The following is a 115,343-nucleotide window of genomic DNA, read 5'->3' as shown; positions in this document are numbered from 1 at the left end:
TAATCATCAAATCTACCTTATGTATAATCGCTTGTTCAATTGTTGCAGGTGTTAAATTTGTGCAAAAGCCTACTTTATTAATCGACGTGTTGGATCTGTTTAAAAACCCAAAGTCACCCTCATGATCGTCCAGTAACTGTTTTTCAAATAACTCATGTAATGTCTGTTGAAATTCAGATAAGTTCAAGACCGTTTCACCTCACTGCTTTATTGAAAGAAAAAGCTATCCTCATCAGAGGATAGCTTAAGCCATTTGACTAGACCAGCGCATAGCTTGATTATAGGCTTGACGAAGTTGCTCTTCCGTTAGGTCCAATTTCTCCGCAAAAAGTTGAATACGTACCCAATCCAATTGATCGAAAGCTACTGCCAGGTTTAAGTAATCGGACATTTCGGTATCATTCCCAACCAAAGTATCAACAACTTGATCGGATAAAGGTAGTTGTTGCAAGATTTGACTAAATGGTTTGTGTAAAAGCGAATCCATTAATGAAAACATACCTGTTAGGAAATATTCTGATGAATTCTCTTTTCGATTATACTTTGCTAGCAATTCACAGAATTTCGCACGGAATAAAGAGGAAACAATCAGTGCATTTCGACTGAAATCTAGCTCATCTCGCATGGTTTCACGCATTGCCAAAATATATATCCATTTATGTAATTCTGTTAATCCTAAAACGACAACTGCCTGTTTAATCGATCTCACTTTATTTTTTGAAGGTGAAGCATTAATGAGTTTTAACAACTTAAACGATAATGACACATCACGTTCAATTAAATCTGAAATATGGGACACATTCGCATGTTCTTGACTGATTAAACCGATAATTCGGAAATAGTTTGCCAAATTAGCTGGAATATCTTTTCCTTGGATGATATGAGGTTTAGCGAAAAAATATCCTTGAAAAAGGTGGTAACCTGCTTTTATTGCTTCTTCAAACTCCGCACGAGTTTCCACTTTTTCAGCTAGTAAATGAATATGTGGATGATTGGTTTTAATAAACACTTCAATATCTTTTCGTTCAGATGGAGTAGTTCCCATAAAATCTACTTTAATAAAATCTACGAATGAAAAAATTTCTTTCGCTTGAAGAATTTCTTTCGTTAAAACAAAATCATCAAGAGCAATTCTAAACCCTTTATGTTTCAACTGACGGATACTGCTGATTAATGAAGAAGTTATTTGAACGTTTTCTAAAATCTCAATTACAATATGTTTCGAGTCGAGCGTATCGAAAATTGGTTCATGCAATAGGTTTTCCGTAAAGTTAATAAAACACGGACGACCATTTGATAAGTCATCTAAGCCAATGGTTAAAAAAGAATTGATGAGAACCTCCATAGTCGCATGATCCCCATCAATTTGAGGAAATGAATTTAAATCACTATTTCGATATAAAAGCTCGTAAGCAAAAATTTTTTCCGTTCGGTCAAATATGGGTTGACGCCCAATAAATATCTCCATTTATGCGCCTCATTTACTAAAATTGATAGGGACAGTATACCAAAAAATCCTAAATAATCCTATTTAATTTTTCTGTTTTTTGACTTAAATACCCATATAGAGATAATGAAAATTGACGCAGAAGTTATTAACAAAGGTTCATGAGCTGTCCAAATACTAAATAGTGTCGAAGTCATCGCTAAAATTGCAATGATTCCTGCAAAAATCCGAGTTTGAAGCAACATACGTTCATCTCGTCGTAAAGCATCACGGCCCATCTGGTACTCCCGCATTCGAGTCGGTTCTTCCAAAAATGTTATTACTTTCTGAGGGAACTGACGTAGAGGTCCAATGGCATTTAAAGCAAGTCGCAAGACATCTTCTTTTGAAAATACACCGCCATTTTCTTTCTGCATAGACGCCCATTCCATTACACGAGGTTTCGCTATCGCCAGTAAATCTACTTTCGGATCCAAAACATGCAAAACACCCACAAACGTAGAGACTGCACGACCAAAGAACGCAAATTCAGCTGGCAATTGTACAGGTTGAGTCCGAACAATTAAACGTAAATCGTCTAGGAGACGGTCAACAACAAAGCTATCCATTTGAGTTAATTCTTCCGACTCATATGCAGCAACCACACGAGAAATAGAATCCGCTAGCAAGCGACGATCGGCATTTGGCAATAAAAACCGAAGCTCTTCTAACCCATCTAACACTTGATCATATTGTTTGAAAATAATCCCCTCGACTACTTTTAAAACTGAGCGAGACTCACTTTGTGAAATAGAGCCTACCATCCCAAAATCAATTAACACAATAGTACCGTCTGGTTTCAATAAAATATTCCCGCCATGAGGATCGGCATGGAACTGGCCACCATCTAGTACTTGCTCTAAAAATAGACGAAAAAGTCTTTCTGAAAGTACTCTGCGGTTAATTTCATTTCGTTCAATAAAAGCCAAATCGGTAACTCGAGCACCTTCAATCCATTCCATCACAAGTACACGTCTTGTAGAAAATTCATCGAAATAAACCGGAAACACGACACCAGGCATATCCTCAAAACGATCGGCAAACTGACGTCCATTTCGAAGTTCTTGTAAGAAATTCAGCTCTGCCCCAATCGTTTCAACCATTTCACTATATAAAAGATTGAAATCAATTTGTTTTCCAAAGGACGTGAATTTCTTCGCTAACCAAATCACAATTTTCATCGCTCGAAAATCAGCTCGTAAAATCCGATCGATATCAGGACGCTGTATTTTAATCGCAACTGTCGTGCCATCGAGCAATGTTCCTTTATACACTTCTCCAATAGAAGCTGAAGCTACTGGTTTATCCGATAGGAAAGACAAATAATCGGTATGTAACACATTCCATTCTTCTTCTAATAAAGATAAGGCTTTTTCCCTTGGTACTGCAGGTACACGATCGGTTAACCCTTCAAGCTCTGCTATAAATGAAGGGGGCATAATATCTGCACGAGTGGACAAAAACTGCCCCATCTTAATCATCAGCCCACCAATTTTCAAGGCAGTCCGTTTATATTCTTTCGCTTGTTTAGTGACTAGTCTCTCCCATTTCACATCAGTAGATGATGTCCAACGTCCTATGTAGCGGCGCTGAAAAAACGTAACTTGTACAAAGAATTTCACAGACATCCATACAATACGAAAAATCCGGTACAACGTAATTCGTTCCATATCAGTCGCCTCCTTTTCAATTCATTATAGAGACTGATGGTAACAAGGTCCAAAAAGTGATATGTTTTGTAGGAGAAAAGTTTTCTGAAATGTGAACAAACTGAGGAGGATACAAAATGGAAGGCATTCGTTATGAACAGAATGGAAATTTAGCAATTATCACGTTAAACCGACCTGATTCAATGAACGCGTTTAATTATGAAATGTTGAGAGAGCTAGGACAAGTAGCTGAGGCAATTCGTATTAACCCAGATATTCGCGTGGTTATTTTTACGGGAGCTGGCGAAAAAGCATTTAGTGTTGGTGCTGATTTAAAAGAACGTAAAACATTAACTGAACAACAAGTGAAACGTAATATATACAAGATCGGTGAGGTTTTTTCATCGATCGAAAGCTTGCCACAACCGACAATCGCTATGATGAATGGCTATGCATTTGGAGGCGGTATGGAGCTCGCACTATCTTGTGACTTCCGAATTGCTGCTCATGATATTACTCTCGGATTAACAGAAACGAGTTTAGCGATTATACCGGGAGCAGGTGGAACGCAACGTTTGCCTAGACTAATCGGTGAATCAAAAGCAATGGAATTAATTTTGACAGCACGACGACTAAATGCTGAAGAAGCTCTATCTTACGGTATTTTAACGAAAGTGGTTGCAAAAGAGAGCTTACTAGAAGAAACAGGGAAATTTGCAGATATGATGCTTGCAAACGGACCAGTTGCTTTACAACAAGCTAAATTTGCCATAAAACATGGGATGAACGCAGACTTACAAACAGGATTACATATTGAACGAAAAGCATACGAAATGACGATTCCAACTGAAGACCGTGTAGAAGCATTACTGGCATTCAGTGAAAAACGCAAACCTCAGTTTAAAGGTAAATAAGGAATCACAGCTGCTGTTCCCTTTTTTGCAGGGAACAGCTTTTATTTTGGGTTCTAACCACTTCCACTAATTAAAAATTACAACTGAGATGTCGATTATTCTAACCAAGAATGCTATTTTTCTAACTGAGAACGTCATAATTCTAACCAAGAGTGCCAAACCTCTAACTGAGACCAAGAAAACGCAAAAAGTCACTCCACACAAACGCATGGAGTGACATTAATCATCAATGTATTAAGCTAAACCTTGTTGTAAATCTTCTAGTAAATCCTCGACATCTTCAATGCCGACTGATATACGAACCAATCCGTCCAATATGCCGAGTTCTTGACGACGATCAGCTGGAATCGATGCGTGAGTCATCTGTGCAGGGACAGAAATCAAGCTTTCTACCGCTCCTAAACTTTCAGCTAGTGTGAAGTAACGCAATTTCTTCAATAACTGTGCGGCTTTTTCTGTGCTACCTACGTCAAATGAAATCATTCCACCAAATCCAGTGGTTTGTTTCTTCATAATGTCATGTCCGGCATGTGTTTCAAGTCCAGGATAATAAACCTTGCCTACCGCTTCATGAGCAACTAAGAAATCAGCAATTCGTTTCGCGTTCGAATTCGTTTCTTCCATACGAATGCCAAGCGTTTTCAACCCTCGAATAAGTAGCCATGAATCTTGCGGTCCTAATATGGCCCCTACTGAATTTTGAACAAAATGAAGTTCCTTAGCCAATTCCTCGGTAGCTACTACAACTAATCCAGCGACTACATCACTATGGCCACCAATGTATTTCGTGGCACTATGCAAGACGATATCAGCACCTAAGGAAATCGGTTGCTGCAAATAAGGCGTCATGAACGTGTTATCTACGATTGTTAGAAGTCCTTTAGATTTTGCGAGCTTCGCAATGTCAGCGATATTTGTTACTTTCAATAAAGGATTCGTAGGTGTTTCCAAGAATACCGCCTTCGTATTTTCTTGAATAGCCGCTTCAAATTCAGCCAAATTTGAAGAATCCACAAATGTAGATTCAATGCCGAAGCGGTTTAACACTTTCGTCATCACGCGATATGTACCACCGTACACATCGTCGGTCATCACGATATGATCACCAGAGTTAAACAGCATCATTACTGAACTGATTGCCGCCATTCCAGATCCAAATGCAAAACCTGCATGTCCTCCTTCGAGGTCACTGATTAATACTTCAAGTGCATGACGTGTTGGATTTCCAGTACGAGAATATTCGTATCCTCGGAAATCACCTACTGCATCTTGTTTATACGTACTTACTTGATAAATAGGTGTTGAAACAGCACCGGTCGTTTCATCTCCAACGATGCCAGCGTGTATTAATTTCGTTTTAGGTCTCATCTTTATTCATCCTCCTTTAAAAGATCATACACATTTTGACTTAAATACCGTTCACTAGAGTCTGCAAAAATGGTGACGATATGACTTCCTGGCTTGGCTACTTTCGCTTCTTCTAACGAGGCAAATAAAGTAGCTCCAGATGAACTTCCTACAAGTAAGCCTTCTTTTAAAGACAACTCACGAAGTTTGTCAAAAGCGTCTCGATCCGTCACTGTATGAATGGCATTAAAATAGGATTTGTCCATATACGCAGGTAAAAATTCCATTCCAATTCCTTCGGTATAATGAGAACCAGCTTCTCCACCGTTTAATATAGATCCTTCTGGTTCTACAATCACTGTCTTAATGTTTGCTTTTTGACTTTTTAAATACCTAGCCGTTCCCATAAATGTTCCACCTGAACCCGCTCCAGCAACAAACACATCAATTTCACCATCTAAGTCACGCCATAACTCAGGACCTAATGTGTGCACGTATGTTTCCGGATTAGCTGGATTCGAAAATTGGGAAGGTGAAAAAGCACCTGGAGTTTCCTGAACCAACTCCTTGGCTTTTTCAATCGCTCCTTTCATTCCTAGCTCAGTTGGCGTATTTACAATTTCAGCACCAAGAGCTCGCATCAGCGTTTGCTTTTCCATACTGAATTTTTGAGGTACAACAAATTTGACCGTATATCCTTTTCCAATCGCTGCTAAAGCTACACCAATTCCAGTATTCCCAGCAGTGGGTTCGATTATCGTTCCACCTGGAAGTAATTGACCAGACTCTTCTGCATCCCGAAGTAGTGATAATCCTAAGCGATCCTTGACACTTCCGCCAGGATTCATAAATTCGAGTTTCGCAAAAATACGACAATTGTTTGGAATTTCAATATTCTTTAATTCAACAACAGGTGTATTCCCTATTAATTCATGTACACTTCCATAAACATTCATTAAGCTTCCTCCGCAAAGACCACGTGCCATTCATCTTTTTTCATAAGCATATCACGAGCGATGGCTTTTGCGCCTTCTAAACTGTGGTTAGCTGCCCAGCCACATTGCACTTCATTACAAGCAGGAACTTCCGTTGCATTTAAAACATCTTCTAACGTTTTTTCTAATATCACCAAAATCTCGTCAAAGTCGTCATGATTTATTACCGCTAAATAAAAACCTGTCTGACATCCCATTGGACTCATATCCACAACTTTGTCTGTATGGTTCCGAATATTTTCCGCCATTAAATGTTCAATAGAGTGAAGACCTGCCATTTCCATATGTTCATTGTTAGGTTGTTTAAAACGAATATCATATTTTAAAATTTCGTCACCGTTCGCTCCAAGTTTTCTACCTGCTAAACGAACATAAGGCGCAACCACTTTTGTATGATCTAAATTAAAACTTTCTACATTCATTTGTTTCATTTTTCAACACTCCTTTAGTTTTTAGTTGCTTCTATCAGCCATACATAATCATTCATACGCTCAAAACGAACATCAAATCCAGCATTCTTAAATTTTGTTTCTAAAATAGAAATAGTTGTATAGTATTCTCGTTCCAAATCATCTGCTACGTTGTTAAAACCACGCGTGCGTTCTTTTATAATTTGGTCTTGTTTTGCTTGTTCTGAAATAAAAACTGTATCGGCAAATACCACTTTTCCACCCTTAGATAAAAGACTTGCATATTGATGAACAGCTTTACCTTTATCTTCATCCGTTAAATGATGAAAAACGTAAGAGCTGACAATTGTATCTATATGTTCAGTTGTTTCAAAAGATAGCAAATCCCCATCCGTTAATGAAATGTGAGGAAAGCGTTCTCCTGTAACTTTTCGCATTGCTGCATTTGGTTCAATACCGATTACCTTGTAACCCGCACTGATTAACTTGGCAGTTAAATTACCAGTTCCAGTTCCAAATTCAAGTACTGTGCCAAAAGATCGTTCAGTAACCGCTGTTAAAATTTCCTCATATTTATCAAACACATCCCGATATTCAGGATCTTTCCCTGAAACGGATGCATCATATGAATCTATCCAGTCATCAAAAATCTCTACGAATTCACGTCCCACAGCGAATCCCCCTTTTACATCTATATTATTCCTACCTGTATACTTGGTATTAGGTTAACAACCCTATTTATATCATAGATTTTTAAAATAATCTAATCTTATCTTCTTTTAATTCGACAATAAAAGAACTCCTCCCTTCGCGATAGCGAAATGGAGGAGTTTGTCTTTACTTAATTCAATGCTTCCCAATCTTCTCTTAAAATACCCATTCGAATGGAGTCATAATAGACATCATTATAGAAGCGAACTTTTCGAATACGCGCTTCCATTGTCAGCCCTAGTTTTTCTCCAACCTTAACCATGCGCTCATTCCCAGACCAAGTCGTGAATCCAACGCGCACAAGTGGCATTTCTGTAAATAGCATATCCATCCACTGCTTCAAAGCATCAGTACCATAACCACCGCTCCAGTAAGATGGTTTGAATATGGTAATCCCCATTTCAAGCCACTTTGAAGGTTCATGTTCCCAATAGTACGAAACGATTCCAATTAATTCATTATTTACTTCAATGCCTTTTATTCGATTAGGTTCAAGATAGTAGGCCTTATTTTTCAAAAATTCTTTATATGTTTTAGGAGAATACGGATAATATGGCGCATCCCATTTTTTCCATTCTGGCGCCTCTTCTTTGGCACTCATTTCCCACAGTGCATATAAATCGTCTTCTTTTATTGGTCGTAACTGGACCGTACTTTTTGCTTGAATCAAAAAATCACCTCACATATACTTTTCAAACCAATCCACAATTTGTTGCAATCTTGCATAACGTAAACTTGGTGTACCTGTTCTTGAAAGGTTATGATCTGCGTCTGGGAATCTCACAAAACGCGTCTCTTTTTTCATTTGTTTTAAAGTTATATAAAGCTGTTCTGCTTGCTCAATTGGACATCGGAAATCTTTTTCGCTATGAAGAATTAGTAATGGCGTTTCTACATTACTTGCATATTTTAATGGCGAGTGATTCCAAAGCTTATCCACATCCGTCATGTCCGCTCCGATTTGCCATTCGTTAAAATAATAACCAATGTCTGAGACACCAAAGAAGCTAATCCAGTTCGAAATGGATCGCTGTGTTACAGCCGCTTTGAAACGATTTGTATGGCCGACAATCCAGTTCGTCATAAATCCACCATAACTACCACCCGTTACACCAAGGCGTGATTGATCAATCCATTCATGATCAGCTAATACTGAGTCCAAGCCATCCATAATGTCTTGATAATCATCTCCACCATAATCTCCTCGCACTGAGTCGACAAATTGTTGACTATACCCATGACTCCCTCGTGGATTTAAATACAACACACCATATCCTTGCGCTGCTAATAAATGTAGCTCGTGGAAGAAGGTATTAGCAAACATCGCATGAGGTCCTCCATGAATTTCAACAATTAATGGATATTTCTCTCCTTCAATATATCCTGCAGGCTTCATTAACCAACCATGAACATCGAAATCTTTGGCACCTTTATACGTAAGCGGTTCAGCTGCAACTAACTCTACTTCCTCTTCAAAAGCTTTATTAAAAGAAGTTAAAGCTTTTCTTTCTCCTGTAGCAATCGTGTGCAAATATAGTTCTCCAACTGTAGTGGGTGTAGAAACCGTCACCAATGCAAACTCACCAGATTCCGCAACATCATAGCCGTACACATGTTCATCCTCACCAGTCGCAGGATACATTTCACCTTCTAGAGATGCTGCATATAATCGAACATCGCCCATCGTCGACACTTGGAAATATACATGATGATTGTTTGTCCAAACAACACTTGGTGCATCCGCTCCTTGCTGATGGTCTGCGACTACTAAATCTCCTACGGGTGCGTCAATGCCTTCCGTTAACACTTCTCGAATCCCATTTTCAATGTCATACACATACAGTTCAGTGTGTGTCGCATTTTTAAATGAAGCGTCACTTCCTACAAAAGCGATTTTTGAATCATCAAAAGAAAATGCAGCACCACCATAATAGCCATCTTCTTCAATGATTGCCGTTTCTTCTTTTGATTCAATATCAACTAAATACAAAGACTGGCGGAACTCAAAGTCCTGATTTTCAGAACGGTTGACATTAAAGACAATTTTCTTGCCATCATGAGAAATCGCTTGTAACCCATACATATGGTTGCCATCCGTAAATTGCGTGACTTCTTCCGTCTCTAAATCGATATAGCCAATATGCTTGTAAACATCTTGAGGAAGTAATCCTACACCATCCATTTTGTACTTCATTTTATCGACTACAACCGGTTCGGGCTTTTTCTTTTCTTCTTTTTCTGGTTCATCTGTGAAATCCTTTCCTTCTTTTAATGAAGCTGAGAACCAAATTTTCTTGCCACATGGAGACCATAAGTAGCTACTTACACCTTTTTCAAAAGTTGTTATCTTTCGTGCTTCGCCACCTTTAGTTGACAGAACGTAAAGCTGATTTTTTTCATTTCTGGTTGATAAAAATGCCAGTTTTGATCCGTCTGCTGAAAAAGAAGGGCTTGATACTCTTTCTTTCCCGTGCGTCCACTGCGTTAACTCTTTCGAATCAAGATCTACATGCCATAAATTAGCTTGATATGTATTTTCATTGTCATCAATCATCGTATGTATAAACACAGCTTCTTTTTGATTTGGTGCCAATGTCGGTTGAGTGACTGAAACTAATTTAGTTAAATCATCAATTGTGAGTTTTCGTTTTGTCATGGTTTTTCCCCCTTAAATCTAGTCCTCTATCTATTTCGACAACCGTATTAAATTCCCTTTAATTTTTAGCATGAATTTCCTGTCGTTTTCTTGATACGTCTGAAGTATGTTTGTAAGAGGAACTATTGGAGGGTACAACATGATTTGGATTGTATTAGGAATGAGCCTCATTTTAGTAGGATTCATTGGAATCTACTATTTAATATTCAAATTCGATCGGAAAAAATTAGATGTAAATTATATCGACACACCTTCGTTTGATGGGATTTTCTCAATTCTTCTCTTTTTTATCGTCATCATTTTAATAGCTTTATTTCATGAAAAATTACCGAATTGGTTTATACGTTCAGTTTTATTGATCGTTTGTCTTCTTCCTATACTACTTGGTGTATTTTTGATTATTGATGAGATTTCCGGGATAACCGACGCCATTTCATAAGATTTCGAACCCAAAGTGATTATTTTTTCTGTTTAGGGTAAAGATGAGGAAATAAAGAGCGGGAGGTTTTTACATGAATTCTTTTGAGTTGCCGCATATTCCAAAATCGTATTGGAGAGAAAAACAAAGTCAAGCTGTCTATTCTTCAGTTGAATCGAATGTATCAACTGACATTTTGATTGTTGGAGCAGGTATTGTAGGTGTAACTGCAGCTTATTTATTAGCAAAAGAAGGAGCTAATGTCACGGTTATTGAAGGTAGTAGCATTGCGAGTGGCACGACTGGTTTTACCACAGCTAAAGTAACGGCTCAACATGGACCGATTTATCATCAGCTCATCAAAAATTTTGGAGAGGAAAAGGCAAAACTATATTATCAAGCGAATCAAGAAGCCTTAGACAACATACGGAACTTAGTTCAATTACTGTCGATTGATTGTGATTTAGAACAACGAGATGCTATTTTATACGCTGAATTTGAAGAAGGCAAACAGTTATTGCGTGAAGAAAAACAAGCCTATGACACATTAGAAATTCCTGGTGACTTATCAAGTGCAATACCGAGTCTTCCTTTCTCAGTCGAAGAAACGTTGTCGATGTCTAACCAAGCACAATTCCACCCCGTGAAATATGTCGCTGCATTAGTGGAAGAAGCTAAAAAGTTAGGTGTGACATTTTATGAAAACACGAGAGCAATGAAGGTTAAGAATGGAGATACAGTAACCGTAACATTAAAAAACGGATATGAAATGGAAGCAAAACAACTGTTAGTTACCAGTCACTTTCCTTTTAATGATGAAGACGGACTCTATTTTTCAAGACTCGCGCCAAACAGATCATATGTCGTTTGTGCAAAAGTGACAGAGACTAAGTTAAATGGCATGTATATCAATGTAGAAAAACCGACTCGTTCTATTCGTACTGCTCAAGGACCTCAGGGAGAAACCTATATTTTAGTTGGTGGTGAAGGTCACAAAACGGGACAAAACAAAGTAGAAACAAGTAAATCTTACGAAACATTAGCCAATTTTGCTAAACAACATTTTGCTGTCGAATCCATTGACTATCATTGGTCAGCACAAGATTTAGCTACACTGGATCAAGTCCCTTACATCGGAAAAGCAATGACAGGAATGTCCAACATCTTCGTTGCTACTGGTTTTGATAAATGGGGAATGACAAATGGGACAAACGCAGCCTATTTATTAAAAGACTTATGTTTGAACAAACCAAATCCATATCAAGAATTATTTGATCCAACCCGCTCGAAATTAAAACCGGAAGATGCGAAGAACTTTATAAAAGAAAATTCAAATGTTGCATTAGAGTTAATCAAAGGGAAAGTGACTAGACCTTCTAACATGTTAGAAGAGCTACAAATCGATGAAGGTAAAATCGTGATGATTGATCATCACAAAACCGGTGCCTATAAAGATCATCAAGGAAAAGTTCACTTGGTGAAACCGACCTGTACACATATGGGGTGTGACGTAAATTGGAATGATGCCGAGCGCTCTTGGGATTGTCCATGTCATGGATCACGTTTTTCGTATACTGGAGAAGTACTCGAAGGTCCAGCGGTTGAACCTCTTCACGTTCAACACCTTAAAGAGGAAAATAAGTAAGTTTAGTGAAAGCGTCCTAATGGGCGCTTTTTGTTTTGGGCAAAAAAAAGAGGATAGGCAGGCCCTATCCCAAAAAGTAAATACTAATTTGACGTTAAAACTGAATCACATCAGGACTGATGTACTTCATGACAACTGGCAAATAGCGACAACAGACTGAAAAAATAGTAAAACATCCATATACGGTGATTGTTATAAAAAAAGTGATTGTAACTACTTGTATCGGTTTGGGCAAACCATGATTTCGTTGAAGTAATACAAGTGCTATCACTAGTATGACAATCATCAATACGATTATTTTCATATTCCTTCCCCTTATCATCGGAAATCTAGTTGCACGGTTGTGTATACCGTTCACTCTTATAATAGTACTAGATAAGATGCGACAAAATTCGCTAAAATGTTGGGAATGTTTTCACATTTGACTATGAAAAATCGACGATTTTTAAATAAAATTTCCTAAGCATTCTTTTGTTTAGTTAGCGGCGTTCATATAGTAATATGATGGTAATAGATTTCAACATAAGGAGTGCCACGAATGCAGAATTTAGGACAAGTGATAAAGTTAGAAAGATTAAAACGAAATATGAAGCAAATCACGTTGGCACAAGGCATTTGCACGCCTTCCTACTTAAGCAAAATTGAAAACAATTCCATTATACCTAGCCAAGAAGTCATGGATTTATTACTTGAAAGACTCGATTTAACGATTGCTCAAAATAGTAATGGAGATGATCAAAGCTACCTGGAAGAGGTAAATAAGATCTATTTTGAAGCGGTTATGAATAAAGATCGTGCATTTATTCAAGAAAAGTTGCAGGAATTAAACGAAGAACAGTATCTCTTTCATGAAGTTACAAATTATTACACCCATCAATTAGTTCTTTTACGGATGTCACTAATCTTGCCAGATACACAAGCAAATAGGTTTAATCCCACTGCCCCATTAGCTGACCTTGTGACTGATTTTACAGATTATCAGTCTTTTTTATATTACGTAAACGCTGGGATTTTTTATTCTCATCAAAATAATCATGCGGATTCATTAGAAGCTTTTGAGAAAGCGATTGAGTATTATCACCTTATTAATCTAGAACCATGGGAAGAAGCAGATTTTAACTACCTGCTGTCAGAGTGTTACTTGGCACATCAGAGATGGGTCATTTCTGTCGAATACATTCAACATGCATTGGAATTTTTCAAAAATGGATTTTACAATTCTCGCGTAGTCGAATGCTATTTGATATTATCCATCGCGCTTGATAAATCTCATAAAACCGATGAAGCCTATGATAATTTAATACTGGCACAAAAAATCTGTACACAAATGAATTTACACGATCATATTCCTGTTATTAAGCAAGGGCTTGGAACTTTATTATCGACTAAAGGCGAATTCGAAAAAGCCATTCAGCATTTCAAAGAGAGTCTTGAAATCCGTTCAGAACAGAGTCAAAAACTACAGCCTCTCTTTTCCTTAATAAAAGAGTATTCAAAGTTAGGACGATCAGAAGAAGTTATTAAATGGGCATCCGAGGGCTTGAACATTTTAAATTCAGAGTCTAGTTCTTCACTAGAGAATTACCATCACCATTTCACGGTTTACAAATTACGAAGCGAACAAGCCAGTACGTATGAAAGTAAAACGGTTAAAGCGATCCAATTTTTTAAAGATGTTAAAGATTACAGACATGCTCAAAAATATTCACTCTTTTTGGCCGAGTATTTCACTGAAAACACGAAATACAAAAACGCAGCAAAATACTACGCCTTATCTAACGACTATTTGTTTTTAAAACAAGACATTACATTTTGGGAAGATTTATAGATTCATTGAGGAGTATCAGGATGAACACATTCGGACACGTCATTAAATTTGAACGAATAAGACAAAACATCAAACAAGTGAAGCTAGCTGATGGGATCTGTACCCCGTCTTATTTAAGTAAGATTGAAAGTAATTCGATTGTGCCGAGTGAGGAAATATTGGGGCTGTTGTTTGAGAGATTATCGATAAAACTTTCAAGTTCAAAAAAAGATGATAATGAATTTTTGGACTATGTACGCTCCATTTATTTGGAAGCTATTAAAACCAAAGATAAGATGTTGGTCTCCAAACAGCTTGAAGAAATTCTTAACACGCACTACCTCTTCAAAAATCAAAGTTGTTTCTATACCTATATCTTAATGGTAATAAGATTGAAGATTATGGTACAAAAAGTTAATTCAGATACGCTTTCTTACCTATCCTCCATTTCTAATTTTTCGTCAAAATTTGATTCACATCAGCTACTACTCTTTCATTCTTTTAATGGGTATATGCATTATTACAATAATGACCGAGATAATGCATTACAATCTTTAGAAAAAGCAAAAACATTTCATGGATTAAGTAACTTAGAAGATTGTGAATCTGCGGATTTTCATTTTCTATACGGATTATTTAATTTACATAATAATAAAATCATTGTATCTTTAGATTTTCTTTCTAGAGCTCAATCATATTTCAACAAGGAATTACTTCTCTTACGCTCAGTTGAATCTTATATTACTACCGCAGTTGCATACCAAGTTGCATCAAGTTTAGATAAACATTTTGAATATTTAATGCTAGCAGAGCATCTTGCATTAGAGGGTGATATGAAAGAAAATCTGGCACTTATTTATTTTAATATGGCTACCTATTACAACTTAAACAAGAACATAATTAAAGCTATTGATTATTATCATAAGTGTCTTCATCTTACACATAATTCCTTCGTTTATATGAAGACGGTCTACTGTATTATTTTGCAAAATTCAATGATTAATAATATTGATGAAGTTCTCAAATGGAGCAAGAAAGGCATAGAATTATTCACCTTGGATCCCGATGAGCTTGCAAAGGGTCTGGATTATCACTTTAAAATTCATTTATCTTTACATTCTAATTTCGATAAATTCGAAGATATTGTAACAGAAGCTATTCAATATTTTGATAAAACTAAAGATTACCGACATGCCAATAAATATGCCATGCTAATAGCTAAATATTTTTATGCTGCAGGTAAATATAAAAAAGCCACCAATTATTATCAATTGGCGACTGTCTATTTAGCTAAAAAGGAAAATCGTAGATTTACTGAGGAGATATAAATTCAGTTCTACTTTAGGGGTTACATTATGAACACATTCGGCCACATCATTAAATTCGAACGAATAAGACAAAACATCAAACAAGTCCAACTTTCTGATGGGATCTGTACCCCGTCTTATTTAAGTAAGATTGAAAGTAATTCGATTGTGCCGAGTGAGGAAATTTTGGGGCTGCTGTTTAAGAGATTGTCGCTAAAGTTCAATAATAAAGACATGACGGAAGAAGAATATTTACTTAAGTTTAGAGATTTATATTTTGATGCTTTAAAAACGAAGGATAAAGAAAAAACAACTTTAGTATTAGAAAAATTAACTATAGAAGGATATCCTTTTTCAAATCCGTCATTCTATTATAGTTTTCTACTAATGTATTTTAGGCTAAAGGTACTGACATTTTATATTGAAGAAGATACGTTAAATTTTATATCGACAATCGCAAAATTCTCGGATGACTTTGACTCATACCAGCTATTTCAACTAAATACATGTATCGGTTACTATCATTTTTACAAATTCGAATATGAACCTACATTTGACGCTTTTGAAAAAGCTCAAGATTATTTAAAAAATTGTAATGTAGATAATTGTGAAGTAGCTGATTTTAATTATTTAATTGGACTGATTTGTTTTCATCAAGAAAAATTAGTTGCTTCTAAGGAATACATGAATGAAGCACTTAAGTATTATACGAAAGAATTTTTATACACTCGTGCTACGGAATGCTATATCATAATTGCTCTCATTCATAGAAGATCAATGAATTTAATTGAAGGTAGAGAAACACTTTTACTTGCGGAAAAATTAGCAAAATTATCAAATGTGGAAGATTATTTACTACCCATAATTTATTTTAATTTAGCATCCATTTATGCCTTAAATAAAGACCATTTGAAAGCAACACAAGCATATATAAATAGTATGAATCTTTCCGAGGATCCTGCTGTGAGAATCCGTTACATCTATAGTATTGTTCTTGAGACCTCAAAGATGAATAATAGAGATGAAGTCATCAAATGGAGTGATCTGGGAATCAAAATTTACGATACTCATCCTTCTGATGAGATAGAGCCATATTATTTTCATTTGAAATACTATCAATCGCAATCCACTAACTCAGATAACATAAAAATACCTTTAGAATCACTCATAAAATATTTTGCAAAACACAATGATTATAGACATGCTTACAAATATTCAATTAAACTCGCGTCCCTTCTACATAGGGAAAAAAAATATCAAAAAGCTGCCAAGTATTATTCGAAAGCAAACTCATATCTATCATTAAGAGAGAAAAGAAAGTTTAAAGAAGAAATTTGAATTGTTTCTTAGATGATCGGAGATATTAAAATGGATATTTATGGGCACATTATTAAATTCGAACGACTTAAACAAGATATGAAGCAAGTCACTTTAGCGGAAGGGATATGTCAGCCTTCTTACTTAAGTAGAATTGAAAATAATTCGATTGTGCCAAGTGGAGAAATAATAGAGATGATCGTAAATAAACTTAAATTAAACATCTCCCCATTTGATATGCCTGAATCAGAGTTTATTTCCAATGTACAAAGTGAGTACAAAGAAGCCATTCTATTTAAAGATCGAGAAAAAACATCGCTCTTACTCAAAGAGTTAATTCAAAAACCTGTCAATTTTTCAGATGTGACACTTTTTTATGATTTTCAGTTAATGGTTTTAAGACTAAATTTAATATCACATGGTATCCAATTTCCAACAAAAAATATATTGTTCGCCCTTTCCGAATTAAGAGGTCATTTCAATTATCAGCAACAATTCACTTTTTATATTAATGTAGGATTTATAAAATATATTGAAGATGATTTAGAGTCATCTTTAGAAAATTTTCAAAAAGCTATAAAAATAATGCCAAATATTAAATGTAAAGCTTGGGAAATTGCAGATATGGAGTATGCTTTAGGACTTGTATATCTTGATTTACACCGGTATGTTTCTGCAATCGAGTTCACAAAGCATTCTATTATTTTCTTTGATAAAAATTTTTACAATACACGCTCCATTGAAGCTTATATTGTATTATCTATCGCATACAAAAATTCACAGAACTATGAACAAGCATTATCAGTACTTAAATTAGCTCAAAATAAGGCATTAATAATGAATCATAAGAATCACCTTTCACTTCTGCATTACAATATTGGAGCAATTGCTACACTACAAGGAAATTCAACATCTGCGATTACTAATTATCTTTCATGTATCGCTCTGAGTAGTAAAGACTTGAATACTGCAACAAGTATGGTGGCACTGATTATTGAATTTGCAAAAAAGAGAGATTACACTTCTGTCATTGAATGGTGTCAAAAAGGTATTTCTTTGTGTAAAAACTCTTCCGATCCAACATTGAAATTTAGAGAGCCACATTTCCTATGTTATCAAGCAATTTATGGTGATGGTGACAATTTTGAAAGAACACTGCAAAAATGCATTAATACTTTCGAACATCATAAAGAATTTAGGTATTCTCATAAATATAGCTTAAAACTTGCCGAATATTATTTGGAAAACAAAAAATACAAAAAAGCAGCAATACAATATAAAAAAGCAAATGAATATTTAGCATTAAAAGAAAATCGAAAATTCACTGAAGACTTGTAATTGAAAGCTCGCCCTTAAAGGAGTTTATTTAATGAATAAGTATGGGCATATCATAAAGTTCGAACGCATTAGACAAAACTTAAAACAAGTACAACTTTCTGAAGGGATATGTACGCCTTCTTATTTGAGTAGAATCGAAAATAATTCGATTGCACCTACTGATGAAGTTCTATTGGAATTGTTTACACGTCTAAATATTACTTATTCTAATTCTTCATTAACAGATGAAGAGTTCCTGAAAAAAGTGAGAACAATCTATTGCAAAGCCTTGAAATACAGGGATACAATTTCTCTAACAGAAATACTAGAATCGAATCATCTACTTTCCAACCCAAAACATTTCCATACATATATATTGATTGTAGTACGCTTAAAAATAATTAGTAATGAAGGGATTTCAGATGAAATTCAATCATATTTACTTTCAATCTCTAAATTTATTGATGACTTTGATTCTTACCAGTCATTTTTATATTATTCTTGTCTAGGATATTTTACTTATTTTAAAAATGATTTGACTAAGTCACTAAAATCACTAGAAAAAGCTTCATTATTAATTACCATATGTAAATTAGAAGAATACGAAATCGCTGATTTTTACAATGTATTTGGAATTTTAAATTTGTATCATAATAATTTAATAGTATCTTTAGAATCATTTTCAAAAGCTCAAGTTTTTTTCAACAAAGAATTATTGTTATCTAGAGCTGTTGAAACATATATTTCTTCTGCGATTGCGTACAAAAGGGCGTATAACCTTGAAAAACACTTCGAAAATTTATCACTCGCTGAAAAACTTGCAAAAGAAGAAAATATGACAGAAAATCTGGCACTTATATACTCCAATTTAGCCAACTATTATAGTGTTAACAACAATGTGGAATTAGCCTTAATAAATTTTCACAAGAGTTTAGACTTTTCTACAGATCCCTTCGTCAAACTACGTATCATCTATAGTATAGTTTTACAATATTCCATCACTTTTAATTTCAAGAAGGTCGTGGAATGGTGCGAAAAGGGAATGACTGAATACCATACTAACCAAAGTGATTTGTCTAAAAACCTTTATCATCATTTCCAAATTCACTTATCTATCCACAATGGTTATGAGGACTTTGAAAGCAAAGTTAAGGATGCTGTTCAATACTTTAAAGAAATTAACGATTATAGAAATGCTCATAAATATGCAATACTTATAGCCAATTTCTCTAATAATGCAGGCAAATACAAAAAAGCTACTCAATATTTTGTTTTGGCAAATGAATTTTTAGCTAAAAACCAAAATCGCCGATTTATTGAAGATATATAATAAATAAACAAGACTACATGAATTAAAAAGGATGTCTATATATGAATAATTACGGACATATCATAAAATTTGAACGTATTAGACAAAACAAAACACAAGGTGATTTGGCAGATGGAATTTGTACACCTTCTTATTTAAGCAAAATTGAAAGCAACTCTATTTTACCTAGTGATAAAATTAAACTATCATTATGTACAAAACTGCAAATAAATTTAATCACTGAGGGGAAACAGACATTCAGAAAAGATTTAGAAGATTTATACTTTGAAGGTGTGATAAATAAAAACAGGTCATATATAAAAAAGCAATTAAGTATATTTAGTAAAGGATACTATTTAATAGCTGATGAAGATTATTACACTAACATACTTCAACTAATAAGGTTAACTTTAGTTGCTCAAGATGTAAAAAATGATACTCAATCACTGATAAAAGCACTTACAGAATTAAAAAATAATAACTTTAGTGACTATCAGTCATTTTTATATTATTCAATTTTAGGAAGCTTTTATTCATTAATGCAGGAATATTCACTTTCATTCTATTCGTTTCAATCTGCAATCCAATACAAAAATATAATTACGATTAAAACATGGGAGCAAGCAGACTTTCATTATTTACTTGGACATAGCTATTTAACTCAACAACAATGGTTGAAATCTAGTGAATATATCGAGCATGCATTAAAATATTTTGAGAATGAATTTTATACCACACGTACAATTGAATGCTATTTGTTATTATCTCTCACACAAGAAAATTCCTATTTACTAAAAAATGCATTTGAAAATTTACTTTTAGCAGATAAATTGGCGGTTCAATTTAATATCACAAAATACTTACCGAGCATAAAACAGAATTTAGGCGCTGTTGCAACTAAAAGAGGCGATGCACATGCAGCAATAAAATATTATCTTCAAAGTTATGAATGTAAATCTGAGAATGAAATCGATGATGAAAAACTATATCCTGTTTATTCATTAATTAAGGAATATTCAAGATTAAAGAAATATGAAGAATCTAAACACTGGGCAATTGTAGGTCTTTCAATTATTGAAGAGAGTAGAAACCCAATGAATCATCAAAGATTTAAACATCATTTTAATATATACTTTTATAAAGAAACTAATTTACCCATTTTAGAAAATAAAATCAAAGAGGCTTATGAATTCTTTTTAAAGTCTTCAGATGAGAGACATTGCTCTAAATATGCTTTATTACTTGGAAATATATATCTTAAACAAAAAAAATATAAGAAATCTGTAAGCTTTTTTGAACTTGCTAAACAACATAATTTGAGATTAAACAGACTTGAGCATATTGAAGATTTATAAATAAAAAGCCAGTAATGATTTCCCGAGGTCTTAGGAAATCATTACTGGCTTCTTGTTATGTCAAAGACACTGGCGGTAGTGTCTAGGCACGCAATTTTAACTTGCTACAGTGTAAATTAAGCATCCTTTTTTAAAATCAATTTTATAATCGTTAATTTTCGACTTGGAAACTAAATTCATTTCTTGCATCGTTTTCTCTAGTTTATGTTTAGTCACTTTCTTGACTACAAATCCTTCAATTTCTATCTCAACTGATAGAAGAGTTCCTAAATGCATTTCGTTATTTAAGTCTTCAATAGGTACGACTAGCACATTTGATGCACAAGGATATTGCAATAGTATTGCTAATCCTTCTTCAAAACGATCAAGTGTATATAAAATACTTGGACTCATTCATAACAGCTCCTTTATGAGATGGTTATTGTATTTTCTAATAATTTTGTGTTAAATAGTTACAATCTAATCATAATTCGGTATGATATAAGAATAAAGAGTTACTTGTTGGGAAACTTTTTTCTGAAAAGGTCGTTTTTATAGCAATTTTGGAGGAATGTTTCCCAACTTTAAATAGTAGATATTACTCAAATAACAATGTAGTCTTAAAGGTGGATATATGAATAATATCGGTTTGCTAATCAAAATGTCCCGTATACAACAGAATATGAAACAAGTCACCTTGGCAAAAGGGATATGCTCGACTTCTTACCTGAGTAAAATCGAGAACAACCAGACGGTTCCTAGTGAAGATGTGATAAAGCTTTTAATAGACAGGTTAGGTATTGATTATTGGAGTATTTCATTAGAAGAAGAAAATCAATTTATGAATCAATTATTAAGTTTTTATAAAAAATCAATAATTGAAAGAAACAAGAATCATATTGGTGAAGAGATACCTAAGTTGTTTAATAAAAATTTATTGTTTAAAAATGAAAGAAATTTCTACACATATAACTTAATATTATACCGACTGATTTTAATTTTGAATCCTAATGATGAGAGATGTTTAGCACTCCAGAACACTTTAAAACATATGGAAGATAAATTTGATGGCAGACAAAAATTTTTATATTATTTTAATTCCGGTATTTATTATTATATCCAAAGAAATTTTGTTGAAGCTCTATCATATTTTGAATCAGCTTTAAATTTAATTGCATCATTTCAAATCGATGAATGGGAACTTGCGGATTTTTATAACGCTTTAAGTTTGAGTTATTTATCTGAAGGGAAAATTACTAACACGATAGAGTACGCATCCAAATCATTGGCATTATTCCGAAATAATCTGTTATTTAGAAGAGCTCTAGACTCTTATATGATTGTTGGGATTGCACACAAAAAAAACTCGAATTTTAAATATGCAGAAGAAAGTTTTCTGCTTGCACAAAAGATTGTCAATGATCTAAATTTGCAGGATCAACATGGGATTATTCTTCATAACCTAGGTTCACTTGCTGCAATTCAAGGTGAATCTGTTAAAGCAATTCGATACTTTGAAGACAGTTTATTGAATTTTGCAAATGATAAGGAAAATTATTTGGTATCAGTGCTTTATATAATAATGGAATTTTCTAAAAACAATGATTACGAAAAAGTTATCGAGTGGTGTCTTAAAGGTTTAAAAATTATTAATGAAAATTCTTCAACAGCCACTGAACCTTTTTATCATCATTTTAATTTATACTTAGCTTTACTTGACCATATTAATTATGAAGAGCCTATGATTTCGGCAGTGAATTTCTTTGAAGAGAATAAAGACTATATCTACGCGCATAAGTATAGTGTAGCTTTAGGAAATAAATACACTGAAAAACGTAAGTATAAAAATGCATCTCAATATTTTCAAAAAGCTAATTGCTTTTTATATAAAATTAAAACAATACAATTTTGGGAGGATTTATAATGAAAAAGAAAATTTTTGCTATTTTAGTTTTAGTTACTTTAGTGGTTAACTTTTATACACCTACGAGCTCGCAAGCGGATATACCTCCAAAAATAACTAATAATCAACTTCAAAATTTTAGTATATAAACGTAGTTTAACCCCCACTTCTCATCCGAAAAGTGGGGGTTTTCCTATAAACTCCTATTCACAATCTTCAAAAACTCCTCAACATCCTCAACCGTCGTACTTCCATTAAAAGAAATCCTCACAAACCTCCGTGCTACATCAATTTCAAATCCGAGTGCTTTTATTGCAGAGATTGCTTCTCCGTGACCTATTTTGCAAGCAGTGCCTGTGGAGATAGCAATTTGGTGTCGATTGCATTCGAGCATCATCCACTGTCCTTCGATGTGAGGCAAAATGATTCCTTGTATAAATGGCGATTTCTCTTTCACATTTCCGACAATTTGAATGTCACTATGTATGTTCTTAAATAAAAATCCCTGCAATTCCACAGCTCGATTAAAAGCAGCTTGCTGCTCAGTTGCTGCTAATTTCGCTGCGATTGTACTAGCAACGATTGCAGGTACATCTACTGTGCCCGCTCTGAATCCACTTTGATGTGTCGTTCCTTCCATCACTGATTCCCAGTGAATGGATGGATTCATATACACCACTCCTACGCCTTTAGGTCCCCCAAACTTATGAGGTGAAATGACAGCTGAAGTAACCCCTATGGCATTTATATCTATAGGAAGCTTGCCAAAAGCTTGCACCATATCACAATGCACAGGAACTTGATATGCAGCCACAGCTTCCACGCATTCTTTTACCGGCTGTATGGCACCCATTTCTGAATTGACCAGTTGTAGAACTACTATGGCTGTTTGTTCATTCACTTCTTTTTTTATCCACTCGATATCAACGATCCCGTCTTGATTAACCGGAGCATACCGAATGATATAGCCTTCTTTTTCTAGCTCATGCATGGTTATCAACACGGATGCATGCTCCAAGTATGTAGTAATAATGACGTTGCATGATTTAGGTCTTCCACGCAAAATGGAGCGGATTGCAAGCTGATTTCCTTCTGATGCATTCCCTGTGAAATAAAATCCACTAGACCTCACATTCAATAACTCGCTAAAGGCCACTTTACACGAATGAATATATTCAGCTGCTTTTGTTCCATGATCATGGAGACTTTGTGTATTTCCAAATGCCTGTGAGGCAGCTTCTACATAAGCTTCTACTGCTTCTCTTCTCATAGGTGAAGTGGCAGCATAATCCAAATAAATCATTTTTTTAGCACCTTTCTGAGACGAACTGCAAATTTATACTTGTATTCACTGTATCTTTATGTCATTAATAGTGTCAAGACAGGTGTAAACTTTTCGTAAAGTTGGTGTAATGAATGTATGATGTTTTAATCATTGGTGGTGGAGTAGCAGGACTTACTTTAGCCTATAAACTTCCCCCTACCTATCGCATTGCATGTTTAACGAAGGATGAACCTACTATTAGCAATACCAATCTCGCACAAGGCGGAATTGCCGCTTCCCTTTCCCCACTTGATACTCCTTCCTCTCATGCGACAGATACAATGTTAGCTACGGCTAACCATGCAAACCCTCACCGTGTTCAACTCCTTGTCAATGAAGGCAAAGAATTGGTAGAGGAACTAATTAGAGATGGTTTACCTATTGATAAAGACAATAATGGATATCCAAGTCTCGGTCATGAAGGAGCACATTCTTCAAGACGTATCGTACATGCGGGTGGAGATCAAACCGGTAAAATATTGCACCAATTTTTATTTGAGCAAGCATCTCATAAAATTACCTTACTACCTTATCGACTTGCAGTTGAATTAGTCATTGATGACGAAAGATGCATTGGAGTTGTTGTCTTTCACCCATCAGGTCAGAAGGAAACCATTTTCGCAAAACATATAGTCCTTGCCACAGGTGGAATTGGGCAATTATACAGTCATCATTCCAATTCTTCCGTTGCAACAGGTGATGGACTTTCACTTGCTTATCAAGCCGGAGCAGTTCTTGAGGATTTAGAATTTGTTCAATTTCATCCAACAATTTTAACACTGAATGGTCAATCTTGTGGACTTATTTCAGAAGCCGTTCGAGGTGAAGGTGCTCATTTGGTTAATAAAGATGGCGTCCGTATTATGCATGATGTACATCCTTTGTTGGAGTTAGCACCTAGAGATATCGTCGCTAGAGCAATTGAATGGCATTGGCAAAAGCATGATCCGGTTTATTTAGATGCTCGTTTCATAGAAGGGTTTGAACAGAAGTTCCCTTCTATATATGCAAATTGCATGCGTCATCAAATCAATCCACAAATTGATTTAATTCCTGTTCGACCTGGCGCTCACTTTCATATGGGCGGGGTTAAAACAAACGAATATGGAGAAACAACAATTCCACATCTTTATGCTATAGGCGAAGTTGCTTCTACAGGCGTGCATGGAGCAAATCGGTTAGCGAGCAATTCTTTATTAGAAGGATTAGTCTTCGGTGCTAGATTAGCTGAATGTATTATTAACAAACCTGAAACACATGTATTAACGTTAGAGAGTAAACATAAGGTTCCTAAGTTCGTCCCTTACACTTTTGACAACTCATTACGCCAAAAAATGACGGAACAAGTAGGTATTTTACGATCACATGATGGATTGAGTTCGTTTTTAAATACGTTCGATGACATCACGTTGCCCCCACTTTCCTCATTATGTTGTAAAGATGTTAAGCTTGCGCATCAATTTATAGCGAGTCGTTTAATCGCGATTTCAGCACTTCTACGAACTGAAAGTCGTGGTGGCCATTACCGTGAGGACTTCTCGATTTCGATGGACGAATGGACTGGAACAGTAATTGAACAATCAATTCAAGGCGTTCACTATCGAACGCGAGAAACCGCAATAAAGGAGTTTGTTTAAATGAATGCATTGAAAGTTAAAGAGGCATTAAAATTATTTTTACTTGAAGATATCGGGGATGGAGACCTTTCCTCGGTTTTATTTACAGATACAGATCAAGGAGAAGCCATTATCCGCTTTAAAGAAGCGGGTATTTTAGCCGGTGTACAGTGCTTTAAATGGGGCTATGAGTTATTGGATCCTTCGATTGAAGTTGAAGTATTGAAACAAGATGGAGAACACGTGGAGATTGGTGAAGCGATTGTTCGTATTAAAGGTTCTGTTGCGACTTTATTAGCCGGCGAACGCGTCCTTTTAAATCTAATTCAACGTATGAGTGCAATCGCCACGTTGACTCATTCCTGTGTTACGACTTTAAACTCTTCACATACGAGAATTGTAGATACGAGAAAAACAACGCCAGGTTTACGAATGTTCGAAAAATATGCAGTTCGTATGGGTGGTGGAGTGAATCACCGAAATGGATTGTATGATGCGGTGATGTTAAAGGATAACCATATCGCAGCTGCAGGTTCTATTTCTCGAGCAGTGACGTTAGTCCGCTCCAAAGTCGGACATACCGTGGCGATTGAGGTTGAAGTTGAAACCGAAGAACAACTACTAGAGGCAATCGAAGCCAAACCATCTATTATTATGTTGGATAATCAAACACCTGAGATGATTTCAAAATGGGTACAACTTGTACCAAATACGATTATTACCGAAGCTTCAGGCGGTATTGATTTACAGAGTTTAGCAAGTTATGGATCAACTGGTGTGGATGTTATATCAATTGGTGCCTTAACACATAGCGTAAGTAATTTAGATATCAGCATGAATTTGGCGGTATCGCATAAGGAGGCAGTATTTGTATGATATCCTTACTATCCGAATTAACCATTGGCGATGCCATGCCAGAAAGCTACTTACAAGCAACAACTGAAGAATTACACGTAAGGGCAACAAAGGCAAAAGCTTTACTTGGAGATCGTTTATATATATTAGGTCATCATTATCAAAAAGACGAAGTGATAGAGTTCGCAGATGCTACAGGTGATTCCCTTCAACTTTCGCAAATTGCAGCTAAGCAAACTGCTGAGCATATTATTTTCTGTGGTGTTCATTTTATGGCTGAGACGGCAGATATTTTAACTTTAAACGAACAATCCGTTATTTTACCTGATATGCGAGCTGGCTGTTCGATGGCGGATATGGCGAATATCGACCAAACGGAACGTGCTTGGATTGAATTGCAAAAAGTGTTTGGCGATACCATTATTCCCCTTACGTATGTGAACTCTACCGCTGCCATTAAAGCATTTGTTGGACGCAATGGAGGCGCAACAGTTACTTCCTCGAATGCGGAAGAAATGGTGGAATGGGCACTTACTCAAAAAGGACGTATGCTGTTTTTACCCGATCAGCATTTGGGCAGAAATACAGCAGTCAAACTAGGTATTAAACTAGAAGAAATGGCAATTTGGGACCCAATCAAACAAAAATTAGAGCTGCAATGCGCGCTTAAAGATGTCCGTGTCATTTTGTGGAAAGGGCACTGTTCCGTTCATATGAACTTCTTGCCAAAGCATATTGACAACTTACGAGAAAAAGAACCAGAGCGTAATATCCTGGTTCATCCTGAATGCACATATGAAGTTGTTCAAGCATCAGATTATGCAGGTTCAACGAAATATATTATCGATATGATCGAAGCTTCTGAGCCGGGCTCTAAATGGGCAATCGGTACAGAGATGAACTTGGTGAATCGTTTGATTTCTACTTATCCTGACCGTGACATTGTCTCATTAAATCCATTTATGTGCCCTTGTTTAACAATGAACCGAATCGATTTACCTCACTTAACATGGGCGTTAGAAGAGCTTGTAGAAGGTCGTATAATAAACCAAATCACTGTTGATGATAAAACAGCTTTCGAAGCTAAAATGGCTTTGGAAAAAATGCTTTAGACCTTATCCCATTCCATTGATTTGGAATGGGTTTTTTTAAACTTGTGTTTTAAAAAACAGAGATCCATAAGAGTGTCTCAGTCTCATATTTAAATGTAAATGAAGAAACTCAGCAATCTTGTATATTAAGATTGCTCGGTTTTTTCAAAATAGATTTAGTTAATTGTTGAAGATTATTGATCGTTATTTACGTGTCTCAATTTAGCATTTTATTTTTTTCTAAACAACGCTGTGAATAAAGCAGATACACCGAAAACTTCATCCGTTTCTCTAGCTTCTTTCATTCTTCTAATTTCAATTTCCTCTAAGCTATCAAAAATGAGGCGCAGTTTTTCTTCTGTAAACCCTAAACCACCATTGAGACTTCTTTGTCTGTACACTTCCCAATCCGTAATATCCGACCCTCCAAACTCTCCCCCTTCTACAAAACAAGTAATGGCAAAGTGACCGCCTGGTCTTAACGCTTTCAATACAAGTTCAATGTAGTTGCTTCTCCGATGAGGAGCTATATGGTGAAAGCAGCCAGAATCGTAGACAATGTCATATGTTCCTTCTTTTATCTGAATATCGAAGATGTTATTGTGAATGAAATTCACTTCGACTGCTCGTTCTTTTGCTCTCTCTTTTGCCCACTCAATCGATTCTTCTGATAAATCCACAGCATCTACTCGGCAACCCTTTTCAGCAAGGTAGATGGCATTCCTGCCTGGCCCACTTCCCAACTCCAATACATTTCCAGGCTTTATGATACCTTCATTAAAATAGCTCACTAAGGCTTCGTCGGGTTTGTTTACAAAGAATGGAATTCCTTTTTCGCGGTTGGAATAAAACTCGTTCCAGAAACCGACAGGCTCTCTTAACAGTGAATCCAACATAAGTAATAAATCATCATTGTTACGAATTGTCTCTTTCAATTACACCACTTCTTTCCTTGTACTATTACATTTTAATCATACTAATAATAGTAGTTCCCATAGTTTCAAGTAGGTTACATTTGCATGAATTTGCTTAACTTTTTGGAAGCTTATAACCAGCTTTTATCGTGTTAAATGACTTTTGTAGCTGTTACAACTCCTCTATTTCCCTTTATTAACCATACACCTATTCGCCTCTTTCAAATGCTTCCAAGTGGTCTTGCGTTCGTTTTAAGAAAGGTAGTGAATATTTTTTTATTTTTTTTCGTTACAATTATTACAAATTTATTACAACGAATTCCTTAATACATTTTAATTTTTAATAAACAAAGAGAACGGATTATACATCCTTTATACTGTTGTATTTAGAAGTATTGAATACCTCATTAAAAAATTTCAGAAGGTCTAATTGCATCAAAACATTTATTGTAATGTGACCACATAGAGTCGCCAATAAAATAGCTGAAGATGAAGATTTATAGTAATAATGTTGATGTAACAATAAACAAAGGACTACCAATGTAATTGGTAGTCCTTTGTCATTGTGTATTATGTTTTCGCAACTCAGAAGTGAACCCATTACGGCTATTTCTTTCGCTTTAAGAGAACAATGCTAAATTGATGTTATAAGTCGGATAAATTCTTATATGACCAAAATGCACATTATCCAAATCATATTATCCCTATTTCTGTTGATTGGAATGGAAGCGGCGACTCTAGGGGGAATTAGCAAGAGCTTTAGACCCTGGACTGAGCAACCGCGAAGGAAGCGGCTAAAGCCTTGCCCCCCAGAAAGCGTCCGCTGAAATGGAAATCAACATCTTTCCAAATGAACTCCATTTACCAAATATACAATTACATTCACTTAAATTATATTTGTCTAAATCCCAATACGGTGTCTAGCAGTTTCTTCTTTATTTAGCCAAAGCTTGGTCTTTTAATGAACGACGAAGAATCTTTCCTGTCGTATTCTTTGGCAACTCTTCTAAAAACTCGAATTGTCTAGGAATCTTGTATTTCGCTAAGTGCTCTGCACAATACGCATGAAGATCTTCGCTTGATAAGTTCGCATCTTTAACCACTACATACGCATGAACCGTTTCTCCAAAGTCTGCATCAGGCATACCAATAACAGCAGCCTCTATCACGTCTGGATGCGCGAATAACACTTCTTCCACTTCTCGTGGATACACATTATAGCCACCTACAATAACTAAATCTTTTTTACGATCGACGATGTAGAAGTAACCTTCTTCATCCATTTTCGCTAAATCGCCTGTGTATAACCATCCACCACGAATTGTCGCTTCAGTTTCTTCAGGCATGTTGTAATACCCTTTCATGACATTAGGTCCGCGGACAATCAGTTCTCCCACTTCACCAACTGGCACATCATCACCTAATTCATTAACCACACGATTTTCTACATTTGAAATAGACGTTCCAATCGAACCAGCTTTACGATCTCGATCCAGTGGATTAAAACAAGTAACAGGTGAAGCTTCGGATAACCCATACCCTTCTGAAATGCGGACATTGAATTTATTTTCAAAGTTGTGTAGCAATGCAACCGGTAATGATGAACCACCTGAGATGGCTATGCGAATTGTCGAGAAGTCAGATACATCCGAGTCGGGCGTTTGGTACAAGAAATTGTACATCGTCGGTACGCCAGCAAATACCGTTGCTTGTTGATTTTTTGCCATTTCAAATACATCTTTAGGTGTAAAACGTGGAACTAATAGGATGGTAGCTCCTTTTAGCAACGGAGCATTGACCACTACAGTCAACGCAAATACATGGAACACAGGTAATGTTGCTAGGACACGATCTTCAGCAGTGAATCCTAAGTAATCACCAGTGTCGCGAGCATTTGAGTATAAATTCTCATGTGTAAGCATGGCACCTTTTGGACGACCCGTAGTACCAGAAGTATAAAGAATGACAGCGGTATCATTTTGTGCCACTTCAACAGGAAGTGTATCTGGAGAAGACGACATCACAAGTTGTGTAAATGATTTTACTTTGTTGCGCAGTTCTTCCGGTAAACCAGCGAGTTTTTCAGTCGTTTCTGGCATCGTTTCACAAATCACATAATTGCTTACTGATGGGAATGCACCGGATGCTTTTTCTATTAACGGCAATAACATATCCAAGGCAATAATTACTTTTGGTTGGCTGTTATGTATGATGTATGAAATTTCATCAGGCGTGTAAATTGGATTGATTGGAATGGCTGTTGCACCTAAACGCATTGATGCATATAAAGAAATTAAAAAATGAGGTGTATTTCCTAATAAGAAAGCAACATGATCCCCTTTTTCTACTCCTAATTCTCGTAAAGCTGAAGCAAATCTAGCAATTGACTGATCGAACTCAGCATAAGAAGTGTCTTTACCCATAAAGTGATAGGCTGTTTTAGTTGGTTGTTCTAATGATGTCTCTCTAACACGTTGAACTAAATTCATCGGTATCTCTCCTTAGTTGTTGAATGAATACTCATTCATTATTCAATAATTTCATTATATAAGAAATCTTCAGACAATACAACAAGCATCCCGATTACTCAGGATGCTTTTACATGTGCTATATAACGCCATCTGATTAAGAAATAATAAACGACTTGAATGAATGTAAATGCAACTAAGACTAGTGTCATCTCAAAAAGAATGGACACATCAGCTAAGTCACTCCAAATAACTTGCAAGGATAGAAATGAGAATGCACTATGAAGCATGGCAATCCCCCATGGCAAGAAAAATTGTGGAATAAGCTGTCGATTGACGATATTAATCATTTCTTGATCCGTCAATCCCATACGTTTTAGTACAGCAAATTGCTTTTTGTCTCTTTCGAGTCCTGTATACAATTTAAAATAGATAAAGCTTCCAGCTGCTAGTAGCAATACGGCAGCTACCATCAACCCTGTGAATAATAACAACGAAAACGTCGCTCGTATAATTGAATAGTTTAACCCTGGGTTCTCAAAGAAAAAAGGTAAGTCATTTAATTGGTTTTGATAAATGGATTCGGTCATTTGAGAATCTAGATTAAGTCCAATCGATTTTGTTCGTTCCCATTCAGGAATGTGAAATGCATAAAAATTAAACATTGAATCATTCATCGATTGACCTTGTAGTGGTTCATCGATTAACGCGTAATCCTGGTCACTAACTACGACAACATTTGCCCCTAAAATCATAGAAGGAAACAGCATCCTAGGGTAAACACCTCTTACTGAGATAGGCACATTGCTTTCCTCTAATACGGTTTGGATACTACTGTTCTCTAAGATTGTTAAAGCATTTTCAGAATATGGAATAAACATGGCTTCTCCAGATTCTAAATTAATTAACGGATGACCTTGAGCAACAGCTAAGCTATTGACGTCGGCTTCTCTCAGAATCTCCACTTCAAATTGCGTATAGGAAGAAGTTTGTTTCTTTATTAAAAAAGGAACCATCGAATAAGATAATCCTTCATTTTCTAATTCATTCGTTAACATTCGAATATGCTGACGCTCTAAAGGATTGTCTAATTCACTCGAGTAAATGAGCCCTAATGGATTTAAATCTCTGTATTGGCCTGTATAAGACGACAGTGAAGTTAACGTTCCCACTGATAGGAAGGCAACTGTTGATACAATCGTAACAATGAAATACATGCGAGCATTTTCACGTAATTTTACTGCCCCCTCTGAAACAGCAATTAAGCGGTATCGGTTCCAATAAAGTGATTTCCTTTTTTGAACTTGATGGTGAAAAAACAACACGGTATGTGTAAAAAAGAAATAGGTTCCTAAAGCCGCGATTGGAGGTAAAAAGATTGAAAGTGTAAAAACGACACGAGTCGAAGTAAATGTTGCGGCAGCATAAGCAACCACCAGTAAGACGATGCCCAAAATCGCTTTAAATGTGGAGTAGCTTTGGCGATCATCCGAAGTTAAATACCCTCGCATTAACTCAATAATGCGTTGCTCGCGAATAAATACAACACTCGTCATAGCAATGATCACAAATAGACTTAAAAAAGCCCCGATTGTTAGAGTAAATGGTTTAATGGATAAATATAATGGTAAACTTTGAAGCTGAAGCATTTCTCGTACTATCATGAAAAAGAACTTTGAAAAGGCATAGCCAAACAAAATCCCAGTCGCAACCGAAAATGCACCAATAAGCATCGTTTCTAAAAAAACGAGACGATTCAACTGCTTCTTTTCCATTCCTAAAAGAAGCAACAATCCAAACTCTTTTGACCGAGCTTGTAAAAACGCACTCATGGAATAAAACAAGAAAAACAATGTGAAAATATATAAAATAATTTCAGCCACAATCATTCCTGTAGCAGCAAAATCTCCAAAAAAGCCTTCATCCATTTGTGGATGAAATAGGAGCATAGAATACATAAAAAACACCATCACTGAGAACATACTCGCCATGAAAAAGGCAGCGTAAATTCGGCGATTCCTTATGACATTACGATAGGCGAATTGTCGAAAGGTCATGGACATTGCCTCCAAGAAGCGATAATACATTTAAGATGCGTTGGAAAAAAGTCTGTCTCCGTTCATCGCTATAAATCTCATTGAAAAATTCACCATCTTTAATAAATACCACTCGATCGCAGTAACTTGCTGCAATCGGATCATGTGTGACAACTAAAATGGTTGTATTTTGTTCGCGATTGACTTTCATTAATAATTCCATCACGTCACGCGAAGCTTTTGAATCTAAATTCCCTGTTGGTTCATCTGCTAAAATGAATGCAGGTTGATGAATAAGAGCACGGCCTATAGCCGTACGTTGAGCTTGCCCCCCCGAAATTTCATTCGGTCGTTTGTTTAAGATGTTTTGTAAGTCTAATTTTGATGAAATATCGGTTATCCTTTTTTGCATTTCAGCAACTGAATGTCCATCTAGGGTTAATGGCAACACCATATTTTCTTCAACCGTGAGCATTTGCATTAAATTAAAGTCTTGAAAAACAAATCCGAGCTGTCTCCGTCGAAATAGAGCCAGCTCGTTTTTCGTCATTTCTTCAGGACGCATTCCATCAATCGTTACATAACCGGAAGTTGCCGTATCAATGGTGGAGATAATATTTAACAACGTCGTCTTCCCACTTCCGGATGGACCCATCACAGCAACGAATTCACCTTTGTTAACTTCAAAACTTAATTGGTTTAATGCGCGGTGCGTCACTTTACCCTCATAAACTTTCGTCACATCTTCCATTTTCAATATCGGCATCTACTAGTTCACCTCTTTTGACAGCGTCTTGATTTTTAAATAAAACAGAAACCTTTGTCCCTATTTTAGGTTCGGATTCAATCGTGAGTTCATGGCCAAGCTTTTCACAAATTTCTTTCGCTAAGTACAAACCCATACCCGTGCTTTCACCCGTTTTACGACCATTCTCGCCCGTGAAAAAGGCTTTCGTGACTCTAGGTAAGTCCGCACTAGGAATGCCAATCCCTTCATCTCTAACGGCTAATAAGACATATCCATTTTGACAACTTGCTTCAATAAAGACTTTTTTTCCTTCTTCAAACGTATATTTCACTGCGTTCGTGACAAATTGACCTAACACAAAACGTAACCATTTAACATCTGTTGTAATCACATATTTTTCATCAATTGTAATAACCGGATACACATGATGGGTAATAAATAATCGTTTATGTTCAGAAACTACTTCAGAAACGAGTTGCTTCAACTGTACTTGTTCCACTTGCATATCCTGCTCAAATGTATCGATCCGCGCATTTATTAACACAGAATCTAACCCACGTTTTAGACGATCAATTTCTTCTTGTAAGCTCTTCTTATTCACTTCTCCTTCTTCTTGTAGCAATAACTCAGCAACAGATAGAGGGGTTTTCATTTGATGAACCCATTGATTCATAAATTGTAAATGTCTGTTTTGATTCGCATAGAGAGCTTGAACTTCATTTTGATAAAGTCGATAGAGGCTTTGACTAAAAATTTCAACTTGTTCTTGTTCAGGAGATTTCGCATTATGTTGCAATGCCGCTTCCATTTCAATCGGTTGCGACAATATCTTTTGGTAAAAAGAATATCTCTTCACATATCGACCTACTAAGAAAGACAAAATTAGCATGGTGCTAATGACAACTGAATAAATCGCTGTATCAATATTTCGAAATCCATCTAACCAATACAGCGACATGATAAATAGCACTAAAATAAATTGAAATAGCACATAAGCCATATGCTCCTTCATAAACAGTCGAATATTCATGATGATTCCTCTTTGCTTAATACAAATCGATATCCTGCGCCACGAACCGTTTCAATTGTAGAAGTGACACCGTAATCCTGTAATTTTTTTCTTACACGCGTCATGTTAACGTTTAACGTATTCTCATCAACAAAAGCTTGATCATCCCAAAGTTCCTCGAGAAGCTGTTCACGCGTGACGACTTTTGGCGATTGCTCCATTAATAATTCGAGAATCGTACACTCCCTTTTTTGCAAAGGGATTTCTTGGCTTTTCGTATGTAATTCCATTCGCTCTAAATATAAACAAAGCTTACCTAGTTTGATAGTTCGTTCTTCTTGTTTTGCTGCATACTCTCCGTAAGTGCGTCGTAAATGACTTCTTATTTTGGCTAGGACGATTTCGTAATGGAAAGGTTTCGTAATGAAATCGTCTCCTCCATTTTCGAGTGCAAACACTTGGTCCATATCTCCAGACCTTGCAGATATAAAAATGATTGGACAAGTGGTTTTTAATCGGAACTGACGGCACCAATAATAGCCATCATAAGAAGGTAAGTTAATATCCAATAGGATGAGATGCGGATCAAAGGCTTCAAACTCTTCTAAGATATTATCGAAGTCATCAACCGTTTTTACCTCATACTGATATTTGCGCAACGTATCGGCAAGTAGCGAGGCAATTTTACGATCATCTTCTACTATATAAATCCGATGTGACGTCATATGTGCCTCCCCCTTTACTCTTTTTCTTTATTCTACCAAGAAATGTGAAAACCGCCAATGTGGCTCAATGTGGATCGGTTGAATGGATTCTATATACATGTTAGGAAAAAATATACCTTTCGCACTTTATTTAAAAAATGTGGTTGGTTATTTTTTTCGCTTTCCGCGGACGAAACGCAAGCCTCCTCGACTCAGCTGTCTTTGACAGCTGGCCTGTGTGAGTCTAGCCTGTTTCGTTTTTCCGCAGGAGTCTTCAGAAATAACCAACCACCTTCCTACTTAATTTGTTTGCAGATTCATGTTTACAGCAACAGTTAGATAAACGTACAAATAATCAGCAATAGCTGAACCCTTTAAATACAAAGTCTACTTTTGGTCTTCGTTGAAAGTGTCTGCAGCAATGGAAATCAACATTTTTAATTGTCTACAGTAAAAAGAGCCTGACCTAAGTCAGACTCCCCAGTAATACTTAATAAATTAATTGTAAAAACTGTTCTTTCGTTATGCCACCTAAATAGGTTGTGATATCGATATCACCTAGACTTTCAGTGATTGCTGTTTTTTCATAAGCTGTGCCCACTAATAATGCTTCTATGTCAGCAACATCACCAACACCGAAGAAGTCGCCATAAATATGTGCATCTTCAATGACGCCATTTTTCACTTGAAGACGTACATCGATACCCCCAACTGGGAATCGTTCGGAATGAGACATATTAAATGCCGGAGACTTCCCATAATTCCATTCCCAATTTGCGTAACGCTCTTTTGAGAGCGCGTGAATATTCGCCCAGTCTTCTTCTGTTAGTTCGATGGTTTTCACTTCTTCTTCTCCTCCGAAAATCGAGTGAAGTAGTTTTAATCGGAAATCGTCAATACTGATAGGTTCTTCGATAAATTCCATAATGTTCGCTACACGACTACGAATGGATTTGATTCCTTTTGACTCAATTTTGTCCTTACGTACTTTTAATGCAGAAACAACCGCTTCAATTTCTGTATCAAACATTAACGTACCGTGACTGAACATACGTCCTTTGGTTGAGAATTGAGCATTACCAGATATTTTTCTTCCACCAGCTAAAATATCATTTCGTCCCGATAATTCTGCATCCACGCCCATTTCTTTTAGGGCGTCTACAATCGGTTGAGTAAACTTTTTAAAGTTTCGGAAGCTATCTCCGTCATCTTTCGTCAAGAAGCTAAAATTCAAATTACCTAAGTCGTGGTAAACCGCCCCACCACCTGATAGTCTTCTCACGACATGAATTCCGTTCGACTCTACATAGTCAGTATTAATTTCTTCGATTGTGTTTTGATTTTTACCAATGATGATTGCAGGTTCATTGATATAGAACAGAAAATATGAATCTTTATCGACATCCATTGTTTTTAGCGCATATTCCTCAATTGCTAAGTTAATCCGAGGATCTGTGATGCCTTTATTATCAATAAAATACAAATTGCATCTCTCCTTTTAAAGGTTCTACATACACTATATATGAATAAAGAGGTTTTGTATTGACATTTGATGAACTGTTATAATACACTATAAGTAATTAGGACAGTATTAGTACAGAATAGAAAAGGAGGTTAATCTGATGATTGAAAATGTAATCGAGTTTTTTAAAAACCTACCTGCTAAACAATGTGCACAATGTGGCGAAAAAATTGAAGAACAGCATGAATGTTATGGCAACACATGCGATACGTGTAACCAACTTTAAACATAAAACAGCCGTCCAGGGCTCCCCTCCTGAACGGCTGTTTTTTAAGCTTCTTGATTTTTCGAGAAACGATGCTTAAACAATACATTGAAATAATAAATGGTTAATACGACAGCACTGGTAAAGAATATCAACATAATTCCATTATTCCATTGTATAAAACCTACATCTGTTGAAGAAATGGCAGCTTTGAATGCTTGAACAGAATAAGTCATGGGCAACCATTGGTTAAAGATTTGCAATGGCTGAGGAATCAGTTCGAGAGGGAATGTACCAGCACTCGTGGTTAATTGTAAAATTAGCAGCAAGATTGCTACAAAACGTCCACTGTCACCTAAAATGGATACGAGCATTTGAACGATTGCTAAATAAGTAAAACTAGTTATGACCGCAGTCACAATAAACCAATCTAAATTGACTGGTTCCAGTCCTAAACCAAAAATTAAAATAGCCACAGCAAGTAATGCTTGAATCACTCCTATTACACCTAAAACGACCATTTTACTCGTTGCCCACGCCCATCCACTTGTTGGGGGGATAGCTGATTGGACAAGTGGAAAAACGATTGAAATCATAAGTGCACCTACAAACAGTCCAAGTGAAAGGAAATAGGGTGCAAAACCTGTTCCATAGTTAGGTACGTGATTGACTGCTGATTTTGTTACATCTACAGGAGAGGATGCCATGTCAATTGTGTCTTGATTTGCATCTATTTTTCCTGCTTCAGTAGAAGCTTCTTCTAGTTTTTCACTTAAAGTGCTCGATCCTTCCCTCAGCGCTTCAGTGCCTTCAATCAACCCACTGGAACCTGCGGCAAGTTCATCCGTTTTTAAAGCAATTTCTGAAGCACCTGAATTTAACTTACTAGATCCTTGTGCGAGTCGTTGTAAACCTCCTGAAAGTTTTTGGCTTCCCGCCGATGCGCTTGTCAGCCCCTTTTGTAATTCTTCTAACTTAGTTGTTAATGTACCAGTTCCTGATGCTACCTTAAAAGCTCCATCATTTAGTGTCTCGGAAGATTGCGTTAATATTCCAAGCCCTTCTTCTAATTCTACATGTGCAGACATTAATTTCTGAGCACCAGAAGCTGTTTGATTCATTCCTACTGATAGTTGTTCAGTACCACCTTTAAGTTCACCTAATCCATTGGAAACTTGTGTACTTCCTTGTTGCAATTGATTAAGAGCTCCTTTTAGAGCATCTTGTTGTTCTTTTGATAACGTTTCTAAAATTGGTGTCATTTGATTGGTTAAACTTTCGAGCCCAGTAGTAATTTGAGTTGATCCTTCTGCCAATTTTCCTACGGATTGATTAGCAGTAGAAACACCATTAGATAGTTGACGAATTGCATCTACCAGTTGCTTCTCTTTTTCATTTGCCATAGTGAAGCCATTAGATATTTGCGTAACACCTTTTGTATAGGAATCAACACCAGTCTGTAGTTGACTTGCCCCAACAGATAATTTGTCTGCACCTTGGTAAAGTTGGCTTGCACCGGAAGAAAGTTTCCCTAGACCGTTGTCTAATTCAATCGCTCCATTTGATGCTTCAATGGTTCCTGAGGCTAACAAATTGGATCCATCAGCCAATTCAACAGAACCACCCGCTAATTTCTCTAAATACCCTTTTAAATGTGTCGCTCCATCAGTCAGTTTACTTGCTCCATCCGATAATTCCCCTGCTCCATCTGCAGCTTCTCCAAAGCCATCACCCATTTTCATTAACGAAGTAAATAACTTATCTGAGTAACTTGCAACTACCTCTTTATTTACCTCTGCACGAATTCGTTCCATTGCGGTATCACCAATTTGCGCTGACAAGAAATTAAAACCCTCATTTGGTTTGTACTCAATCAATAACTTTTCTGGGTGCTCGTCGAGAAGTGTGGTTGCGTGTTGTGAAAAGTTTGAAGGAATCTCAATCACCATGTAATAGTCTTGATTCTCAAGTGCTTCTTTGCCTTGATTTTTAGAGACTTCAACAAAATGAAATTGTTCACTTTCTACCAGATTCTTTGTAACATCTTTTCCTATAGATAATTGTTCACCTTCTAGTAACGCACCAAGGTCTTCGTTTACAATAGCAACTGGCAAATCACTTAGTTGTTCATACGGATCCCAAAAAGCCCATAAAAACATACCTGCATACAGAACTGGAATTAACAGTACTGCCAAAATTGGGATGAGTAATTTTCGATTCTTAAAAATAGCTATAAATTCTTGTTTAATCAAAGTAATCCTCCTAGTACTTATTGACCGTTTTGTTCAATTAGTCATTTTTGTCTAAAAAAAGAGTCTCACACATTGAGACTTTTAAAAATAGTATCTTGAAATACTTCAATAATCTTCTCTTCGGGTAGAGGTTTTTCATGTGTTACTTGCCACTCAACTGCAAAAGCCATATAGGCTTTAAAAAGAAGATATGCAATTAATTGAACGTCAACAGGTCGAATTTCTTTCTTTTCAATTGCACGTTCAATATGTTCTGCAATGTAATGAACGATTTCTCTCTCGACTTTAACAAGAACTGCTTGGACAACCGGTGTTTGCATTTCTTTTTCTTCTGCTATTAACTTTGACAATAGTGCATGACTTTCTCTAAATTCAAGCATCTTCATCAAAACGAAATGCGCGTTTTCTTGAAATGATTTGTTTTCATTAATCACCGCATCTTTTTCTGCTTTCATTTGATTAATCATAGTAAACACGATTGCATGAAATAAATCTTCTTTATTATCGAAAAAAGTGTAGATGGTCCCTTTCCCAACATTCGCTATCTTTGCTACTTGATCCATTGTAGTAGCTTTAAAACCAAAGAGAGAAAAGGATTTCGTCGCAGCATTTAATATTTCTTGTCTTCTGTCCAACATTCAACACTCCTAATAAGAATGACCAGAAAACCATATCGGTCAATTAGTCAATATTCTACATTACTTTTTCACTTTTTGCAATGTAGAATTTTCTTTAATTGATTCTATTGCAGTACCAGGTTTTCTAAGTGTTTATGATGGTCTGTAAAAAATAGACAACTCCTAAGAGTCGTCTATTGACATCATTTATTTAAAAACAATTCCTCAATAATTTCATTTCCAGCCGCTTTTCCTTGATCCACACAGTCTGGTAATCCTAGACCTTCATATGAACTTCCAGCAAGTTTTATCATTGGGAAATGCTCTTTTAATTCTTTTTTAGCTTTAGCCACACGTTCCTTATGGCCGACCATATATTGAGGAGAAGCTTTCTTCCACCTTGTCACAACTGTAAATAATGGATCTTCTTTGATTTTCATCGTTTGCTTGAGGTCAGAAAGGACAATTTTTTCAAGTTCGCTATCTGATAACTCAATTGTAGACTCATCCCCTGGACGACCAACAAATCCTCGGAGTAGTACATGCCCTTCAGGTGTTGTGGTTGGCCACTTACGGTGAGTCCACGTACAAGCTGTTATCGAATAATCACTATTGCGCGAAACTAAGAAGCCAGTACCTTCTTTTTCTTGACTTACTGCATCTTCTTTAAATGCCATAGCTACTGTCGCTACTGAGGTTGCAGGCATGTCTTGAAAATCAGTCATCATTCCATGTTCTTCAAATACGGGGAGAGCTGCGAGATGTGGCGTGGCAAAAATGACGCGATCAACTAACATTTCCGCATCATTATTAAGGAAAAGATTTACTTGTTCTCCCACTTTCTCAAAACGGTCTACTCGAACTCCCTTTAACACAGTATCAGGTTTGAGTTGTGCTTCAACAGCCTCAACAATGGTTTCTAATCCATTTTTAAACGTACGGAATATACCTTCTTTGGATTTCTTGACCGGCTGTTTAGGGGCTATTTTCTTCGAACCAATTATTAAACTTCGATGTTCCTGTTCTAGTTTATAAAACTGTGGGAACGTGGCTTGGAGACTCATTTTATCAATGTCTCCAGAATAGACACCTGCTAATAATGGCTCAATTAAATTTTCAACTACTTCACCACCAAAACGTCTACGTAAAAATTGTCCGACGGATTGGTCACCTTTAACTGAAGCTTTTGGTAAAACAAAATCACCAGCGGCACGCAATTTTCCACTCCATGAAAACAATCCAGAAGTAATGAATGGTGAGATTTGTGTTGGAATCCCCATAACAGATCCCCCAGGAATAGGATGAAGTCCGTCATTGACTAAAATATAGGCTTGTCCTGTAGCATTCGAGACAAGTTGATCATTAATCCCAAGATCTTTAGCAAATTGACCAAAACTTTTTTTACGTTCTAAAAATGAGTCTGGTCCTCGTTCAATAACAAACCCATCGCGACGAACAGTCTGGATTTTCCCGCCAAGTCGGTGAGAAGCTTCGATTAAGATCACTTCAAGTGGATATCCTTTTTCTGTTGCTTCTTTCTGTAAATAGAATGCGGCAGCTAAGCCCGTTATCCCGCCTCCTATTACAGCTACTTTACGTTTTTCTCCAGACACGGTCATCATCACTTTCGGGTTCAGTTTAGTTATTTCTTATGCAAATGTTTTAAAACAACATCTGTCATTGCATCAATAAATAATGGTTGAGTATTCGGCATTTCAGGGCGGTAGTATTTAGCGCCAATTTCATCTGTTACTACTTTACACTCATAATCATTATCAAAAAGCACTTCTAAGTGATCTGTTACAAATCCAACTGGTGTATAAACAAAAGATGTATATCCTTTTTGTTCATGTAACTCACGAGTTAAATCTTGTACGTCGGGACCAATCCAAGGTTCAGGTGTTTGACCGGCACTTTGCCAGCCCACTTCATAGTTTTCAATGCCAGCAGCTTGTGCGATTAAATCTGCTGTCTCTTTTAACTGTTGTGGGTATGGGTCACCATTCGCAATAATTTTTTCAGGTAATGAGTGAGCTGAAACGATTAAACATGCTTTTGCACGCTCTTCTGGTGACATAGCTTCGAACGTTCCAGATACTTTCTCTGTCCAATATTGAATGAATTTCGGCTCATCATACCAGCTTTCAACTGAAGTGATATGTAGTCCGCCAAGTTTTTCAGCAGTCTCTTTTGCTCGTCCATTATAAGACTTAATCGAGAATGTTGAGAAATGTGGAGCTAATACAATCGAAACAGCTTCTGTAATGCCATCTTTATGCATTTGTTCAACTGCATCTTCTACGAACGGTTCAATATGTTTAAGGCCAATATATAATTTAAACTCTATGTCATCTTGCACTTCATTTAAACGATTACATAATGCTTCTGCTTGGTCATCTGTAATTTTAGCTAGTGGTGAAATTCCACCAATGGCACGATAGCGATCTCTTAAATCCGTTAAAGCTTCTGGACTTGGCGGACGACCATGACGAATATGCGTATAATAACGTTCTAAATCCTCTTCTTTGTATGGCGTTCCATATGCCATGACAAGCAATCCCATTGTTTTTTTAGACAACTTCATCACCTCATTTATTATTTTCACTTTTCATTTTGACAGGTTCAATCTAGACTTACGAACATCAATACCTTATGAATGTGCTTTCATTTGAGAACGGCTGTAATCATGAATAAAAGCTGTTAATCGTTTTAATACATCAGGATTTACTTCTGGGAAGACCCCATGTCCTAAATTGAAAATATGACTTTGGTGATTCACACCTTGATCAATAATTTGTTTAGCACGTTCTTCAATTACAGACCAATCAGCTAATAATAAGGATGGATCTAAATTTCCTTGAAGTGTTTTCGTTAATCCCATTCCGCGAGCTTCTTCAATCGATAAACGCCAGTCTAAACCGACAACATCAACAGGAAGGTCGTGCCACTCTTTTGCTAAGTGACTTGCACCAACACCAAATGTAATGACTGGAACACCTAACTCTTGAATTGAGCTAAAGATGCGAGTCATGATTGGTTTAATGAAAATACGGTAATCTTCTACATTTAATGCGCCAACCCATGAGTCAAAAATTTGAATCGTTTTTGCCCCTGCGTTCACTTGCGCAGTTACGTATACAATGATCATATCTGCCAGCTTGTCCATTAACGCAAACCAAGCTTGAGGTTCTGATACCATAAATGATTTTGTTTTATTGTAGTTTCTTGAAGGTCCACCTTCAATCATGTAACTAGCTAGAGTAAATGGTGCTCCTGAGAATCCAATCAACGGAACATCCAATTGTTCTTCTGTCAAAATTTTAATCGTTTCAAGTACAAATGGAATGTGATCTTGTGGTGACAGCTCTCCCAGTTTCTCTACATCTTGAACTGTTCGAATCGGATTAGAAATAACAGGACCAACGCCAGCTTTAATTTTTACATCTACACCAATCCCAGGAAGAGGCGTCACGATGTCTTTGTACAAAATTGCTGCATCTACATCATAGTTTTCAACAGGCAATCGTGTTACATATGCACATAATTCAGGCTGATGTGTTATTTCTTCTAATGAATATTTTTCTTTAATTTTTCGGTATTCGGGTTGTGAACGTCCTGCTTGACGCATATACCATACCGGAGTGTAATCTACTTTCTCACCTTTTGCTGCTCTTAGGAATGTATCATTAATCTTTCTCATAAAATTTGTATCCTTCCTTTCACTTACACATATTGGTTAAGTAACTCGTTATATTCGTTCTTAATATAGACTTTCTCTTCTATATTGTATAGTTATCGAGGACAATTGTCATAGAATTGTCTTGAATAGAAGACATCATTTAGTCAAAGAGTTGTTTTAAGTATTTTTATTAAGGGAAGATTATACTGTAGATAGAGATATGGAGGGATTACAATGAATATTTATTTAACATCTGGAACACCTGAATTTATGCTTTCATTAAAAGAAAAACATGCCAACGAAAAGATGGTTGTTCTTCATGGCGAAGGAAATGCCGTATTGTTACATGAAACGTCTGGAGCAACCGTTTTTCAAACACCACGTAAATATGAAGTCATTGATTCGTCAGGTGATTTAAGTGATCAAGGCTACTTCGTATTCAATAACATTCCAGTAACTGATGAAGGTCGTCCTATTTTCGAACATCGCTTCAAAAATCGTGCACGTGCAATCGAAGATGAACCAGGATTTATTGCCATCCGTGTTTTGCGACCTATTGGTACGGATACATATGTCATCTTGACTGAATGGACAGGACCTGGATCATTCGAAGCATGGCAAACATCTCAAGCTTATAATAAAGCACATGAAAAACGTGGTACAGATGAAGGAATTGATAAGAGACCTAATATTTTTTCAAGCGCTTCCTATGTAACGACCTATCGAACTGCTCCAAAAAAAGAAGACGAATAGAAGAAAAGAGTCGACCCTTTGTGGGTGGACTCTTTTTCATATATAAACAAGTTGGCGAAAAATTCATCGCACAAACTTGTTGTTTTATCAGTCACTTTGGAAGTTTATCGCACAAACCAGAAGGGTTATCGGTCAAACCGAGCACAATCACTGCATTCCTTTTATCAAAAACTACATATTCGCCATTAAACGTTTTGCAATTTGTTGATATTCATCTGGTCCAATCCCTGGCGCAAACTCCTCTGGAAGATCATCTAAGTCTGGAATTTTCCCACCTTTTGGAATACCTTCTTGTACGACAAGAGGCTCGCCACTACTTGGATTATCCCCTTTCCAAATTTGGCGAATGTCTTTATATTGACCTTCATCGTTCCAAGTAAATAAAATATTGCCTAATCCCTGGTCTTCATATTTCCTTGCGTGATCGAACGCTCGGTTATCTAAATTTGGAATAGGTAGCATTTTCGTAATGTCTACTCCTGTAGCCATCTCAATTGCTTTTGCGTAAGCAAGCACATGAGTACCACCGCGCACTAGCAGATACCCAATCATTTCCCTTGCTGTTTCGTGATTGGTCATTTCATAAACTCGCATTTTATGTGTTCTTGCACCACATTCTAAGAAGAAATTATGAAGCAAATCTAATACTAAGTTCCCACTGGAGAAAACATGATCCCCACGCCATGGATTCCCCATCGAATCCCCTGCTAATGAAGTTTGTGCTGTTGCAATGAGTGAATAAGTATTTCGTAAATCCTTCCCATTTTGTAGAGGTGTTACATCTGGATCCCCATTAAACGAAACACCTTTTTGTAATAAATTAATGGTGTTGGAAACCAGTTCTACATGACCGAATTCTTCAGCCGTAATAGAAGCAACCAGGTCATAAAAAGGTTTGAACTTGTTTTTTTGACGGAAATTAAAGGATTGATACATATAATTATTTAATGTAGACATTTCCCCAAACTTACCACCAAGCAATTCTTGGACTGCTGCTGCAGCATTCGCATCGCCATACTCAGGTGCCGGAAGTTCAATTTGCAACCTATTTACTCGTTTAAAAATGAATGTTCCTCCTTATCAATTCATTTAAAATAATGTTCAATTGTTCAAATGAACACATATGACCTCTAACTTTAAGAGCCTAGCGACACCCAAATAATTTGTTGGGTTCGGACAAAGAATGGGGTTTCATTTTTTTCAACGACAATATGATCGGGTAATACTTTTGTTAATACACCTTTAACCACGCTGTTGTTTGATACCTGCACAATAATTTTCTCTCCCACAACTGACGTAAGTGTTTGATACACATACGGATCATATGCACTCACATACTCAACAGTTTGTTGCGTTTGACCATTCATAAACAGTTCACTCCTTCCGCTCAATATTCCTAGTTTATGAATGAAGAAATATTTGGTGAAAGAATATGATAAAAATAAATGGCACATGGACAATTAACTTTTCAAAAATTAGTCAAAATGGTTTTATGATATCCTCTGCATTTTCCAGTAAGAAGAAGTAGTTAGCCTGAATTCGCTCAAAATTAAAAACAGATAGAGAAAAATACGACATTTTTCTCTACCTGTTTTTAGATTTACTTTATGTTTATGAATGCAATATCCCATGTCGATTCGCGTACACGGCCGCTTGCGTTCGGTCTGTTAACTCCAGTTTCGCTAATATATTACTGACGTGCGTTTTTACTGTCTTTACGCCGATAAATAACTTCTCTCCAATTTCTTGATTACTTAGACCGTCACCTAGACATTTAAGAACATCAATTTCGCGTTCAGTTAAATCATCATGAAGCATTCGATCTTTCGGTCTCAACTTCTTCATCATTAAATCCGTCACTTTAGGAGCAATGGTTGCTTGACCGTTTACTGCATCTCTCACTGCTTCTGCAATTTTTTCTGCAGGAAGCGTTTTTAATAAGTAACTAAAAGCACCCGCTTCGAGTGCAGGGAAAACTTGTTCTTCATCGTAATAACTCGTTAAAATCATGATTTTACAAGTCGGATGGAATGCGAGTATTTCCTTTGTTGCCTCAATGCCACTTCCGTTTTCCATGAGTAAATCCATTAACATAACGTCTGGCATATGCTCTTTGGCTAATGCAATGCCTTCCATTCCACTTTTAGCTTCCCCAACCACTTCTATTCCAGGCTCCGTTAAAAAGTAAGATACGAGCCCTAATCGAACCATTTCATGATCATCCGTTATCCCAAGTCGTATTGGTTCCATTCATCAGATCCCCTTTACTAAGTTGACACGGAATATGAAAAGTCCATTCCGTCCCTTCTCCCACTCGCGCAAACAATCTTGCGGTTCCACCAATTTCTTCACAGCGTTCTCGGATCGTCATTAACCCGTAAGACGTTTGTTTTTTCTTTGCAGGATCGAACCCTTTGCCATCATCACGAATCATAAGCGAAAATTGATTTCCGGAAACTTTCCCAGCAATTTTCACCTGCTTTGCTTCCGCATGTCTCAAACAATTCGCCAGTACTTCTTGAACCATACGATAGACATGCTCTTCACTTCCTTGAGATAAGCAACAATCTTCTGGAAAGCGAAATTCGAAAACAACATCCGTTCTTGATTCAAGTTCAGCAATCAACTCGAAAATAGCTGTATATAAAGATTTATTTTGCAAATCCATCGGACGCAAATGCAGCAATAACGCACGCATTTCATTTAGCGTTTTAACTGATAGAACAGACATTTTCTGAATGAGTGGCACCGCCTGAGCAGGTTCACTACTCGCAGTCCGTTCAGCAGCCGAAGCCAACATCGATAAAGCAAACAATTGCTGACTCACAGCATCATGTAATTCCCTTGCGATTTTTTGACGTTCTTCTGTCATAGCTGCTTGCTCCGCTTGTTTAATCATTGTGACATTCTGATCCACCAAGCGTTGCAACGATTTTAGTTGTCCATTCATTTGATCAGCTAAATCATTAAATCCATCTTCTACAAGACCAATTTCATCTTCTTTTTGAACAGCTAATCTTGATGAGTATTTTCCATTCTGTAATTGTCCAAATCCAGCGAGAATGTCTGTCATTCTCGATGATAAATCTGATCCTGTTTTATTTCCATACCATACACCCGTACATAAGACGACTAGAAAAGTAAGACTTATAAATAAAAGCGACTCATATAACGAAAGTTGAAATGTGGGCATTAGTAAAATGAAAAGCTGAATCATGACAAACAAGATGCTACTAGATAAGGAGGCGATTTGAAGTGCTTGTTTTATTAATAAAAACCGGATTGAAGTCATATTAACGCCCTTCCCTAAACCCTTTTTATCTTCGCATCGAGCACATGATAATCGACAAAAATTTTGACACGTCTTTCTGCTTCTTCATAACCTTGCGTTTCATATTCCACTTCTGAACGCAGTCCATTTTCTTTCTTATCGAGAATATCTGTACTTAACACATTGGATTTGAATGTCACTTTAATCGCAACATCTTCGTCCACCAAAATCTTAACGTCTCCAACATTTCCACTCAAGTGAATGGGTGTCTCGCCCAGAGGAATATTTGCTTTTGAAAAGTCAAAGAAAAACGAACCAATATTCACCACTCGATTCATGGGAACGACTTCCCAACCTTGTTCTTTAAATTGAAGTGATTCAACGGGTCTACGCTTCTTTTTAACATGATTGTCATCATCTTTATCCCAATTCGTATAGATAATTGTTTTCCCTTTATCTTTTTTCTTGGCTGGCTTTTTAAACAATTGATGTAATCCAATCGCAACTAATAGTATTGGCCAAAGTTTTAACCAGTCCCCATAAGTGAACTCAAACAAATCAAGTACACCTAGAATGACTAGACTCCCAAAAGTAAAGGTAAATAGCCCCCATAATAGGGTCATACCCGCACGATCTTTTTTCGTATAACTATCTAACGAGCTGGCACCCATTACAATCAATAAAGCTGGAATAATAAGCTTAGTCCAAGACGTTTCTCCTAAATCAAAAAAACCTAAATTCATTCCAAGTAATACGGCACCTAGTCCGACGAAAAATAACACCGTTAAAAAAGGACGTTTCATGAAAATCCCACCCATCTCTCTAATCCTACTACCACTATGTTATCAGCTTCTCATAATAAAACGTCTTACGCTAGAAGGAATTTAACTCCGTCTTAAGGAGGATAAGAGACTAATTGAAAATTGAAAACATTTAATTGTTACACATGTATCAGAATGATATAATGACCAAAATTAAAACTATTTCGCTAGCCGAAAGGATGAACAATTTTGAAACAACAGCTATTCGAAAAATTAGACAGCACGTATGAAGAGATGCTCATCATTAGACGTCACCTCCATATGCACCCTGAGGTCTCGTTTCAAGAAACAAATACCGCTAAGTATATTCAAGACTTTTACGCAGACTTAGGGGTTGAATTCATACCAAATGTCGGTGGGAATGGCGTAGTCGCACGTATCAAAGGAGCAATGCCTGGAAAAACCGTCGCTTTACGTGCTGACTTTGATGCACTCCCTATTCAAGACGAAAAAGAAGTTCCATATAAATCGACCGTTCCAAATGTGATGCATGCTTGTGGACACGACGGTCACACAGCTACACTGTTAGTTTTGGGTAAAGCATTGTTTGAAATGAAAGAACAATTAGCTGGCGAATATGTGTTAATCCATCAACATGCTGAAGAGTATGCACCAGGTGGAGCTAAACCGATGATCGAAGATGGCTGTCTAGAAGGCGTTGATGTAATATTTGGAACCCATCTTTGGTCACTAACCCCACCTGGCACAATTGAATACCGTGTCGGTCCAGTTATGGCTGCGGCCGATCGATTTGAATTGACCGTTCAAGGCCGAGGTGGTCACGGGGCTAGTCCTCATCAAACAAAGGATGCCATCGTTATTGGGGCTCAATTAGTAACTAATTTGCAACAGATTGTTTCAAGAAGAATTAACCCTGTTGAATCAGCTGTCATATCTGTAGGCTCATTTGTCTCACAAAATGCGTTTAACGTGATTGCTGATTCCGCTAAATTAATTGGAACCGTTCGTACGTTTAATCCTGAAGTCCGTAATCTGATCGAAAAAGAAATGGAAAGAGTCATTCAAGGAACTTGCTTAGCAAATGATTGCACCTATGAATTTTTATACGAACGTGGATATCCACCGGTAGTGAATCATGAATCTGAAACTCAGTTCCTTAAAGAAGTAGCTGAAAAAACGCCAGGCGTTTTAAATGTCAGAGAATCTGAACAACATATGGGTGGAGAAGATTTCGGCTATTATTTAGAACAAGTACCAGGAACATTTTTCTTCACAGGAGCACAACCTGCTGGAGAAGTGTATCCACATCATCACCCTAAATTTGATTTCGAAGAAAGTGCAATGCTTGTAGCTGCCAAAACGCTTGGAGCTGCAGTAATTGATTATCAAACAACTGAATGATTGATAGATGAGTTGCTTTTCCATAGGAGAAGCAACTTTTTCTTTTGAATAAATTCAAATAGATGGCATAGGTTGAAGGAATAAGTAATCACTTGGAGGGAGACTGTGAGAAGGTCAAATAGCGGCATTGTTCTACTCGGTTTACTCGTCATCACGGTCGTTGTGTTATTTCTGGTGTTCTTCACTTTTACAAAAGAGTCCGATCAGGATTTATTTCTCCGAGATGTGAAAGAAGTGGAAACCGTCAACAGTTTGATGGTAGAGACAAATTTTCATGAACAATTGATAAACGCTTTGAAAAGCGAAGGATATCAACCTACAGGTAGTATTGGATACACGATCTTCAGTATGGAAGAAAAGGAAATAACCATTGTATTATTCGGTCTAGATTCGAGTAAAAAGAAAGCACAAACATACATACAAGATCTCTCCAATCAACTTTCAACATCTTTAGGGTTGGGTAAATTCGAGGTGACAATTAGAGAAGACAAGGACTGAGGTTAACATAATAAGAAAGGAAGTTGAAATGGATTTTCCCGTCATGATTGGGCATAAACATATTTTTAGGCATTCACCGAAAATCTCCATCTACTATCCTTATGTATTCGGACTTCCAAATCTCCATGCAGAGTATCAAATCAACCAAAAAATTGTGTCAACCTTAAACGATATGGTTATAGAACTAGGATTTCACGATGAAAATCTAATAGAAATGGTCGGAGAATTTGAAATTAAAACGAATGAACGTCAAATTTTAAGTTTGACCTTAACTGTCTACTCTTTTACAGGTGGCGCACACGGAATGACGCTTGTAAAAGCTTTATCTTTCAATGTAACAACAGGTAAGCACTACGAATTAAAAGATTTGTTTTTACCAGGTAGCGATTATGTAAAACAATTTTCAGCAATTATTAAACCTAAAATAGCTGAATGGGAGATTCCTATTCTTGAAGAATTCACCCAAATTCGTGAGGATCAAGATTTCTATCTTGGCGATCATTCACTTGTTATTTATTTTCAACTGTATGAAATTTCACCTTACGTTGCTGGATTCCCCTACTTCCCTATCCCAATTTTAGACATACAAGACATCATTCAACCTAAAGGCCCCCTTGAGATTTTATTGCCATTCTAACTAAACAAAAAGATCTCATCCCCCGACTTCAATCAGGAGATGAGATCTTTGATTATTTACTCATTCTTAAAGTCATTTCACTTATAACAAGTGCTACTACTGGAGCAACATATAAAAGTACAACGTCTGAACCAGACAACAATATCGCAAACAATACGATGACCGCTTGCACAACTTGGACAATTCGAACAACTTTATTGACGGCAAGTCCACGAGCTTTTTCCCCGATTGGGAAAAGCATATCCATTCGGAACTCATTTGAAGAAGATAAAGCTTGCTTAAGTTGGAGTGCACTTGCGAATGCCATTGCACCAACAAAAATCATGACAACCACTGGAATACCGATAAAGATAGCTCCTATTGCGGCAATACCTGTTAAACGCAACCATAAATAAAACGTATCGTCAGTTCGAATAAAGGTTCGCAGGACTAAAAATTCTTGAGAACTCGTTCGACCATATGGAGTTATACGATAAATCCAATCCAGCCAAGCTCTTCTTTTTATGGAACCCCTGATATGTGGAACATCCGTAAAGTAGTTAGCAAATCGGTAAAAGCGTAACATTCGGTTCTGTTCTAGCTTTACGAAATGTTCATACGGAAAAGGTTGTCCTTTTAATTGTTTCGCCCATACGGAATAGTAAAAAATTATAGGAACCAGTAACAATGCAAAATAAATAGGCACCATGGCAAATACAGCTAGTAAAAACAGGATGGAAATAAGCGCTCGAATCGCACGATCTCCCCATACCCCTTGTCCTACATTTGCCCAACGGAAGGCAAATTCAACTTTAACATTCCAATATTTCAGCAAAAACATGGATACGAAAACCGCACCTAATGTTGCGGGTTCCACATTTCCGACTTGTGATAATAAAGGAACAGATATGATAAACGGCAAAATGACAATAAAAATTTGTGACCAAAAAGTCCAATTTAATGCCTTTTTCATATAACCCATTAGAGATGACTCAAGTGGCAATAAATACACTTGATCAGGCTCACGAATTAATGTGGTAGACGGACTATAAGCCAACAACATCCCTAAAATACCAGCCATTAACCATGTGGCAGGAAAATCTGACGGAGCCGTCTTTAACCATTCACTATATTGATAGCCTCCTGCACCAATGACAAAAACAAAGACGAATGCTAGATGACCTGTAAACACATATTTTAAATACTTTTGAAGTTCATTTACATAATAGACGAACCGAATGCGCCACACGTCTTGCAAGCTATTCATCTTCTTGCTCCTTCGTCATGGCAATATATAAGTCATCTAAAGTCGCATGCGGCATATTAAATGCTGTACGCAGATCATTCATCGTTCCTTGCGCTCTTATTCGGCCATTGTGAAGAAGTAAGATTCTATCGCAATAACGTTCTGCGGTCGACAGTATATGAGTGGACATTAAAACAGAAGCACCGGTCTTTTTCTTTTCGTTCATTTGATCAAGCAACGATTGAATACCAAGTGGATCTAGTCCAACAAATGGTTCATCAATTATATAGAGCGACGGATTCACTAAAAAAGCACACATAATCATTACTTTTTGACGCATCCCTTTCGAAAAATGGGATGGGAACCAATTTAATCGCTTTTCCATTCTGAATTCTTTTAATAAAACCTCAGATCTTGCTGCTAACGTCTCTTGGTCAAGCCCATATGCCATAGCTGTTAACTCTAAATGTTCTTTCAATGTTAATTCATCATAGAGGACAGGTGTTTCTGGAATATACGAAAAAGCAGATCGATACTTGTCCATATTTTCTTCGAAGGTAACATTATTTAAGCGAATATCCCCGTTTTTCGGATTCATCAGCCCGATAATATGTTTAATAGTTGTACTTTTACCTGCGCCATTTAATCCAATTAACCCGACCAGTTCGCCAGGTGCAATTGAAAATGATAATTCATGAATAACGGGTTTACGTGTGTAACCACCTGTTACAGCATTTACTTCTAATACATTCATTCGGGCACCTCATTTCTAAATTAATATTACCAAAAGTAGGGTGAAAAATCTGCCTCTATCCTTTCCTACCTTTATGCAATATATGATAAACTTACGTCAATCATGAGAGGATGTGTTACTAGATGAGCGATTGCTTATTTTGTAAAATTGTAGATGGTTCTATTCCTAGTATTAAAGTGTATGAGGATGATCACGTATTGGCCTTTATGGATATTTTCCCTTTAACAAAAGGACATACTTTACTCATCCCTAAAAAACATCATGAAAATGTATATGATATGAACGCAGAAGATGCAAGTCAATTATTCTCTGTAGCACCTAAAATTGCTTCTGCAATAAAAGCTTCGTTTAATCCAGCAGGACTCAATTTATTAAATAACAATGGCGCGCCAGCCGGACAAAGTGTTTTCCACTTCCATCTTCATTTTATCCCAAGATACGATCAAACAGATGGTTTTAAAGCGACTTGGCAGACAAAAGAAAAACAACTCACGACTGATTTGGTGGCGGAATACGCTGAAAAAATCAAATCACAATTAAGTATTTAGGCTTGCAATCCTTATGGAAAGCACGTAAAATCAGCACTAAGTTTCTCGCTAATGGTCATAGGACACATTAGGAGATACCAAAAATCAGACTAGTTTAGTTGAGGAGAGATGAGAAATGAATACAAAAAGTTTAGTATTAATGTCCCTACTTGTAGGTGTCGGAGCAGCCCTTTACTTGGTGATTCCGGGATTTGGAAACGGGATGAAGCCAGATTTCATGTTAACAATGATGTTTATCGGCATTCTATTATTTCCAAAAGCGTCACACGTGTTTTTGTTAGCACTAACAACCGGAGTTCTGTCAGGACTATTTTCAACATTTCCTGCAGGGTTTATCCCAAATGTAATTGATAAATTTATTACCGCATTTGTCTTTTACGCTATAGTGGTTGTATTAAAACATTATTCAAGTAAGCTACCAGTAGCAACTGTACTGGCGGGAGCTGGAACTTTATTATCCGGCGTCATTTTCTTATCAGTTGCCATATTTGTAATTGGGGTAGAAGTTCCCTTCTTACCACTTGTTCTTACGGTAGTATTACCAGCAGTCGTCATTAACGCAATTGCTCTGTTTGTAATTTTCCCGATTGTGACACAACTTGTAAAACGTTCAAAATTCGAAACAGCGTTATCAAACTAACTTTTCAAAGCCTGCTCAAGTAGCAGGCTTTTTTATTTGGAATAAACTATACAATCATCTTCCTTACTAACAACTCCCTAAGAAACAGTTGTTCTCTTTATGCATACATGTTTTAATTAGGTAAAAAGAAGGAATAGTAAGCGTATATGAAAGGAGTGCTTGCGAGATGAAAGCATCTACATTTTTAGTCGGGCTTGGAGCTGGTTTGCTTGCAGGGTCCGCAGCGGTCTTATTTTCAACTCCCCAATCGGGTACTGAAATGCGTACGAGCGTAAAAAACGTTTCATCTGATTGGAAAGATAAATTATCTGAAGTTAAATTCCAATTAAGTGATTTGAAACAATCGATTTCAAACTTAACGAAGGAATCTAAAACTCAAGTTCCTCATACAATTGATGAATTAAAAAAATCGGTGCAAAAGTGGCAAACTGAAACAGCGCCAATTCAAGAGAATCTTCAAAACGAAATTGCTTCTATTCAAATGGCGATGGAAGAATTAGAAAAATCACTAGCGAAACATCAAAAAGATCCAAACCCAACTACATGAATAATCCCAAAAAGGTTCAGCACATAGATGCTGAACCTTTTTGATTGAAACATACTTTTTAATTAAGACATATCAAACGTGTTGATTTACATTACGGCGGAAGCTTTCCAGGGGAGGCCAACAGGATGTTGGTTTCACAGACGTTGCCACAGGAAGTGGCGTTTTTAGTCTGTGTTCCACTTAACTCAGCTTCCAGGGTCTAAATCTCTTGCACCTGCCGCTTCGCTTTCGGTGCACAAACCATCTGCTGATCCCCTCGGAGTCACCGCCTCCATTTCAATCAACTTGATTCACTGTATATTTAAAATCCTACAATTAACTCATTTAAGAATATAAATATTTAATATTATTACTTCCAATTACATTATTTTGGTCATATTCAAAGTATCACTTAAAGCTTTTTCAAGTAACTGACTATCATTCCAAGCAAGAGGAATATCCGAAATTTAAAATACATACCTACTTGAATCAGTTTTTTAATTTATGAATTTAAAGTATTAATTTCTATAGTAGTGTATATGAGTCGGTACTTTCTTACATTATTTTTATTAATCGTATGCTGTTGAATCAATTTCATAATTGCCTTTTTAATAAAGAAAAGCGAACATTTTATTTTTCTAATTATTATGTGTAGCGAAAGGTGGCGACTCCGGGAGGGACTACCGGGTCCAGGTGAGACCCCGCAGTGAGCTATGCGAACGAGGATGCTCACGGACCGCCCAAGGAACGCGTCCACCTGAAGCGAAACGTGTTAAGCATTTAATAAATTATTATAAGCTCTGTAAACTATCGCTTACCCTTTCTCTATTTCTTTCAATAGATTTGTAATTAATATAATATTTACAAGATTCTAACTATGCATCTCTTTGCTTTATTGCTATAATGAAAAAAAGTAAATTTTTATGAAAAGAAGGTGATGGCATGTCCGACCCAATGTACACAATGAAAGAGGCAATGCTCTACAGCCAACGCATTGCACAGCTATCTAAGGCACTATGGAAAGCAGTCGAAAAAGATTGGCAACAATGGATAAAACCTTATGACTTGAATATTAATGAACACCATATTTTGTGGATTTCATATCACTTGAAAGGTGCATCAATCTCAGATGTTGCCAAATTCGGTGTGATGCATGTGTCCACAGCTTTCAACTTCTCTAAAAAATTAGAAGAACGCGGATTATTATCCTTTTCTAAAAGAGACGATGATAAACGAAATACATATGTAGAGTTAACGGAAAAGGGTGAAGAACTTTTACTCAACATGATCGAAAATTATCACAATACTCCTCACTCAGTTATAGAAGGCTCTTTACCAATCAAAGATTTATACGGACGTTTTCCAGAGTTCATGGAGGTCATGGCGGTTATTCGTAATATTTATGGAGATGACTTCATGGAAATCTTTGAGCACTCCTTCCGAAATATTGATCAAACCTTTGATGAAAAGAATGGAAATTTGAATCCTTCGGTAACATCTAGGACTTGAGTGATATCAACACTTGAAAACGCTCTCTAAAATGTAATATGAGTAAGCTTGCTTTTTTTAACAAAACATCGTAATGTATGTATCTGCAAGTATATTATTTTACTTAGGAGATGCATATTGTGCACTGCTGGAAAACCATTAACGTAAAAAAACAATACGGCTTCGATCGTATTTTCATGCTGTCTTCACTTTTTGTTGTTGCGGTATTCACTTTTTTCTATATGATGTTTAAAATATCAAACGATATAAAGCTTTCTGATGATCGATTTTTTATGTTCCTAGGTAGTTTTGCTTTAATTTATCCTTTGCATAAATTGCTGCACTTTTTGCCTATAATGACTTATAGAGATCGACTACGTTGGTCGGTAAAAAAACAAATGGGTTTTTTACCTGTATTATCACTACGTATTAAAGAACCCATTCCAAAAGCACGATTTTTATTTGCGCTACTATCGCCATTCATTTTCATAAATGGAGTTCTCATATCGGGAGCGTTCGCATTTCCTGAATTCGGACATTACTTTGCCATGTTATTGGCATACCATTGTGGATTATGTTTGATTGATTTACTGTATATTAAAAACTTGCTGAAATCACCGAAAAAAGCGTTGATTGAAGAAACAGACACTGGCTATGAAATATTAGTTCCACCTACGTATGTCTAGTCAAAATACTGTTCTTTTTCTTTGGCTTTTGTTATGATAATGAAGATTGTCGGAGGGGAGGAATAGACGTGATCATTGCTATAGTAGTTCTATTCTCAATCGTATATTTATTCCAAATTAATCGTATGACCTATGCATTATGTATGCAAAGAGAAATTCCAGAAGAAAAGCAAACGAAGATTTTTAGAACCATAAATGTCTTGGTTACTATATTATTAGTTTCATTTTTTGTAGAAATTACAATGACCGCATAAAAGAGTCCATTCACCTGTTTTACAGGTAAATGGACTTTTCTTTTTGGTTTGTTCATTATTTAGTACAGAAATGCTGCACCTACAATAATTAACAAAATAAATAAAACGACGATTAACGCAAAGTTGGATTGATGCTGATATCCTTGACTCAACTCGCACACCCCCCTTCTCTTTGTTATCCTATGCGACAAAATATTCTAATTGTAGGCATTAATAGGGGAACCATTTTTGTTTTCGAAACGTTTGTGGTATAGTAACAACTGCAGCAAGATGATAGTTAGGAGCGATTACACATGAAAAAATCAGTATTAACATTAACGTTAGCAGCATCTGTTTTAGCATTATCTGCATGTAACGACAACGAAGCAGCAGATTCTGAAGTACTTGCCACTTCTAAAGTTGGAGAAGTAACAAAGGAAGAACTTTATCAAGAAATGAAAACATCTGTCGGTAAACAAGCTTTACAAGTATTGCTTATCGAAAAAGTGTTGGATTCAGAATTTGAAGTTTCGGATAAAGAAATAAATGCACAATTTGATTCTGAAAAAGAACAAATGGGCGAAGGTTTTGACCAATACCTTGCACAACAAGGACAAACCGAAGAAAGTTACAAAAAGTACATTAAGTTAAATCTATTGCAAGAAAAAGCATTAACTGAAGGCGTCGAAGTAACAGACGAAGAAGTTAAAAAACAATACGAAAATATGAAAACTGAATTAAATGCTCGTCACGTATTGGTTGCTGATGAGGAAACAGCTAAAGAAGTTAAGTCAAAGCTTGACGGCGGAGCTGATTTTGCTGCAGTAGCTAAAGAATACTCTACTGAGCCAGCAGCACAAGAATCAGCTGGCGAACTTGGTTGGTTTACACCAGATAAAATGGTGAAAGAATTCTCTGATGCTGCATTAGCATTAGAAGTTGACCAAATCAGCGAACCAGTAAAATCAGAATTTGGATTCCATATCATTCAGGTCACTGAAAAACGTGAAGTTGAAATGGAAGCTACTTTAGAAGAAAAGTCAGACGAAATTCGTAAGCAATTATTAATGGCTAAAGCTGACCAAAGCACTTTACTTCCTAAAGTATCTAAATTAATGAAAGACGCGGATATTAAAATCAAAGATGAAGATTTAAAAGATGCGTTGGATCAAATTTTAAATGCAGGCGAAGAAGCACCAGCAGCTGAATAATCTATCGATAAATAATAAAGGAGCCTCCAAGTTTTTGGAGGCTCCTTTTGTCTATTCAAATGTTGGTTTATAGAATGAACGATTATCTAATGGGAATAGTCGTTCTGTAAATTCACCTGGATTTGTTTTATTAAGTGCGCGATTAAGCATATTCATTTTCGCATCAATGTTATCGATATAATGAAGCATCTCAGCTTCAAGTAACATTGGTTTCTTAGGACTTCCCCACTCTTCTTTTCCATGATGAGAAAGAACCATATGTTGAAGAAGCATCACTTCTTCACCATCAATTTCAAGCTCATCCGCCGCTTTAGCAATTTCGTTCACCATAATGGTAATATGGCCTAATAAATTACCTTCAATTGTGTAAGAAGTAGCTACAGGTCCTGAAAGCTCAATTACCTTTCCAACATCGTGTAAGATGATGCCTGCATACAATAAATCCTTATTAATAGTTGGATATAGATCACATAAAGCCTTACCCAGTTTAAGCATCGAGACGACATGATCGATTAAACCGGAAACATAGTCATGATGATTTTTTGTCGCTGCCGGAAATGTAATAATGGCAGGCTGATGTTTTTTCAATAAATGTCTTGTAATACGTTGAATTTGTGGATTTTTCATTTCAAAGAAATACTGCATGAGTTCTTCTAATAAAACTTCTTTTGACTTCTCAGCTGATGGCACCAAATCGCTTAAAGAGATGCCTTCGTCTTCTTTAACTGGGCGTATACTTTTAATACGTAATTGATTCTTCCCTCTGTAATGTTGGATTTCTCCTCCAACTCGAACAATTGCTTCAGCATGGTACAACGTCTCATGTTCATCATTCGTATCCCAAAGTTTTGCTTCAATATCTCCGCTCTTATCTTGCAAAATTAGCGTCATAAACGGATTTCCTGTTGTGGTAAAAGCCTTTACAGATTGTTTGATTAATAAGTAATGATCAACTGTTTCTCCTACTGCTAATTGTGTGATCCCTTTCATATGCTCGGCACACTCCTTTCTTTTTGCAATGCTGCAACATCAATAACGTGCGCATTCGGCCAAATCGATTTCATTTCTTCATGGCATGTGAAATACAGGAATTGATGATTGGATTCTAAATTCGTCATTAACTGCACCATTTGATTTACTCGGTATTGATCAAAATGAACAAATGGATCATCCATGATAACTGGAAGTGGAACTGTCTCGATTAGCGATTCGGCTAATGCGAATCTTAGGGAGATATAAGCTTGTTCTTTCGTCGCTTGACTCAGTTCAGCTATTCTAAATCTTATCCCTTGAGCATTAACAGCTTCAAAAATCCCCTCCTCATTTACTTCGAGAGCCTCGTATCGATTCCCTGTTAAATGTGTAAAGAATTGTTGAGATTTTTCCAAAACAAATGGCAACCTTTTTTCTTTCAGATTATCCATCGTTTGTTTTATTGCTTCCATCACAGCCTTGTTAACTGCCCATTTATGCGCCAGCTCAGCAAGCTCTGTTTTCTTCTGTTCGAATTGTTGCAGAACGTTCCCATAATGTTCATCACTTAAAAGAGAATTGGTTTGTTGTTTTAACATAGCACGTTCGTCTAACAGTTCATGTCGCATTTTTTCGAGAGATGCTAATCTATCATCCACATTCTCAAGATGACTATTTTGTTCCTCTTCACTTAATTGAGGTAACACTACTTCACCAATTGAATGTAATTGCATCTCTATTGCATTTAATTCTTGTTGAAGTGCTTGTTTTGTTTGATATGCTGCATCCGCCTCATAAAATGCGGCTTCATCACTAACTGCAGCTTCTACCCATAATGCATCAATTTCATTTGTTTGAACCTCTAACAATTTTTGTTTTTCACTTAATTGTTGGTTCCATTCGGTAGTTTTTTCTTCAGCAAAGACTTGTTTATTTTGACGATTCTTCCACTCACTCGTTATTTCTCTTAAACGATGGTAAGCATTGTTTTCATGTAGCGTTTCACCTGTCAATTCAATCATCATTGCGATCTGATGATGAATTTCCTCAATGACCTCTTGATGTTCAGAAGATTTTTGAGCGATCGTTTGATGAAGCTCTTGAATTAGTCTGATTCGCTTAAATAATTCTGTAAACAATTGAGTTTGTGTTAATCCATCAAATCCATATGCCATTAAAAATTCGTTAAGATGTTGATTAGCTTCAAGTTTCTTTTGAGTTAAGCGATTAAGATTCTCCGATAATTTTGCTCGCACATGTTCCTTTTCAACATGTTGGTCTAGTAGTTGTTTTTGTTTTCCATTAAAATTCATCACTTTATTGGCCATTTGCTCAGCTTTTGCGAGCTCTTGTTCCATATTCGTAATATCTTCATGGTAATCCGTCTTTTTAGCTTGGGGAGTGGATGAATTCCCTTTCATTAATAAAAATAAAATGAGTCCAGTTAAAACTAAGCCAAAGCCTGCAATTAGCCAATTACCGATTAGTGCAGCTCCGATTATAGAAGTGAGTAAGATAAGTCCACTTACCATAAAGGGAATGTTTGATTTGTTAGAAGACGCTTCTGATGCTTGAGAAACATGTTGAAGTGCTTTTAATTCGGCTAATTGATTGATCAATACAGATTTCTTACTTGCCAATTCAATCTCTTCGTTTGTTGGTGCTTCTTCTTTTAACTCAGCTAAATTACGATTAGATTCTTCTAATTCTGATTGAAGACGACTCAAACCTTGATTTTCGTAACGAATTGATTCATCTACTTGTGATAGATCATTCACTATGTTTTGGAAATGCTCTTCTTTTTGAAGAGAAACATCCATTGTCACAACTTGCGAAAAATGCTCTTTATCTTTGATACCTATTAAACGCATTTGCTGTTCCATGTCTCGCGTTGCTTGGTCACGCTCATTTGCTAACTGCTGTTTACGAAGCTTTAAGTGATGCCATTCCGTTTCTTTTGCGAGCGTGGATTCTAATTGTTTAATATGCTCATTCGGATCTTTCTCAAAAGCTTGTCCTTTGGATTGTTGAATATTTTGCTTTAACTGTGTAATTTGGATCGTAAGTTCTTGTACGCGATCCTTAAGTCCTTCAAACCGACGAATTCCTTCCTTAGGAAAGGAGTTTTGACTAAGGTTACTTAACTTTGCTTTTAACTCTTGTTGTTGTTCGATTAAAGGTTTAACTTGTCGGTACTTGGCAAATTGTTCATTTTGAATTTTCAGCTCTGATTCTTCTTCGTTTATTCGCTTTAATTCTTGTTCTATTTCTGAAATCCGTAAAATTGAAGGTTCATATTGATCAATTTGAGACCGAGAATCTTTTAATGTTTGCTCTAGCGCTCGAATCTCTTCAATTTTGATATTCATTTCAGGATTTTTACCTGACTTTTTAAATAAAGAATTCATTTCCTTCGAAGCTCTTTGTTCAAGCTTATTCATCGCATCGACACCAGTGGTACCAGATGCAAGTAATGTTCTACTTAACTCTTCTTCCGTCATTTTATCGAAGTTTTGCAATTGTAATATGGTAAATGAAAAAATAGATTCAAAAGAAGCTCGATCATATCGGTAAAGTACTTTTTTGAGAGTTTCTTCATCTCCGCGAGTACCATTTTCAAAATACACGGTTACTTCTCCAGCAGACTTCCCTTTTATCCGCTCCACGATGACCTTCCCAAACTCTGGATGAAGAATATGGACTTGTCCTCCGTGTCTACCGCCACCTTTTGGTTCATATCTTAGAAGTCCTTGATTGCGAAGTGGAAAACCAAAAAGAACAGACAAAATAAACTGTTGAATGGTTGTTTTCCCTGCTTCATTCAAACCAAAAAAAACATTAATTCCATCTTCTAAATCGATTTGAATGTCTTCGTGTTGTCCAAATCCATATATAACAAGCTTTTGAATTCGCATGGGATTTTCACTCCTTTACAGTAAGTTCTCTGTGAATAAATGCACGTGCGTTCTGTTCAATATCTTTGTATTCATCTTCTGTTAACTTGTCCATAAATCGACTAGATCTTGAATGTTGATACACATCACTGACGATTTCTTTCCATTCTTGTGTATCCCAATTCTCCATGACGGAGAGGACTTGCTCTGTGAGACCACTAGATTCCATTTCAATCATTTCTGGCATCTCCAGCGTAATGGATTGAACCCAAACATGTGGGTCTTTGAATTCTTGATTTTCACGAATCATTGACAACCACTCATCCATTGGAGTTGCTTCGAACATAGATTGAGTTTGTATATCAATTTCAGTAAGTAGCACTTCAATCACGCCAGCCCCATGCTCACTTCTAAATCGATCAATAACTTCATCCATCGCTTCAAACCATTCATTCGCATGGACAATGTCTTTACACGAACAAATCACTTCATCGTAAATGATGGATGATGTAGGAACAAACGATAATGATGACTGACCTTTTTCTAAACTAACATCATAAAAACCTTTTATACCTTTTTCATTTCGATGGCGACTTTGAAGATTACCTGAGTAGACAATTGGTGGTTCTGCATGTATAACTTGTCTTTTGTGTATGTGCCCTAACGCCCAGTAATCATACTTCTTACTAATGAGTTCGTCTTTTGTAAAAGGCGCATAAACAGCATGTGTTGTATCTCCAGCTAAGCTGCCATGTAACATCCCAATATATAACGCATCATCGTGAGTTGCTTCTTCAAATAAAGAACTCATCGAATCTTTTACATGCCGCTCTTTATAACTGAATCCACTAATATATACATCTTGTTGACCTATTCGGATGTGTTTCTTTTCCAATTTCTTATCAAACACATGAACATTGGCAGGCAGTTGGAATCTCGTCCACTTGCCACCTAAATGATCATGATTGCCATAGCTAATAAAGACCGGAATTTGGTGCTTATTTAAAAGTTCCATCCCCTGTTGAAATTTATGTTGAGCTCGTAAACTACGGTCTTCACCGTCATATATGTCTCCTACTATTAATAAAAAATCAGGTTTTTCTTGTACCGTATAATCAATCAAAGATTGAAATGCATGAAAGGTACTTTCTCTTAAACTTTTTAATTGAGCGGCAGGCATTGAAGATACGCCTTTAAACGGACTATCTAAATGTAAATCTGCTGCATGAAAGAAACGAATAGTGGACAAGAAATTACCTCCTCTAAAAGTCGAATATTTGTTCTTATTTTACCATTTGAAATAGCAAATGGCTACTTGACTCAGTGATTTTCGTTATTAAGTAACGAAGCTCGAAACTAGCAATGTTTGCAACGGGTCTTTAATTTTTGAAAGCTAAGCATATTAAATTAGAAAAACTACCATGAACACTAAGTCCATGGTAGTTATAGGTTTAGCTCTTTCCAAGCTGAATGGCTTTCTTAATATCTTTTAATGATTGTGAAGCACCATACATTAAAACACCGCCACGATAGACACGTGAACCGAACCAACCGAGAATAAAAATACTAACCAACATAATCGCGATCCCTAGTATTGGTTCCCATATTGGTAAGTCCAGCATCCCCACTCGTAAAAACATAACTAATGGAGTGAAAAATGGGATGTAAGAGGCAACTTGAACATAGCCCGCTTCTGGGTTTCCTATTCCTGAGAACGCAATAAAAGAAGCGATAATAATTAAGAATGTCATTGGTAGCAATAATTGTTGCACGTCTTCTGTACGGCTTACCAGCGATCCCAATAATGCAGCGAGTGTGGCATAAAGGAAATAGCCTAACAAGAAAAAGACGACTGCAAAAATCATGGTACTTATTCGAACATTTGAAAATCCAAAGAAAGTAAATACGCCTGATGTTAAATCAGATGAACTTGTTTTTAATGCGGCAAACCCGACTAAACCGAATAAAGCGATTTGCAATAAGCCTAGAGTCCCTACTCCCGCAATTTTTGCAAACATATGCTTTACAGGCGATACACTCGAAATAATGATTTCCATTACTCGAGAAGATTTTTCTGTAGCAACTTCCATGGCAATCATATTGGAGTAGTAGAATACAGCGAAATAGATGACAAATATCAATACATACACTAAACCTCGTGCTTGACTTAACTCCTCTTCAGATTTCGACGAATCCACGACAGCATCTTGTTGGAATTGGATTGGCGTAAATAACTGGCCTACTTCTTCTCCAGTTAATTCGAGAGATTCTGCTTTAATATTTGTTTGAACACTTTGTAATGCTTCTTGAATATTCATAGGTTGTTCAATCGCGTTAGCATTTTCTGATGTGTAAACAGCTTGAATCGTATTTGATTCATCTAACGATAACTGTAAGAAACTCGTAATCTCTTCATCCTTAATATTTTGTTCTAACTCCTTAACGGATTCAGAGGAAGCCACTAAAACAATTTCACTATCTGACAAACTCAATTGGTTTTGTAATGGTTCAAGTAGTCGGTTACTCTCATCTATTACCATTACTTCATTTCTATTTACCTCATCACCAAAAATCCCTGCCTCCTCTATTTTAGAAATAATAGAAGAAATATTAGACATTAAAAAGATTCCTGCAATGACTATTAATGTGGTGATGACAAATGACTTCGTTTTAGCTTTTGTCCAAAAAGATTGTTTAAAAATTATCCAAAAATCACGCATGATCTTTACCCACCTTTTCAATAAAGATATCTTGTAAAGAAGGTTCTTCTATAGCGAAGTACCTAATATCACCTTTAGTTAAAGCCATTTTTAATAACTCATGAGCTATTTTTTCCTCCCCAATTTGGAATAACCCACCTTCTTTCGAAGGTTTATATGAAGTTACTCCTGGAAGGGCATTTAAGAAACTCAAGTCAAAATCTGCTTTTAGGCGTACATTCTGTCGACCAAATCCACGTTTAATATCACGAAGTGATCCACTAACGATTGCTTTTCCATGATCCATAATACAAAGCTGTTCACAAAGTTCTTCCACGTGGTCCATACGATGACTGGAAAAGACAATCGTTGCTCCCTCTTGTTGGACATCGATGATTGCTTTTTTTAGCATTTCTACATTGACTGGATCTAGTCCACTAAATGGTTCATCTAAAATTATGAGTGAAGGCTTATGTATAAGGGATGCAATGACTTGTATTTTTTGTTGATTCCCTTTGGATAACTCTTCTACTTTTTTAGTTGCATAATGTGGCACGTCAAATCGCTCTAACCACTGATTCGCTGCTTGTTTTGCATCATTTTTCTTCATTCCTCGAAGTTGACCTAAATACATGAGTTGGTCTTCGACTTTCATTTTCGGATACAAACCTCGCTCTTCAGGTAAGTAACCAATATGAGTACTATTCGAGTAAGTGATCGGTTTTCCATTCCACGAAATCGAACCTTCTGTTGCATCCAGTAAACCTAGAATCATTCGGAACGTTGTCGTTTTTCCAGCTCCATTGGCACCAAGAAATCCATACATACTTCCTTGCTTAACTGTCATGGAAAGATCTTGTACTGCTGTGAAATCACCGAATTTTTTAGTGACTTGTTCAATTTGTAATGTCATCGGAACACCCCTTCGAATATTTCAAGATAATAATAGTACGTATATATAGATATAAAGATTCATTAATTCGATAATAATGAAAATTTTCATAGCATATTTTACTCATAATCGAATTTGGAGATAACAGTGTTTTTTTTTAATTGAAAAACTTGTATAATGAACCTAGATTCATTTCAGAAAGGTTGGATATATATGAAACCTTATAAATTTACCGCGTATCAACCAACAGGAAAATTAATCGTAGAAGAAACTTGGGAATTTGCTTCAGACGAAGAAGCGAAAACAAAAGGTCAAGATAAAATTGACGAAAAACAGTTAACTGAAGCAACTCATCGTTTAGTTAATACTTCCGGAAAGCTGATTTTATTTCACGTATAAGCAAAAAGTCTGCATGAGTGGGGTTTTCACTCGATGCAGACTTTTTTATTATTCTCCTTGAAAATGTGGTTTGCGCTTTTCTACAAACGCTTGTATACCTTCAAGATGATCTTTAGATTTTCTCATTGCTGCTTGTGACGTACTTTCAAGCGCCAGGATTCTCTCAAGTTCATGCACATGTTGAGTATGCAAAATTTGTTTTGACGCAATCATGGCCTTTAACGGAGAAGCTAATAGTTTATTGGCTGTTACTTCTGCCTGTTCATAAGCTCTTCCTTCTGCTGTTACTTCGTCAATTAATCCAAGTGATAAAGCCTCATGACCGTTTAAAACTTTTCCAGACCAAATTAATTGTTTTGCTTTTGGAATACCTACTCGTTCTTTCAAAAAGAAATGCCCCGCTCCATCAGGAACAAGTCCGATGCCGATAAAATTCATTGCAAGTTTACTATTCTCTTCAGCAATCACAACGTCACAACCGAGCACTAGACTTAATCCAAGACCCGCAGCTGCTCCGTGCACTGATGCAATTGTGATCATTGGAAGCGTGTAAAGAGCTTTCGCTAACCGAGAAACATCCACCATAACTGTTTCAATATCTAGAGGTGAATTAGGGTCTAACATCGCCTTAATGTCTCCCCCAGCAGAGAAGGCTTTTCCTTTCCCTTTGATCACTAATAATTGTAAGTCAGTATCTTCTTGCAAACTTTCAAGCGCTTCCGCGATTTCCTTCATCATCATTCCGTTCATAGCATTCATACTTTGTGGACGGTTTAAAGTTAATGTAGCTTGTCGACCATTTTTTTCTAAGACCACCGTTTCGTAGTTCATAGCTGCACACCTCTCCTTAAGTGAATAGTCATTCATTATATAGTACTATTCGATACTACATTTGAAAAACCTTTAATTCTTTTATTCAGAATAAATAAGATTAAAAAAGTACATGTCCTCTACCTATGACATGTACTCTTATCAGAAGGGAAATCCCTACATTCTATATTCTTTAACATTTTGTCGTTGTTTCTTTTCAAGAACTCCTCTTAAAAAATCACTAACTTCTTTTAACTCCTTTTCATTCAATGGTATCCCATCCCAATGAAAATCTTTCGAGTCTTTATAATGATCAAGTGCAAATTTTGTTTCTATCTTATTTTGTTCTGATGTAAGGCCTAATAAGTAGTCAGTTGTAACATTAAAATAATCAGCAAAGAACGCAAGCTTATCTAATGACGGTTGTCTAAATTCTGACTCATAGCCGGCGTAAGTAGACTTTGCTATTCCAGCGGCTTTAGAAACAGTGTCCATTGTTTGCTTAGATTCTAGGCGCAGTTTTTTAAGACGTTCCCCATATCCAATCAACATTATCGCCTCCAAGGAATAAGTTCAAGTAATTATTTCGTCGTTTCTAATCACCTTCATTAGATGACTTCTATATGAATACAATTTTTTCACAAGGAAATTAGATTGAGTAATGAAATAATGTAGTTCTTTATCATTTAATATTCTTAAATCTTTAAATAATAAAACACTATATCCCTGCACTTGATTATTATGCATTAAAGGATGTAATAAAAGCGAGCGATAACCAAATTTTAGTAATATCTCTCTATATTTTCTTGGTAAATCGGGTGTATCTAAAAAAATATCTTGGATAAATAAATATTCAGCGTTAATTAAACAAACCGGATTTTCTTCTACAGTTAGACCTTTAACCCAAACATTAAATTCATTTGACATAGAGTTTGAGAATACATTCCAAAGACATTGGTCCATATCATCATATATATATATTCCACATTGGCAGTCTAGGATAACATTTTCTATAGAAGAAGTTGTATGTTGAACTGTAAATTTTGTTTTATAAAATAAATATTCTGATTGAGATATTAACCCTTTATTATATAAATCTAAAAAGACTATAGATAGATCTTTGCCATTTTGTAATTTCACATCTAATGAGGATATGATACGCTCAACATTCTTTTTCAAGCTATGCGCTTGAAGTGAATGGATTAATTTTTCCATGTATCCACATATCCCTTATAAAACAATTTTTTGAAGTATTATTATCAACGATCCAAAAGATTGACTATTTTCGTATCGAGTCCATTACTGATTCTTTTTACAACTTTTAATAAGGCATTTTCGGATGGAAAGAATTGTATTTTCCACTCAACATTATAATTTCCTTCTAAAAATGTTTTTACTTTAGCCGATTCTCCGTAAACGTAATAATTAAATGGTGCTTTAGCAAGACAGTACATAATAAAAAACTCCTACATTAAAAATTGTTCTCCTTTCGAGAACCTCTTTTCAAGTATATCACCAATCAAATTTTTAAACATTATTTAATAGGTAATTCGTTAAACATATGAAGAGTTAAAACATTTAATTTGCTTTTCTTCACTAAAATTTAGAGAAAAGCTTAGAAAATTAGAACGGTAAGAGCAGAAAACTTTTTTTACTTAATCTTTTCATTTGCTTATTTGAAACATCCATGTTATTCTTAAGAAGAATTATTTTTGTCGGTGTAAAAGATTTGTATACGTTTCAAACTTATCGTCTTAATGATCACTTTGGGCAGGGATAGTATTACATTGTGTGAATTTCACACTAGGAGGCAACAAAAATGGAACAAGGTACAGTAAAATGGTTTAATGCAGAAAAAGGTTTTGGTTTTATCGAGCGTGAAAATGGGGACGATGTATTCGTACATTTCTCAGCAATCCAAAGTGAAGGCTTCAAATCTTTAGACGAAGGTCAAAAAGTTACTTTCGACGTTGAGCAAGGCGCTCGTGGAGCTCAAGCTTCAAACGTTCAAAAAGCATAATTTAACCTTTCAAACAGACTCTACTTATGTAGAGTCTGTTTTTTGTTGTACTTAAGAAAGACGGAGCCTCCACTTATGTGGTGGTGGCTCCGTCTAATTTTATTGATTAACCGAATTTGAACTTTGTACTTAGTGTAAAAATACCAATAGTAACGTATAACTCAAAATACCGATTAAGAATGCGGGCAAATTACTTTTTTGCTCTTCAGGTAGTTCATCCTTCATTACATTCAATATAATTCCTCCCGCTAAAAAAGCAGTAAGAAGTGAAACCACAACATCTTTTATTTCAATAAAAGCCCCAACACTCCAACCTACGAAAATAGCTACCGCCAGTAACCATCTTCCGAATCGATCATATTCTTCTTTATGAGATTCTCTTAAACTCCAGTCATTCGTAATGAAATGGACACTCATAGCAACAAAAAACAAAAGAGTACCAGTTACACCTTCATATTCACCACGAACCATCAAATATCCAATCACTGCATTGTAAAAAAAGAAAGAAGCCATATGAATTTGAAATCTTTGTAAGGACTCTTGATCTCCGCCTTCTTTTTCATCCAACTCTTCTTTTTTCCTAACCATAACTTCTAACCCATAGAATATAGCAAGTCCAATCATTGCGACAATATAAATATGATCTTCCATAACCATCCAAAAATTTGACTGAACTGTATCTTCAAGCTCTTTTTGATATTCATTTAATTCAGGCAATAAATGAACAAATACATAAGAAACTGCAACCCCTGAAGAAAAAGATAGAAACACGTGTCGAGGAGAAAACCTTAAAAAATCTAGCCTTTTGGATAAAATATGTACAGCGATAAGTCCACAAGTAAGTAAAAATGTAAATAAGATCATGCTCTATCTCCTTTCTTTTGGATACTTGTTACTTATACCCTAAAATGAACACTTTACTGCTATTTTTTTATAAAACGATATGAGTTTGTTGTTCTTGTAGATACGCAAAAAGAAAAACCGGCATTAGCCGGTTTTACATTCCATCATATAAAGATTGCACTGGTTTCATTAAAACTCGATTCACTTCTTCGATTAAACCGCTTAAGCCCATTTCAGCTTGTAGCATCTTTTCAATTTTAGGATTTGCTTGAGCCAGTTGTGCTGTTTTTTGAGCATACTCAAGTTCTTCTCCTGAAATTTCTTCTCCAGCCATTTGTTTTTGTTGTAGCGTCATCTGCAAATCTCTAAAGCTTTTAAATAGTGCCAAAGCTTGTTCATCTGATTTTACTTCAGCAACAGCTTGTTGTACCGCGGCATATTCATTTGTTTTTCTAAAAGAAGTTTCTAATCGGTTGATGTCATCATAAATGTTTACAGTCATTAAAAATCACTCCTATATCATATTCATAAAGTAGACGATAAGACCTTGAATAATTCCGATAACCCCTCCAAGAACTGCTCCAAGGACCGTTATCATTTTAAATTCTTTCTTTGAAATACCAAGAACTAATTCTTCTAAACGTTGCACTGGGAATGAATCCACCTGTTCTTTAACCATATCTTCTAATTTTAAGCGGTGTATCATTTCTTCAAGCTTTTGTTCTCCTTGAAGGAAAGCAAAATTCGTTAACTTCGGCGTGAAGTTAAGTGCAGTCCAGTTTGCACCGTCTGGCCAGTATGATTGTAACGTAGCATCTAGTCGTTTTTCAACTGCTAGCTCTTGTTTTACATATGTCTTTACGGTTGATAAGACAGGCTGCCAATCGAAGCCACCGATTAATTCTTGGAGAGGTCGATCTTTTAACTTTTCCCATTCCCCGCGAATGATATTGGCAATTAATTCAAATGTTCCTGGAGCTCTTAGAAACTTTTGAATCTCAGGCTGGACTTTGTCGACTATAGTGGACGACTCTCCCATAAACATTTGGATCATGTTTCCTAATGTGCCTTTAGAAGAAAGGAAGTCATCAACCAGTCGTTTAATCGTTTGTCTCCCCTCTTCTGAATCAAAAAAGGATTCGCCTTTACTTAGCATGTACTCTACAATCTCTGGAATTTGCTGATTTGCTTTTTCCATCCACTGTTCAGGTGCCAATTCACGAATTGATTTAGTAGCAAAACGCATTTCCATGCTTCTGATTTGCTCATCTAAAATGTCATCAATTTTCGCTTCTACTCGATTAGGTATTTGCTCAATACCGGCTTTTTGCATCCATTGTTGAATCGTAACATCAGATTCAAACACCTGTTTTGTAATCTGACTTTGAATCCAAATTTCTGCTTTTCGACTCATCTCTTGAGAGAAAAAGCGGCGTTTAAATGTGTCTGGAGTCAATAAATGTTCTACTACCGTTCTGCCTAATTGTTTTGCTAATTCATCTCGTCTCTTTGGAATTAGCCCTGGTGTAAAAGGGACTTTCCAGTTGCCAATATATTTAGCTTCATGCGGACGAAATAACATTTTGATTGCTAAGTGATTTGTATATCCACCTATTAAAGCACCAATGAGTGCCATAAATACGATTGTCCATAAAAAATTCAATGTCTTCACCTTTTTCTTTCAAGCTACCTTCCATTATAACAAGAAGGCAGCTCGATTAAAAATGAGAAGACATGAACTTAAATCGAGTTATATATAGTTGAAAGTCGAATAGCATGTTCCATTTCATCATTCATAGCTATAAAAAATGGATCATGTGCTTGAGGTATTGGGATGGTAAGCAACATTTCTTTATATAATTCAACGGCTTCTAATTCATCTACGAGTGCATCTTTTACTGCTTTTTTAAAGCTAGTCGGATGCTTCGGCTTAGCAGGGTTTTGAACAAACTCTCCTGTCAGCATATAATAGAGTTGTTGAAACATTTCATAATGGCTTTTTTCATCCTCTATAATATGTTTTATAAAGGATTTGAAAAAGGCATCATCCGTTAATGTGAGCATATGTTTATAAACATAATAATCTCTATACTCACCTTCGATGGCTTGTTTTAATTGCTCAGTAAACACATTGTCACTCCTTTTGTCTTTAAGACAACTTATGCGACGAAAAGTGACACTATGAAAGGAGTTCCTCATGTTACAACACTTTAGCTTTAAACCAATGTTTGAAAACAAGCAACTACCCGGCTGGACGTTTTCATTTTTTTATAAACAATCCCGCTATATTGGCGACTACCATCCTGATGGCAAAATCGAGTGGAAAGATTCTCATCCTCCTGATGAAGAAACCGTAAAGAAAATGATTCATGAATTAATGCTTTTTCACGTGTACGATTAATGCAATAAATTAGAAAAGACACAGTTTGCGCCGAAAATGGTGCAAGCTGTGTCTTTTCTGTTTTTTTGAGAATCATATGTAAAGTGTGGAAAAAGATGATAAGTGAAACTTTTTTATTTTTAGCACGTATTACTAGCATAGGAAATTTTTGTTAAATATATTTAAAAGAAACATAGTATTAGTAATGATTTTTTAAAAAATATTTAAAGAGTTAAGTGAATCAATATTACATACAGGTATTAAATGAATCGAATCATGGAAATGCAGACCGGAATAATCCTATGAATTATATACAATCTTAAGATCCCTTTTTTATTTTTTAGCAACATAATCTTATGAGTCCTTAAGGAGGACCTTACTTGAAGATATTATCAACCACATTATTTAAGTATTTATTCGGTGTAATAGGCATTATTTTAATAAGCTGTGCACCTGTTCTCTTTAAACTTCACCACTTCTTTGATCTTCAATTATTTTTTTCAACATTTTCTGGAGTTGTAAAGGACTTCTTTACACCAGCTGAATGGCATTTAAGCTATATATCACTCAATACTCTGGAAGCGAAATATATTTCATTTTTTGAATATTTTACAGGTCCTTATATTTATTCAATGTCGATTCTGATTGCCTCACTCCTGATATCGCTAATAATTTCATTTGTACTGTCTATAGTTACATTCTTGTCAAAGGACTTTCCAAAAAAATTCCTTCTACAGACAGCAAAAATTCTTGAGTCATTTCCGGATTTTTCATTTGTATTTCTTATACAAATAGTAGTTGTTTATGTCTATTTAAAAACCGATATTCTTATTTTACAATTTTATAGTTTAGGAGATAACTTGGTGTATCTCGCTCCTATTCTTTGTTTATCCATTTTACCTACTCTGTTGTTTTTTAAGCTCTTTATCTTGTTATTTGAAGAGGAATGGGGAAAATCCTATGTTGAGTTGGCAAGATCTAAGGGGTTAAATAATTTCGAAGTATTGTTGAAACATTGTACTTCTAATGTTTTGAAAAGTGTATTTTTCCAATCTAAATCAATTGTTTGGCTAAGTCTATCTTCCTTATTAATTATTGAATACCTTTTTGGCATCAATGGCATTCTTTATTATTTGAGGGCTGATTTCAGTCCGACTGGGACAAGTTTTATTCTTTTATCTATTTTCACTCCCTTCTTCTTTTTTTATACAGTAGCAGAACGTATTGTAGATAAAGAGCAAATAATGAGAAATGTGATTTTCAATAATTTAAATTTATCTTTATTAAGCATTCAACAAATTAAATCATTACCTATCTTTAGAAAAAAAGACTCTAGCCCTGGAATTTCAGCAACCTTGACAACAGGAAGGAAAAATTTATTCAAAAGTTTAAACATTAAGATTCCAGTTTTGATTGTATTTGGTCTTTTATTAACTAGCTTTATGTATTTCATTATATTTGACGATCAAATAGATCAAATCAATTATATTTACAATAAGGAAGGGGAAATGCTAAGTATTTCACCACATCCTCCATCTTCTAGCATTCTATTTGGAACAGATCCATATGGTTTTTCTATACTTCAACAATTAATAGTTGGTATCAAATATACCATCCTAATCACTTTAGTCATTGCAACTACACGAATTGTAGCGGGTTATTTATTTGCAATCCTTTATGTGTTTTATTCAAACAATAAAATAAGAGTAGCCATTAATTCGATTGCTGATGGTATGCATTTTTTACCATTATCACTACTAACTTATATTTTATTAATGCCAGTACTTAAAAACTTTACTGGCATATGGGAAACAACATTAATGGAGAGGTTGATATTTCAAATTGTCATTATGTCCGTCATTGTTCTACCAGTAACAACAAGTTCCATAGGGAATGAAATGAATGAAACTTTAAAAAAAGAATATGTTCAAAGTTCAGTTGTGATGGGGGGATCATTAATATGGATTTTAATCAAACATCTAAATCCTATTCTATGGCCAAAGATTCTTTTACTTTGGACACAACATATCGTACAAGTGCTACAAATGTTTGTGCACTTAGGGATTTTATCCCTTTTTGTTGGAGGTTCAACGTATGGAGTACCAGACATATCTGAGCTTTCAGGTATGATTGCCATTTCAAGAGAAGTCTTTATGACGAAACAATATTGGATGATTCTTCCTCCATTGTTTACCTTTATGTTACTGATATATTGTTTCAATACCATTGCAAATGGAATTTCAAAGAAACCCATATTTTTTTCTAAAAACGATTAGAATAATCGATTCAAACAGCTTGATAATAAAAGCTTTTCCATTATTAAAAAAGGATACCAATTCATTTTCGAATTGGCATCCTTTTTTGTGTTTTATTTTCAACTCAGGCGAGTATTCAGTTTTAATGAACCAGTTGTTAATAGCTTATTAACGGCTTTTCACAAGCATTTGAACTGCTTCTTGAATAGCATCTTCGGCAGACTTGCCATTCTCATTCGATTCAATGATACATTGTTGTAAGTTCTTCGCAACGACTAGTCCAATTGATCGATCAGAAGCAGAACGCACAGCTGATAGTTGAGTGACTACCTGACGACAATCTTTTCCCTCTTCCATCATTTTAATTACTCCACGAACCTGTCCCTCTAATCTTTTCAAACGATTAATTACATCTTTATCATATTGCACAACTCTCACTCCAGTCTTCCGTGTTTCGATTCTCTAAATATAAAGCTTTCACTAGTAACTTGCAATCATAAATGCTAAAAACAACTTCTAGGTGTCACCCATGAGTTAAGAATAGTTGTGGAAGCACTGATTACTAGTTTCACTGATTAGGCTACAAGACTGATATGCTATGTTGCGCAAAGATATACTTTATTAAAAAGGGATATCCCTTAACCCACTTGAGGATTAAGAGATACGCCAGATTGAAGACGATACATTTGTTCGTAACGTCCTCCTAAAGTTAATAATTCATCGTGTGTACCTTGTTCAACAATTTCTCCTCGATCTAACACTAATATTCGGTCTGCATTTTTAATAGTAGAAAGTCGATGAGCAATAATGAATGTTGTTCGTCCTTTTTTCAAAACATCCATTGCGTGTTGAATAATTTCTTCGGTTTCGGTATCGATATTCGATGTAGCTTCATCTAAGATCAGAATCGCTGGGTCAAATGCTAAAGCGCGCGCAAATGAAATGAGTTGTCGTTGTCCAGAAGATAATGTACTTCCTTTTTCAATAACAGGCTCATCAATTCCTTTCGGTAAATGCTTTAATACTCGTTCTCCTCCAACTGCGTCTAGAGAAGCTTGCACTTTTTCACGAGAAATTCTTGCATCACCTAAACTCACATTTGTTTCAATCGTTCCTGTGAATAAATAAGGATCTTGTAAAACAATTCCCATATGATCACGTACTGTCTGACGAGATAAGTCTTGAATATTCATGCCATCAATGGTGATGGCACCTTTAGAAACATCATAGAACCTGAACAGTAAATTCATAATCGAACTCTTACCTGAACCTGTGTGCCCAACTAGCGCAACAGTCTCGCCCTTCTTCGCTTCAAAAGAAATGTCTTTTAAGACATACTCTTCTTCTTTATAAGCGAACCAGACGTTCTCAAAACGTACATTCCCTTCATATCTATCAACCTTTTCATCGCTTACATCTTCACCAGGTCGATCCATCAATCGGAATACTCGTTCGGCAGCTACAAGAGCCTGTTCTAATTTAGCTAACTGATTCACCACGCCAGTAACTGGATGGAATAATCGCGTTATATAATCTACAAACGCATATAAAACCCCTACTGAAATAGCTGTTGTTGCTGTCAATGAAGCACCACCAAAATACCAGATGAATAAGACAAACGTGATGGATCGAATTGCCCCTACTAAATTGTGAGAAGTTCCTGCGTCCAAATACAATAACTTATTCTGATATTTGTAGTGTTCACGGTTCATAACTTCGAACTCTTCTTGCATTTGTTCTTCACGTCGAAATGCTTGAATAATCGTCATTCCTTGAATGGATTCATTGATCATTGCATTCATATCACTGACTTTCCCTCGAACAATATGATTATATTTTGATGCGTACTTACGGTACATAATCATCCAAATATAGAGGATTGGCAAGACAAATAATGCAATCGTTGCCATTTTCCAATCTAGGAAGAACAAAGCCACATAAATCCCTGTAATATACATGGCACTTGATGCAAACTGAGACAATACCGTTACATATAGTTCACGAATGGCTTCTGTATCGTTTGTTATTCGAGCTACTACTTTTCCAGCCGGTAAATTATCGAAATAGCGAATTGGTAGCGTTTGAATATGTTGATACACATCATTACGCATTTTTTGAATGACACGATTCGCTGCCTTTTGTAAAAGTAAGTACTCGCCATATCGAAATACAGCAGCAACAACGGTTAAAGCAAAGAATATGCCAAGTAACATCGCGATTGGTTCAAAATCGATTGAACCACCATCAGCTCCTGCAATATGATCGTCAATAATTTTCTTTGCAATTAGGGGTCCGGCTAAATCTGCTGCTACAGCAACGGTTAGTAATGACATCCCCATGATTAACAATTTTTTATAGTGAAGGGCGTATACCCAAAGTCTTTTTCCTGTACTCATGACGTCACCTCCTCGATCTGTTGGCGATCGAACTGTTCTTTATACCAGCCTTCGTTTTCCAACAAATCCTCATGTGTACCTTCTTCAATAATCACACCATCATCTAATACAAGAATCCAATCAGCATGTTGAATCGCTGACAAGCGATGAGTCGTGATAATTGTTGTTTTTCCGTTTCGTTCTCTTTGAATATTTTCAATAATTTTTGATTCTGTTTTCGCATCAACTGCAGATAAGGAATCATCTAATAGAAGAATTTCAGGATTTTTAATTAACGCACGTGCAATCGAAATACGTTGTTTTTGTCCTCCCGATAAAGCGACTCCCTTTTCCCCAACAAGTGTCTCAAGACCTTGAGGAAGCATTTCCAAATCTTTTTGGAAATAAGATAATCGAATTGCATCTTCAATGTCTTGATCTGTTGCATCTGGATGACCAAACAAAATGTTTTGTTTCACTGTTCGTGAGAATAAAACATGATCTTGAGGAACATAGCCAATCCAATTGCGAACTTGGTCTTTCGTCTGCTCTTCAATTGAAATACCAGACAATGATAATGAACCTTTACCAGCGGGATACTCCCTTAGTAATTGCTTGATAAATGTCGTTTTCCCACTACCCGTCTTCCCAACGATTCCAAGCGTTTGACCTTGTTCTATTTGAACATGAATATTCGACAAGTTGATGTTCGTAGACGTCGGATATTGGAAGTCAACTGAACTAAAGCCAATTTGACCTGGACGATCCAATTTAACCGCTTGTTCAGGATCTTTAACATCCTCTTCATAATCCAGCGTTTCTTCAACGCGGTCTAATGAAGCATTTCCCCGTTGCATGACATTGATTAATTCACCAATCGCAAACATTGGCCAAATAATCATCCCGAGATAGACATTAAACGCTACCAAATCTCCTAGAGTCATTTGTTGTTGTGACACTAAATAAGCACCATAACCTAGACCAATCATGTAACTGATACCCGTTAATACTTTTGTAATTGGGTTAAACAATGCATCGATTTTTTCAACTTCCATGTTTTTCGCATAAACATCTTCTGTCATTTCATCGAATTGTTTTTCAGAGGCACGTTCTTGAACATAGGCACGAATCACGCGTACTCCAGCTACTGCTTCTAGAACGCTATCATTCATATCTCCAAATGCATCTTGAGCTTTCATATATTTTTCATGGATTCGTTTCCCAAGAATTTGCATGATAATCGCTAAAATAGGCAATGGCAATAATGCGACTAATGTTAATTTCCAACTCACTAAAACACCCATTGTTATTAATATTGTCAACATATATAGGGATGAGTCGATTAACGTTAAAATACCAAAACCTGCTGTCGTAGATACCGCTTTTAAATCATTTGTCGCACGAGCCATTAAGTCTCCTGTGCGATTTTTTTCATAAAAAGATGGAGTCATTCGTAAAAATTGTTTCATCAAACGACCACGTAATTGGTTCTCAATTACATATGCCCCACCAAAAAGTTGATATTGCCAAACAAAGTTACTCAAATAATTGACAACTGTAACTGCAATAAGAGCGAGTATAAATGTAAGTAATAATTTAGATGTTAATGTTTGTTGGTAAATAGCATCAATTGATTCTCCGAGTAACCATGGAGGGACAACTTCTAGCACATTGGTAACCATTAATAAGGAAATGGCGATTGTATACCGTTTCCAATTTTCTTTGAAAAACCATCTTAATTTAAATAATACTGTGAACATGTCATTTCCTACTTTCTGTTATAGGTGTAGCCTAACTAACCACCTTCTAGAGATTCCTTTAGTAAAATTTGTTTCTGTTGCCGATTTTTCATCGTCAGCACTCCTTTTTTCATTTTTTATGTGACAGCTTTCACTGGTAACACCAAATTTTGGTAATAAATGAACACAAAAAAGCACACGCCCTGTTTCCAGATGCGTGCGCTCTTGAAAATAGGTACAGGTCCATACCTGTGCCTTGTTATGTGTTAAGTCAATTGAGAAATAACAGGCAGGTACGGAAGAACTATGCAATTTGAACGAATATCCATTTTGTTAATCATCGGTCGTACCTCCTTTTCTCACATTTATTTACTTATTTAAGATTAGCACGTTGTTTTTTAAATTGTCAATACATTTTGAAATAAATGCTAATTCTTTATGCAAAAAGTTTAGACACTTTACAGATGGGTATTCAAAGAGTAATAAATCTTAAGAGATAGGGAGAGATGAAAAAATGGAAGAACACAAACATGTTGAAGTAAAACGAGAAGAGAAAACGGACACGGGTCTAGTAGGTGCAACATTCATTAAGTACGCAGCTTATATCATTATATTCTTTGGTATTCTATGGTTCTTAATTTCTTACGTATTCCCGATGTTTAGTTAATAAGGAGTGATTTAAATGTTCCAAAAAATGATCGTTGGTTATGATGGTTCAGAAGGCAGTAGAGCCGCACTAGAAAAAGCAATTACAATTCTTCAACTTAATCAAAATGCCAAATTACTAATAGCTTATGTTAATGAAGATGTTGTAGGTGAGGAGATTGCCTATTCTGGTCAACCTTTAGGTTCTGCACCAATCCTAGACGATATGACAACAATTCCACCCGTACCAAACGATCCTGAATCACCGAGACATTTTGCTAGAGATTACGCTGTACAAATGTCAGATTCTATTCAAGCGCAATTGGATGAACATCAAGTAAGTGGCGATATTGTTGCTGTTGATGGACACCCTACTAGAGCATTAGCTGAATTAGCCGAACGAGAACAAGCAGATGCAATTATTGTAGGGAATAGTGGAAAATCCAGTTTTCAAAAATTCTTTGTCGGTTCAGTTAGTGAAAAACTTGTAAAAGAAGCTCCATGTTCAGTAATAGTAGTTAAATAATTTCCAATGCGTTTCTCTTACACCGAGGAACGCATTTTTATTTCGAATAAAATTAGAATTCTTCTATACTGAATAAAGAAGAATATGTTTATCCTGTTTAAATAAGACCTGTAAATTAAAGACGGATATTAAAGGAGACATGAATCGATGAAAATTGCCGTTATTTTAAGAAATGATTTACGTCTTCACGATCATCCTGCCATGCATCAAGCATCATTAGATGGTGATATTTTACCGGTTTATGTACTTCAAGAAAACTTGGGCTCAGCGTTTAAATATTGGACTCATGGTCACTTGAAGTCTTTACAATCTTCATTGCGCAAATTTGATGGAGACTTATACGTCTCGAGTCATTCATTTAAAGAAACAATTGAATCCCTCATTGAGGAATTACAAATTAATGCTGTCTATTATAACCGCTCATATCACCCCGATCAGCGAATCCGTGATGAAGCATTTGCACACGAATTAGATGAAAAAGGTATCTTGGTGAAAACGTTTGAAGGTACCATGCTTCTGCCGCCATGGAAAGCTGTAAAAGAAAATGGCGAGCCTTATAAAGTATTCACCCCCTTTTATAAGCAATTTCGAACAAAAACAATTCCACAAGCCGTCCCAAAAGTAATGGAAGCCACCTTTATAGAGGTACCTCAAGAGGTCACCTGTATTTCAGCTACGATCGATTCGTTGAAGTTAGTCCCCTCTCTTGACTGGACAAAAGGGATTGACGAAACTTGGTCTGTAGGAGAAGATGCTGCGATTGAACAAGTGAAAACATTTATTGATGAAGATGTTGCTGCTTACAAACACTTGAGAGATTTCCCTTCAATAAATGGAACATCACGAATTTCTCCTTATTTAGCAGTCGGAGCTCTCTCGGTACGCAGTGTGTATCATTACGCTTTGAAAATGAAACCAGACGTATGTGAAGCATTCATTCGCCAATTAATATGGAGAGAATTTGCTTATCATATGATTGTTCATTATCCTCAAACGGTGAGTAGACCACTTAACGAGAAATTCGATAACTTCCCTTGGCTAAATAATGAAGATCATTATCGAAAATGGTGTCATGGTCAAACAGGTATTCCACTAATAGACGCAGGCATGCGTGAGTTGTGGTTAACCGGTTATATGCATAATCGTGTTCGAATGAATGTAGCGAGTTATTTAACGAAGCACTTGCTCATTGATTTCACAAAAGGGATGGAATGGTTTTGGGATACGCTTATCGATAGTGATATCGCTAACAACACGTTTGGATGGCAATGGGCTTCAGGAAGTGGCGCAGATGCAGCTCCTTATTTCCGGATTTTCAATCCTTATTTACAAAGTGAGAAATTCGATAACGAGGCTACCTATATTCGAAAATGGATTCCAGAGTTAAAAGGACTTTCAAATAAAGACATTATTGAACCTGACCAAGCTTCAGCAGAGGCATTAGAAGACGCCGGAGTTGTATTAGGTAAAACATACCCATTCCCTATCGTCACTCACAAAGCAGGCCGAACTCGCGCACTGCTAGCTTATGGTGAAATTAAAAATTCAAAGTCTGATGAAAGCGAATGACTATCCGTCATTCGCTTTTACTGTATACATATTCAAAAATGTTGATTTCCATTTCAGCGGACGCTTTCCGCGGGCAAGACTTCAGCCGCTTCCCTCGCAATGCTCAGTCCAGGGTCTTCAGTTCTTGCTAATTCCTCCGGAGTCGCCGCCTCCATTCCAATCAAAAACAAGTAATCTTTTTTGTAATTGAGAACCTCAAAATTTAAATTTTAACTGAGATCGTCATATTTCCAACTTAGTTTTTTTGTAAACAGAAAAATGTGATTGTCCAATAAACATCAACCAGGAATTTGGATTGGAAAAATTGAATTTTATTGTATTTATTTTTGTTGTGCATCTTGTAAACCACAATCTTAAGTAGGTAATGGATTGGAGTGAAAAACGGCGACTCCAGCGGGAATAGCATGAGCTGAAGGCCCCGGAGTAGCGAAGCGACGAGGAGACTGAGGCCATGCCCGCGGAAAGCGTCCGTTTGAAACGGAAATTACAGCATGGGAAAAGGGACTATCTCTAAGTCACAAAATGACTTATGAGACAGTCCCTTCCATCTATCATTCTTCTATTAATACTGCACGAACAGGACTTCCATCTGCTCCCTCTATTTTTAATGGAAGTGCAATTAATTTGTAAATGCCTTCTTGAATATCATCTAAGTCAATTCCTTCCAGAATATAGCGTCCTGCCTCTCCTAATGCATGATGCATTGGAAGTTCTTTACTGGTAATGGCATCAACTGAAGGTAAGTCTACGCCAAATAACACCAAGTTGTTTTCAATCATCCACTCAACAACATCGACATTAAATAAAGGAATTTCTTCAGGGAATTCACTTCGGTTTTGCCAAGCACTTGTTTTAAAGAGCACAGCTTTTGCAGGACCAACCTGCACGTTACGAAGCATTTCTTGTGAAACTTCACTTTTTCCACGCACATCGACCACTACGGCTTCTAGAATATAATTTTCTAATGGAAGCTCATGTACCTTTAATCCTTCATTATCAAAATGAAATGGCGCATCAATATGCGTTCCGACATGTGTACTAGTTGTGATTTGCCCTACATTAACTGAGCCACTTTGTTCCTTTGACCAGCTAATTTGAAATTGAAATGGTGTGTCTCCTGGCCATTCGGCAGATTCTTTATTCAACAGCATGGAAATGTCATGAATTTTCAATCAGGCCACCACATTTCGTTCGTTAGTAAACGTCTTGTATGATTCTTCTTCCATAATCTTTTTCAGACGTTGAACCATTTCCCAAACATCCATGAAACTTGAATAGAAGCTGATCGGTGCGAGACGAATAATATCTGGCGCACGGAAATCGGGTACAACATTTGCATGTTTCAACGCTTTACAAATACGCGCCGCTTCAGGATGTGCTAAAGCGATATGCCCGCCACGTGCCTCGTCAGCAATTGGCGTCACATCTGTAAAACCAAAATCATTCAGTTGCATCTTTACTAAATCACGTAAATATTGTGTTAATGCTAAGGACTTGTTACGAATTGCATCCATTCCCGCTTCTTCAAACAATTCAACACTTCCACTAAGCGGAGCTGTACTAAATAAGTTCGGCGTACCAATTTGGTATGCACCTGCTCCCTCTGCTTTTGAAAATGCATGCGACATATCAAATTGTTTTGATTTATCAGAGCCAAACCATCCTGCTAAGCCAGGTAATTCATGGTGATGACGTTCATGAATGAAGAGCCCGCCAGTTCCACCTGGTCCGCTGTTCATATATTTGTAATGACACCAAATCGCAAAGTCGACCTCGTCGTTATGTAATTGATGAGGAACTGCTCCAGCTGAGTGAGCCAAGTCAAATCCAACTAAAATTCCTTTTGCATGAGCCATTTCTGTGATTTTCTTCAAATCTAATAACTGTCCACTTCTATACAAAACAGATGGCAACATTAAAATCGCGACATCATCTGTTAACGTTTCCTCAATGGCTTCTAGCGTTAATGTGTAACCGTCCTCACTTTTTACTTTGCGCATGGAAACAAACGGATCAAGTCCACGAAGTTTCAAGTGACTTTCTACTGCATAAATATCTGATGGGAAGTTTAATTCATCTACAACAATAACGGATCGCTCTGGCGTTGGGTGAAAAAGGGTTGATAGCATTTGATGAATATTCACAGTAATTGAACCCGTCACCATTACTTCATTGCCACGTGCACCTACTACCTTAGCCACACGTTCACTCAGTTTCTCTGGATAGGTAAACCAAGGCTCCTCGCCTTCTGTCCATCCATCAATGCCTTTTTCACGCCAACTAGACATGAGTTGAGTTAATGTTTTTTCTGAACGCTTAGACATCAGTCCTAAAGAATTCCCATCCATATAGATTTGATTTTCAGGTAAATAAAATTCGGATTTAAAAGTACGCATCTGATCGTGTTGGTCCATATCCTTTGCATATTGCAACATTGTATCCAAAGTCAAAACTCCTTTTTAGCCAAACATGGCAAAGCTCAATGCACCTAAAATAGCTGTAATGACCACAACAATCCAAGGTGATAGTTTATAAAATACTAACAGAGTAAACGAGATCAGCACAATGACAAAATCAATTGGGTCATGAACCGCGCTTGTAAATACAGGATCATATAATGCAGCAAGTAAAATGCCCACTACTGCAGCGTTTACACCTTTTAAGGCAGCTTGAATTCTTGGTTTTGTACGAATAATAGACCAAAACGGCAAAGTTCCTATAACTAATAAGAATGACGGTAAGAACATCGCAACAACAGCTATAGCTGCACCTGAGAAACTTCCCATCAGTTGTCCTAGGTAACCTGATAATGTAAACAATGGACCTGGAACGGCTTGTGCAGCTCCGTATCCAGCGATAAACGCTTCTGATGACATCCAACCTTCTGGAACAACTTCACGCTCTAACATAGGAAGAACGACGTGCCCCCCACCAAAAACAATTGAACCTACTCGATAAAAGATATCAAAGATGGCATACCAAGTTGCTTGAACAAACGGTCTGAATATTGGTAACAAAATAAGTAAGGCAAAGAATAATATCCATGCGACAATGCCTGTCTTTTTCCCAAACTGTAAAGGCATCTCAACTGCTTCAGGTGCCTTTTCATTTCGATAATAAAGAAGTCCAAAAAGACCAGCTAGAATAATAATCAATATTTGCCCCCAGGCAGTTGGAATTAGTAATGTTGCCCCTGTAGCAATCATCGCCACGGTTATTCGTGGTCTGTCTGGAGTTAAAGATTTACTCATGCCCATTAACGCATGTGCAACAACAGCTACTGCAACAATTTTCAATCCTTGAATCCAACCACTTTCAAACGAACCGGTTTGCATGATGATCCAAGCGAATGCCATAAGCAAAAGTACGGATGGTAATGTGAAACCAATCCAAGAAATTAAACCACCTAGTAATCCTCCGCGAAGCATACCGATAGATATTCCTACTTGAGAGCTTGCAGGACCAGGTAGGAACTGACACAATGCCACTAAATCAGCATATAATTTGTCATCTAGCCATTTTCTTTTTTCTACATATTCATCTCTAAAATATCCAATATGAGCTGCTGGACCACCAAAAGATGTCAAACCAAGTTTTGTTGAAGCAGCTAATATTTCTATGTATTTGCTTCTTTTGTTAGTTGTCATTGTTGTGACCTCCTTGTCATATATAAGCTTCTTCTTATATGATAATAAAAATAGTGATAGGGATAAAGAGATAACGTGCTAAAAAAGTATTATTTGTCTTTTCGCCTTGAGTATTTTATTATTATAAGTATTAACTATTTTTCAGAAAAACAGGAGGTGTACACTTTGTTCTCCCCCTCATTCGGGTTTGGAACAAAGGAATTCTTTGGACATAGCCATACGATTGGCAGCATTTGCTGTCTTAATCGCTTTTACAGCATTCTTCGTAGCAAGTGAGTTTGCTATTGTAAAAGTGAGAACAACACGCATCGATCAATTGATTGCGGAAGGTAATAAGCGTGCGATTCCCGCTAAAAGAGTCATTTCAAATTTAGATGAATATTTATCCGCGTGCCAGCTTGGGATAACCATCACCGCTTTAGGATTAGGTTGGTTAGGTGAACCGACTGTGGAACGCATTTTGCATCCAGTCTTTGAAAACTTTTCAGTGAGTGATAGTGTTGCGTCTTTACTTTCATTTATCATTGCATTCTCATTAGTTACGTTTTTACATGTAGTAGTTGGTGAATTAGCACCGAAAACTTTAGCCATCCAAAAAGCTGAAGAAGTCTCACTATTTTTTGCTGTTCCTCTGATTTGGTTTTACCGCATCATGTATCCGTTTATAAAATTCTTAAATGGATCTGCTCGGGCACTAACGGGTTTATTTGGATTAAAACCTGTTTCTGAGTCTGAATTAGCTCATACAGAAGAAGAACTTCGTATGATTCTTTCAGACAGCTTGAAAAGTGGCGAAATCAATCAAGCAGAATACAAATATGTAAATAAAATTTTTGAGTTTGACGATCGGATTGCCAAAGAAATTATGGCTCCACGTACAGAGATGAGCACCATAGATAAAGATACAACTCTTCGTGAAGTGTTTGATCAAGTTAACGTTGAGCAATATACACGCTATCCAGTAACTGATGGCGATAAAGATCACGTTATTGGTTTAGTAAACATGAAGAACTTATTAACATCTTATATTAAAGATACAAATAATATTAATCGCCCAGTTATCGACTATATGCAACCTATTATTCGGGTAATTGAAACAATTCCGATTGGTGATTTATTACTAAAAATTCAACGTGAACGAATTCATATGGCGGTATTAATGGATGAATATGGTGGCACGTCTGGACTTGTTACAATTGAGGATATACTTGAAGAAATCGTTGGCGATATTCGTGATGAATTTGACAATGATGAACTACCGGAAGTACAAAAAATAGGCGAGCACCATTATATATTAGATGCGAAAATCTTAATTGAAAATGTCAATGATATTCTTGGCATTGATATTGACGAAGAAGATATCGATACTATTGGTGGTTGGTTTATGACGAAACGTTTTGAAGCCATAAAAGGTGAAAAAATAATTGAGCAAGGCTATGAATTTACGGTTAAAGATATGGAAGGTCATCACATACTTTACCTAGAAGTCGCTCGAATTAATGAAGAACAGATTACAAATGTAGAAGATCTATAAAACGGACGATAGAAAACGACTCTCTAAATGAGAGTCGTTTTGTTATGTCACAATGTTTTGGAGGTGGGAAACAAAATGGAACTCTATACACAATTAAGAGAAGGGGAAAAAGGTGCGATTATCAGCATTGTTACCTACCTCCTTTTAGCAGCTACGAAATTAACTATCGGCATAATTGGTACATCTGAAGCACTTAAAGCGGACGGATTAAATAACACCACCGATATTGCGGCGTCTATTGCTGTTTTAGTTGGCTTACGTATTTCTCAGAAACCACCCGATCATAACCACCATTATGGACATCTACGTGCGGAAACAATCGCCTCCCTTGTCGCTTCTTTCATTATGGCGGCTGTAGGTTTACAAGTACTCGTCCATGCAGGTGGAAATTTGCTTCATCCTGTTCATCAAACACCCTCGTTATTAACAGCTGGTGTTGCTAGTGGAAGTGCCATAATTATGTATGTTGTGTATCGATATAATTTAAAACTAGCGAATCGTATCAACAGTTCGGCTGTTCGAGCTGCTGCATACGATAACCGATCGGATGCACTGGTCAGTGTTGGGACAACAGTCGGGATTTTAGCAGCTATTTTTGGCTATCCGATTATCGATTCGATTACTGCCCTTCTCGTTGCTTTTTTAATTATAAAAACGGCTTATGATATTTTTAATGAAGCGGTACATACCTTAACGGATGGCTTCAATGAAGAAGAGGTGGAAACGCTATCTTTGCTGGTTCGAAAAGTGCAGGGTGTTATTAATATCGAAGATTTTAAAGGTAGGATGCATGGGAATTTAATGTTTGTCGATTTAACCGTAACCGTAGATCCGACGCTGAATGTCGTAGAAAGTCACCGGATTACCGAACAAATTGAAAACAAAATTCACAAAGTCAAACCATTCTGTATGGTGCTCGTGCATATTGAACCCGCAATTCCCGAACCAGAAAACTCAACGGTATAATCCATTTGAAGCAATACATTATAGCCTAGTCCGATAAGTCAAGAAAGAATCCCCACTCTTATGACATCACATTCTTATATAATAGAAATATTTAACATAGTACTTAATCATTAGGTCAAATTAATTAATTAGAGTATTGACTTAGTGAATACACTTTTGGTATGGTTTATTTATTAAATAGAAAGCAGGTGAGGTATTATGTCAATTTTATTATCGAATGTAAACAAGCGAATCGGCATGTTTCAGGTATCTCATCACGCGTGTGCTTTCTAAAAGCGATACGTCTTCTAGTGATGTGTATTAAACCGTGACTGCCTATTCGCAGACACGGTTTTTTTATATACACAAAATTGGAGGAAACAACATTGAAAATAATTAAACATTATGGTTGGAACGATAGCTGGGACACAAAGTGGAATGAACAAATACGAAGTGAAAAGCGCGGAAAAATGGTTGCGGGTCGTGTATTACTTGAACATAAGCATATGTACCGAGTGGTAACTGATCAAGGTGAATGGTTAGGAACCTTATCAGGTAACTTTAAACATAACGCACAACAACGACGTGATTACCCTGCTGTAGGAGATTGGGTTGGAATCGAGCAAATGCCTGGAGAAGAAAAAGGAATCATTCACAGTATTTTGCCAAGAAATTCTTTATTCTCTAGAAAAGTAGCTGGGGAAACAACGGTTGAACAAATTGTCGCGGTAAATGTGGATTATGTACTTCTGGTCATGTCTTTAAACTTAGATTTTAATTTACGTAGACTTGAACGATATATGATTGCAGCATGGGATTCAGGTGCAAATCCTGTCATCGTATTAACGAAAAAAGATCTTTGCAATGACCCTGAAACCTATATAGAACAAGCTGAAGCTGTTGCTTTTGGCGTTCCTATCTACGTTGTCAGTAGTGTAACTGGTGAAGGAATACCTGAATTGCAGGATTTATTGAAAGATGGCAAGACAGCTGCCTTACTCGGTTCTTCCGGTGTCGGGAAATCTTCTTTAACAAATGCATTGTGCGGCGAAGATGTTATGAATGTGCAAACCATTCGCGAAGATGATGACAAAGGTCGCCACACAACTACCCATCGTGAGTTATTCCACATGCCAGGTGGAGGTTTGCTCATTGATACGCCAGGAATGCGTGAGTTTCAGTTATGGGATAATAGCGAAAGTTTAGATGCTGGTTTTAAAGATGTTGAACAGATTGCCGAAACTTGCCGATTTAATGACTGTCAGCACAATGGGCAACCAGGTTGCGCAATTGAAGAAGCGTTAAACAATGGCTCATTGTCACGTGAAAGATATGCAAGCTATGAAAAGCTGAAAAAAGAATTAGCTTTCATGGAACGAAAAGCCGACTTAGCCGCACAAAAAGCGGAGCGAAGTAAATGGAAGCAAATCACTAAAGACAGTCGAAAACGTCCAGTTAAAAAAAGATGAAGGATTTCAATTCACAAAATCAAAAAAAGCTGTTCACACATCTCAAAGGATGTTGAACAGCTTTTTCTTATTGATGTGATTTAATTTCGTTGCCAATATGCGCATACATTTTTAGTTCGTCAATTAATCCATTGACTTGTTCTGCTGCTTCTTTGACAAGTCCATCACTGTCATAATCGAAAGTGCTAGGGTCAAGAACTAATTGACGAGGAATTGCATTCGCATAAACTCCACGCATGACAGTACGCATATTGTTCAAACAATTGATACCGCCTTTTCCCCCACCTGCAATGGCCATTAATCCAACCGGTTTGTGTAAAAATTGTGTGCTACCTAAAAAGTCGAGCGTGTTTTTAAGTGCTCCACTCATTGCACTATGATATTCAGGGGAAATTAATAAAACGGCGTCTGCATCTAAAACAGCCTTTCTTAAAGATTTCACAACAGGGTTTGTTGCTTGCTCTTCTTCTCCGTTATACATTGGCATTTCCATCACACTTAAATCCATCGTATGAAACCCGTATGTCCGTTCAATAAATCTTGCAGCGATTGCAGAGCGGCCATGCTTACGCGGCCCACCACTGATTACTAAGATATTCATTGTCCCTCTCCTTTACAAACCACTTGGTTCAGTTAATCCATGTTTGACTGCATATAAAGCAGCTTGGGTTCGATCTTGAACCTGTAGTTTTGAAAAAATATTTGAAATATGTGTTTTAACGGTTTTCTCCGTTACGAATAATGATGACGCAATTTCTCTATTGCTTTTCCCTTTTGTCAGCTCGGATAAAACATCTTGTTCCCGCGGAGTTAATGGATATATCGTATGAGGAGGAACTTCTTTCGGCTCTCGTTCCTTCATAAGTTGTGAAGTTGCATGAGGATGAAGTGTATTTTCTCCGCGCATAAGCGTGCGAATAGACTCCACTAAATCATCTGGTTCAATATCTTTTAATTGATAACCAGATGCTCCAGCCTCAATCGCTGGAATGACGTGATCTCGATCAGAGAAACTGGTTAACATGAGCACTTGTATGTCAGGAAATTGTTTCTTTATACGTTTTGTTGCTTGAATTCCATCCATCTCGGGCATTACCAAATCCATTAACACGATATCGGGTCTCAGAATGGCTGTCAAGTCCACCGCTTCTTTCCCATTTGTCGCTTCCCCTACTACCTGTATGTCTTTTTGGGTTTTCAGAAAAAATAGTAACCCCCTGCGAACGACATGGTGATCATCCGCAATCAACACTTTAATCATGCAGAATCCTCCTTAATAAGGAATACGGATTAATAATTCCGTCCCTTTTTCAATTTGACTTGTCCAGTCAACCGTACCTCCTGCTGCCTGTGCTCGGTCTTTCATACTTTGTAATCCAATAGAAGGAATTTGAATAGATGTATCGAGTAAAAAGCCACGTCCCTCATCCTTTAAGACGAGTAATACATCAGTTTGAGTAATGGTAATAAACAATTCTGCTTCGTGAACGCCAGCGTGTTTACGAATATTATTTAATCCTTCTTGTGCAATACGAAATAGTGTTTCTTCTATCCTTGAAGGTAGTTGTATGACACCAGTTACATGTACTTTTATGGTTAAACCAAGCATCTCTGCATAGCTTTTTATGCCTTCTAATAAACCGGTTTCTAGCCCTTTCGGCCGCAGTTGCCAAATAAGAGCTCTCATTTCAGTTAAAGCTTCTTGCGTGAGATGTTGAATTTCTTGAAATGTTTGTTTCACTTCATCATTCTCAGCCAATATACTCCCCCCTCTTGCTGTCAAAGTGACAGAGAAAAGAAGTTGATTAACCGAGTCATGCAAATCTCTTGCGAGGCGATTTCGCTCTTGTACAAGCGCCATTTCCTGTTCTTGCTTGGTTAGTACAATTCGTTTAATCGCCGAACCCATTTGGAACGCCACTGATTCGAGCAACGCAAGTTCATCTTCTGTAAAAGCAACTGTATGAGGTGAAGCAACATTTAATAATCCAAATCTTTCTGGACCTGATTGAAGTGGAACTGTCGCATGGTGGGTAATCCCGCCATGATCACCAACTTCCGCATTCATGGCATTTTCGATTCGTTGGCATTCAATCATGTTTGTCGCTTTTTTTAATTCACCATTTCTATATTTCGAAATACACCAACAGCCACCTTTTTGTAAATGATGACATTGGTTAAATTCGAGCGCTTGAGGTAAATGTTCATGGGCAATCAATTGATGCTTGCCTTTGCCGTCAATAAAGAATATCCAACCTGTTTGAAATTGTGTGCCTGCTAAAAATTTTCGGAGTGCCCCCTGCAGCATCGTTGTCATTTCGGTCTCTTCATTGAGCAACTCAGCTATCTCTTTTAATAGCTCAATATTCGAGTGTTCATTCCCAGGCATGCATTCGACCTCCATTCACTTACTAACTAGTATACGAAATATCATACCATTTGCTTTCGTGCATTTGCAGGAACAGTCGCTACTACTTTTGACTGAACTGAGACAAACAAATAAGGGTGATAAGAAAAAAAGGGCTGTCCCAAAAGTCTTTTAATTGACTTTAAGGGCAACCCAATTTGAATTAAAAATAGCAGTGATCCCGTAACATGCGGCCGCATTCAGCGAGTGGTTCTGAGTTTACTCTATTGAAGGTAATTTCTCAATCGGTTTTCCCGCTTCCATTAACACCTTGCTACCCATTAGGAAAAATCCTTGAATAAACAATAGAATGCCGGTTCCAATTAACAACCATTCGATTTTAACCACGTCGGCCAATGGTCCGAAGATAATCATTCCGAGAGGCATCATGGAACTGGAGATCATTCCTAAAACGCCAAAGACTCGCCCAAGATAATCCCCTTCCACCTTCTCTTGCAATAAAACCATTGAGGGTGTGTTAAATATAGGCATCGAGATACCGACAATCCCCATGAAAATCAAGTATGCCCAAAAAACAGGGACTACTCCAAAGGCGACCGTGCACACCGCCATCATGAGTGTTGCGAGTGTCATCGTATGCATCTTGTTTTTAAAACCACCCCAAGACGCAATGATGATTCCGCCTGCAATCATGCCTAACGCAAAAGCAATTTCAATTGCCGTTAGTCGCCATACTGCATTTCCAAAGGTTCTGGCAACTTGCAGCGGTGTCAAAAACGCTGCAGGGGCAACTAGTACAAAGAAGAACGCAAAAAAGACAAAGAACTTCTTAAGAAATTCATGATTCTTGATATACGTGTAACCTAGTTTTAAGTCACTTAAATAACTGGTTGTTTGTGCTTGCGCTGCCTTGGCATGTAAAGGTATTTTCAAAAATACTAATAGCGTGAAGACTGCAATTGCAGCTGTGACGACATCAATTAAAAATATCACTTCAATTGAAGCTACTGAAAGGAGTGCTCCAGCTAACATGGGTGAAAGTAACATGACAAATGCCTGGATGCTTCCATTCATTCCATTTACTTTTGTTAGCTGATCTTCCGGCACAATTTGTGGAAGTATCGCACCAACGGCCGGTGTTTGAATCCCCGCTCCAACAGCACGAATGGCTGACATCACGAATAACAAGACGAGCGAATCATATCCGAGGAAAAACAAGATCGCTAATATGAGTGTTGAAATGGCAATCATGGAGTCTGCAAATATAATGAGCATTTTCCGGTTGTACCGATCTGCCCAAACGCCAGCAAATGGTGAAAGGAAAAAAGCAGGCAGGAAACCACAGACGATGGAAATTGTCATCATAACACCTGACTCTGTTGTTAAGGTGATATACCACATAATGGCATATTGCACTAACATAGAGCCAAACAATGAAAGGGTTTGACTGCTCAAAAAGAGGATGATATTCCTTTTCCATTGTTCATTGACTGGTTCAATTACTGTATTCATTATTGGCATCCTCTTCACTTTCGATTGTCTTTAATTGCTTCAAATAAGTTGGGGTTTTATTGTAGTTAAAATCTCATATTCATTTCGTCTGTAAACTCTTTAGTGATCTTGTTTAATTTTTCCTTACTTTCGAGCTCAGTTGGGCTCGTCACTCCAATGTAGTATTTAATTTTAGGTTCTGTTCCACTTGGTCGAACACAAACCCATGATCCATCTTCAAGGAAATATTTTATGACATTTGATTTTGGTAAAGATAGCTTTTCTTTCTTTCGTCCATCTACAAACGATCGATTTTGTGTTGAATAGTCTTCTTGCGAAGCGATTGAGAGACCGGCTATTTCTTTTAGAGGATTTTCGCGCAGGCTTGTTAATAATTGTTGAATAGCACGCGCTCCGTCAGCTCCTTTTTTTGTAACCGATACAAGACCTTCAAGGTAATAACCATGTCGTTCATACAGATCATGTAAAACGTCAAGTAGCGTCTTACCATGGCTCTTATAGTAAGCGGCTGCTTCCGTAATCGCTATGACAGATTGAATCGCATCTTTGTCACGAGCAAAAGGCTTGATTAAATAACCATAGCTTTCTTCGTAGCCAAATAAGAATTGAAATTCCTTCGTTTCTTCGTATTGTTTAATTTTTTCGCCTATGAATTTAAAACCAGTTAAAACGTCTTCTGTGGATGCGCCGTGGTACTCAGCTATAACTCGTCCTAAATCCGAAGTCACAATGGTTTTAAAAACGCGACCATTCGCTGGCATTTCGCCATTTTCTTTTATTTGTGTTAATAAATAGTCAATTAAAATAGCGCCTGTTTGATTTCCAGTTAAAAGAACAAAGTCCTCGTCTTGCTTAACCGCTATGCCTACTCGGTCGCCATCTGGATCAACCGTGATTAATAAATCAGCGTCTGTTACCAATCCTTTTTCCTTGGCTAACTCGAATGAGCTTGCTTCTTCAGGATTTGGTGACTTTAGAGTTGGAAACTCTCCGTCAGGTTTCATTTGCTCCGGCACATTGTCAAACTGTGTATAACCCGCTTCATTCATGATTGTTTGAACCGTTTCTCCTGATGCCCCGTGAAGTGGAGAAAAGACGACATTAATATTTTCTTTCATTTTCTGATCTGATTGATGTTGAACCGATTTAACAGCATCACCATACAATTGATCCAGTTTTGAACCTACATATTGAATAGTGCCTTCGTTCAGTAGAGAATCAAAGTCTCCCTTTTCAATGGCTAATTCATCCTCGATTTCATTTACGAATGAAATTACCTGTTCTGCATCTTCAAGATTTAATTGTGCCCCATCTTCCCCGTACACTTTGTATCCATTGTATTCAGGTGGATTATGACTAGCCGTAATCACCACCCCCATAAAGGCGTTTAGTTCACGTACACTAAATGACAGCTGAGGGGTTGTCCGAGGTGCTTCATATACATATGCTTGAATGCCGTTTTTCGCAAAAGTAGCGGCTGCTTCTTGTGCAAACTCAGGTGATTTTCTTCTGCTATCGTAAGCAATTACAATGCCTCGTTTCATTGCTTCCGTTCCTGCAGCCATAATGAATTCAGCGATCCCTTGAGACGCTTTACGCACTGTATAAGTGTTCATGCGGTTCGTCCCAGCACCAATTTCTCCACGCATGCCTCCGGTACCAAATTCAAGATTTTTATAAAAGGCATCCTCACGTTTTTTTTCGTCGGTTTGCATATGTTGAAGCTGAACTTTTAGTTCTTCTTCAAGTGTTTCATTTGTAAGCCATTTTTGAAATGCTTGGTTGTAATTCATATGTATGCCCCCATTTTTAACAGTTTCTTGAAATTTTCATTTGAAAAGAAAGGCCTTCCATCTAGTGGGATGGAAGGCTATTTGTGTTTGTTTCTTCAGTGAAGTCTCAACCTTTTTTGTATTCAACACGGTAGACGTCATGACGGCGGTCTTTCAGCTGCTTAACCGTACCATCTTGACGTTGGCGACGTAAAATCTCTAAATCGACATCCCCAATTAAGACCATTTCTAAGTTCGGATTTGTTTCTCCCACAATTCCATCACGCGCAAATTCGAAATCTGATGGTGCATAGATGCCTGATTGTGCATATTGAATATCCATATTTTCAGTTTGTGGCAAGTTACCAACAGTTCCTGAAATAACCGTATAGATTTGATTTTCAACAGCACGAGCTTGTGCACAATATTTCACACGTAAGTACCCTTGACGATCCTCTGTACAGAACGGCGCAAAGATAATATTAGCCCCCATATCTGTAGCAATTCGAGCAAGTTCAGGGAATTCAATATCGTAACAAATTTGAATCGCGATCTTCCCACAATCTGTATCGAATACGCGAACTGTATCACCTGCACTAATCCCCCACCATTTTCGTTCATTTGGTGTAATGTGGATTTTGTATTGCTTATCAATCGATCCATCACGTCGGAATAAATACGCGATATTGTAGATTTCATCATTTTCTTCTTTAACGAAATGTGATCCACCAACAATATTTACATTATATCGGACAGCCAAATCTGAGAAGAGTTCAATGTATTGCGGTGTATATTCTGTTAAACGTCTAATTGCACGGCTTGGTGAAGGTTCATTTAAGAATGACATCAATTGTGTCGTGAAAATTTCAGGGAATACAACGAAATCCGAATGTGCATCTGAAGCAACATCTACGAAGTATTCACATTGATTGGCCAAATCATCAAATGATTCAATCGCACGCATCATGTATTGAACGACACATATACGAACTGGATAACTCGTTTTAAAATGACGCTTCGACATTGGTTTGTAGTCGACATTGTTCCATTCCATAAGTGTCGCATACTTACCTGAAGCCGTATCATCCGGTAAATAGTTTGGATTAATACGCATTAACGTAAAGCCATTCATAATTTGGAAAGTTAACACGGGATCATAAATTTTATGTCTTGATACTGCATCTACGTATTCACGAGGACGCATTTCGTCTGCATGTTTATGATAATTAGGAATACGTCCACCGATAATAATGGACTTCAAATTAAATTGGCGTGCAATTTCTTTACGTGCTTCATATAAACGCTGACCAACCTTCATACGACGATATTCCGGATGTACCATTACTTCAATTCCGTACATATTGTAGCCTTCAGGATTATGATTGGTAATATATCCATCGTCCGTTACGTCCGACCATGAATGGCGATCGTCGTACTCGTCGAAGTTAATAATTAAACTGGAGCAAGATCCGATAATCTCACCGTCTAGTTCCGCTACCATTTGACCTTCAGGGAAAACACTTAAGTGACTACGCAATTGATCTACTTTCCATGGATCCATTCCCGGAAAACAGAGTCTTTGCATTTCTAATAATGGTTCTATATCATCCATGGTTGTTTGTCGAATAACCATGCTTACTTCAAATTTTGATAAATCGAATTCCTCGGACATGTAATCTTCCCCTTCACAAAAGCTTCATATTTATTATATAAGAGTTCGTCGTTCGTTGAAAATATTTTACATGTGTTCATTGTAGAATTATAATTTGAGATGAGTTTATCCACTGAGGAGATATATAATCATGTCGAAAAAAATTGAAAATCTACTATTATTCATGTGGGTGGTTGCCTTAAGTGCGACAATGGGTTCTTTGTACTTTTCTGAAATACGCGGATATGAACCATGTGAATTGTGCTGGATCCAACGAATATTCATGTACCCACTTGTTCTAATTATCGGAATTGCCTATTTACAACGTAATGCACGAATCGCAATGACGACGGCTGTTCTAGCAATAATTGGTGGTGCGATATCACTGTACCATTACGGCATCCAAAAAGTCGACTTTTTATCTGATAGTGCACCTGCTTGTGGTCGTGTTTCCTGTACAGGCGAATATATTAACCTATTTGGGTTTATGACGATTCCATTTTTAGCACTAATAGCTTTTGCACTTATTGCAGTTTCAAGTTTACTAGTTTTGAAAGCCTTGAAGGAGGAAAAATAAATGAAAAAGTTATTAATTATCGGTGGCGCTATAGCCGCAGTATTTATCTTACTAATTGTGTTAACGAATATGTCGAATGATAAAAAGTTAGCGGGCAACCCTTACGGTACCGAGGATTTAAAACAAGAAACAATCGATCAATTAGATGATGAAAACTACCAAAACATCATCCTACCCAATGATTTAAAAGCAAAAGTTGAAAGCGGAGAACCTGTTACAGCTTATTTCTTTAGCCCGACTTGTCCACACTGTAAAGCGATGACACCTGTACTTATGCCAATAGTTGAAGAAATGGATGTTGATGTGGTTCAATATAATGTATATGAATTTGATCAAGGTTGGGACGATTATCGACTTGAAGCAACTCCAACAATGATCCATTTTGAAGACGGCCAAGAGGTATCTCGTATGGTTGGAAATCAGCCAAAAGAAAATATAGAAGCTTTTTTCAATGAAGTTGTATTAAAATAGAACATAACGTAGGCCATGTCATCGTACATGGCCTCTTATTTTGGAGGAATGTAAATGATTAAAACGTTCGATTACGCGTTACAAACAGACAATATCACGATTGAGCAATTACTTCGTGAAGAATTTAACATTAGCAAAAAAATCATGCATGAAATGCGCATGGCGAAAAGCATTGTTAATGAACAAGGTGAACCAATGGTTTGGCAGCACCACTATCCAATCGGAACTAAACTTACTTTCAATGTGAAAGTAGAGCCTTCCTCTTACGTGGCTACGCATACATGTGAAGTACCGATTTTATTTGAAGATGCTCATGTTCTCGTGGTATCTAAACCAGCAGATATGGCCACTCACCCAAATGATCCAGGTCAAACTGGGACATGTATGAACCATGTAATGGCTTACGTGAAAAAGCATGGTGGCGTATATGCAGAGCATGTCCATCGCTTAGATCAAGGGACAAAAGGTCTTGTGCTTATTGCGAAACATCCATTAATTAAATCCATGCTTGACCGTATGTTAGAAGAAAAACAAATTATTCGTGTGTATGAAGCGATTGTCGATGGATTCATGACACAAAAAAGTGGAACGATTCGCTCTTCCATCGGGAAAGATCGTCATGATTCTGCGCGTCGCGCTGTATCACCTTCTGGTCAAGAAGCCATTACTCATTTTGAAGTGGTTGGCCAAGATGCTAACTTCACAAAAGTACATGTTATTTTAGAAACGGGTCGCACGCATCAAATCCGTGTACACTTTAGTTCAATCGGTCACCCTGTAACTGGGGATCGCATGTATGGTTCTCGTACACGAGCTGACAATTATTCTTTACATGCGAAGAAATTGCAGTTCGTTCACCCGATTACAAAAGAAATGATCGTTGTGGAAGATTACAAATAATTTCGATTTAAAGTAAATGATAGTTGCAACACGTTTAATCTTTACATCTATTTAAACTGAAAGGGACTGTCTCATAAGTCATGTAATGACTTAGAGATGGTCCCTTTTTACATGCTGTGATTTACGTTTTAGACGGACGCTTTCCGCGGGCGGTCCGTGAGCCTCCTCATCGCAAGCTCTTGCGGGGTCTCACCTGGACGCGCTTTTCCCGCTGGAGTCGCCGTCTGCCACTACAATCACTCACTAAGTAAAAAATTAAGCTGAATAATTTATAAAAGCAAGAATAGAAAATGTTTTTTTCTACACCAAAACCCGCTTAGTGGACTAATGTAACAGTCCTTATTTCTTTTCCTATTTAGTTAAATAGAATATCAATTTCTTCCCTATCATAATCTAAAATCCAATCATTATATTGATCGTATAGAAATCTTATCGTTTCTTTATCAGCTGCTAAGATGTCACAACCACGATCATCATATAGATGATAAATTACTTTCTTGGTGAGATTAATAAAATAAATATCATATCCACTTTCAGGATTATTTTTCAATATTGTTGATGGATGAGCAAAGTCTTCATAACTAATCGCTTTTAAAAGTTGGAGATATTTAATTTCATTTTTCTTGCACTGCAGCACAAATCGATGGGTAACATCTTGAACACATGCCCACTCTTCTGCTTCATCTTCGAAAACACTTGGTAAAAGCGAATATTGTAGTTTGTGTAATTTCTCTTTTTGTTTTACGTATTTTAGATATACGTTTAAAGGTTTTTTATGCAAAAATGGATTGTTTTTAGACGTATGAACATCTGTAATGAAAAGAATTTCATCTTCATCATCAAATATTTTTTCAAACAAGGTGGTCGTTCGATTAAAAATTTGAAGCAAATTCTCTTTTTCAGAAAACGCTATGAATGGATTTGAAATTTCAAAACGAATGCTAGATTTCCATGAATAAAATAATGCCGGTCTTAAAATGAGTCCCTGAAAATTCTTTTCTAAAAATGCATGAACAATGTTACTCATTGAATTCCTCCTATTAAATATCTTAAAAATGAAAAGAAAGCAAAGAGAGTAATCACTTTGCTTTCTTCTCATAACCGAATCAATTTCATAATGCGTTGGAGCGAAAATCAACCTTATTCGGATTTTATAATTAATCTTTTATTATAAAATTGACTCAAAAATTAGAAATTAAAATTAAAGTTATCTGGATCTGCGCCTGTTCGTTCATTTAAATTTAATGAATCAATATTTTTCATATCTTCAAAGGATAATTCAAAATCAAAAACATCTGCATTTTCTAAAATTCGCTCTGGAGTCACCGATTTTGGGATCACCGTCAGGTCATGTTGCAAGTGCCAACGAATAATTATTTGAGCAGGTGTTTTACCATACTTGTTCCCAATACGCACTAGTGAAGGTTCATTTAATAAACCGCCTCTTGCAAGTGGAGACCAAGAAGTAATTGCAATGTCGTTTTCCGCACAGAACGTTCGTAAGTCAAATTGAGTAAGTCTTGGAGAAAGTTCAATTTGGTTAACCATTGGCTTAACATTCGCTTTCGCAAATATTTCTTCTAAGTGATGGGCATGATGATTAGAGACCCCAGTTGCTCTGATTAACTTTTCAACATACAGACGTTCAATGGCACGGTACGTATCAACAAACGTCTCTTTTACAGGCCAATGCGTTAAATACAAATCTAAATAATCAAAGCCTAGTTTTTTAAGGGATGTTTCGAATGCTCTTAAAGTTTGATCATAACCCTGATCTGAATTCCACACTTTAGTCGTTATGAAAAGTTCTTCTCGCTTCAATCCTGAAGCACGAACTGATTCACCTACTTCTTTTTCATTAGCATATAAAGAAGCTGTATCAATGGCACGGTAGCCCGTTTTTATAGCCGTCGTCATTGCATGGATCGCTTCATCAGGATTTGTCATTTTATAAACACCTAAACCCAGTCTTGGCATTTCGACGCCATTATGTAGTGTTTTAGTGGATTGTAAAGTATGAATCATGGTCTTCATCCTTTCTTTTCATTCTCTCTCTATTGTACAAATTGACAACTTTTTTTACGAGTCTGAAGCTTTTTATTCAAAAACTATTGCACTTCCACCAATAAACGAATATTATATGGAATGTTGGCAATTTCGTTCGTCTTTTTGAAAGGAGACACACTATGTTTCGCTTAAAAGAACACAATACTAATGTAAAAACTGAAATTCTTGCTGGAATGACCACTTTCTTAACCATGGTTTATATCGTAATCGTTAACCCTTTTATACTTGCTGATGCGGGTGTACCTTTTGACCAAGTCTTCCTAGCTACTATTATTTCGGCTGTGGTTGGTACGTTATGGATGGGATTATTCGCAAATTATCCAATCGCTATTGCACCAGGTATGGGATTAAATGCATTCTTTACTTATACAGTTGTCATTTCATCGAATGGTGAAATTAATTTTATTACTGCCTTCTCTGCAGTATTCATTGCCGGACTTTTATTTATTATTTTATCGTTAACACCTTTACGTAAAAAGTTAATTGAAATTATTCCTGAGAACTTAAAACATGGTATTACTGCGGGTATTGGTTTGTTTATTGCTTTTATCGGATTACGCTTATCGACATTAGTAGAAGCACATCCACAAAACTTAGTAAAACTTGGAGATTTAACAAGTACTCCTGTGCTTCTAACTCTTTTTGGTTTACTCGTTACCGTTATTTTAATGGTCTTAAACGTTTACGGCGCATTATTCTACGGAATGATCGCAACAGGGATCGTTGCTTTCTTTACTGGTCAATTGAAATTTACGGATCAACTTATGAAGCTCCCTTCACTTCCTGAAGGCATCATTGTTTGGAATCCTGTAACAGCTTTGATGGATGTCATTGAATTTGGTTTATTTGGAATTGTCGTTTCGTTCTTGTTGGTTACATTGTTTGATACGACAGGTACGATGATTGGTGTTGCTAAACAAGCTGGTTTAATGAAAGGCAACACGATGCCAAGAGCTCGTCAAGCATTGCTTGCTGACTCCGTAGCGACAACTGTAGGTGCAATGGTTGGAACAAGTCCTACATCCGCTTACATTGAATCCTCAGCAGGAGTAGCAGTTGGTGGACGTACTGGACTAACGTCTGTAACGGTTGCCGTATTATTTATGATTGCTGCTTTCTTTGGACCTCTAGTTGCATCACTATCAGGAGTTGCTGCTATAACAGCTCCAGCACTAATCATTGTCGGTAGTTTAATGATCAGCGCTGTTAAACATATCGATTGGGATACCTTCGATGAAGCATTCCCTGCTTTTATCATTATTCTGACTATGCCTTTAACTTCAAGTATTGCTACAGGTATTGAGTTAGGATTCATCCTCTATCCATTATTGAAAATCTTTAAAGGACAAGCTCGCAATGTTCATCCATTGCTTTATATCTTTGCCGCGTTGTTCTTATATCAATTATTATTCTTACCACATTAAAATAACGACTGGAGTCCTTTGACTTCAGTCGTTTTATCTTTTAGCTTTGCCGGACTTTCTGAAAGACCGATTTTTGTCATATTTAAACCATAGTGAATATTTCTTTTTGAAATGAAGTAAGCTATACTTATTGAAGGTAATGTAATTCTCTTAAGAGGAGGCAACATATATGAACTTACTTCTTATTCTTGGTGTTAGTGTTGCATTCCTTGCTGCGATTTTTACGGCAGGGTACGACGACAAACCAGGTGCACCTGAAAAGAAAAATAATTAATAACACAGCTTGTCCCATTTTTGGGGCAAGCTTTTGTTTTGCATAAAACAGGACTCGCTTCATATGTTAAGGGGTTCTCTTCAGAGCAATCTGCAATGTAATACGATATGATAGTAGCATCGCTTTTAGTGGTACTTTTGACTAATTTTATCTGTTCTTCTTCAACTAAAGCACATCGTTAGTTTAATAACTCGTTAATCGTTTTTGCTGAACTTTTTGAAAGGGTATAGATGGTATGAGTATCATTTACATTCATTATCGTTCCCTGTTCTTCACTTATCCAAAGATAATAGGATTCTTCGCCTATTTCAACTTTATATTCAGGGTCAGCCATATCAACTATACCTTGTTCTTTGTTAGCATTTTCGAACGCATTAACAAAATTACTAACAACTTTAGAGTCTGTAAATGAAGTCAAAGAGTCTTTTTTAATATTCGAGAAGCTTTCCATTTCATAAACATCTATTTTCTCGATATTTTTAGATGAACATCCACTAACTAAAAGCAAAGTAAAAACTATAAATATAAATAATAGAGACAACCTTTTCAACGAAACACCACCTTATGAATAGTTAGACTAATCCAAGTAAATAAAGTTTCACATTTACTTTCGATTATTGAACTAAACTGCTGCGTTAGTTCAATAAGAAAACTATTTATTTCCTATCACTCTAGCTATGTCAAATAACCTTTGATTTATCTCCACAATTTCCGATGCAATATATACACTTGAACAAGCTCTGACAAATAAACAAGTTACCTTGATTAAGTTATAAACTTTATCACTCAATTACAATCTCTCACATATCTTTCTTTTTGCACAATATTTACATATTCTCACTATTTCCACACCATTAATAAAATTCCTTCATATTCAACTAAACTACTCCGTTAGCCATCCATGTAACTAAAAATGATAGCTACACCACAGATCCTGAAAGAATATTACGTTCTTTCATAGGAGTCGAATAAGGTATTTACCTTCTAATTGTAGATATTATTGCTTAAAAGAATTCTTCTGAAATTTTGAACTGAGAGTTTTATTTTAATTTATCCAAGATAAGTCTTTTAAAATTTTCTCTGAAAATCCTACAATTGTTAAAATTATTACTCCTATCGGCAACAGCAAAACAATATAGTAAAACCAGTTAGATGCATCATCTATAGCAACAATGGCAAAGAAAAAATAAAATAACACAAATATTGAAATATAATAGCTAAATTTTAGATCAAATTTCCATAGTGCAATTGAAATCGCAGTTAGGACAATAAATATCATTAAATAAAATGGTAGGTCGGTTATATCAACATTCGTATACCTGGTAGACCAATAAAATAATAAACACCCTAAAATACCCAAAATTATATGAAATAAAATTCTATTTTTATTCATAGTTATGTCCCCAATATTATTTAATATTTGCCCAATAACCTTTTGTCGTCTCGTAAAAATTATTTGTAGAAATATACGATTCATAGTCTTTCCTTTTTATTAAAAAAAATTGACATGTGCAACTAACTTAAGACATGCCAATAAGACCTTTTTATTCAACTAAACTATCTCATTAGTGTAAGTGAAACTCTTCACGCTCTCTAAACAATATTATCATAAATAACCAATTAAACTTTTTGAATATTTATATTGAAGAAATAGAAATGTAACAAACTCGTCCATATCTGAACAAAACACTACTGGTTATTAAAGAGATAGGATTAGTTTTTACTTTAAGGAAGGAATGCATTATTTTAAGTACTATTTTACATATAAAGAGAAGAAACCCATCAATCTTATCACACAAGATTGCTGGGTTTCTTACTGCTAAGGGTTTAATCTATTGTTGCTACCGATAATTGGTCATATGTTAACTAACGCGGCCGGAAAGGTTCCTTTATACATTTTCTGATATTGGGGTAGCGTCAGGAAAATGCGGATTTACAACGATAAAGAATTTCCTTTTTAAAAAGCCCAACTTCTCTAAAAATCAAAAAAGAGAAATTGAGCTTTTAAGTTGCTTCATTTAAAGTAAATATAAGAATCTCATTTTTAAAAAAGTGCAGATTATATTATTAAATTGATATATACAAGCATGATACCTAAGTCTGCAAGTACATGACTAATAATTGGAGCAATAATTGATTTTAATTTATATCTAAAAAATCCCCACATCACCCCTGCTAAAAAGACAGGTAGAACTGCTAAAAGATTAAAAGGAAAACTAAAAATAAAATAAACGGACATTAAGTGATACAAACTGTAGAAAAATGCAGTAATGGAAATTGAAATTGTAGCTCCTAATTTACTTTCGAGCTCGCCGTACATAAATTCTCGCCAATATATTTCTTCCAGTATTGGGTTAATGATAATAAGAATTAGAACAAGCCAAAAGACATTAGCACCAGTGAAATTCCACTCAATCAGAAGTTCTCTAAGCTCAGTAAGATTGAAAACAGAATTTTTTAAAAAATAGACCGTTCCATATATTGCTGATAAACAAATAAGTCCACTAATCAATCCAACTAAAATGGACTTGGCATGAACTATGAGTTTCTGCTGATGACTTTTTCGAAGATTAAATAAAGAAAATAGTAATAGCCAGCCATAAAAAAGTATAAATGTAATTGGTACATTCTTGAAAGTTACTAGGCCAATATAAATCATAATTGTTGGACCAATTAATAATAGTAGCAGTTTATACATAAATCCTCCGTATGTTTGTGTTTACCTGAAATTAGAATATCAGCTCTTGTGTATTTATTATTTATTATCTCGAGTTAGCTCAATAGAAATGCTTTGTTTTCCAATTTTATTGGATACCGGTACGAAAACTAGCACACTCGAAACAATTAAAGTAAATGAAATTATAAAGATTACTGGGAAATTAATCTTTAGCGGACCCGGATCGACTAACGCCAACACGAATGATAAAACAAGTCCTACTATAATTCCAATTGTTAATCCAATAAATATATAAAGAAGCACTTGAGTTAATACAATATTATTTAGTCCCTTAGGATTAACCGAGATTGCTCTTAGGATGGCGAATTCTTTTCTCTTAGAAAAGATATTATTAGCAAGCGTATTAAAGACTCCTACCATTATGGAAAGAACCAGGACCACTAAAACAACAATAAATATAGTCCACCGTTGATAAAACATCCGTTCTGACTCTTTTAAAGATTGTTCATAGCCGTTTATTTGAATTTCTGGATAGCGGTCTGTAACAAATTCAAGCTGACTAAGTGTCTCTCCTTCATTCGTTGAATTAACAAAAAGGGTATTAAACTTAGTGAATTCCGTGTTAAAAGCCGTATTTTCCCAATCCAAATAAACAACTTCGGTTGGAGTTATCTGCTTTGAAATTCCTCCAATATGAACGGATCCTTTTAATTCAACACCCTGAATTTCCTCGGAATATAGTCCCAGTCCGACAACGTCGCCTAATTGTAATTGATTTTTCCTAGCAAATTCCTGTGAAACAACCATCATATCTCTCACATCAGCATTGATTAAGTTCGGTAAAATACCCTGTTTCTCCAGTTTCTCTAAATCTCCAAGGACATAATCGATTGTATTAAAACCTTGTTCTGTTTTCAATTCAGCTATTGTAGTATTGCTTACTGTACTTACATTTTGTACAGTTGGAATCTGTTCAACTACCTCGCTTATTTCATGTGGGTTAACTGCTGAATCAACTCCAAGGCGACTCACCAATACGATTGGTGTTGGAAATTGTTCTTTTATATGGTTTGTTTGGTTTGATTGTATCGATTTCAACATGACCGAACCAAATACAGTAATAATCATTAATGCACTTATTGTTAAAATAACAAAAGTATTTTTTCTAACCTGCGGTATGACATTTTTTATTGCCACATAGGATTCATTTCCAAGAACCTTTTGAATAAATGGTAGTAGCCATTGTAGCAGGATTGGTAAGTATACTGGGAATATAGTAAATAACCCAACGATAATCAATACAGCAGCAAATAAGAGTAAGAACACACCGTTCTGTTCTGACTCAGGCATAATCTTGCTGAAAATGATGAGAAACAAACTGATTCCGATAAGTAATTTACCAAACCATGTTCTCAATTTTCTATGTCCGAAATCCAACTTCTCGTTCTCTTCCATAATCTTTAACGGGAGTACTTTGGAGCTTCTGTATGACGGAATCAGAAAAAATACCTGTATTAACATAGAACAGCAAATTGAAATAATAATTGCGAGAACTACATCAAAGTTTTTGGAGGACGCAGTAAAGGAAAACAACGCTTCCATCCAATGATAAACAAACCTTTGAGTAAATATAGTCAATAATAAACCAGTTGCAACCCCTACAACATTTATTATGCTGCTTTGAATCAAAATGATTTTACTCATTTGTTTTGTAGTCGCACCAAGTGAACGCATGATTGCGAATTGGTTTTTATTTTTATACAGTATCAATTCAAAGTTTGAAATGATTAATAACGATGTAACTAATAATACCAAAACCGATAATATCGTTAAAAAAAAAGCTAGTGAATTCAAGTTGCTAATTAAAAACTCATCTTCTTCTGCAATATCAATACGTAATTCTGAATCGAGCTCTTTGAATTGATTCGCCAAAGACACACTGTCAGTACTGCCCTTTGCTTTTATTAACAAATAGGTTGCTTCCGCATGATTCGAGGTCTTAAGAGAAACAAAATCTTTTGCAGTCTCATTAGCGACAATCAGCATGTCTGGTGCAATACCTGTAGCACTTAAATCCTTAATAATTTCTACAAGAGAATAAGGCTTGTTTTCTATCAGAATTTTTTGACCAACATTAATCTTTAAAGCTTTAGCAAGTCCCTCGTTCACAATGACAGATTGATTATCAAGATTTTGTTCAAAGTGATATCGACTTTTAGCTAACTTATTGTTTTCAACACCAACCGTATAGATTTCTGCACCAAGTTGATTAACGGTTAAATGTGTAACAAATACTTTTGAAATTTGCTGGATTTGTGTATTTGAACTAATTTGATCCAATAGTGATTTAGCAATGAATTTATCCTGAATACTATAACCGACAGATAGATCCATATCACCGTACATTTCTTTTACTTCATCCCTTAAAGTTTCCTTCGCATTCGTTGTATACATTACCATCGTAATAACTAAGGAAACCGCTATTGCAATACTAAAAAAAGATGAAAAAACGATAAATTTGTTTGCTCTGAAGAGTCGGAGAGCCAATCCTTGAAGTGAATTCATGTATATTGTTTCTCCATTATTCGTTTGAATTTGGTGATGATTTCATCCATATCTTTCTTCTGATTACATCTATACTCATCCACAATCTCCCCATCATGAAAGAACAGCACACGATCTGCATAAGTAGCTACATTTGGGTCATGTGTCACCACTAACATACTCTGATTGAATCTTTCTTTCATATTCACCAACACTTGTAATATATCGTTTGAAGTGTTGAAATCCAAATTCCCAGTTAGTTCATCGGCTAGTACTATAGGGGGTGCAGTGATGATTGCTCGACCAATTGCAACTCGCTGTTGTTGTCCCCCGGAAAGTTGAACAGGTCGATGACTTTTCCAATTTGTTAGTCCCATGAGTTCAATGATTTCGCTCACCTTACTACTTATAATTTCCTTATTCTCGCCTTTAAGAATCAGTGGAAGGGCAATATTTTCTTCAACTGATAAGTCTTTTAATAAATTGAATGATTGAAAGATGAATCCTATATTCTCACGTCGATAATAAGAAGCCATAGGCTCTAAAAACATCTCTTTCGTCACATGTCCATTTAGCTTAATAGAACCTGTACTTGGCGCATCTAAAGCACCTAGAATATTTAGTAATGTACTCTTTCCTGATCCACTTGTTCCCATAACAGCAACAAACTCACCTCTGAGTAGATTAAAAGAAACATTATTTAAAGCATTCACTGAATATCCTTCGCCTTCATAAACTTTAGATACATTTTCAACAGTTAATATCACATCACTATTTTGCATACTTCACCTCAAAAATTTTTTCAACTTGTTTTGTTAAGACGATTAATAATTATTTTAACTACTGATATAGAATCATTGTTGAATTTAAAATCATAAAACAGATATGGCTCAAAATATATATCCTTATATTACCATTGTATTTTTAATTATCCACTTCCTTATTTCCATTGATATCCAAAACAAAATAAAAAGCACTCCCGAAGAAGTACTTATTGCATTCAATAAAAAAATGCCTTTACCCCTTATTGAAGTAAAGCACCCCGATAATGAAAATATTCCTTATAGCATATCCATAAAAGATAGTACGTGTTCTTTCACTTTTTCCTTATCTTCTTTTGAAATATTATCTAATTTAAACAGTTCAATACTTTCATCGGGAATTAGGATTGTTGACGGTTCCTGAAGTTCTTCCTTTCGATTTTCCCCGTCCTCTACTTGAGTAACATTGGATTTATTGAAGTTTGAATGTATTATTTCTGTTCTTATATAATTTCCTTCCGTATCATAAATATCCTCAATGGCTTTAATATCAGTTTTTACATGATTTTTTCCTTCTTCAATACTCGTTATTGAGTTTACTTTCTTGAAACCAGTTGTTTCAAAAAAACCTTCATCATTTTGTTCTGATGTCTCTGTAACAAATACCTCGATATGTTGAACTTTTTGTACATTACTGCACGCATTTAAAAGGAATATGCTTACTATCAATAAACTCATCGTAAAAAAGTTACTCTTCAAATGTACTTCCCCTTATTAAGAATTTCACCATAAAACCCCATATTCCTTATTGAAGTATTCTGCGGCGTTAGTTCAATAAGAAAAAAGCCACATACACAGCCCAAAAATCTTCAACTTAAGCACCTGTTAGTTGAATAAGAATTTTAATCTGCGACTGTCTTTAATTCAAACTTCATACGGTCTAAATCCCAGACGTCATCATCAGTATTAGAAAAGACAGTTACTTCAAGTTTCTGCCCAATGCTATATTTCTCTTCATTATCAACAGGTATTTCGTAAATATTCCCGCCTTTTCTACCTTCTACCCCGTCATATTCTTTAATAACTAGCATTTCTTCTTCAACAAGTATCTCCTCTACTGTTCCTGTGAAAGTAAAGTCCTCTTGATAATCAGAACAGCCAGTAATAAATAAAAAAATCAATAATAATAAACTTATTGTGATTTTATTTTTCACAATAACACCCCCTTGAAAAATTAGATGCATAATACGTACTAAAGTTTCAAATTGTTGTTCAACTAAACTGCCTCATTAGCCATCCATGTACCTCAAAATAGTTACACCACAGATAATGAAAGAAAATACGTTCTTTCATGGGAGTTGAAGAAGAGCAAATCCTCTGTTTTTAATTATACCAATACTTTACAATTTATCCTGTAAAAATTAAAATTTTCTGTTAATAAAAACCGATGCAGTTTGAAGGTTTTTTAATATCAATTAGCAGACTGATTAGACGTATTACAACTTCTATTGTAGTGCGACCAAATAGTCTGCTAAATATAAAGCAAAAAATAGTGATATTAGAGCAAAAATTCCTATATAACCATATTAAAAGGACTACCAATCCATTTGCGAATTGATAGACCTTTTGTGTTTTGTTTTTAAGTTTTGCACCTCTGAAGAGAATCCCTTATCATAGGAGCGATCCTTTTTCATTACGTTAATTTCGGATAATCTTGCTGACGCAATGCCTCATATATAAGAATGGCAGCTGTGTTTGATAGATTTAACGATCGAATATTTTCATTCATAGGGATTCGTAAGCATGTCTCTTGATTGGCATCGATTAATTCGCGAGGTAAACCAGAAGTTTCTTTTCCAAAAACAAAGAAATAATCTTTTTCTACTTCGCTATAATCATATACCGTGTGCGGCTTAGAGCCGTGCTTTGTTAAAAAGAAAAACTGTCCTTGTGGATATTTCCCAAATAATTCATCCAAGCCATCGTAATAGTGGATATCTACATGTTCCCAATAGTCGAGTCCAGCTCGTTTCAACATTTTATCATCTGTAGAAAAGCCTAATGGGCGGATTAAATGTAATTTCGTATCTGTACCTGCACACGTTCGAGCAATATTTCCCGTGTTTGCTGGTATTAATGGTTGGTAAAGTACCACGTGAATGGCCATGTCGTCACGTCCTCAATATATGGTTTCAAAGGCTAGTCCTTTGTGAATTTCATCTATTACTTCTTGATCTTTTTCTAATTCTAAAGCTTTTTCCAAAGCTTGTTTGCCTTCACTCGTTCCAATTTTCCCAATTGCCCATGCAGCCGTTCCTCTTATGACAGGACGCTCATCCTTCATTAATAAACCAATTAAGTCCGGAACTGCAGAAACTTCCTTGAAATGAGCAAGTGCCAAAATAGCGTTACGTTGGATTGGTTTTTTGCCTCTCCATGAACCAGATACATGACCGTACTTTTCTTTAAACTCCCGATTGCTGATTGTCAGTAGGGGTACGAGCAAAGGTTTAGCAATTTCAGGATCCGCTTTAAACTCTAGTTGGTGTGTGTTTAATTTGCCTTTATTTTTTGGACAAACTGTTTGGCACGTATCGCAACCGTATAATCGATTACCAATTTTCGTGCGGAATTCTTCTGGCAATGTGGTCTTCGTTTGAGTAAGAAATGCGATACATCGTTGAGCATTTAATTGTCCACCTTCAATGAGAGCACCTGTTGGACATACATCCAAACACAACCGACAATCTCCACACTCATCCTCCATCGGTGTATCTGGAGCAAACGGGATGTTCGTAATGATTTCTCCAAGGTAAACATAAGAGCCAAACTCTGGTGTAATGACAGAACAGTTTTTTGCGCTCCATCCAATGCCTGCTCGCTGCGCCACCGCTCTATCCGACAACTCTCCTGTATCGACCATGGAACGAGTTTGCGCATCTGTTAAAGACTCTTTAATATATTGTTCTAATTTCCCTAAACGATCGCGTAAAACCGTGTGATAATCCATCCCCCAAGATGCTCGGGCAAAAATGCCTCTACGTGCACCTTTCTTTCCTAGAGGAGCATCTTCCATTCTTGATGGATAAGCAATCGCAATCGAAATGATGCTTTCAGCTTCATTTAATAAAAGCGTAGGTGTCGTCCTTTTTTCAATATCTGACTCCTCGAATCCAGACTGAAACCCTAATTCCTGCTGTCTTTTCAAACGATTTTTAAGCTCACGAAAAGGATCGGCTGATGAAAACCCGATTTTGTCGATTCCAATGGAATGTGCATATTCAATTAACTCTTGCTGAAATTGGTTCACATTCATGAAATGACCTCCCTTCTTGTGCTAAACTGTTGAAAAAACATGTAGGTGATTATATGAAAATTTCCATTGACCCATATATTTTTCAATTAGAACCTCAACTTAAAATAGGTATTAATCATTATACCAAATTTGTGACGTCAGAATCGCCTCAAATGTTAATAGGTCGTATGCAATTATTTCAAGAGCATCTATTTTTTGATTTAGAGGATAAAGAATTATCATCCGTCCAAGGTGTTAAAGAATGGCGAGAGTTATGGAAAAAGTTCGGATCAGATCCAGGACGCTATAGACCATCTATCGAAGCTCTACTTCGCCGCATTCGAAAACAAAATTACCTGTCCCCAGTGAATAGTGTCATCGATTTAAACACATTCTTTTCACTGGAATATGAAATACCTGTCGGAATATATGATGCTTCGAATATACAAGGGAATATCCAGATGGCCATTGGTAACGCAGATACATCTTATATAGGTTTGAATGGTCGAGACAATCGATTAGATGGCATATTAGCCCTTGTAGATCAACACGGACCTTTTGGTAGCCCGTATGTGGATTCTAAAAGGACTGCTGTGCATGAACAGACTACAGAAGCTTATCAGTTTTTCTTTTTACGTCCTTCCATGGAAATTTCTGAAGCAAAACAAATGCTTGCAGCAGCTGGAAAAATGTTTACCCAAGTGAACGGAGGAGAATTTTCTTCGCTTCTTTTAAATAATAACGAGTTGGAAAGTTAAAAGCGATTTTGATACAAAAAGAAAAACCACTCAATTTTTCATGAGTGGATGACTTCAATTTAATCATTTCGAAAAACCAGCAGCTTGCACAATGCAAGCTGTTTTATTTTTGTTGATTAATAATCATTTCAAGGCCCGCATGTGTTGATCTAAAAATTTGAACATCACGATCTAGAGCACCCATAGTTATCGCTAACTCAGGTTTTATTCCGACTAAAATACACCTTGCTCCAATTAACTTCAAACAATCATGCAATTTTTGAATATGGAACTGAATATCTTGATCGAAATTTAAGACACCACTTAGATCAATAATTACATTTTCAATCCTATGCGACGAACATTCAAATAAAACAGAAGTAAGTAGCAAATCCGAACGCTCCGCATTGAACTCTCCAATTAACGGCAATGCGATCGTGTTTTTCCACACATGGAGAATCGGAATGGAAAGCGTTTTAATTAGCTTTTCTTTATTCTTTTCTTCTTCCGCTTTGGTTGATACATCCATCAACATAATAATGTATCCATCAATTTCTTCAGCATGATTTATGATTGGCGTAACTACGATATCCGTAACAAATCGGTCTTTAATCGTAATTCGCGTCCGATGTGTCGATTTAATCGACTTCATAATTCCTTGTTGACGTTCAGGTCTTTGATGGAAATAGTCCATGCTTTTCCCAATAAAGTCTTCGCTACTTTCTAACTGATACAATGGTGCTATCAGCGTTAATAAATCCGATGCATTACAATTCATCCATCGAATATGAAATTGCATATCTGCAATCAATATATTTTCACCAATACTATTTAATGCGGTTATTACTGAAATATCATTTGGAATCTTACCTACATCTTGCATGTACCTCATCCTATTCTTGGAAACTCATACTCCCATTATAACGAATCTTAACTGGAATACAAACTTGTTGGGAATTTACTTACAATTAAAAAAGGATGCTGACCATAAGTGGCAGCACCCTATCATGTTTATAGATTTTGTCCGTCTTTTACAAATTGAGCTACTGTCAAGGTACGTTTCGTTTGGTGTTTTACCGCACCTTGAACATTTTCAATCATTTCCCCATCTTGATTAACGGATACGCTTGTACCATATGGATTTCCACCAGCTTCATAAAGAACTGGATCCGTATATCCTGGAGCAACTACAATAGCTCCCCAATGGTACATGGTTGTATAAAGCGATAAGGTTGTGATTTCTTGTCCACCGTGTGGATTCTGAGCGGAAGTCATAGCACTTACTACTTTGTTGACTAACTTACCTTTAAACCATAATCCTCCCGTAGTATCTAAGAAACTCTTCACTTGCCCAGGCATATTTCCGAATCGTGTTGGTACACTAAAGATTATCGCATCTGCCCATTCTAAATCATCTAATTTTACTTCTGGAACATCTTTTGTTGCTTCCGCATGTGCTTTCCACGCTGGATTAGAGTCAATTGCTTCCTGTGGAGCAGTTTCTGGAACTTTTAATACCTTTACGTCAGCACCATGTTCTTTCGCTGCTTCTTCTGCCCACTTTGATAATTGATAATTGGTTCCTGTTGAACTGTAATAAACAACTGCTAATTTTACGTTAGACATTATTCCATCTCCCTTAATCGTAAAAATTTTGTTAATTCAATGACTTGAAATACAGATACATTACCCTGTATTCCCTAATTTGACTAAAATATTCCTAGATCATTGTTATCCAATAAACATGCAAACTAAAAACGCCTAAATAACAGACATTGGCTACAATCAATAAATTTCTAACAGTCTTACTGTCACTTAGTTTAGGAATACGGAGAACGAGGATGAATAGTAGTATACTTAAGAAAATTTTTATTAACAAAATGGACAAAGCATCAAATGGAGCCATCAATGGATTAGCTTCAGAAATCAGTGAAGCTGAAACCCCATAATATGTTGCAACTGCATCTATTACATTTAATGAAACCAACAAGTAAGTTAATGCAATCAATACATCACCCTTTCAGTTAAATATAAGTAAGTATGTACAACTTAAAAAGGTCATAAACGAAAAGTCTTTTGCTAAGCATTTATAAAATGATTTTTCAAATAATGCTTATGGAAAATCCTTTTCATTCATAATAAAGGCATAAATGATCCAATTGTGAACATGCTACTAAAAATGGAGGTGCAGTGATTTGGATACAAACAAAGGCAAGGAAAAACAAAAAGAAAACATGAATAGGAATAAAGCAAAAGTCGATCGAGAGGAATTTGGCTATGGATATGATCTCAGCCCAGATGACTTGGATGTGAAAGGACAAAACCGTTCAGCCAAATCAAACACAAAAAGAGAACCAAACCATCCAACGAAAAACGAACCAAAATAACATCAAATTTCACATGATTATTCTTACTATATGAACAGCCATAAGAAAAAACCTAGCTTGCTTCAAAAGAGAGCATGCTAGGTTTTTGAGGTTCATACTGAACTCCGCTAAGTGATAGTATCGAAACCATACAAAAAAGCAGTATCTACATAAAGTAGATACTGCTTTTTCTGATACCCGAGGCCAGACTCGAACTGGCACGCCTCGCGGCACCGCATTTTGAGTGCGGCGTGTCTGCCATTCCACCACTCGGGCAAATTCTTGCTTGCAGACGATAACTATTTAAAATATGGAGGCGGCAACCGGATTTGAACCGGTGATAAAGGTGTTGCAGACCTTTGCCTTACCACTTGGCTATGCCGCCAAACTATTGGAGCGGAAGACGAGGTTCGAACTCGCGACCCCCACCTTGGCAAGGTGGTGTTCTACCACTGAACTACTTCCGCAAAGCTGGGGTACCTGGATTCGAACCAGGGCATGACGGAATCAAAATCCGTTGCCTTACCGCTTGGCTATACCCCACTATTAAGATGGGGCGAACGAGGGGAATTGAACCCCCGAGTGTCGGAATCACAATCCGATGCGTTAACCACTTCGCCACGCCCGCCATAATGAATACGTACTATTTAAAATATGCTTGAAATCAAAAAAAAGATGGGGCGAACGAGGGGAATTGAACCCCCGAATGTCGGAATCACAATCCGATGCGTTAACCACTTCGCCACGCCCGCCACAACATAATATTAAAATATAAATTGGCAGGGGCAGTAGGAATCGAACCCACACTGGAGGTTTTGGAGACCTCAGTTCTACCTTTAAACTATGCCCCTAAAAAATGGTGGAGGGGGGCGGATTCGAACCGCCGAACCCGAAGGAACGGATTTACAGTCCGTCGTGTTTAGCCACTTCACTACCCCTCCAGATGAAGATGGTGCCGGCGAAAGGAGTCGAACCCTCGACCTACTGATTACAAGTCAGTTGCTCTACCAACTGAGCTACACCGGCACTATATATATAAATGGTGGCTCAGGACGGAATCGAACCGCCGACACAAGGATTTTCAGTCCTTTGCTCTACCGACTGAGCTACTGAGCC

The 115,343-nt window shown here is 36.4% G+C and carries 113 protein-coding genes and 10 tRNA genes (1 of these 123 running past the window's edge); 42 read left to right on the top strand and 81 right to left on the bottom strand.

Annotated elements, in window-relative coordinates; all coding sequences use genetic code 11:
- The 3 genes in view from ACHUE4_RS07980 to ACHUE4_RS07970 are tightly spaced (at most 59 nt apart) and all read right to left on the bottom strand, a layout consistent with a single transcriptional unit that may run on beyond the window.
- On the bottom strand, positions 1–187 hold the beginning of the coding sequence (locus ACHUE4_RS07980; protein ID WP_394188839.1) for a Nif3-like dinuclear metal center hexameric protein. The gene continues 587 nt to the left of window position 1, outside the view; the window shows 187 of its 774 coding nt (coding positions 1–187); it begins with the start codon at positions 185–187; the stop codon falls past the left edge of the window.
- A gap of 57 nt (positions 188–244) precedes the next feature.
- Entirely contained in the window at positions 245–1,468 is a 1,224-nt protein-coding gene (locus ACHUE4_RS07975) for an EAL and HDOD domain-containing protein (protein ID WP_394188838.1), read from the bottom strand.
- Positions 1,469–1,527: 59 nt separating this feature from the next.
- Positions 1,528–3,156: an ABC1 kinase family protein gene (locus ACHUE4_RS07970; protein WP_394188837.1), complete on the bottom strand. Its 1,629-nt coding sequence runs from the start codon at positions 3,154–3,156 to the stop codon at positions 1,528–1,530.
- 116 nt (positions 3,157–3,272) lie between these two features.
- On the opposite strand from ACHUE4_RS07970, the gene ACHUE4_RS07965 reads away from it, so the two are divergent.
- On the top strand, positions 3,273–4,049 hold the full coding sequence (locus ACHUE4_RS07965; RefSeq protein ID WP_394188836.1) for an enoyl-CoA hydratase-related protein: 777 nt from the start codon (positions 3,273–3,275) through the stop codon (positions 4,047–4,049).
- Positions 4,050–4,283: 234 nt separating this feature from the next.
- On the opposite strand, the gene ACHUE4_RS07960 is transcribed toward ACHUE4_RS07965, so the two are convergent.
- The 6 genes from ACHUE4_RS07960 to ACHUE4_RS07935 form a co-directional block, all read right to left on the bottom strand.
- Complete coding sequence (locus ACHUE4_RS07960; RefSeq protein ID WP_394188835.1) at positions 4,284–5,417, bottom strand: bifunctional cystathionine gamma-lyase/homocysteine desulfhydrase; 1,134 nt, start codon at positions 5,415–5,417, stop codon at positions 4,284–4,286.
- A 2-nt stretch (positions 5,418–5,419) separates the two neighbouring features.
- The gene (locus tag ACHUE4_RS07955) at positions 5,420–6,352 is read right to left on the bottom strand and encodes a PLP-dependent cysteine synthase family protein (RefSeq protein WP_394188834.1); all 933 of its coding nucleotides are present in this window, start codon (positions 6,350–6,352) and stop codon (positions 5,420–5,422) included.
- Entirely contained in the window at positions 6,352–6,822 is a 471-nt protein-coding gene (locus ACHUE4_RS07950) for an S-ribosylhomocysteine lyase (RefSeq protein WP_394188833.1), read from the bottom strand. The genes ACHUE4_RS07955 and ACHUE4_RS07950 overlap by 1 nt, the downstream gene beginning before the upstream one ends.
- Before the next feature lie 14 nt (positions 6,823–6,836).
- On the bottom strand, positions 6,837–7,472 hold the full coding sequence (locus ACHUE4_RS07945) for a class I SAM-dependent DNA methyltransferase (RefSeq protein ID WP_394188832.1): 636 nt from the start codon (positions 7,470–7,472) through the stop codon (positions 6,837–6,839).
- 170 nt (positions 7,473–7,642) lie between these two features.
- A complete protein-coding gene (locus ACHUE4_RS07940; RefSeq protein WP_394188872.1) occupies positions 7,643–8,179 on the bottom strand; it encodes a GNAT family N-acetyltransferase in 537 nt (178 codons plus the stop codon).
- A 12-nt stretch (positions 8,180–8,191) separates the two neighbouring features.
- Positions 8,192–10,168, bottom strand: coding sequence for a S9 family peptidase (locus tag ACHUE4_RS07935; protein WP_394188831.1), 1,977 nt, complete (start codon positions 10,166–10,168; stop codon positions 8,192–8,194).
- A 139-nt stretch (positions 10,169–10,307) separates the two neighbouring features.
- Here ACHUE4_RS07935 and ACHUE4_RS07930 point away from each other — a divergent pair, with 139 nt between their 5' ends.
- Together ACHUE4_RS07930 and ACHUE4_RS07925 are read left to right on the top strand one after the other, a co-directional pair.
- The gene (locus ACHUE4_RS07930; RefSeq protein ID WP_394188830.1) at positions 10,308–10,607 is read left to right on the top strand and encodes a hypothetical protein; all 300 of its coding nucleotides are present in this window, start codon (positions 10,308–10,310) and stop codon (positions 10,605–10,607) included.
- Positions 10,608–10,680: 73 nt separating this feature from the next.
- Positions 10,681–12,231, top strand: coding sequence for an FAD-dependent oxidoreductase (locus tag ACHUE4_RS07925; RefSeq protein WP_394188829.1), 1,551 nt, complete (start codon positions 10,681–10,683; stop codon positions 12,229–12,231).
- A gap of 94 nt (positions 12,232–12,325) precedes the next feature.
- On the opposite strand, the gene ACHUE4_RS07920 is transcribed toward ACHUE4_RS07925, so the two are convergent.
- A complete protein-coding gene (locus ACHUE4_RS07920) occupies positions 12,326–12,535 on the bottom strand; it encodes a hypothetical protein (protein WP_394188828.1) in 210 nt (69 codons plus the stop codon).
- A gap of 234 nt (positions 12,536–12,769) precedes the next feature.
- Between ACHUE4_RS07920 and ACHUE4_RS07915 the strand changes: the two genes are divergently transcribed.
- From ACHUE4_RS07915 to ACHUE4_RS07890, 6 genes are read left to right on the top strand one after another with little or no spacing between them, the layout of a single operon-like run.
- Positions 12,770–14,059: a helix-turn-helix domain-containing protein gene (locus ACHUE4_RS07915; protein ID WP_394188827.1), complete on the top strand. Its 1,290-nt coding sequence runs from the start codon at positions 12,770–12,772 to the stop codon at positions 14,057–14,059.
- A gap of 20 nt (positions 14,060–14,079) precedes the next feature.
- Positions 14,080–15,366: a helix-turn-helix domain-containing protein gene (locus ACHUE4_RS07910; protein ID WP_394188826.1), complete on the top strand. Its 1,287-nt coding sequence runs from the start codon at positions 14,080–14,082 to the stop codon at positions 15,364–15,366.
- 27 nt (positions 15,367–15,393) lie between these two features.
- Positions 15,394–16,683 (top strand): helix-turn-helix domain-containing protein, encoded by a 1,290-nt coding sequence (locus ACHUE4_RS07905; protein ID WP_394188825.1) that lies wholly within the window; start codon positions 15,394–15,396, stop codon positions 16,681–16,683.
- Positions 16,684–16,713: 30 nt separating this feature from the next.
- Positions 16,714–18,000, top strand: a complete 1,287-nt coding sequence (locus ACHUE4_RS07900; RefSeq protein WP_394188824.1) for a helix-turn-helix domain-containing protein — start codon at positions 16,714–16,716, stop codon at positions 17,998–18,000.
- Positions 18,001–18,031: 31 nt separating this feature from the next.
- Positions 18,032–19,309 carry a helix-turn-helix domain-containing protein gene (locus ACHUE4_RS07895; RefSeq protein WP_394188823.1) on the top strand — a complete coding sequence of 426 codons (1,278 nt, stop codon included), beginning with the start codon at positions 18,032–18,034 and terminating at the stop codon, positions 19,307–19,309.
- Positions 19,310–19,350: 41 nt separating this feature from the next.
- Positions 19,351–20,643: a helix-turn-helix domain-containing protein gene (locus ACHUE4_RS07890; protein ID WP_394188822.1), complete on the top strand. Its 1,293-nt coding sequence runs from the start codon at positions 19,351–19,353 to the stop codon at positions 20,641–20,643.
- 96 nt (positions 20,644–20,739) lie between these two features.
- Here ACHUE4_RS07890 and ACHUE4_RS07885 read toward each other — a convergent pair whose 3' ends face one another.
- Positions 20,740–21,036 carry a DUF3006 domain-containing protein gene (locus ACHUE4_RS07885; protein ID WP_394188821.1) on the bottom strand — a complete coding sequence of 99 codons (297 nt, stop codon included), beginning with the start codon at positions 21,034–21,036 and terminating at the stop codon, positions 20,740–20,742.
- Between the two features lie 220 nt (positions 21,037–21,256).
- On the opposite strand from ACHUE4_RS07885, the gene ACHUE4_RS07880 reads away from it, so the two are divergent.
- Together ACHUE4_RS07880 and ACHUE4_RS07875 are read left to right on the top strand one after the other, a co-directional pair.
- Positions 21,257–22,546: a helix-turn-helix domain-containing protein gene (locus ACHUE4_RS07880; RefSeq protein WP_394188820.1), complete on the top strand. Its 1,290-nt coding sequence runs from the start codon at positions 21,257–21,259 to the stop codon at positions 22,544–22,546.
- Positions 22,546–22,674, top strand: a complete 129-nt coding sequence (locus ACHUE4_RS07875; RefSeq protein WP_394188819.1) for a hypothetical protein — start codon at positions 22,546–22,548, stop codon at positions 22,672–22,674. Before ACHUE4_RS07880 ends, ACHUE4_RS07875 begins: the two co-directional genes overlap by 1 nt.
- Positions 22,675–22,718: 44 nt before the next feature.
- Here the strand turns inward: ACHUE4_RS07875 and ACHUE4_RS07870 are convergent, their stop codons facing one another.
- A complete protein-coding gene (locus ACHUE4_RS07870; RefSeq protein ID WP_394188818.1) occupies positions 22,719–23,828 on the bottom strand; it encodes an IscS subfamily cysteine desulfurase in 1,110 nt (369 codons plus the stop codon).
- A 113-nt stretch (positions 23,829–23,941) separates the two neighbouring features.
- Here ACHUE4_RS07870 and nadB point away from each other — a divergent pair, with 113 nt between their 5' ends.
- The 3 genes from nadB to nadA are packed head-to-tail and all read left to right on the top strand — an operon-like array spanning position 23,942 to position 27,432.
- Complete coding sequence (gene nadB / locus ACHUE4_RS07865) at positions 23,942–25,486, top strand: L-aspartate oxidase (RefSeq protein ID WP_394188817.1); 1,545 nt, start codon at positions 23,942–23,944, stop codon at positions 25,484–25,486.
- Positions 25,487–26,341 (top strand): carboxylating nicotinate-nucleotide diphosphorylase, encoded by an 855-nt coding sequence (gene nadC / locus ACHUE4_RS07860; RefSeq protein ID WP_394188816.1) that lies wholly within the window; start codon positions 25,487–25,489, stop codon positions 26,339–26,341. It begins immediately after the preceding gene.
- On the top strand, positions 26,341–27,432 hold the full coding sequence (gene nadA / locus ACHUE4_RS07855; protein ID WP_394188871.1) for a quinolinate synthase NadA: 1,092 nt from the start codon (positions 26,341–26,343) through the stop codon (positions 27,430–27,432). Before nadC ends, nadA begins: the two co-directional genes overlap by 1 nt.
- 209 nt (positions 27,433–27,641) lie before the next feature.
- Here the strand turns inward: nadA and ACHUE4_RS07850 are convergent, their stop codons facing one another.
- The 7 genes from ACHUE4_RS07850 to ACHUE4_RS07820 all read right to left on the bottom strand — a co-directional run bounded on the left by ACHUE4_RS07850 (position 27,642) and on the right by ACHUE4_RS07820 (position 36,773).
- A complete protein-coding gene (locus tag ACHUE4_RS07850; RefSeq protein WP_394188815.1) occupies positions 27,642–28,346 on the bottom strand; it encodes a class I SAM-dependent methyltransferase in 705 nt (234 codons plus the stop codon).
- A 914-nt stretch (positions 28,347–29,260) separates the two neighbouring features.
- Positions 29,261–30,814: a fatty acid--CoA ligase family protein gene (locus tag ACHUE4_RS07845; protein ID WP_394188814.1), complete on the bottom strand. Its 1,554-nt coding sequence runs from the start codon at positions 30,812–30,814 to the stop codon at positions 29,261–29,263.
- A gap of 98 nt (positions 30,815–30,912) precedes the next feature.
- Positions 30,913–32,850 (bottom strand): FtsX-like permease family protein, encoded by a 1,938-nt coding sequence (locus ACHUE4_RS07840; RefSeq protein WP_394188813.1) that lies wholly within the window; start codon positions 32,848–32,850, stop codon positions 30,913–30,915.
- A complete protein-coding gene (locus tag ACHUE4_RS07835; protein WP_394188812.1) occupies positions 32,822–33,595 on the bottom strand; it encodes an ABC transporter ATP-binding protein in 774 nt (257 codons plus the stop codon). Before ACHUE4_RS07835 ends, ACHUE4_RS07840 begins: the two co-directional genes overlap by 29 nt.
- Positions 33,555–34,607 carry a sensor histidine kinase gene (locus ACHUE4_RS07830; protein WP_394188811.1) on the bottom strand — a complete coding sequence of 351 codons (1,053 nt, stop codon included), beginning with the start codon at positions 34,605–34,607 and terminating at the stop codon, positions 33,555–33,557. The genes ACHUE4_RS07835 and ACHUE4_RS07830 overlap by 41 nt, the downstream gene beginning before the upstream one ends.
- Entirely contained in the window at positions 34,604–35,311 is a 708-nt protein-coding gene (locus ACHUE4_RS07825; RefSeq protein ID WP_394188810.1) for a response regulator transcription factor, read from the bottom strand. The genes ACHUE4_RS07830 and ACHUE4_RS07825 overlap by 4 nt, the downstream gene beginning before the upstream one ends.
- A 469-nt stretch (positions 35,312–35,780) precedes the next feature.
- On the bottom strand, positions 35,781–36,773 hold the full coding sequence (locus ACHUE4_RS07820) for a lipoate--protein ligase (protein ID WP_394188809.1): 993 nt from the start codon (positions 36,771–36,773) through the stop codon (positions 35,781–35,783).
- Positions 36,774–36,912: 139 nt separating this feature from the next.
- Here ACHUE4_RS07820 and yhfH point away from each other — a divergent pair, with 139 nt between their 5' ends.
- On the top strand, positions 36,913–37,038 hold the full coding sequence (yhfH, locus tag ACHUE4_RS07815; RefSeq protein WP_394188808.1) for a protein YhfH: 126 nt from the start codon (positions 36,913–36,915) through the stop codon (positions 37,036–37,038).
- Between the two features lie 44 nt (positions 37,039–37,082).
- Here yhfH and ACHUE4_RS07810 read toward each other — a convergent pair whose 3' ends face one another.
- The 5 genes from ACHUE4_RS07810 to hemE form a co-directional block, all read right to left on the bottom strand.
- A complete protein-coding gene (locus ACHUE4_RS07810; RefSeq protein WP_394188807.1) occupies positions 37,083–39,269 on the bottom strand; it encodes a YhgE/Pip family protein in 2,187 nt (728 codons plus the stop codon).
- 65 nt (positions 39,270–39,334) lie between these two features.
- On the bottom strand, positions 39,335–39,904 hold the full coding sequence (locus ACHUE4_RS07805) for a TetR/AcrR family transcriptional regulator (protein ID WP_394188806.1): 570 nt from the start codon (positions 39,902–39,904) through the stop codon (positions 39,335–39,337).
- 185 nt (positions 39,905–40,089) lie between these two features.
- Positions 40,090–41,499: a protoporphyrinogen oxidase gene (gene hemY / locus ACHUE4_RS07800; RefSeq protein WP_394188805.1), complete on the bottom strand. Its 1,410-nt coding sequence runs from the start codon at positions 41,497–41,499 to the stop codon at positions 40,090–40,092.
- A gap of 29 nt (positions 41,500–41,528) precedes the next feature.
- Positions 41,529–42,464, bottom strand: a complete 936-nt coding sequence (gene hemH, locus ACHUE4_RS07795) for a ferrochelatase (RefSeq protein ID WP_394188804.1) — start codon at positions 42,462–42,464, stop codon at positions 41,529–41,531.
- Between the two features lie 72 nt (positions 42,465–42,536).
- Positions 42,537–43,586 (bottom strand): uroporphyrinogen decarboxylase, encoded by a 1,050-nt coding sequence (hemE, locus tag ACHUE4_RS07790; RefSeq protein WP_394188803.1) that lies wholly within the window; start codon positions 43,584–43,586, stop codon positions 42,537–42,539.
- Positions 43,587–43,799: 213 nt separating this feature from the next.
- Here hemE and ACHUE4_RS07785 point away from each other — a divergent pair, with 213 nt between their 5' ends.
- Positions 43,800–44,318 carry an antibiotic biosynthesis monooxygenase family protein gene (locus ACHUE4_RS07785; protein ID WP_394188802.1) on the top strand — a complete coding sequence of 173 codons (519 nt, stop codon included), beginning with the start codon at positions 43,800–43,802 and terminating at the stop codon, positions 44,316–44,318.
- Between the two features lie 171 nt (positions 44,319–44,489).
- Here ACHUE4_RS07785 and ACHUE4_RS07780 read toward each other — a convergent pair whose 3' ends face one another.
- The 5 genes from ACHUE4_RS07780 to liaF all read right to left on the bottom strand — a co-directional run bounded on the left by ACHUE4_RS07780 (position 44,490) and on the right by liaF (position 48,392).
- Entirely contained in the window at positions 44,490–45,383 is an 894-nt protein-coding gene (locus ACHUE4_RS07780; RefSeq protein ID WP_394188870.1) for a manganese catalase family protein, read from the bottom strand.
- A gap of 71 nt (positions 45,384–45,454) precedes the next feature.
- Positions 45,455–45,685: a DUF2642 domain-containing protein gene (locus tag ACHUE4_RS07775; RefSeq protein WP_394188801.1), complete on the bottom strand. Its 231-nt coding sequence runs from the start codon at positions 45,683–45,685 to the stop codon at positions 45,455–45,457.
- Positions 45,686–45,929: 244 nt separating this feature from the next.
- A complete protein-coding gene (locus ACHUE4_RS07770; protein ID WP_394188800.1) occupies positions 45,930–46,568 on the bottom strand; it encodes a response regulator in 639 nt (212 codons plus the stop codon).
- Positions 46,537–47,610 (bottom strand): histidine kinase, encoded by a 1,074-nt coding sequence (locus ACHUE4_RS07765; RefSeq protein ID WP_394188799.1) that lies wholly within the window; start codon positions 47,608–47,610, stop codon positions 46,537–46,539. The genes ACHUE4_RS07770 and ACHUE4_RS07765 overlap by 32 nt, the downstream gene beginning before the upstream one ends.
- 14 nt (positions 47,611–47,624) lie before the next feature.
- Complete coding sequence (gene liaF / locus ACHUE4_RS07760; RefSeq protein WP_394188798.1) at positions 47,625–48,392, bottom strand: cell wall-active antibiotics response protein LiaF; 768 nt, start codon at positions 48,390–48,392, stop codon at positions 47,625–47,627.
- 207 nt (positions 48,393–48,599) lie between these two features.
- Between liaF and ACHUE4_RS07755 the strand changes: the two genes are divergently transcribed.
- From ACHUE4_RS07755 to ACHUE4_RS07745, 3 genes are all read left to right on the top strand, one after another.
- On the top strand, positions 48,600–49,772 hold the full coding sequence (locus ACHUE4_RS07755) for a M20 family metallopeptidase (RefSeq protein WP_394188797.1): 1,173 nt from the start codon (positions 48,600–48,602) through the stop codon (positions 49,770–49,772).
- 105 nt (positions 49,773–49,877) lie between these two features.
- The gene (locus tag ACHUE4_RS07750) at positions 49,878–50,270 is read left to right on the top strand and encodes a hypothetical protein (RefSeq protein WP_394188796.1); all 393 of its coding nucleotides are present in this window, start codon (positions 49,878–49,880) and stop codon (positions 50,268–50,270) included.
- 28 nt (positions 50,271–50,298) lie between these two features.
- On the top strand, positions 50,299–50,907 hold the full coding sequence (locus ACHUE4_RS07745) for a DUF3298 and DUF4163 domain-containing protein (protein WP_394188795.1): 609 nt from the start codon (positions 50,299–50,301) through the stop codon (positions 50,905–50,907).
- Between the two features lie 52 nt (positions 50,908–50,959).
- Here ACHUE4_RS07745 and ACHUE4_RS07740 read toward each other — a convergent pair whose 3' ends face one another.
- Positions 50,960–52,153, bottom strand: a complete 1,194-nt coding sequence (locus tag ACHUE4_RS07740) for an ABC transporter permease (RefSeq protein WP_394188794.1) — start codon at positions 52,151–52,153, stop codon at positions 50,960–50,962.
- Positions 52,146–52,886 (bottom strand): ABC transporter ATP-binding protein, encoded by a 741-nt coding sequence (locus tag ACHUE4_RS07735; protein ID WP_394188793.1) that lies wholly within the window; start codon positions 52,884–52,886, stop codon positions 52,146–52,148. The genes ACHUE4_RS07740 and ACHUE4_RS07735 overlap by 8 nt, the downstream gene beginning before the upstream one ends.
- A 122-nt stretch (positions 52,887–53,008) precedes the next feature.
- Here ACHUE4_RS07735 and ACHUE4_RS07730 point away from each other — a divergent pair, with 122 nt between their 5' ends.
- The 6 genes from ACHUE4_RS07730 to ACHUE4_RS07705 all read left to right on the top strand — a co-directional run bounded on the left by ACHUE4_RS07730 (position 53,009) and on the right by ACHUE4_RS07705 (position 57,028).
- Complete coding sequence (locus ACHUE4_RS07730) at positions 53,009–53,434, top strand: HIT family protein (protein ID WP_394188792.1); 426 nt, start codon at positions 53,009–53,011, stop codon at positions 53,432–53,434.
- A 115-nt stretch (positions 53,435–53,549) separates the two neighbouring features.
- The gene (locus ACHUE4_RS07725; protein ID WP_394188791.1) at positions 53,550–54,074 is read left to right on the top strand and encodes a tryptophan transporter; all 525 of its coding nucleotides are present in this window, start codon (positions 53,550–53,552) and stop codon (positions 54,072–54,074) included.
- Positions 54,075–54,240: 166 nt separating this feature from the next.
- Positions 54,241–54,621 carry a YtxH domain-containing protein gene (locus ACHUE4_RS07720; protein WP_394188790.1) on the top strand — a complete coding sequence of 127 codons (381 nt, stop codon included), beginning with the start codon at positions 54,241–54,243 and terminating at the stop codon, positions 54,619–54,621.
- A gap of 921 nt (positions 54,622–55,542) precedes the next feature.
- Positions 55,543–56,109, top strand: a complete 567-nt coding sequence (locus ACHUE4_RS07715) for an HTH-type transcriptional regulator Hpr (RefSeq protein ID WP_394188789.1) — start codon at positions 55,543–55,545, stop codon at positions 56,107–56,109.
- 119 nt (positions 56,110–56,228) lie between these two features.
- Entirely contained in the window at positions 56,229–56,774 is a 546-nt protein-coding gene (locus ACHUE4_RS07710) for a DUF3267 domain-containing protein (RefSeq protein WP_394188788.1), read from the top strand.
- Positions 56,775–56,842: 68 nt separating this feature from the next.
- Positions 56,843–57,028 carry a hypothetical protein gene (locus ACHUE4_RS07705; protein WP_394188787.1) on the top strand — a complete coding sequence of 62 codons (186 nt, stop codon included), beginning with the start codon at positions 56,843–56,845 and terminating at the stop codon, positions 57,026–57,028.
- A 59-nt stretch (positions 57,029–57,087) separates the two neighbouring features.
- On the opposite strand, the gene ACHUE4_RS07700 is transcribed toward ACHUE4_RS07705, so the two are convergent.
- On the bottom strand, positions 57,088–57,189 hold the full coding sequence (locus ACHUE4_RS07700; protein ID WP_394188786.1) for a YjcZ family sporulation protein: 102 nt from the start codon (positions 57,187–57,189) through the stop codon (positions 57,088–57,090).
- Between the two features lie 132 nt (positions 57,190–57,321).
- On the opposite strand from ACHUE4_RS07700, the gene ACHUE4_RS07695 reads away from it, so the two are divergent.
- Complete coding sequence (locus ACHUE4_RS07695; protein ID WP_394188785.1) at positions 57,322–58,218, top strand: peptidylprolyl isomerase; 897 nt, start codon at positions 57,322–57,324, stop codon at positions 58,216–58,218.
- Between the two features lie 51 nt (positions 58,219–58,269).
- On the opposite strand, the gene yhaM is transcribed toward ACHUE4_RS07695, so the two are convergent.
- From yhaM to ACHUE4_RS07670, 5 genes are all read right to left on the bottom strand, one after another.
- Complete coding sequence (gene yhaM, locus ACHUE4_RS07690; protein ID WP_394188784.1) at positions 58,270–59,208, bottom strand: 3'-5' exoribonuclease YhaM; 939 nt, start codon at positions 59,206–59,208, stop codon at positions 58,270–58,272.
- Entirely contained in the window at positions 59,205–62,105 is a 2,901-nt protein-coding gene (locus ACHUE4_RS07685) for an ATP-binding protein (protein WP_394188783.1), read from the bottom strand. The genes yhaM and ACHUE4_RS07685 overlap by 4 nt, the downstream gene beginning before the upstream one ends.
- A gap of 7 nt (positions 62,106–62,112) precedes the next feature.
- Positions 62,113–63,333 (bottom strand): metallophosphoesterase family protein, encoded by a 1,221-nt coding sequence (locus tag ACHUE4_RS07680; protein WP_394188782.1) that lies wholly within the window; start codon positions 63,331–63,333, stop codon positions 62,113–62,115.
- 202 nt (positions 63,334–63,535) lie between these two features.
- Positions 63,536–64,804, bottom strand: a complete 1,269-nt coding sequence (locus ACHUE4_RS07675; RefSeq protein WP_394188781.1) for an ABC transporter permease — start codon at positions 64,802–64,804, stop codon at positions 63,536–63,538.
- Complete coding sequence (locus ACHUE4_RS07670) at positions 64,797–65,696, bottom strand: ABC transporter ATP-binding protein (RefSeq protein WP_394188780.1); 900 nt, start codon at positions 65,694–65,696, stop codon at positions 64,797–64,799. The genes ACHUE4_RS07675 and ACHUE4_RS07670 overlap by 8 nt, the downstream gene beginning before the upstream one ends.
- 192 nt (positions 65,697–65,888) lie before the next feature.
- Here ACHUE4_RS07670 and ACHUE4_RS07665 point away from each other — a divergent pair, with 192 nt between their 5' ends.
- The gene (locus ACHUE4_RS07665; protein WP_394188779.1) at positions 65,889–66,074 is read left to right on the top strand and encodes a YhzD family protein; all 186 of its coding nucleotides are present in this window, start codon (positions 65,889–65,891) and stop codon (positions 66,072–66,074) included.
- Between the two features lie 48 nt (positions 66,075–66,122).
- Here ACHUE4_RS07665 and ACHUE4_RS07660 read toward each other — a convergent pair whose 3' ends face one another.
- From ACHUE4_RS07660 to ACHUE4_RS07645, 4 genes are all read right to left on the bottom strand, one after another.
- Positions 66,123–66,905 carry an enoyl-CoA hydratase gene (locus ACHUE4_RS07660; RefSeq protein ID WP_394188778.1) on the bottom strand — a complete coding sequence of 261 codons (783 nt, stop codon included), beginning with the start codon at positions 66,903–66,905 and terminating at the stop codon, positions 66,123–66,125.
- A 156-nt stretch (positions 66,906–67,061) separates the two neighbouring features.
- A complete protein-coding gene (locus tag ACHUE4_RS07655; RefSeq protein WP_394188777.1) occupies positions 67,062–67,436 on the bottom strand; it encodes a helix-turn-helix domain-containing protein in 375 nt (124 codons plus the stop codon).
- Positions 67,437–67,457: 21 nt separating this feature from the next.
- A complete protein-coding gene (locus tag ACHUE4_RS07650) occupies positions 67,458–68,099 on the bottom strand; it encodes a hypothetical protein (protein WP_394188776.1) in 642 nt (213 codons plus the stop codon).
- Positions 68,100–68,143: 44 nt separating this feature from the next.
- Complete coding sequence (locus ACHUE4_RS07645; RefSeq protein WP_394188775.1) at positions 68,144–68,338, bottom strand: hypothetical protein; 195 nt, start codon at positions 68,336–68,338, stop codon at positions 68,144–68,146.
- 365 nt (positions 68,339–68,703) lie between these two features.
- Here ACHUE4_RS07645 and cspC point away from each other — a divergent pair, with 365 nt between their 5' ends.
- The gene (gene cspC, locus ACHUE4_RS07640; RefSeq protein ID WP_016429181.1) at positions 68,704–68,904 is read left to right on the top strand and encodes a cold shock protein CspC; all 201 of its coding nucleotides are present in this window, start codon (positions 68,704–68,706) and stop codon (positions 68,902–68,904) included.
- Between the two features lie 129 nt (positions 68,905–69,033).
- Here cspC and ACHUE4_RS07635 read toward each other — a convergent pair whose 3' ends face one another.
- From ACHUE4_RS07635 to ACHUE4_RS07620, 4 genes are all read right to left on the bottom strand, one after another.
- The gene (locus tag ACHUE4_RS07635; RefSeq protein ID WP_394188774.1) at positions 69,034–69,768 is read right to left on the bottom strand and encodes a ZIP family transporter; all 735 of its coding nucleotides are present in this window, start codon (positions 69,766–69,768) and stop codon (positions 69,034–69,036) included.
- A 133-nt stretch (positions 69,769–69,901) separates the two neighbouring features.
- Positions 69,902–70,249 carry a YlbF/YmcA family competence regulator gene (locus ACHUE4_RS07630; RefSeq protein WP_394188773.1) on the bottom strand — a complete coding sequence of 116 codons (348 nt, stop codon included), beginning with the start codon at positions 70,247–70,249 and terminating at the stop codon, positions 69,902–69,904.
- Positions 70,250–70,261: 12 nt separating this feature from the next.
- Entirely contained in the window at positions 70,262–71,383 is a 1,122-nt protein-coding gene (locus ACHUE4_RS07625; RefSeq protein WP_394188869.1) for a DUF445 domain-containing protein, read from the bottom strand.
- A 104-nt stretch (positions 71,384–71,487) separates the two neighbouring features.
- Positions 71,488–71,877 (bottom strand): ferritin-like domain-containing protein, encoded by a 390-nt coding sequence (locus ACHUE4_RS07620; protein WP_394188772.1) that lies wholly within the window; start codon positions 71,875–71,877, stop codon positions 71,488–71,490.
- Between the two features lie 67 nt (positions 71,878–71,944).
- On the opposite strand from ACHUE4_RS07620, the gene ACHUE4_RS07615 reads away from it, so the two are divergent.
- The gene (locus ACHUE4_RS07615; protein WP_394188771.1) at positions 71,945–72,148 is read left to right on the top strand and encodes a YheE family protein; all 204 of its coding nucleotides are present in this window, start codon (positions 71,945–71,947) and stop codon (positions 72,146–72,148) included.
- Positions 72,149–72,507: 359 nt separating this feature from the next.
- Entirely contained in the window at positions 72,508–74,403 is a 1,896-nt protein-coding gene (locus ACHUE4_RS07610) for a hypothetical protein (RefSeq protein WP_394188770.1), read from the top strand.
- Between the two features lie 147 nt (positions 74,404–74,550).
- On the opposite strand, the gene ACHUE4_RS07605 is transcribed toward ACHUE4_RS07610, so the two are convergent.
- The 3 genes from ACHUE4_RS07605 to ACHUE4_RS07595 form a co-directional block, all read right to left on the bottom strand.
- Entirely contained in the window at positions 74,551–74,811 is a 261-nt protein-coding gene (locus tag ACHUE4_RS07605) for a metal-sensitive transcriptional regulator (RefSeq protein WP_394188769.1), read from the bottom strand.
- Between the two features lie 209 nt (positions 74,812–75,020).
- On the bottom strand, positions 75,021–76,778 hold the full coding sequence (locus tag ACHUE4_RS07600; protein WP_394188768.1) for an ABC transporter ATP-binding protein: 1,758 nt from the start codon (positions 76,776–76,778) through the stop codon (positions 75,021–75,023).
- The gene (locus tag ACHUE4_RS07595) at positions 76,775–78,517 is read right to left on the bottom strand and encodes an ABC transporter ATP-binding protein (protein ID WP_394188767.1); all 1,743 of its coding nucleotides are present in this window, start codon (positions 78,515–78,517) and stop codon (positions 76,775–76,777) included. The genes ACHUE4_RS07600 and ACHUE4_RS07595 overlap by 4 nt, the downstream gene beginning before the upstream one ends.
- Before the next feature lie 493 nt (positions 78,518–79,010).
- On the opposite strand from ACHUE4_RS07595, the gene ACHUE4_RS07590 reads away from it, so the two are divergent.
- The 3 genes from ACHUE4_RS07590 to ACHUE4_RS07580 all read left to right on the top strand — a co-directional run bounded on the left by ACHUE4_RS07590 (position 79,011) and on the right by ACHUE4_RS07580 (position 81,236).
- Positions 79,011–79,163: a hypothetical protein gene (locus ACHUE4_RS07590; RefSeq protein ID WP_394188766.1), complete on the top strand. Its 153-nt coding sequence runs from the start codon at positions 79,011–79,013 to the stop codon at positions 79,161–79,163.
- A gap of 15 nt (positions 79,164–79,178) precedes the next feature.
- A complete protein-coding gene (locus ACHUE4_RS07585; RefSeq protein ID WP_394188765.1) occupies positions 79,179–79,667 on the top strand; it encodes a universal stress protein in 489 nt (162 codons plus the stop codon).
- Positions 79,668–79,814: 147 nt separating this feature from the next.
- On the top strand, positions 79,815–81,236 hold the full coding sequence (locus ACHUE4_RS07580; RefSeq protein ID WP_394188764.1) for a cryptochrome/photolyase family protein: 1,422 nt from the start codon (positions 79,815–79,817) through the stop codon (positions 81,234–81,236).
- A gap of 551 nt (positions 81,237–81,787) precedes the next feature.
- Here the strand turns inward: ACHUE4_RS07580 and kynB are convergent.
- From kynB to chrA, 3 genes are read right to left on the bottom strand one after another with little or no spacing between them, the layout of a single operon-like run.
- Positions 81,788–82,408 (bottom strand): arylformamidase, encoded by a 621-nt coding sequence (gene kynB, locus ACHUE4_RS07575; protein WP_394188763.1) that lies wholly within the window; start codon positions 82,406–82,408, stop codon positions 81,788–81,790.
- On the bottom strand, positions 82,409–83,671 hold the full coding sequence (gene kynU, locus ACHUE4_RS07570) for a kynureninase (RefSeq protein WP_394188868.1): 1,263 nt from the start codon (positions 83,669–83,671) through the stop codon (positions 82,409–82,411).
- Between the two features lie 24 nt (positions 83,672–83,695).
- Positions 83,696–84,883: a chromate efflux transporter gene (gene chrA, locus ACHUE4_RS07565; RefSeq protein WP_394188762.1), complete on the bottom strand. Its 1,188-nt coding sequence runs from the start codon at positions 84,881–84,883 to the stop codon at positions 83,696–83,698.
- 205 nt (positions 84,884–85,088) lie between these two features.
- Here chrA and ACHUE4_RS07560 point away from each other — a divergent pair, with 205 nt between their 5' ends.
- The 3 genes from ACHUE4_RS07560 (at position 85,089) to rsgA (ending at position 88,831) form a co-directional block, all read left to right on the top strand.
- Positions 85,089–86,417 (top strand): hemolysin family protein, encoded by a 1,329-nt coding sequence (locus ACHUE4_RS07560; protein ID WP_394188761.1) that lies wholly within the window; start codon positions 85,089–85,091, stop codon positions 86,415–86,417.
- Positions 86,418–86,492: 75 nt separating this feature from the next.
- The gene (locus ACHUE4_RS07555) at positions 86,493–87,383 is read left to right on the top strand and encodes a cation diffusion facilitator family transporter (RefSeq protein WP_394188760.1); all 891 of its coding nucleotides are present in this window, start codon (positions 86,493–86,495) and stop codon (positions 87,381–87,383) included.
- Between the two features lie 365 nt (positions 87,384–87,748).
- A complete protein-coding gene (gene rsgA, locus ACHUE4_RS07550; protein ID WP_394188759.1) occupies positions 87,749–88,831 on the top strand; it encodes a ribosome small subunit-dependent GTPase A in 1,083 nt (360 codons plus the stop codon).
- A 67-nt stretch (positions 88,832–88,898) separates the two neighbouring features.
- On the opposite strand, the gene ACHUE4_RS07545 is transcribed toward rsgA, so the two are convergent.
- The 6 genes from ACHUE4_RS07545 to ACHUE4_RS07520 all read right to left on the bottom strand — a co-directional run bounded on the left by ACHUE4_RS07545 (position 88,899) and on the right by ACHUE4_RS07520 (position 96,155).
- Complete coding sequence (locus ACHUE4_RS07545) at positions 88,899–89,432, bottom strand: NADPH-dependent FMN reductase (protein WP_394188758.1); 534 nt, start codon at positions 89,430–89,432, stop codon at positions 88,899–88,901.
- Positions 89,433–89,444: 12 nt separating this feature from the next.
- Positions 89,445–90,092 (bottom strand): response regulator, encoded by a 648-nt coding sequence (locus ACHUE4_RS07540; protein WP_394188757.1) that lies wholly within the window; start codon positions 90,090–90,092, stop codon positions 89,445–89,447.
- 12 nt (positions 90,093–90,104) lie between these two features.
- On the bottom strand, positions 90,105–91,220 hold the full coding sequence (locus ACHUE4_RS07535; protein WP_394188756.1) for a GAF domain-containing sensor histidine kinase: 1,116 nt from the start codon (positions 91,218–91,220) through the stop codon (positions 90,105–90,107).
- 237 nt (positions 91,221–91,457) lie between these two features.
- Positions 91,458–92,711 carry an MFS transporter gene (locus ACHUE4_RS07530; RefSeq protein ID WP_394188755.1) on the bottom strand — a complete coding sequence of 418 codons (1,254 nt, stop codon included), beginning with the start codon at positions 92,709–92,711 and terminating at the stop codon, positions 91,458–91,460.
- Positions 92,712–92,776: 65 nt separating this feature from the next.
- Positions 92,777–94,504, bottom strand: coding sequence for a phospho-sugar mutase (locus ACHUE4_RS07525; protein ID WP_394188754.1), 1,728 nt, complete (start codon positions 94,502–94,504; stop codon positions 92,777–92,779).
- A gap of 106 nt (positions 94,505–94,610) precedes the next feature.
- Positions 94,611–96,155, bottom strand: a complete 1,545-nt coding sequence (locus ACHUE4_RS07520; RefSeq protein WP_394188753.1) for a GNAT family N-acetyltransferase — start codon at positions 96,153–96,155, stop codon at positions 94,611–94,613.
- Positions 96,156–96,285: 130 nt separating this feature from the next.
- Between ACHUE4_RS07520 and ACHUE4_RS07515 the strand changes: the two genes are divergently transcribed.
- The 3 genes from ACHUE4_RS07515 to ACHUE4_RS07505 are packed head-to-tail and all read left to right on the top strand — an operon-like array spanning position 96,286 to position 98,082.
- Positions 96,286–96,711 (top strand): disulfide oxidoreductase, encoded by a 426-nt coding sequence (locus tag ACHUE4_RS07515; RefSeq protein WP_394188752.1) that lies wholly within the window; start codon positions 96,286–96,288, stop codon positions 96,709–96,711.
- Entirely contained in the window at positions 96,712–97,182 is a 471-nt protein-coding gene (locus ACHUE4_RS07510) for a thioredoxin family protein (RefSeq protein ID WP_394188751.1), read from the top strand.
- A gap of 54 nt (positions 97,183–97,236) precedes the next feature.
- On the top strand, positions 97,237–98,082 hold the full coding sequence (locus ACHUE4_RS07505) for an RluA family pseudouridine synthase (RefSeq protein WP_394188750.1): 846 nt from the start codon (positions 97,237–97,239) through the stop codon (positions 98,080–98,082).
- Between the two features lie 355 nt (positions 98,083–98,437).
- Here the strand turns inward: ACHUE4_RS07505 and ACHUE4_RS07500 are convergent, their stop codons facing one another.
- Positions 98,438–99,109: a DUF3885 domain-containing protein gene (locus tag ACHUE4_RS07500; RefSeq protein ID WP_394188749.1), complete on the bottom strand. Its 672-nt coding sequence runs from the start codon at positions 99,107–99,109 to the stop codon at positions 98,438–98,440.
- A 161-nt stretch (positions 99,110–99,270) separates the two neighbouring features.
- The gene (locus tag ACHUE4_RS07495; RefSeq protein WP_394188748.1) at positions 99,271–100,107 is read right to left on the bottom strand and encodes an aldo/keto reductase; all 837 of its coding nucleotides are present in this window, start codon (positions 100,105–100,107) and stop codon (positions 99,271–99,273) included.
- Between the two features lie 161 nt (positions 100,108–100,268).
- Here ACHUE4_RS07495 and ACHUE4_RS07490 point away from each other — a divergent pair, with 161 nt between their 5' ends.
- On the top strand, positions 100,269–101,573 hold the full coding sequence (locus tag ACHUE4_RS07490; protein WP_394188747.1) for an NCS2 family permease: 1,305 nt from the start codon (positions 100,269–100,271) through the stop codon (positions 101,571–101,573).
- A gap of 452 nt (positions 101,574–102,025) precedes the next feature.
- On the opposite strand, the gene ACHUE4_RS07485 is transcribed toward ACHUE4_RS07490, so the two are convergent.
- The 9 genes from ACHUE4_RS07485 to queG all read right to left on the bottom strand — a co-directional run bounded on the left by ACHUE4_RS07485 (position 102,026) and on the right by queG (position 111,145).
- A complete protein-coding gene (locus tag ACHUE4_RS07485) occupies positions 102,026–102,397 on the bottom strand; it encodes a hypothetical protein (RefSeq protein ID WP_394188746.1) in 372 nt (123 codons plus the stop codon).
- Positions 102,398–102,892: 495 nt separating this feature from the next.
- On the bottom strand, positions 102,893–103,240 hold the full coding sequence (locus tag ACHUE4_RS07480; RefSeq protein WP_394188745.1) for a hypothetical protein: 348 nt from the start codon (positions 103,238–103,240) through the stop codon (positions 102,893–102,895).
- A 666-nt stretch (positions 103,241–103,906) separates the two neighbouring features.
- On the bottom strand, positions 103,907–104,545 hold the full coding sequence (locus ACHUE4_RS07475; RefSeq protein ID WP_394188744.1) for a CPBP family intramembrane glutamic endopeptidase: 639 nt from the start codon (positions 104,543–104,545) through the stop codon (positions 103,907–103,909).
- Positions 104,546–104,602: 57 nt separating this feature from the next.
- Positions 104,603–107,089 carry an FtsX-like permease family protein gene (locus ACHUE4_RS07470; protein ID WP_394188743.1) on the bottom strand — a complete coding sequence of 829 codons (2,487 nt, stop codon included), beginning with the start codon at positions 107,087–107,089 and terminating at the stop codon, positions 104,603–104,605.
- Positions 107,086–107,850, bottom strand: a complete 765-nt coding sequence (locus tag ACHUE4_RS07465; RefSeq protein ID WP_394188742.1) for an ABC transporter ATP-binding protein — start codon at positions 107,848–107,850, stop codon at positions 107,086–107,088. Before ACHUE4_RS07465 ends, ACHUE4_RS07470 begins: the two co-directional genes overlap by 4 nt.
- Positions 107,851–108,129: 279 nt before the next feature.
- The gene (locus ACHUE4_RS07460) at positions 108,130–108,588 is read right to left on the bottom strand and encodes a hypothetical protein (RefSeq protein ID WP_394188741.1); all 459 of its coding nucleotides are present in this window, start codon (positions 108,586–108,588) and stop codon (positions 108,130–108,132) included.
- Between the two features lie 143 nt (positions 108,589–108,731).
- The gene (locus ACHUE4_RS07455; RefSeq protein ID WP_394188740.1) at positions 108,732–109,043 is read right to left on the bottom strand and encodes a hypothetical protein; all 312 of its coding nucleotides are present in this window, start codon (positions 109,041–109,043) and stop codon (positions 108,732–108,734) included.
- Positions 109,044–109,522: 479 nt separating this feature from the next.
- Positions 109,523–109,996 (bottom strand): tRNA (uridine(34)/cytosine(34)/5-carboxymethylaminomethyluridine(34)-2'-O)-methyltransferase TrmL, encoded by a 474-nt coding sequence (trmL, locus tag ACHUE4_RS07450; protein WP_394188739.1) that lies wholly within the window; start codon positions 109,994–109,996, stop codon positions 109,523–109,525.
- 12 nt (positions 109,997–110,008) lie between these two features.
- Positions 110,009–111,145 (bottom strand): tRNA epoxyqueuosine(34) reductase QueG, encoded by a 1,137-nt coding sequence (queG, locus tag ACHUE4_RS07445; RefSeq protein ID WP_394188738.1) that lies wholly within the window; start codon positions 111,143–111,145, stop codon positions 110,009–110,011.
- 53 nt (positions 111,146–111,198) lie between these two features.
- On the opposite strand from queG, the gene ACHUE4_RS07440 reads away from it, so the two are divergent.
- Positions 111,199–111,882: a B3/B4 domain-containing protein gene (locus tag ACHUE4_RS07440; RefSeq protein ID WP_394188737.1), complete on the top strand. Its 684-nt coding sequence runs from the start codon at positions 111,199–111,201 to the stop codon at positions 111,880–111,882.
- 103 nt (positions 111,883–111,985) lie between these two features.
- Here the strand turns inward: ACHUE4_RS07440 and ACHUE4_RS07435 are convergent, their stop codons facing one another.
- The 3 genes from ACHUE4_RS07435 to ACHUE4_RS07425 form a co-directional block, all read right to left on the bottom strand.
- Positions 111,986–112,744, bottom strand: a complete 759-nt coding sequence (locus ACHUE4_RS07435) for an STAS domain-containing protein (RefSeq protein ID WP_394188736.1) — start codon at positions 112,742–112,744, stop codon at positions 111,986–111,988.
- A gap of 128 nt (positions 112,745–112,872) precedes the next feature.
- A complete protein-coding gene (gene wrbA / locus ACHUE4_RS07430) occupies positions 112,873–113,487 on the bottom strand; it encodes an NAD(P)H:quinone oxidoreductase (protein ID WP_394188735.1) in 615 nt (204 codons plus the stop codon).
- A 94-nt stretch (positions 113,488–113,581) separates the two neighbouring features.
- Positions 113,582–113,848, bottom strand: a complete 267-nt coding sequence (locus ACHUE4_RS07425; RefSeq protein ID WP_394188867.1) for a DUF5658 family protein — start codon at positions 113,846–113,848, stop codon at positions 113,582–113,584.
- A gap of 208 nt (positions 113,849–114,056) precedes the next feature.
- Here ACHUE4_RS07425 and ACHUE4_RS07420 point away from each other — a divergent pair, with 208 nt between their 5' ends.
- On the top strand, positions 114,057–114,248 hold the full coding sequence (locus ACHUE4_RS07420; protein ID WP_394188734.1) for a hypothetical protein: 192 nt from the start codon (positions 114,057–114,059) through the stop codon (positions 114,246–114,248).
- A 174-nt stretch (positions 114,249–114,422) separates the two neighbouring features.
- Here ACHUE4_RS07420 and ACHUE4_RS07415 read toward each other — a convergent pair.
- The 10 genes from ACHUE4_RS07415 to ACHUE4_RS07370 form a co-directional block, all read right to left on the bottom strand.
- Positions 114,423–114,503 (bottom strand) — tRNA-Leu (locus ACHUE4_RS07415).
- 35 nt (positions 114,504–114,538) lie between these two features.
- Positions 114,539–114,612, bottom strand: a tRNA-Cys gene (locus tag ACHUE4_RS07410).
- 7 nt (positions 114,613–114,619) lie between these two features.
- Positions 114,620–114,694 (bottom strand) — tRNA-Gly (locus ACHUE4_RS07405).
- A 4-nt stretch (positions 114,695–114,698) separates the two neighbouring features.
- Positions 114,699–114,770 (bottom strand) — tRNA-Gln (locus ACHUE4_RS07400).
- A gap of 9 nt (positions 114,771–114,779) precedes the next feature.
- Positions 114,780–114,855 (bottom strand) — tRNA-His (locus tag ACHUE4_RS07395).
- A gap of 48 nt (positions 114,856–114,903) precedes the next feature.
- A tRNA-His gene (locus ACHUE4_RS07390) sits at positions 114,904–114,979 on the bottom strand.
- Positions 114,980–115,004: 25 nt separating this feature from the next.
- Positions 115,005–115,078, bottom strand: a tRNA-Trp gene (locus ACHUE4_RS07385).
- Positions 115,079–115,084: 6 nt separating this feature from the next.
- Positions 115,085–115,168: transfer RNA gene (locus ACHUE4_RS07380), tRNA-Tyr, on the bottom strand.
- A gap of 9 nt (positions 115,169–115,177) precedes the next feature.
- Positions 115,178–115,253 (bottom strand) — tRNA-Thr (locus tag ACHUE4_RS07375).
- Positions 115,254–115,267: 14 nt separating this feature from the next.
- Positions 115,268–115,343 (bottom strand) — tRNA-Phe (locus ACHUE4_RS07370).

This window comes from Paenisporosarcina quisquiliarum, from assembly GCF_043641925.1.
Classification (GTDB): domain Bacteria; phylum Bacillota; class Bacilli; order Bacillales_A; family Planococcaceae; genus Paenisporosarcina; species Paenisporosarcina quisquiliarum_A.
This window is presented reverse-complemented; position numbering and strand designations above follow the sequence as displayed.

What these genes read in the sequence shown, in the direction of transcription:
- ACHUE4_RS07785 (WP_394188802.1), top strand. Translation starts at nt 43,800, where the DNA reads ATGAATATTTATTTAACATCTGGAACACCTGAATTTATGCTTTCATTA.
- ACHUE4_RS07635 (WP_394188774.1), bottom strand. Translation starts at nt 69,768, where the DNA reads ATGATCTTATTTACATTTTTACTTACTTGTGGACTTATCGCTGTACAT.
- ACHUE4_RS07890 (WP_394188822.1), top strand. Translation starts at nt 19,351, where the DNA reads ATGAATAATTACGGACATATCATAAAATTTGAACGTATTAGACAAAAC.
- ACHUE4_RS07665 (WP_394188779.1), top strand. Translation starts at nt 65,889, where the DNA reads ATGAAACCTTATAAATTTACCGCGTATCAACCAACAGGAAAATTAATC.
- liaF (WP_394188798.1), bottom strand. Translation starts at nt 48,392, where the DNA reads ATGAAACGTCCTTTTTTAACGGTGTTATTTTTCGTCGGACTAGGTGCC.
- ACHUE4_RS07925 (WP_394188829.1), top strand. Translation starts at nt 10,681, where the DNA reads ATGAATTCTTTTGAGTTGCCGCATATTCCAAAATCGTATTGGAGAGAA.
- ACHUE4_RS07540 (WP_394188757.1), bottom strand. Translation starts at nt 90,092, where the DNA reads ATGATTAAAGTGTTGATTGCGGATGATCACCATGTCGTTCGCAGGGGG.
- ACHUE4_RS07535 (WP_394188756.1), bottom strand. Translation starts at nt 91,220, where the DNA reads ATGCCTGGGAATGAACACTCGAATATTGAGCTATTAAAAGAGATAGCT.
- ACHUE4_RS07915 (WP_394188827.1), top strand. Translation starts at nt 12,770, where the DNA reads ATGCAGAATTTAGGACAAGTGATAAAGTTAGAAAGATTAAAACGAAAT.
- ACHUE4_RS07765 (WP_394188799.1), bottom strand. Translation starts at nt 47,610, where the DNA reads ATGACTTCAATCCGGTTTTTATTAATAAAACAAGCACTTCAAATCGCC.
- ACHUE4_RS07655 (WP_394188777.1), bottom strand. Translation starts at nt 67,436, where the DNA reads ATGTTGATTGGATATGGGGAACGTCTTAAAAAACTGCGCCTAGAATCT.
- ACHUE4_RS07505 (WP_394188750.1), top strand. Translation starts at nt 97,237, where the DNA reads ATGATTAAAACGTTCGATTACGCGTTACAAACAGACAATATCACGATT.
- ACHUE4_RS07475 (WP_394188744.1), bottom strand. Translation starts at nt 104,545, where the DNA reads ATGTATAAACTGCTACTATTATTAATTGGTCCAACAATTATGATTTAT.
- ACHUE4_RS07960 (WP_394188835.1), bottom strand. Translation starts at nt 5,417, where the DNA reads ATGAGACCTAAAACGAAATTAATACACGCTGGCATCGTTGGAGATGAA.
- ACHUE4_RS07935 (WP_394188831.1), bottom strand. Translation starts at nt 10,168, where the DNA reads ATGACAAAACGAAAACTCACAATTGATGATTTAACTAAATTAGTTTCA.
- ACHUE4_RS07975 (WP_394188838.1), bottom strand. Translation starts at nt 1,468, where the DNA reads ATGGAGATATTTATTGGGCGTCAACCCATATTTGACCGAACGGAAAAA.
- ACHUE4_RS07720 (WP_394188790.1), top strand. Translation starts at nt 54,241, where the DNA reads ATGAAAGCATCTACATTTTTAGTCGGGCTTGGAGCTGGTTTGCTTGCA.
- ACHUE4_RS07885 (WP_394188821.1), bottom strand. Translation starts at nt 21,036, where the DNA reads ATGAGTCCAAGTATTTTATATACACTTGATCGTTTTGAAGAAGGATTA.
- ACHUE4_RS07580 (WP_394188764.1), top strand. Translation starts at nt 79,815, where the DNA reads ATGAAAATTGCCGTTATTTTAAGAAATGATTTACGTCTTCACGATCAT.
- ACHUE4_RS07955 (WP_394188834.1), bottom strand. Translation starts at nt 6,352, where the DNA reads ATGAATGTTTATGGAAGTGTACATGAATTAATAGGGAATACACCTGTT.
- ACHUE4_RS07670 (WP_394188780.1), bottom strand. Translation starts at nt 65,696, where the DNA reads ATGACATTACAAATTGAACAAGTCACTAAAAAATTCGGTGATTTCACA.
- ACHUE4_RS07840 (WP_394188813.1), bottom strand. Translation starts at nt 32,850, where the DNA reads ATGACCTTTCGACAATTCGCCTATCGTAATGTCATAAGGAATCGCCGA.
- ACHUE4_RS07595 (WP_394188767.1), bottom strand. Translation starts at nt 78,517, where the DNA reads ATGTTCACAGTATTATTTAAATTAAGATGGTTTTTCAAAGAAAATTGG.
- ACHUE4_RS07775 (WP_394188801.1), bottom strand. Translation starts at nt 45,685, where the DNA reads ATGAATGGTCAAACGCAACAAACTGTTGAGTATGTGAGTGCATATGAT.
- ACHUE4_RS07675 (WP_394188781.1), bottom strand. Translation starts at nt 64,804, where the DNA reads ATGCGTGATTTTTGGATAATTTTTAAACAATCTTTTTGGACAAAAGCT.
- ACHUE4_RS07480 (WP_394188745.1), bottom strand. Translation starts at nt 103,240, where the DNA reads ATGAATAAAAATAGAATTTTATTTCATATAATTTTGGGTATTTTAGGG.
- ACHUE4_RS07895 (WP_394188823.1), top strand. Translation starts at nt 18,032, where the DNA reads ATGAATAAGTATGGGCATATCATAAAGTTCGAACGCATTAGACAAAAC.
- ACHUE4_RS07770 (WP_394188800.1), bottom strand. Translation starts at nt 46,568, where the DNA reads ATGGAACCAATACGACTTGGGATAACGGATGATCATGAAATGGTTCGA.
- ACHUE4_RS07725 (WP_394188791.1), top strand. Translation starts at nt 53,550, where the DNA reads ATGAATACAAAAAGTTTAGTATTAATGTCCCTACTTGTAGGTGTCGGA.
- ACHUE4_RS07965 (WP_394188836.1), top strand. Translation starts at nt 3,273, where the DNA reads ATGGAAGGCATTCGTTATGAACAGAATGGAAATTTAGCAATTATCACG.
- ACHUE4_RS07835 (WP_394188812.1), bottom strand. Translation starts at nt 33,595, where the DNA reads ATGCCGATATTGAAAATGGAAGATGTGACGAAAGTTTATGAGGGTAAA.
- ACHUE4_RS07615 (WP_394188771.1), top strand. Translation starts at nt 71,945, where the DNA reads ATGTTACAACACTTTAGCTTTAAACCAATGTTTGAAAACAAGCAACTA.
- ACHUE4_RS07910 (WP_394188826.1), top strand. Translation starts at nt 14,080, where the DNA reads ATGAACACATTCGGACACGTCATTAAATTTGAACGAATAAGACAAAAC.
- ACHUE4_RS07530 (WP_394188755.1), bottom strand. Translation starts at nt 92,711, where the DNA reads ATGAATACAGTAATTGAACCAGTCAATGAACAATGGAAAAGGAATATC.
- queG (WP_394188738.1), bottom strand. Translation starts at nt 111,145, where the DNA reads ATGAATGTGAACCAATTTCAGCAAGAGTTAATTGAATATGCACATTCC.
- ACHUE4_RS07650 (WP_394188776.1), bottom strand. Translation starts at nt 68,099, where the DNA reads ATGGAAAAATTAATCCATTCACTTCAAGCGCATAGCTTGAAAAAGAAT.
- ACHUE4_RS07470 (WP_394188743.1), bottom strand. Translation starts at nt 107,089, where the DNA reads ATGAATTCACTTCAAGGATTGGCTCTCCGACTCTTCAGAGCAAACAAA.
- kynU (WP_394188868.1), bottom strand. Translation starts at nt 83,671, where the DNA reads ATGTTGCAATATGCAAAGGATATGGACCAACACGATCAGATGCGTACT.
- ACHUE4_RS07525 (WP_394188754.1), bottom strand. Translation starts at nt 94,504, where the DNA reads ATGAATTACAACCAAGCATTTCAAAAATGGCTTACAAATGAAACACTT.
- ACHUE4_RS07660 (WP_394188778.1), bottom strand. Translation starts at nt 66,905, where the DNA reads ATGAACTACGAAACGGTGGTCTTAGAAAAAAATGGTCGACAAGCTACA.
- ACHUE4_RS07510 (WP_394188751.1), top strand. Translation starts at nt 96,712, where the DNA reads ATGAAAAAGTTATTAATTATCGGTGGCGCTATAGCCGCAGTATTTATC.
- ACHUE4_RS07600 (WP_394188768.1), bottom strand. Translation starts at nt 76,778, where the DNA reads ATGAGTACAGGAAAAAGACTTTGGGTATACGCCCTTCACTATAAAAAA.
- ACHUE4_RS07520 (WP_394188753.1), bottom strand. Translation starts at nt 96,155, where the DNA reads ATGTCCGAGGAATTCGATTTATCAAAATTTGAAGTAAGCATGGTTATT.
- ACHUE4_RS07880 (WP_394188820.1), top strand. Translation starts at nt 21,257, where the DNA reads ATGAATAATATCGGTTTGCTAATCAAAATGTCCCGTATACAACAGAAT.
- ACHUE4_RS07495 (WP_394188748.1), bottom strand. Translation starts at nt 100,107, where the DNA reads ATGATTCATACTTTACAATCCACTAAAACACTACATAATGGCGTCGAA.
- ACHUE4_RS07845 (WP_394188814.1), bottom strand. Translation starts at nt 30,814, where the DNA reads ATGAATTTAGTTCAACGTGTTAGAGAGACATCATTAGAACAACCAACT.
- ACHUE4_RS07900 (WP_394188824.1), top strand. Translation starts at nt 16,714, where the DNA reads ATGGATATTTATGGGCACATTATTAAATTCGAACGACTTAAACAAGAT.
- cspC (WP_016429181.1), top strand. Translation starts at nt 68,704, where the DNA reads ATGGAACAAGGTACAGTAAAATGGTTTAATGCAGAAAAAGGTTTTGGT.
- ACHUE4_RS07500 (WP_394188749.1), bottom strand. Translation starts at nt 99,109, where the DNA reads ATGAGTAACATTGTTCATGCATTTTTAGAAAAGAATTTTCAGGGACTC.
- ACHUE4_RS07625 (WP_394188869.1), bottom strand. Translation starts at nt 71,383, where the DNA reads ATGGCACTCATTGGTGCTTTAATAGGTGGATATACAAATCACTTAGCA.
- ACHUE4_RS07830 (WP_394188811.1), bottom strand. Translation starts at nt 34,607, where the DNA reads ATGAATATTCGACTGTTTATGAAGGAGCATATGGCTTATGTGCTATTT.
- nadB (WP_394188817.1), top strand. Translation starts at nt 23,942, where the DNA reads ATGTATGATGTTTTAATCATTGGTGGTGGAGTAGCAGGACTTACTTTA.
- ACHUE4_RS07555 (WP_394188760.1), top strand. Translation starts at nt 86,493, where the DNA reads ATGGAACTCTATACACAATTAAGAGAAGGGGAAAAAGGTGCGATTATC.
- ACHUE4_RS07735 (WP_394188793.1), bottom strand. Translation starts at nt 52,886, where the DNA reads ATGAATGTATTAGAAGTAAATGCTGTAACAGGTGGTTACACACGTAAA.
- ACHUE4_RS07630 (WP_394188773.1), bottom strand. Translation starts at nt 70,249, where the DNA reads ATGACTGTAAACATTTATGATGACATCAACCGATTAGAAACTTCTTTT.
- ACHUE4_RS07515 (WP_394188752.1), top strand. Translation starts at nt 96,286, where the DNA reads ATGTCGAAAAAAATTGAAAATCTACTATTATTCATGTGGGTGGTTGCC.
- ACHUE4_RS07590 (WP_394188766.1), top strand. Translation starts at nt 79,011, where the DNA reads ATGGAAGAACACAAACATGTTGAAGTAAAACGAGAAGAGAAAACGGAC.
- hemE (WP_394188803.1), bottom strand. Translation starts at nt 43,586, where the DNA reads ATGAGAAAGATTAATGATACATTCCTAAGAGCAGCAAAAGGTGAGAAA.
- wrbA (WP_394188735.1), bottom strand. Translation starts at nt 113,487, where the DNA reads ATGTCTAACGTAAAATTAGCAGTTGTTTATTACAGTTCAACAGGAACC.
- ACHUE4_RS07435 (WP_394188736.1), bottom strand. Translation starts at nt 112,744, where the DNA reads ATGCAAGATGTAGGTAAGATTCCAAATGATATTTCAGTAATAACCGCA.
- ACHUE4_RS07950 (WP_394188833.1), bottom strand. Translation starts at nt 6,822, where the DNA reads ATGAAACAAATGAATGTAGAAAGTTTTAATTTAGATCATACAAAAGTG.
- ACHUE4_RS07465 (WP_394188742.1), bottom strand. Translation starts at nt 107,850, where the DNA reads ATGCAAAATAGTGATGTGATATTAACTGTTGAAAATGTATCTAAAGTT.
- ACHUE4_RS07745 (WP_394188795.1), top strand. Translation starts at nt 50,299, where the DNA reads ATGGATTTTCCCGTCATGATTGGGCATAAACATATTTTTAGGCATTCA.
- ACHUE4_RS07875 (WP_394188819.1), top strand. Translation starts at nt 22,546, where the DNA reads ATGAAAAAGAAAATTTTTGCTATTTTAGTTTTAGTTACTTTAGTGGTT.
- chrA (WP_394188762.1), bottom strand. Translation starts at nt 84,883, where the DNA reads ATGACAACTAACAAAAGAAGCAAATACATAGAAATATTAGCTGCTTCA.
- nadC (WP_394188816.1), top strand. Translation starts at nt 25,487, where the DNA reads ATGAATGCATTGAAAGTTAAAGAGGCATTAAAATTATTTTTACTTGAA.
- ACHUE4_RS07905 (WP_394188825.1), top strand. Translation starts at nt 15,394, where the DNA reads ATGAACACATTCGGCCACATCATTAAATTCGAACGAATAAGACAAAAC.
- ACHUE4_RS07585 (WP_394188765.1), top strand. Translation starts at nt 79,179, where the DNA reads ATGTTCCAAAAAATGATCGTTGGTTATGATGGTTCAGAAGGCAGTAGA.
- ACHUE4_RS07695 (WP_394188785.1), top strand. Translation starts at nt 57,322, where the DNA reads ATGAAAAAATCAGTATTAACATTAACGTTAGCAGCATCTGTTTTAGCA.
- ACHUE4_RS07440 (WP_394188737.1), top strand. Translation starts at nt 111,199, where the DNA reads ATGAAAATTTCCATTGACCCATATATTTTTCAATTAGAACCTCAACTT.
- ACHUE4_RS07490 (WP_394188747.1), top strand. Translation starts at nt 100,269, where the DNA reads ATGTTTCGCTTAAAAGAACACAATACTAATGTAAAAACTGAAATTCTT.
- ACHUE4_RS07970 (WP_394188837.1), bottom strand. Translation starts at nt 3,156, where the DNA reads ATGGAACGAATTACGTTGTACCGGATTTTTCGTATTGTATGGATGTCT.
- ACHUE4_RS07825 (WP_394188810.1), bottom strand. Translation starts at nt 35,311, where the DNA reads ATGACGTCACATCGGATTTATATAGTAGAAGATGATCGTAAAATTGCC.
- ACHUE4_RS07930 (WP_394188830.1), top strand. Translation starts at nt 10,308, where the DNA reads ATGATTTGGATTGTATTAGGAATGAGCCTCATTTTAGTAGGATTCATT.
- ACHUE4_RS07685 (WP_394188783.1), bottom strand. Translation starts at nt 62,105, where the DNA reads ATGCGAATTCAAAAGCTTGTTATATATGGATTTGGACAACACGAAGAC.
- yhfH (WP_394188808.1), top strand. Translation starts at nt 36,913, where the DNA reads ATGATTGAAAATGTAATCGAGTTTTTTAAAAACCTACCTGCTAAACAA.
- ACHUE4_RS07870 (WP_394188818.1), bottom strand. Translation starts at nt 23,828, where the DNA reads ATGATTTATTTGGATTATGCTGCCACTTCACCTATGAGAAGAGAAGCA.
- ACHUE4_RS07715 (WP_394188789.1), top strand. Translation starts at nt 55,543, where the DNA reads ATGTCCGACCCAATGTACACAATGAAAGAGGCAATGCTCTACAGCCAA.
- trmL (WP_394188739.1), bottom strand. Translation starts at nt 109,996, where the DNA reads ATGGCCATTCACGTGGTACTTTACCAACCATTAATACCAGCAAACACG.
- ACHUE4_RS07545 (WP_394188758.1), bottom strand. Translation starts at nt 89,432, where the DNA reads ATGAATATCTTAGTAATCAGTGGTGGGCCGCGTAAGCATGGCCGCTCT.
- ACHUE4_RS07730 (WP_394188792.1), top strand. Translation starts at nt 53,009, where the DNA reads ATGAGCGATTGCTTATTTTGTAAAATTGTAGATGGTTCTATTCCTAGT.
- ACHUE4_RS07920 (WP_394188828.1), bottom strand. Translation starts at nt 12,535, where the DNA reads ATGAAAATAATCGTATTGATGATTGTCATACTAGTGATAGCACTTGTA.
- ACHUE4_RS07645 (WP_394188775.1), bottom strand. Translation starts at nt 68,338, where the DNA reads ATGTACTGTCTTGCTAAAGCACCATTTAATTATTACGTTTACGGAGAA.
- ACHUE4_RS07740 (WP_394188794.1), bottom strand. Translation starts at nt 52,153, where the DNA reads ATGAATAGCTTGCAAGACGTGTGGCGCATTCGGTTCGTCTATTATGTA.
- yhaM (WP_394188784.1), bottom strand. Translation starts at nt 59,208, where the DNA reads ATGAAAGGGATCACACAATTAGCAGTAGGAGAAACAGTTGATCATTAC.